Source organism: Streptacidiphilus jeojiense, from assembly GCF_000719095.1.
In the GTDB taxonomy this organism is placed as follows: Bacteria; Actinomycetota; Actinomycetes; order Streptomycetales; family Streptomycetaceae; genus Streptacidiphilus; species Streptacidiphilus jeojiensis.
Genome location: NZ_JOEH01000007.1, coordinates 1 through 110879, shown reverse-complemented (window position 1 = coordinate 110879; position 110879 = coordinate 1). Strand labels below are relative to the sequence as shown.

The following is a 110879-nucleotide window of genomic DNA, read 5'->3' as shown; positions in this document are numbered from 1 at the left end:
CGCGCCTTCATGTCGCCGGCCTCGTAGCGCAGCGGGATGTCGACGACCGTGTGGTCGCCGATCCGGCGGACGAAGGGCTCGCCCTCGCCGAAGCCCTCGAACGCGCCGACGAGGCCGGTGACGGTGGCCAGGCCGTCGCCCCGGACCTCGTCGGTGAAGGCCTCCAGGACCTGCGCGTTGAAGGACGGCCGGGCGTCGTCCATCCGCCCCTCGAGGACGGCGGTGGTGATCGCGATGGCGCGTTCGGCGGCGTCGGCCATCCGCACTGTCTTGTCCATGGGTTCTCCCGTTCGGGGATCGATGGGCTTGCCGAACCGCTGGAAGGCGGCCTGGCGGGTGACTCCGAGCAGGTCCCCGAGCTCCTGCCAGGTGTGCCCGGCGTCCCGGCTCTGCTGCACGCACAGCTTGAGCACCTGTTCCGCCAGGTCGTCGACCTCCCGCGCGCGGTGCACCAGGTCCAGGTAGGCGGGTGACGCCAGCGGACTGCCCAGCGCCCGGGCCAGGGCCGAGGCCTGTTCGGCCATCAGCTTGCCGAGGGCGACGAGGGTCTGCGAAGAATCGACCATGTGTAAAGGATGCCTTTACGCCTCACTGGCGTCAAGGATCGGTTTACAGTGCGGACCCGCCGAGCGGCCGGCTCAGGTGGGCGGGTGGCGGCGCTGCAGCAGGACCGGGAGCATCGAGACCGCCACCACCACGGCGACCAGCGGCAGCAGGTAGTTCTCGATGCCGGGCACCGCCGCCCCCAGCCAGAAGCCCAGCAGCACCATGCTCTGGGTCCAGGCCAGGCCGCCGACGACCTGCCACAGGGTGAAGGTGCGCACCGGCACCTCCAGCATCCCGGCGACCGGTCCGAGCACGGTGCGCACCATGGGGACGAAGCGGCCGATGACGATGGCCTTGCGCCGCCCGTAGCGGGACAGCAGGTCCTCGCTGCGCGCCAGCACCGACTTCAGCCGGCGGCTGCCGATGCGTTCCAGTGCGGGTCTGCCGCCGTGGCGGCCCAGGTAGTAGCCGAGCTGGGTGCCGATGATCGAACCGGCCGCCGCCCCCAGCATGACCTGCCAGAGCGTCAGATGCGGTCCGTCGCCCACCCCGGTGGCGCAGAGCACCCCGGCCGGGAACAGCAGCGTGTCGCCCGGCACGAAGAAACCGATGACCAGCAGCCCCGCCTCGGCGAAGGTCACCACCACGACGGCCAGTGCCCCGTAGGACGACAGCAGTGAGGACCCGCTCATGGGGTCAACCGCGAGCAGAGCCGCGCTCACGGCAGGGTTCCCATCACCCGACAACGTTAACAACAGATTGGATCTCGTGGTGGGCCTGCTGGAAGAGATCCACTGCCTTCGTCGTCGCTACGCCTTCCGATTGTTCACCTGCCGACGAGGCTCATGTGCTGGGGGTTGTAGCGGTCCCCGTGGATGCCGATACGGGTGGCGGCCTGGTCCAGGTCGGCCTTCTCGTCGGCGGACAGGGCGACAGCGGTGGCGGCGGCGTTCTCGTCCACACGGGAGATGCGGCGGGTGCCGGGGATGGGGACGATCCACGGCTGCTGGGCCAGCAGCCAGGCCAGGGCGATCTGGCCCGGGGTCGTGTCCTTGGTCCGGGCCAGGGCGGCGACGTGCTCGACCAGGGTCCGGTTGGCGGTGCGGTTGGCCTCGGTGAAGCGGGGGATGGTGGTGCGGATGTCGCCCGGGGTGAAGGCGGTGGTGGTGTCGACGGTGCCGGTGAGGAAGCCCTTGCCCAGCGGGCTGAAGGGCACGAATCCGATGCCCAGTTCGGCCAGGGTGGGCAGGACCTCGGGTTCGGGGTCGCGGGTCCACAGCGAGTACTCGCTCTGCACCGCGGTGACCGGGTGGACCGCGTGGGCCCGGCGGATCGTGGCCGCCCCCGCCTCCGAGAGGCCGAAGTGGCGGACCTTGCCGGCCTGGACCAGTTCGCCGACCGCGCCGGCCACGTCCTCGACGGGGACGTCGGGGTCGACGCGGTGCTGGTAGAACAGGTCGATCACGTCGGTGCGCAGCCGGCGCAGCGAGGCGTCGGCGACACGCTTGATCTGCTCGGGGCGGCTGTCGAGCATGCCGGTGGAGGCGCCGTTCTCGATGCGCCAGCCGAACTTGGTCGCCAGCACCACCTGCTCCCGGAGCGGGGCGAGGGCTTCGCCGACCAGTTCCTCGTTGGCGTGCGGTCCGTAGACCTCGGCGGTGTCGAAGAAGGTGACGCCGCGCTCGACCGCGCCGCGAAGGACGGCGATCATCTCGTTGCGGTCGCCAGGGTTGGGGCCGTAGCTCTGGGACATGCCCATGCAGCCCATGCCGATGGCCGAGACCTCAAGGCCCTGGCCGAGAGTGCGCGTGTGCACGAGTGGACTCCTGTGGTGGGTGGGGGTCAGGCGGTACGGGTGCTGCGGCGCGGGCCGGCGTACTCGGCGTCGGTCACGTGGGCGAGCCAGTCGACCTCGTCGGTCTCCCACAGCGCCAGGTGGACCATGAAGCGGTCGGGAGCGGCGCCGTGCCAGTGCTCCTCGCCCGGCGGGGTCCACACCACATCGCCGGGGTGGGCTTCCAATACCTCCCCGCCACGGGACTGGATCAGGGCGATGCCCTCGACGATGTACAGGGTCTGGCCCAGGCCGTGGGAGTGCCAGGCCGTCCGTGCACCGGGTGCGAAGCGCACCGCATTGGCCCGTGCCCGGGAGGGTTCCTCGCCGCGGTAGATCACGTCGGCCCAGGCGTCGCCGGTGAACATCGTCTCGGGCAGCTTCAGCGTCGGCTGCCTGGTCAAAAGCTTCATGCTGGTCTTCTCCTCGTACGGGTGCATGGGGGTGCGTCGGGGTGCGGTGGCTCAGGAGCCGGCGCGGTCCTCGGTGATCTTCTTCAGCTGGGTGATCGCACTCATCGCGGTGGGCCATCCGGAGTAGAACGCCAGGTGCGTGACGGCCTCCGACAGCTCCTCCGGGCTCAGCCCGTTGTCCAGGGCCAGGGCCAGGTGGTAGCCCAGCTGCTCGCCCCGGTACAGCGCGACCAGCGCACTGACGGTGACCAGGCTCCGGTCACGCGGCGAGAGCCCGGGGCGCTGCCAGACGTCGTCGAACAGCACCTCGTTGCTGACCTCGACCAGCTTGGGCGCGATCGCCGCCAGCTCCTGCGGGGCGGACATCTTCGGCATGGGGTGACTCCTCGATGGAACGGCATGGTTCGGTCAGGACTACGGTGCGGCCCCCGCTGCCACGCCGCCTGGGGACGAAGGCGCTCCGGTATCGAGGAAACCCCAGATCAAGGGGGTGGGGGAGGGCCTGGTTTTACAGGTACTGACAGGACCCCCCACATGCCTGTGGTCCGTCCTAGCCTGGAAGACGTGAGTACCGAGAGCGACATCCGCGAGTTCCTGGCCTCCCGTCGGGCCAAGGTCACCCCGCAGCAGGCCGGGCTGCCGGCCTACGGCGGCAACCGGCGCGTGCCGGGCCTTCGCCGCGAGGAGGTCGCCCTGCTCGCGGGCGTGAGCATCGACTACTACATCCGCTTGGAACGCGGCCACATCGCCGGAGCCTCGGAGCAGGTCCTGGACGCCGTCGCCGGCGCCCTCCAACTCGACGAGGCGGAGCGCGAGCACCTGCACGACCTGGCCCGCGCCGCCGCCAAGCGCCCCGCCCGGCGCACCCGCCGCACCCGCGGCCCACTGCCGGACAGCGTCCTGCGCGTGCTGCACTCCATGACCGATTCCCCGGCCTTCATCCGCAACGGGCGCCTGGACATCCTGGCCACCAACACCCTGGGCCGCGCTCTTTACGCGCCCCTGTTCACCGACGCCGCCGCGCAGACCACCAACGTGGCCCGCGCCCAGTTCCTCACCCCTGCCGGCCGCGACTTCTTCCCGCAGTGGGAGATCTCGGTCAACACCACCGTCGCCCTGCTGCGCACCGAGGCCGGACGCGCCCCCCACGACACCGAGCTGACCGGACTGATCGGCGAGCTGGTCACCCGCAGCGAGGAGTTCCGCTCAGCCTGGGCCAAGCACAATGTGCGCCTGCACCACACCGGCCGCAAGTCCTTCCACCACCCCGCGGTCGGCGACATCACCCTCGACTTCGACGCCATGGAACTCCCCGCCCAACCCGGCCTGACCCTCACCGCCTACAGCGCTGCACCCGGCACCCCCGACCACGACGCGCTCACGCTGCTCGCCACCTGGGCCGCCACCGAGACGGCCCCGACCACCAGGGTCTCCACCACCAGGGAGTCGTGAGAGGGACCGGTCAGCCCCGTCCCGCTTCGGCGGCGCGCAGCTCCGCCACCGGACCGCGGTGCGGGAACAGGGAGTTGAGCAGGGTGCGGAAGGCCTGGGCGTCGCCGGCGATCCGGTAGGCGGCGAAGGGGACGCCGACCGCCTCGGCGAGATCGGCGCAGGGGCCGAAGCTGCGCTGGTTGGTGTGCAGCACCAGGAAGCGGTAGCCCTTGTCGTCCAGCAGGACCAGCAGGCTCGACGGACCCAGCCGTGCGCCGGTGTGGAGCAGCCACACCATCTCGGCCACCGGCCGCACCCCCCGGTCGACGCTGCCCTTCAGGGCGGGCCTGCCTGCGACCGGGACCATGTGGGTGTGCCCCTGGGCATCGCTCCAGGCGAGCCGGGTGCCGTCCCAGTGCAGCACCGGCGGGGAAGCCCGCAGGCGGCGGCCGCGGGCGGAGTACGAAGTGCCTGCGAGCTGTGCGGGCACCGACTGCGGCTCGGGGGAGGGCGGGCCGCCGTGCGACTGGTAGCTGGCGCGGGTGCGTCCGAAGGCGCCCTGGTCCGCGAAGACCGTCGGCGGTATCGCCGCCCGGGTGGAGTGACGAGCCGTCACCTTGGCCGCGTCCTCGGCCAGTCGGGCGAGCTTGACGCCGCGTCGCAGTTCCTGCGGCCACAGCATCCAGACCAGCGGTTCAAGCAGTCTCGCCGCGACGGCGAGCCACACCAGCACCCAGGCGGCGGTGGACCAGCCGCGGGCGGCGGGACCGTCGCCCTTCCAGGTGCACCAGCGGTCGGCGGCGAGCGCCAGGGAGCCGGCCAGCAGCAGCACGGTGAACGCCCGCCAGGCGACCTTCCGGTGCAGCAGCCGGAACCGGAGCATCTCCGCGGTCCCCTCCTCGGGCGCCCGCCAGACCCTCAGGGTCGCGGCGAGGACGAAGAAGAACAGCGCGGCGTCGTGCCACAGCTTGGCGACATGGCTGCTGTCGGCGGTGCCGGTGTCATGGGTGACCAGGACGATCCCCGGCACCGCGACCAGCAACTGCAGTGCCCACCACCGGTAGCGGCGCAGAAACCGCAGCCGACGGCCCAGGCTCGTGGTGGCCAGAGTCCAGGCTGTGCTCATGACGCCCCCCTGCCGTCCCCGCCGAGTTCGCCCTGCTCGCGGACCTGAGAAGGCTACCCGACCGAACGGGTGGGCCGAACGGCAGTTGATAGCCTCGCAAGCCAGCCGCCGTGCGCGAAGGAGTCCCGATGGCCGTCGTCCACAACACCACGATGACCCCCACCAAGCTCGAACTGCTCACCGAGTGGCTGCCGCGGCAGCGGTGGTACCTCGGCTCGGGACGGGCACCGGAGCTGGTGAAGGCCGGCGGGTTCCGGCTGGACGATCCCGAGGGGGAGGTGGGGATCGAGTTCATGGTGGTGGTCGACACCGCCGGTTCCGACCCGGTGGCGTACCAGGTGCCGATGGCCTACCGGGGTGCGCCGCTGGACGGGCCCGAGGCGGAGGCGGCGCTCATCGGCACCTCCGAACACGGCGTGCTGGGCACCCGCTGGCTCTACGACGGTGCCCAGGACCCGGTCGTGACAGCGCAGTTGGCCGCCCTCCTGCGCGGCACGGCGGTGCCGCAGCGCCAGCACGAGAGCGCCACCCCGGACCCGACCGTCACCGTTGCTCCGTCCCCGGCTGCTGCCGGCTCCAACTGCGGGATCGTCCGCGTCCTGCGACCGTTGGACAACCCGGACGAGGTCGATGCGGACCACCTGCTCCCGGGCCGGGTGGTTGCAGGCTGGACCTGGCCGGACGGCACCACCGCCCGCGGCCTCCTCGCCACGACGGGATGACCCGTCTCCCGTCGCGGTCGTTCAGGCGGGGAGGCGGCGGTTGGCGAGGCGGGTGGTGTCGGGCCAGTGCACGTCCTTGGCCCAGCCCGCGCGTTCCAGCAGGCGGATCACTCCGGCGCTGGGGTCGATCTGTCGGCGGTCAACCCCGTGGCGGGCGCAGGTGGGTTCGGCGTGGTGCAGGTTGTGCCAGCTCTCGCCGAAGGACAGCAGCGCGAGGGGCCACAGGTTGGTGGCGCGGTCGTACCGGCGGGTGCGGAACGGACGGTCGCCGATCATGTGGCACAACGAGTTGACGCTCCAGGTCACATGCTGCAGCAGCGCCACCCGCACCAGACCCGCCCACAGCAGCGCGGTCAGCGCACCGTGCAGGGTGCCGCCGACTGCCCAGCCCAGGGCGAACGGCAGGGCCAGCGAGAGCACGCACAGCACCGGGAACAGGCCGGAGACGACCCGCATCGACCGGTCGGCGACCAGGTCCGGGGCGTAGCGGTCGGCCGGTGTGGCGTCGCCGGTGAACAGCCAGCCGACGTGGGCGTGCGCCAGCCCCTTCAGTTCGCCGAACAGGCTGGTGCCGTAGCGGAACGGTGAGTGGGGGTCGCCGGGCCGGTCGGTGAAGGCGTGGTGCCGGCGGTGGGTCGCCACCCAGCCGATCACGTCGCCCTGGAAGCTCATCGACCCGGCCACCGCGAGCACGACGCGCAGGCTGGGGGTGGGGGTGAAGCTGCCGTGCGTCAGGCAGCGGTGGAAGCCCACGGTCACCCCGAGACCGGTGAGGGTGTACAGGGCCAGGGCGAGGACCAGGTCGGTGGGGCCGATCAGGCTGCCCCACAGCACCCAGGCCGCCAGGACCACGGCTATCAGCGGGAAGGCCACGATCAGGCCGGTCAGCGCGACCTGCCACTGCGGCGGACGCTTCTGCTCGGGCGACGGGACGGTCCCGAAGGGTGCATGCCCGTCGTAGGGGACCGGTTCCCGTGCCGGCGCGGGAAGGGTGGTGACGGTGTCAGGGGGACCTGTTCGCGGTGCGGTCGGGATCAGGCTGTCGGCGGACATCTGGAACTCCTCGGCTGTTGCCAGTGGCGCAGCCGGGTCCGGGGCAGCGGGGACGTGACCGTCACAGCGGTCAGGTGGTACTTACGACACTACATCGCGGTTCCCGGCCTCGGAGGGCGTTCACGTCCGGACCGTTCACCAGCGCTCCTTCCCGTTTCGCGGGTGCCCATGCCGACCGCTCCCGGCCCGTCGTCGCGGCGGGTCAGCGGCGTCGGCCGGGCTTTCGCGGCTGGCGGATGCGGGCGGTGTCGAACTCGCCGTCGGCGATGAGCCTGGCCAGTCGGGAGAGCTGGTGGTGGTTGGAGCGGGCGTAGGAGCGGAAGGCGACGAAGGCCTCGTCCGGGCTGACCTGCCAGCGTTCGGCGAGGATGCCTTTGACCTGCTCCAGGACGATGCGACTGGTGAGTGCCTGCTGGAGCTGGCCACGCTCGACCTCGCTGTGGGCCAGCGTGCGCTGCTGCAGGATGGCGATGGTGGCCACGTCCGCCAGCGCCTGGCCCAAGGCGATGTCCGCGTCGCCGAGCGCGGTGGCATCGGTCTGGAACAGGCCCACGGAGCCGATGACCCTGCCGCGCAGCCGCAGCGGGAGCGCATTGGTGGACACGAAGCCGGAGCGCCGCGCGGCGGGGGTGAACTGCGGCCAGTTGCGGGCCGCGTCCGGGTCCGCGAGGTCGATGTTGGTCCGGGGCCGGCCGCTCCGGTAGCAGTCCACGCACGGCCCCTGGTCGTGCTGCAGGGAGAACAGTTCCAGCAGCCGGGTGTGCTCGTCCGAGGCCGCGAGTACCGTCAGCACGTCGTGCTGGTCGGCCAGCAGCACCCCGCAGGCGGCCACGTCCAGCAGTTCTACGCAGCGTCCGCACAGCCGCTGCAGGAAGTCGATCAGGTCGAAGTCCTCGGTCAGGGAATCGGCGACTTCCACGAAGACCTTGGTGAGCTGTTGTTCGCGGGTCATGGCGGTCAGTCCTTCTCTGGGACGGGCATCGGGGTGCCGTTGCCGTTGCCGTAGGTGTCGTCCAGGCGCAGTCGCCGCTCGACCACGTCCCGGGAGATGTCGGTGATGGATCGGCCGGTGCCGAACGCGTGTGCACGCAGCCGCAGCAGGGCCTGCGGCAGCGACAGATCGAGTTGGACGCTGACCATGCCGGTGGCCTGATGCGTCACAGCATGGTGCAACGCCTGCCGGGAATCCACCGGGACTGCCGTGCCCACGCCCGACACCCCGCCGCCCAGCCCCCCGCTGCCCAGCGCCCTGGCGGTCAGTGCATGCGCCAGCACCTGCGCGTCCTCGACCTGCTCGTCGGTGAGCGGACCCGGGGCCCGGCGCAGCGCCGTCAACACACCCACGGGTACCGCTCGGATCCCCATCGGGAAGCAGAACACGGCCCGGGTGGCCAGCCCCGGAGCCTCCCGGCTCAGCTCGGGCCAGCGCCGGCGCCACACCTGCGCCAGATCGGGGACGAGCACCCGCACACCCCCGCGCAGGGCTTCGGGCCCCGGGCCCTGGCCGAGGGTGAACTGGAGGTCCTCGAACCGGCGCGCCGCCTCGTCCGAGCACCACACCGGCTCGGCCGAGCCGTCCTCGGCCGTCAGGGACACCGTCAGCCCGTCCACGTCCAGGGCCCGCACGCCGAGGTCCGAGATGTCGGCGATGCTGCCGGAGCCCTCCCGGAGCTGGCTCTGGAGCAGCGTCAGCACCTGGGCCATGCGTTCACCGATCACCGGAGGTTCCGGCTCACCGGACGGGTCGGCGACGGCATGTGTGGGTCCCCGTCGGGCAGCAGGGTGCTGAGGGTGCCGGTGAGGACGAGCAGCCGCAGCATCCCGGGAGTCGGGTGCTCCAACCGTAGGGAGCCGCTGCGTTCCTTGGAGGCCCGGGCAGCGGCGAGGAGGGCCTCCACACCGCTCACATCGCAGAACGTGACACCCGCCAGGTCGATGCTGAGGGTGCTCACCCCCGAGTCCAGACACTGCGCCACGATGACGTCCAGCACCGCGGCCGAGTCCAGATCCAGCTCCCCGACCAGTCGGATCCAGGTACCGCGCTCGCCGTCGCGGCGTCGCACGCTGAACCGGGGAGGCATCTGCCCAGCAGCCCGTGCCGGGGGCACGGCCGCCGCGGTCGTGGGCGTTGCACCTGTCCGCCTGTTGCTGCGCATCCGGGACTCCTCCGCCGATCGTCAATGACGCGGCCGGGGTCGGGGGCAGCGGGAACACGGTGCCGTCGGCGGAATCGCAGCTCGGCCGAGGGCGGTGCCTAGAAGGGTGCTCCCCTCACCATAGTCCCGGGGGCGGGATCGGACCCCGCCTGCGGACACGATTTGCCGGAGCGGCAGTGCGCCTGCCGCCACCGCGGTCCGCTCAGCCCGGACCCTTGCGCCCCACGAGGTGGAAGACGCGACTCAGCTGGCGGTAGGGGTCCCGTCGGGCGGCCTCGAGCTCGACCGCGGCCGTGGCGGCCACCCGCTCCGCATCGCTGACGTCCAGCACGGCTCCGCCGAACTCCAGCCAGTCGACGAACAGCCAGACCCCGTACCAGTGGAGCGGTTCCACGCCCCGACTCAGCAGGAGTTCGCTGATCTCCTCCACCGTGTCGGCTCGGCCCGACACGCCGAGCACCCCGATCTCGGTCCTGGCGTCGAACGCCGCCAGGGCGTCCTCCCACCGCTGTTCCATCGCCGGGCGCACCGCCGCCGCCTTGGCATTGCCCGTCATGATCGAGACCAGGCCGCCGTCGGCCGCGCAGCGGCACAGCTGGTCGACCATGGGTTCCGGTCGGTCGAGGTACCCGAGCACGCCATGGCACAACACGGCGTCAAACTGCCGACCGTGCAGCGCTTCGGCGGCGTTCTCGCCGTCGCCCTGCAGCAGCGTCACTCGCCCCCGGGCCTCGTCGGGCAGTCGCTGGAGCCGCTGTCGGGCCTTGTCCAGCATCGCCGGCGACGGGTCGAGCAGGGTCACCTGATAGCCGGCCTGGGCCAGCGGGAACGACTGGTGCCCCGCCCCGCCACCGACGTCCAGCACGGTCGCCGGAGGCGGCGGCAGGTGCTCCAGCAACTGCTGGTGCATCACATAGGTGCGCACCCGCCCCTTCACCGAGGCATACGCCTCATCTACAAACAGGTCAGCCAGCCCGGCCCAGGTGTCATCGCCCACCCCACCACGATAGGCGGTGGCTGCCGGGTTCCCGATCACCCGCACCGTCGTGCCCGACGGCTGAGCGGGCGTCAGGGCGCCGGCGTCGCTGCCGGCCGCGGCTTGCGGAGGAAGAGGAGTGCGATGGCGACGCCGGTCAGGACCAGTGCGGCGTTGGCGGTGACGGCGGTGGTGATGCCGTGCAGGACGTCCGGGGCGGCGGCAGAGGCCATCGACCCGGTGGCGATCGCGCTCATGACGGGGGTGCCCAGGGTGATGCCGATCTGCTGGGTCATGGTGGCCAGGCCGGTGGCGAGTCCCTGTTCGTGGTCGGGCAGCCCCGAGGTCGCGGTGATCATGAAGCCGACGATCACCAGCATGTTGCCCACGCCGCCGGTGAATGTGGTGACCAGCAGGAGGGCGAGGGAGCCGCCGGTCGAGGTGGTCAGGCCCAGCAAGGCGAAGGTGGAGGCGGCCTGCAGAAGGCCACCGCCGATCAGTGTGGCGCGGGTGCCGACCCTGCCGATGATCCTGGGCGCGAAGGATCCGCCGACGACGGTGCCCAGGCCCAGCACGCCGAAGGACAGTCCTGCGGCGAGCGGGGAGAACCCCAGCACCTTCTGCAGGTAGAGGGTCAGCAGGAAGACCAGGGAGGTCTCGGTGAGGAAGGCCAGCAGTCCGGTCGCGTTGCCCCAGGCAACGGTGGGCCGGTGCAGGACCGCGACGGGCATCAGCGGGGCCTGCTGACGACGCTCGACCGCGTGGAAGACCACCAGCAGCGCCAGACCGGCGGCCAGCGGGCCCAGGGTCAGGGCCGAGCCCCAGCCGTCCCGACCGGCCTGGGTGAAGCCGAACACCAGGGCCAGCAGCCCGAGCGTGACGCTGACCGCTCCGGCGGCGTCCGGACGCGGACGGCTGCTGGGCCGGGACTCCTTGATCACGGACGGTGCGACCAGCAGCACGCCCAGGGCGATGGGCACGTTGATGAAGAACGCCCAGCGCCAGGACAGCAGGTCGGTGAGGACACCGCCGAGGACGGCCCCGGTGGTGAACCCGGCCGACATCAGCGCCCCGTTCAGCCCCAGGGCCCGGTCGCGCGCCGGTCCTTCGGGGAACGAGGTGGTCAGCAGGGACAGGCCGGCCGGGGTGACCGCGGCGGTGGCCAGCCCCTGGAAGACGCGTGCGGTGATCAGCATGGCCGGGCTGGTGGACAGTCCGCCCGCCAGGGACGCCAGCCCCAGGACCGCGAGGCCCGCCAGGAACATGCGCCGACGGCCGAAGAGGTCGGCGAGCCGCCCGAAGAGCAGGGTGAAGCCTGCAGCGCACAGCGCGAACGCGGTGGCGACCCACTGCAGGTCGTCCAGGGCGATGCCCAGGCTCCGGCCGACCTGCGGCAGAGCCACGTTGAGGATCGAGAAGTCCACGGCCAGCATGAACTGGGCCACCAGCAGCACGACCAGGACCAGCCGCAGCCTGGGCGTCAGTCCCGTCGACCCGGCACTCCGCACTTCCGGTCCCGGACCGGTCTTCTCCGTCAGCGACATCTTCGGTTCCTCTCCTGCGCAGGTGGTGGCGCTTGTGGAACCGATCGTGCTGGCGCCGGAGGGGGCTACCCAGCCCCCAGTTGTGACGGGCCACCGCGAGACCGTCCGTCGCCAGGGTGGTCATCACAGGACCAGGCTGGGCCGGGCGATGCGGGAACGTGCGCCCGTCCCCGCGGTGTTGTCCTGGTGTGCGGCCTACCTTTCCGACTCGGCCCGCAGAGTGGAGCTGAACGATGAGCCCAGGGTCCGCAGCCCCGCAGCCGGGGTCCCCGGGGGCCGTACGAGCCGAACTCGCAGCCTTCCTCAAGAGCCGCAGAGCCCGGCTCCGCCCCGAGGACGTCGACCTGCCCGTGTACGGGGGCAGGCGCAGGGTGGCCGGGCTGCGCCGGGAGGAGCTGGCGATGCTGGCCGGGGTGAGCGTCACCCACTACACGCGGCTCGAACAGGGTCGTGGTGACGGCGCCTCGGACTCCGTCCTGGACGCGATCGCCGGCGCCCTGCGGCTCAGCGACGACGAGCGGGCGCACCTGAAGGACCTGGCCAGGCCCGCGGGCGAAGTCCGTCGCTCGCCGCAGCGTGCGGGCGAGCGCCCGACGAGCTCGGTGCGCCATCTGCTGACCGCGATGTCCGAAGCGCCGGCGGTGGTCCTGAACCGGCGCAACGACGTCCTTGCCTGGAACCGGCTGGGCCATGCCCTGCTCGCCGGCCATCTGGACTTCGACGCCCCGGACCGGTCGGCGGACCGCCCCAACCTCACCGACATCCTGTTCCTGAGCCCTCAGGGCCGAGCGCTCTACCCCCGCTGGGACGAGGAGGCGCAACTCGCCGTCGCCTCGCTGCGGTTGGTGGCAGGACGGCATCCGCAGGACCGCCGGTTGGGTGAACTGGTGGGCCGGCTGGCGGTGCAGAGCCAGGACTTCGCCGCGCTCTGGGCGCACCACCCGGTCCGTACCTGCTCGGACGGCGTCAAGCAGCTGGACCACCCGACGGTGGGGACCATGGAGCTGTTCTTCCAGAGCATGTCGCTGACCGGAAGCGCCGACCAGCGCATGATCGCCTACAGCGCTGAGCCGGGCACTCCCTCCGAGGCGGCCCTGCGGCTGCTGGCCAGTCTCAGCAGGTCCGGCTCGACCACCGAAGCCGAAGCCGAAGCCGAGGCAGTGGACTGAAGGGAATGCACAAGGTGTCGCGTCGTCAGGTCGGAGTGAGCGCTCGGCGGCGGCGCTTGAGGAAGGTGCGCTCGGCGGTGTTCCCGGTGCGGGCGATGGCGCGGTCGTAGGCCTGCGCCGCCTCGGAGCTTCGGCCCAGTCGCCGGAGCAGGTCGGCGCGGACGGCGTGGAGCACGTGGTAGCCGTCCAGGCCGGGGGCGAGGTCGTCGACCAGGGCGAGCGCCTGCTGCGGCCCGTCCACCTCGGCGACCGCGACCGCTCGGTTCAGGGCCACGATCGGGCTCGGCGCGACCACCGTCAACTGGTCGTACAGCCGCAGGATCTGGCCCCAGTCGGTGGCGGCTGCGGACCGGGCGTCGCTGTGCACAGCGTTGATGGCCGCCTGGATCTGATAGGGACCCGGCCGGTTGCGGCGCAGGCACCGCCGGACGAGGGCCTGGCCCTCGGCGACGAGATCCTGGTCCCACAGCGTGCGGTCCTGGTCGCCGAGCGGTACCAGTTCGCCGTCCGGACCGGTGCGGGCGGCCGTGCGTGCGTGGGCGAGCAGCATGAGCGCCAACAGCCCCATGGCCTCGGGTTCGTCGGGCATCAGCTCGACCAGGAGCCGCCCCAGGCGGACCGCCTCCGCGACGAGGTCCTCGCGGAGCAGCTGCTCGCCCGAGCCCGCCGCGTAGCCCTCGTTGAAGATCAGGTAGATGACGGCGAGCACGGCGCCCAGGCGCCCGGGCAGGTCGGCCTCGAAGGGGATCCGGTAGGGGATCCCGGCATCGCGGATCTTGCCCTTGGCCCGGACCAGCCGCTGGGCCATGGTCGGCTCGGGCACCAGGAAGGCGCGTGCGATCTCCGCCGTGGTGAGGCCGCCCAGCAGACGAAGCGTCAGCGCGATCCGGGCCTCGGTGGCCAGCGAGGGATGGCAGCAGGTGAAGATCAGCCGTAGCCGGTCGTCGCGCACGGGACCCTCCTCGGCCGGTTCGTCACGGGCGTACAGCTGGGCAGCCTGCGCGTGCCGGTCCTGGCGGGAGGCTTCCCGGCGCAGGCGGTCGATCGCGCGGTTGCGTGCGGTGGTGATGATCCATCCGGCCGGGCTCGGCGGCACCCCCGTCGCCGCCCAGCGGTCCAGCGCCGTGGTGAAGGCGTCCTGGACCGCGTCCTCGGCGATGTCGATGTCGCCGAAGGCACGGACCAGGACGGCGATCGACCGGCCGTACTCGCGTCGGAAGACACCCTCGACGTCGGCGGCGGTCGGGCCCGGCAGGTCGGTCATCAGGCCGGCACGTCACCCATGAACGGCCGAACCTCGATCGGGAGCGTGGTCGCCCGGGCGGCCTTGCTGCCCCACTCCAGCGCGGCGTCCAGATCGGGCGCGGTGACGATGCACAGCCCGCCGAGGTACTCCTTGCCCTCGGCGAACGGGCCGTCGGTCATCAGCACGTCCCCGTCCTTCACCCGAACCATGGTGGCGGTGCTGGGGGCGTGCAGCCCGCCGGCGAACACCCACGCCCCGGCGGCCCGCAGTTCCTGGTGGAAGACCTCCAGATTCCGGTTGATCTCCGCGAGCACCTCGGGCGCCGGGCGCTCCTGTCCGGTCGGCTGCACGACGCTGAGCAGGTACTGCTTCATGATGTCCTCCTGGACCGTCCGGTCGGCGTCCGCCGACCTCTCACCCTCTATACGATCGGCCCCGGCCCGGATCGACAGACCCGCACCCGTCTTCCACACCTTCTCCCATCCGCCTCTTGCCGTCAGCCGCACGCCGAACCAGACTCAGCCGGATGGGTGGCGTGGACGAGACGGTGCTGACCGAGGACGGAGTCCGGCTCTGGGCGATCCGGAGCGGCGAGGGTGTTCCTGTGGTGTTCTGCCACGGCGGCCCCGGACTGTGGGACTTCCTGGGTGACCTGGCCGAGCTGCTGGCGGACCGGGCCGCCGTCCACCGCTGGGACCAGCGCGGGTGCGGGCGGTCGCAACGGTGCGGGCCGTACTCGGTCGCCCGGTCGGTGGCCGACCTGGAGGCCGTCCGGCGCCACTTCGGGCTGGACCGGATGGCGCTGCTGGGCCATTCCTACGGCAGCCACCTGGCCCTGCAGTACGCGCTGGACCATCCCGAGCGGGTGAGCAGCCTGGTCTACCTCTCCGGCACCGGAATCGACAGCCGCGACACCTGGCGGTCGACCTACCAGCAGAACCTGCGGGCCAACCTCGGGACGCACCTGGAGCGCTGGGAGGCGCTGGACGGCCGCGAGCGCACCGAGGCCGAGGGGCGGGAGTGGTGCGTACTGCAGTGCTCCGCGGACTACGCCGACCGGGAGCGGGCGCTGGAGCTGTCCGAGGCTGCGGCCACGCCCTGGTTCGGGGTGAACCTCGACTGCAACGCGACCGTCAACACCGACGTCAAGCGCACCCTGGGAAGGCCGGAACTGCGGGCCGCCTGCGAGAAGCTGGACCTGCCCGTGCTGATCGTGCACGGAGCCGAGGACATCCGACCCGACTGGGCCCTCGACTCGCTGGAGCAGGCACTTCCCCGGGTCTCGCGGACGCTGCTCGACGGTGCGGGGCACCTGCCCTGGGTGGAGCGGCCGGAGGCCTTCCGCTCCGTGGTCGGCGACTTCCTGGCCGGGCACGCGGCGGGCGCCTGAGCGGCTGATCGGGCGTCAGCCGACCACCAGCACGAGCTTCCCGCGTACCCGGCCGGCCTCACCGACGCGGTGCGCCTCGGCGACCTCGGCGAGCGGGAAGGTCTGCGCGACCGGGAGCGAGAAGCGTCCGGATTCGGTCAGCTCGCCGATCCCGGCGAGTGCGTGCAGCGCGCGGCCGGCGTCCCCGCGGCTGAACCGCACGCCGTACTTCTGCGCGCCTGCGAAGTCGGCGACCGTCAAGACCTGCTCCGGGCCGCCCGCGAGCTCGATGAGCTCGGGCAGGACGCCGCTTCCGGCGACGTCGAGCGCGAGGTCGACGCCCTCGGGTGCGAGCGCGCGAAGGCGCTCGGCCATGCCCTCGCCGTAGGCGACCGGTTCGGCGCCCAGCGAGCGCAGGTACGCGTGGTTGGCCGGACTGGCGGTGCCGATCACGCGCGCACCGCGGGCCACGGCGAGCTGGACCGCGGCGCTGCCGACGCTTCCGGAGGCGCCGTTGACGAGCAGTCGGCTGCCGTCGGCGACACCGAGCTGGTCCAGCGCGCGGGTGGCCGTCTCGACGGCGGCCGGCAGCGCGGCGGCGGGGAAGTCGAGCGACGGCGGGATCGGCGCGTAGTGGGACAGCACTGCCAGCTCGGCCTGGGCGGCGCCCTCGGTGGAGAAGCCGAACACGCGATCGCCGACGGTCACGTCCGTGACACCGGCGCCGAGCTCGTCGACGACGCCGGCCGCCTCGTAGCCCATGGTCTGCGGAAGCTCCTCGTCCATCAGGCCCTGGCGCTTCTTCCAGTCGCTCGCGTTGACGCCGGCCGCGCGCACCGCGATCCGGACCTGGCCGGGAGCCGGATGCGGATCGGGGAGATCCACGATCTCCAGGACCTCCGGGCCTCCGAACCGGCTGAAACGGGCTGCCTTCATCGTCTGCTCCGTCTGTTGCGTCTGCCAGGCCTGTTCAGCGGCGAACGCTGTTCGCTCGCCTCGCGCACACCGTACGCCACGGGTGGCGCTCTCCCGTCAGCGCGACTCGCCCCGCAGCAGCGTGGTCAGGCCGGTCACTTCGAGCAGGCGGGCCAGGTAGGCCGGGACGCGGACCAGGTGCAGCGGAACCTCGCGCTCCCGGGCGGCCAGGTGCGCTCTGAGGAGGCCGGAGATCCCGGCGGAGTCGCAGAACGTGGTGAGCGCGACGTCGACCTCGATGCGCTGCACGCCAGGGCTGGTCAGCACCTGCATGACGGCGAGGTGCAGTTCGGGGAGACCGTCCGCGTCGATCTCGCCGCGGAGCAGGATCTCGGCCTTGGAGTCGGCGGCCAGGAGCACGAGGGCCAGTCGGGGGGTAGTGGTCATGGATGTTTCGTACGGCCTCCAGGTCGCTGGCACCGGTGCTGGTGCGCCCGACGCAGCCGAGATTTTTGATGTGCACACATAAGGTAGTGGCACGATCCGGCCGGAACGTCGGCGGGTGCGACCGTACGGGCCGATCGTGTCATTGTCGTTATCAGCGGCTGTGGCCACCGTCTCAGCCGGACGGCGCGGTACCGCGCGGTCCTACCGCAGCCCTACGCAGTCCAGCGCCCAGAAGGCGTCGGCGTAGACGAGGGTGCCGGTCATCCAGGGCTGGTACGCCGTCAGCCGGGCGACCTGGAAGGCGGGGGCCGGGATCCGCAGCGACGGGGAGCGGAAGCCGATCCGGTCGGCGCGTTCGAACCCCCGGGCCGCGTAGTAGTCGGGCGAGCCTTCGAGGAAGACCAGCGGCGTCTGGCGGGCGTCGGCCGCCGCCAGCGCATGCCGGATGAGCCGGGTGCCGACGCCCCGGTTCTGGTACCGGGGGAGCACACCCAGCGGTGACAGCACCAGGACGTCCACGATGCGCTCCGGGGCGTCGAGCCGGCTGTGCGTCAGCATGGTGTGCCCGACCACCTCGGTGCCGTCCACGGCCACGAACGACATCGGCTCCAGCGGAGCGGGGGCGACGCGCAGCACGTCCACCAGGTCCGGTACCCGGCCGTCACCCGCGAAGGCTGACAGGTGCAGGGCGCGCACGGCCGCATGGTCGCTTTCGCGTTCCGGCCGGATCGGCAGTGCACCGTCGGCCCGGCCGGCGTCGGAGGTCCTGCCCGTGGTCGTCATGATGGCGAGAGTAGGGGGCCGGTCCGTCGCCCGCGATCGGATTTCCGCCCCGCTGCTCCGGCGGGGCGACGCGCGGTCACGGTTCGGCGCGGCCTCGGGCAGCTCCACCGCGACGGTGCTCAGCTCTGCGCGAGCAGGGCGGCGAGCCGGTCGCAGATGCTGGCCCAGGCGAGCCGGGCGCCGTCCTGGATCGGTTGGGTGGGGATGCGCTCGTGGAGGATGGTCATCTCGGTGGCGTCCCCGTCCGGGCGCAGGGTGACGGTGACCTGGGTGGTGTGGTTGGCGGTGGTGTCGGCGGCCCAGGTGAACACCAGCCGGTGCGGGGGATCGACCACCAGGTACTCGCCGGTGACCTCGTCGGCGCCACTGGCCAGGATCTTGACGATGCGGTAGCGCCCGCCGACCACGGGATCGCAGCTGGCCTCGGCGACGAAGCCCGGGTCGGGGCAGAGCCACTGCTGGAGCCGTTCGGCGTCGGTCCAGGCGTCGAAGACCTGCTCGGGGCTGGCCTTGAGGGTGCGGGTCACCCTGACCACCGATTCGTTCACGGCGTGGGCCCTTCGTGGAGGTGCTGTTCCAGGTGGTCGGCCAGGGCGTCGGCGCGCCGCTCCCAGAAGCCGGTGTAGTCGCTGATCCACTTCTCGGCCTCGGTCAGCGGCTGCGGGTCGGCGCTCAGGTAGTGGTCCCGGCCGCGGACCTCGCGCCGGACCAGGCCCGCGCGCTCCAGCACGACGATGTGCTTGGAGACGGCGGCCAGGGACATCGGCAGCGGTTCGGCGATCTCGGTGACCCGGGCCTCGGCGCTGCGCAGCCGTTGCAGGATCGCCCGGCGGGTGGGATCGGCCAGCGCCATGTAGGTCAGGTCCAGCGGGGTGGAGACACGTTCAACCATATTGCTGAATGTTAGCGCGGCGACTATGTTTAACCAACAGGTTGAATGTTTGATCCGTGCAGTTCCGTGCAGTTCCGTGCGGTACAGCACCTCCCTCCGCTCCCAAGGCAAGGAGACGGCACCCATGCGTCCCACCGAACCCACCCCGACGACAGGGCCGACCCGGACCGCGATCGTCACCGGCGCCGGCCGCGGCTTCGGCCGCGCCACCGCCATCGCACTGAGCCGGGCGGGCATGCAGGTCGTCGGGGTCGCCCGCGACCGCACCGACCTGGAGAAGGTCCACGCCGACCTCGGCGACTCCTTCGTCCCGTTCGTCGCCGACGCCACCGACCCGGCCGTCGCCGAACAACTGCTGACCCGGTACACCCCGCACCTCCTGGTGCTCAACGCCGGAGCCGTCCCGTACGCCCGCCCGGTCCAGGAGTACACCTGGGAGGACTTCAGCCTGCACTGGCAGGTCGACGTCCAGCACGTGTTCCACTGGACCCGGCTGGCGCTGACCGTGCCGCTGCCGCCGGGCAGCACGGTGCTCGCGGTCTCCAGCGGGGCGGCCCTGCGCGGGTCGCCGGTCAGCGGCGGCTACGCCGGGGCCAAGGCCACCGTCCGCTTCCTCGCCTCCTACGCGGCCGAGGAGTCCCAGCGGGCCGGCCTCGGGCTCCGGTTCCTGTCGGTACTGCCGCCGATGACCCCCGGCGCCCGGGTCGGTGACGCCGGAGTCGCCGGCTACGCGGCCCGGGCCGGCGTCACCGAGGCCGAGTTCGTCCAGCGGCTCGGCCCGGTGCCCACCCCGGACCAGATCGGCCGGACCATCGCGGACCTCGCCCTGGAACCCGACCTCACCCACGGCAGCTACCAGCTCACCGCATCGGGGTCGGTCGGCCTCGACTGACACGACGTCAGGGGCGCCACCGCAGCGGTGGCGCCCCTGACGTCGTCCCGCTGCCGTGCGGCAGGCAGCGATTGCGACGGTCAGCCCATCGCGGCGATCGCGGCGATCAGGGGAGCGTTGGCCCGCTCCAGGGTCTTGACGGCGTCCCCGTCCCAGCCCGCGGCCAGCACCGCTGACATCGGGTCAGGGAAGATCTCCTCCCGGCCCGCTGCGACCCCGTCCAGGATCGCCGCCGCGACCGCCGCCGGTGCGGCCTTGGGCACGTCCAGGTCGCGCGACATCTCGGTGTCGACCGGCCCGGTCAGCACCGCGTGCACCCGGACGCCCTCCGGAGCGAGCATCGCCCGCAGCGACTGCGTCATCGACAGCGCCGCAGCCTTCGAGGCGGAGTACGCCGGGATGAACGGCAGCGACGCCAGCGAGGCCAGCGAGAGCACATTGACCACCGCCCCGCCGGAACGGACCAGCGCGGGACGGAAGGCCTGGGTCAGTGCCAGCGGCCCGAACAGGTTGACGGCCAGGTGCTCCTCGACCACGCCCCGGTCCGTCAGGTCGTCGGAGCGGGCCAGGCCGGCGTTGTTGACCAGGACGTCCAGCGCGTCCACCCGCTCGGCGGCCTCCTGGATCTGTCCGGCGTCGGTGACGTCGAGCAGCAGCGGGACCACCCGGTCGTCGGGGTGGGCGAACGGCGTCCGGGACGCCGCGTAGACGCGCCGCGCGCCGCGCTGCAGCGCCTCGTCGAGCAGCGCGCGGCCGATGCCGCGGTTGGCGCCGGTGATCAGGATCGTGCGGTCGGTCAGGGTGGGCAGGGTGGTCAGGGTGGGCAGGGTCGACATGGGTCTCTCCACGGTCGAAGTCGAACGGTTGTCGATGGGGCAGACACACCCGGCCCCGGTTTCTGGTCACCCGGCGGCGACCAGTTCCGCGGACCGCCGGTGTCAGTACCGGAAGAGACCATGACGATGCACGACGACGGACGACCACGGACAGACGGGCGTCCACGGACAACGGAGGACCCCATGCCGGCCTCGACCGAACTGCTGGCGCGGGCGCGCACGGGCGACCGCGACGCGTTCGCCGAACTGGTGCGGCCGCACCGCCGTGAGCTGCACGTGCACTGCTACCGCATGCTCGGCTCGCTGCAGGACGCCGAGGACATGCTCCAGGAGACGCTGCTCGCCGCGTGGGTGGGCCTCGGCGGGTTCGAGGGGCGCTCCTCGGTACGGACCTGGCTGTACCGCATCGCCACCAACCGGTGCCTGAACGCGCTGCGCGCGACGGGCCGGCGGCGACCGGTCGCCGAACCGCTGCCCGTTCCGCCGCCGGAGCCCTCCGCTCTCGGCGAGGTGCTGTGGCTGCAGCCCTTTCCGGACCTGCTGCTGGACGACCTGCCCGACCACGACCCCGGTCCCGAGGCGCGCTACGAGTCGCGGGAGGCGATCTCGCTGGCCTTCGTGACAGCCGTTCAGCTGCTGCCGCCGAACCAGCGCGCCGCCCTGCTGCTGCGCGACGTGCTCGGCTACCGCGCCCGCGAGGCCGCCGACCTGCTCGGGGTCACCGAGGACACGGTGACCAGCGCCCTGAAGCGGGCCCGCGCCACCCTGGACCGCACCCACCGCACCGGACCGCCCGCACCGGAGCCCGGCAGCGCCGCCGAGCGCGAACTGCTGGACCGCTTCGTCGAGGCGTTCGTCGAACTCGACGTCGACGCCCTGGTCGCCATGATGACCGACGACGCCTGGGTGCGGATGCCGCCGCTGCCGTTCGAGTACCGCGGCACCGACGCGATCCGCCGCTTCTTCTCAGCGCTGGACGCGCACCGCCGCGGGATCGCGCGGATGCTTCCGGTACGGGCCAACCGGCAGCCCGGCTGGGGGGAGTACCGGCGCGACCGGACCACCGGCCGGCTGCACCTGACCGGCATCGAAACCGTCGCCCTGGCCGGCGACCGGATCCGGGAGATCACCCGTTTCGACACCGCCACCGCCCCGTACTTCGGGCTGCCCCGCAGCCTGGACGGTTGACCCGACGCCACCGCGCCGACGCCCACCGCGACCCAACTGGCCTGCGCTGATCCGGATCCGCTCGCGGTTAGTCTGTCCCCGTGTCCGCCACGCCCCTGCGCCGCGTCGCCGTCCTGGTCCTCGACGGTGCCAAGCCCCTCGACGTCGGCATCCCCGCGCAGGTCTTCTCGACCCGCGCGAGCATGCCCTACCAGGTGCGGGTCTGCGGCGCGGCGCCCGGGCTGGTGGCCGGTGGTGACGGACTGTCGTACCACGTCGCCCACGGGCTCGAAGCGCTCGCATGGGCGGAACTCGTCCTCGTGCCCGGCTACCGCTTCCCCGACCGGGACACCCCGCCACAGTCCGTCATGGACGCACTGGCGGCCGCCCACGACCGCGGAGCGCGGCTGGCCGCCATCTCGACGGGGGCCTTCGCGCTGGCCGCCGCCGGACTGCTGGACGGCAGGCGCGCCACCACGCACTGGCACTACACCCGGGCCCTGGCCGAGAAGTACCCGCGGGTCCTGGTCGACGAGAACGTGCTGTTCGTGGACGCGGGCAGCGTGCTGACCTCGGCCGGCGCCGCCTCGGGCATCGACCTGTGCCTGCACATCCTGCGCGGGGACCTCGGCGTGGCGGCCTCCAACCACACCGCCCGACGCCTGGTCGCGGCCCCCTACCGCAGCGGCGGCCAGGCGCAGTACGTGCCGCGCAGCGTGCCCGAGCCGCTGGGGGAGCGGTTCGCCGTCACCCGGGAGTGGGCGCTGCACCGCCTGGGCGAACCGCTGACCCTGGAGATACTCGCCCGGCACGCGGCGGTGTCACCGCGGACCTTCTCCCGCCGCTTCGTCGAGGACACCGGCTACACCCCGATGCAGTGGGTGATGCGGGCCCGCCTCGACGTGGCGCGGGAACTGCTGGAGCGCTCCGAGCGCGGCGTCGAGCAGATCGCCGTCGACGTCGGCCTGGGCACCGGCACCAATCTGCGGCTGCACTTCCAGCGGATCCTGGGCACCACGCCGAGCGAGTACCGGCGCACCTTCGCCCGCGGCGAGTAGCCCTCCGGCGCAGCTTCGACGCCTTGGCGAGATCCTTTCGAACCATGGCACTCACGCCCCTGCCATCGGCCGGCGGCGCAGGCGAACCTGGTGGTGACTGGAAGGGACACACCACTCATGACTCGTATCGCCGTCAACGGATTCGGCCGCATCGGACGCAACGTCCTGCGTGCCCTGCTGGAACGCGACAGCAAGCTGGAGGTCGTGGCCGTCAACGACCTCACCGAGCCCGCCACCCTGGCGCGGCTGCTCGCCTACGACACCACCGCCGGCCGGCTCGGACGCCCGGTCACGGTGGACGGGGACACCCTGGTCGTCGACGGCCACCGGATCAAGGTGCTCGCCGAGCGCGAGCCGGCGCAGCTGCCCTGGGCCGAGCTCGGCGTCGACCTCGTGCTGGAGGCCACCGGCCGCTTCACCTCGGCCGCCGCGGCCCGCGCCCACCTGGACGCGGGCGCCAGGAAGGTACTGGTCAGTGCCCCCTCGGACGGCGCGGACGTCACCCTGGCCCTCGGCGTGAACACCGACGCCTACGACCCGGCCCGGCACACGATCGTCTCCAACGCCTCCTGCACGACCAACGCGCTCGCGCCGCTGGCCGCGGTGCTCGACGAGCTCGCCGGTATCGAGCACGGCTTCATGACCACCGTGCACGCCTACACCCAGGAGCAGAACCTGCAGGACGGACCGCACCGCGACGCCCGCCGGGCCCGTGCCGCCGCCGTCAACATCGTGCCCACCACGACCGGCGCGGCCAAGGCGATCGGGCTGGTGCTGCCGCAGCTGGAGGGCAAGCTGTCCGGCGACTCGATCCGGGTGCCGGTCCCGGTCGGCTCCATCGTCGAGCTCAACACCACCGTCGCCCGCGACGTGACCCGCGAGGACGTGCTGGCGGCCTACCGCACGGCCGCCGAGGGACCGCTGGCCGGCGTCCTGGAGTACTCCGAGGACCCGCTGGTCTCCTCCGACATCACCGGCAACCCGGCCTCGTCGATCTTCGACTCCGCGCTCACCCGCGTCGACGGCCGCCACATCAAGGTGGTCGCCTGGTACGACAACGAGTGGGGCTTCTCCAACCGCGTCGTCGAGATCCTGGAGCTCCTGGCCGCCGGCTGAAGGGCTGACCGGCTGACCGGCTGAACGGATCACCGCGAACGCATCCGGCCCCGGGGCGCCCGCCGCCCCATCCGGCGACGAAACCCGAGGTCGGACGCGTTTGCCTTCAAGCGCTTGAGGTATGTGACGCTGACTGCATGCCGACCTTCACCATTCAGGATGTGTCACGGCGCAGCGGGCTGAGCGAGCCCACGCTGCGGTACTACGAGGACGTCGGGTTGATCGGTCCGATCGATCGCGACGAGAGGAGCGGGCACCGCCGCTACGGCGAAGCGGACCTGCACACGCTGGAGGCACTGGCCTGCCTGCGCGCGGTGGGCTTGAGTATCGAGGAGATGCGCACCTACCAGGCCAACCTCGCCCACCGGCAGACGGCGGCGGGCGAGCAGCGCGACCTGCTGCTGCGCCACGCGGAGCGCATCGAGGCCGAGATCGTCGCCCAGCACGCGCGACTCGGCTACCTGCGTGCGAAGGCGGAGCTGTGGGACGCCCGTGATCGCGGCGACGCCGAGGCGGAGGCCGCAGCGATGCGATGTGCCATGGACGCTGCCGGAAGTCTGGCCGTCGGAAGTCTGGGGGCGCTGTGATGAGCCCGGTTCTGGTTACCGGAGGATCCGGATACCTGGCGACGCACCTGATCGCCGCACTGCTGCGATCCGGGAAGCCGGTGCGCACCACGGTGCGCTCCACGGCCCGCGAGTCCGAGCTGCGCGCCGCGGTGCGCCGCGGCGGAGCCGACGACGCCGGTCTGGAGATCGTCGCTGCGGACCTGATGTCCGATCAGGGATGGCCTGCCGCGGTGGCGGGCTGCGAGGAGGTGCACCATGTCGCCTCGCCCATCCCGGTCGCCCAGCCGAAGGACCCCGACGAGCTGATCGTGCCCGCCCGCGAGGGCGCGCTGCGGGTGCTGCGTGCCGCCCGCGACGCGGGTGCCCGGCGCACCGTACTGACCTCGTCGTTCGCGGCGATCGGCTACACGCCCAAGCCGGGTGCCGAGTTCACCGAGGAGGACTGGACCGACCCCGACACGCCGGGGCTGGCGCCCTACCCGCGCTCCAAGGCGGTCGCCGAGCGCGCCGCGTGGGACCTGATGGGTCGTGAGGGCGGTGACACCGAACTGGTCGTCGTCAACCCGACGTTCATCCTCGGGCCCAGCCTCACCACCGACCTGCGCTCCTCGACCTACCTGGTCAAGGCGATGCTCGACGGGACGATGGAGGTCGCGCCGCGTTCCCCGCGCTTCGGTGTCGCCGACGTGCGCGACGTGGCGGATCTGCACATCCGTGCGATGGCCGCGCCGGAGGCGGCGGGGAAGCGCTATCTGGCCGTCTCGGACGGCCCGGCGATGAGCTTCCTCGAGGTGGCCGACGTCCTGCGGCGACGGCTGGGCCCGCTGGCCGCACGCGTGCCGACCGAGGAGGCCCCGGGGCAGGAGCCGCCGCGGCCGATCATCCACAACGACCGGGCCCGCAAAGAACTCGGCTGGCACCCGCGCCCGGCCGAGACCACGATCGTGGAGACCGCGGAGAGCCTGCGGGACCTGGGCCTGCTGGACACAGGTGGACCTTCGGCAGGGGAGGGCGCAGCTCACTGACGCTGGTCGGGAGGCGGCTGGTCGACGGCGGTGTCCGCTGGCGGGGGCGGGTAGGAGGGCAGTTCGCGGCTGCGGCGCAGGGGGGAGAAGAAGGGCGGAATGAAGGCCAGTGACTGGCCGACCGCTCCGGCCAGCAGGGTGGCGCGGACGCCGATGGTCGAGCCGAGCAGGCCGCCGAGCAGTGCCCCGAAGGGCATGGTGCCCCAGACCAGGAACCGCATGGTCGCGTTCATCCGACCCAGCAGCCCGGGCGGGCACAGTGCCTGACGGAAGCTGACCTGGGTGATGTTGTAGACCACGAAGCCCATCCACATCACCGTCTGCGCGAGGGCGAGCAGCCCGATGGTCCAGTCGCGCTGCACGAACGGCGTGACCAGTGCACAGGGGCCGGCGGCAGCGCTGGCGATCCAGATGGCCGGCCCCTGCCCCACCCTGGCCGCGAACCGTCCGGCGACCAGCGCGCCGATCAACCCGCCCACCGCCGCGGTCGAGGTGAGCAGGCCGATGACACCGGGCGAGAGCCGCAGCTGGCGGGCGAGCAGAACGTAGACGACTGCGGAGATCACCGAGCCGAACAGGTTGGCCGAGCTGGTGCACAGAGCGATGGCGCGGAGCATCCGGTTGCCGAGCACGAACCGCAGGCCTTCGTGGATCTCGCGCAGCAGGTTGGCGTCGGGGCGCCGTTCGGGGCGCGGTGGCCGGACCCCGATCCTGCTCACCCACGCGGCCGACCAGAGGAAACTGACCGCGTCGACCAGCACCGCGTAGGGCGCGGTGACCGCCTGGACCAGGGCGCCGCCCAGGCCCGGTCCGGCGATCTGGCTGACCGACTCGCTGGCCTGCAGCTTGGCATTGCCCTCGACCAACTGCTCACGGTCTATCAGCTGAGGCAGATAGGACTGGTAGGCCACGTCGAAGAAGACGGTGCTGACCCCGGTGGCGAGTGCGACCAGGTACAGCTGCTCCATCGTCAGTACCCCGAGGAGCCGGGCGATCGGGATCCAGGCCATCAGGGCGGCCCGGACCAGGTCGTTGACGATGAGTACGGACCGCAGGCGCATCCGCTCCACCCAGGCGCCGGCCGGCAGGCCCACGGCCACGAACGCGGCGGTCTCGCAGGCGGCCAGCACGCCGACCTGCCAGGTGGAGGCGTGCAACGCCAGGATGGCGACCAGCGGAAGGGCCAACTGGCTGACTGTCGTGCCGAACTGACTGGCCGTCTCGCCGATCCACAGTCGGCGGAAGTCCGAGTGGCGCCACAGCCCGCGGGACCGTCCGACGGGGGCGGCCGGTCGGTCGGGCGCGTTGCCGGATGTGGTTGCGGGAGCGGTCACGGGGACTACCGTGGAGGAGTGATTGGGGTTTGTCAATCACTGGCTCGGTCGACCCTTCAGTACGCTCTGACCATGACCGAACGCCGGCCGGCGACCGACGAGGAGGCGAGGGCGCTCGCCTCCTCCCTCCGCCTGCGCATCCTGCGGATCTGCCTCGGCGAGGCGCATACCAACCAGGAGATCGCTGCGATCCTGGACCGCGACCCCGCCAGCGTGCTGCACCACACCAGGACGCTGGTGCGCACCGGCTTCCTGCAGGCCGAGCAGGAGCGGCGCGGGGCGCGCGGGGCACGGGAGATCCCCTATCTGGCTACGCGGAAGTCCTGGCGGCTGGACACCGCCGCGCAGGACCGGTCGATGCTCGACGCCTTCCTGGAGGAACTGGCCCTGGCCCCCGCGGCCGAGGTGGACAGCACTCGCCTGGGCCTGCGTCTTCCGCCGGCCGAGATGGAGGACTTCCGGACCCGGCTCCGCAACCTGATCGAGGAGTTCGCCGCCCGCCCAGACGATCCGACCGCGCGGGCCTGGTCGCTCTTCGTGGTGCTGCACCCCGACCCGAACCGGCCCTGACCCTGGCCGGTCACGCCATCCTCAGCGCGGGAGCCGGCGGGCAGCGTCGGCGGAGAGTCGGTCGCGGATCTCCCGCAGGCAGTCCTCGACCGTGCGGTGCGCGGTGTCCACGGTGACGTGCTCCCGGTCCCAGGCGTCGTAGCGACGGTCGACGATCTCCTGCCAGGAGGGCAGCGGCAGTCCCGGGATGTCGACGGTGCGTCCGGCCGCGCGGCGGCGGTGCTCGGCCGGGTCCGAGCAGACGACCTCCACCTCGGCGAAGGGCACCTGGACTTCGGCGGCCAGGCCCTGCCAGCCGTCGCGGGTGACCGCGAGCGGGTTGACGCACTCGGCGACCACGGTGAGTCCCTGCCGCAGATGGTCGGCGGCGAGCGCGTGCGCGACGGTGTAGCCCACCGGGCCGAGCGGGTGCTCGGCCGTCCCCGAGCGCACGATGGCCTGTTCGATGGTGTCGATCCGAAGATGGACGGCCGTCAGGTCACGGGCGAGGAGCCGGGACAGGGTTGTCTTGCCGGTGGCCGGCAGGCCGCAGACGACGATCAGCATGCCGCCCATTGTGTACCCGGAGGGCCGGACCCCGTGCCGGTCGCAGCCACCGACCAGTGGCTGCGACCGGCTGCTGCCGACCGGCCCGCAGGCCGGTGGCCCGATGGCGTCAGTTGCGGTAGCGGAAGAGGATCCGGCCGCGGTTGAGGTCGTACGGGCTGAGCTCCACCAGGACCCGGTCGTACGGCAGGATCTTGATGTAGTTCTTCCGGATCTTCCCGCTGATGTGCGCGAGGACCTTGTGCCCGTTCTGCAGCTCCACCGTGAAGGTGGCGTTGCGCAGGCACTCGATGACGGTGCCCTCGACCTGGATGCCTTCTGCTGTCTTCGTCATCGCTCCACCTCGTTCGGTCGTGCGGTCAGGGGGGTGTGGCGGGGCGTCAGCGGCATACCAGCTCCAGGTTGCCGCCGGCGAGCCGGGAGCCGAGGCCCTCGAACAGTGCCGTAGCCGCCTTGTTGGACGCGTCGACCTCGGCCGAGGCCGCTGCGACGCCGGAGCGGTGCAGCGAACCCAGCACCTCGGCCAGCAGCGCCCGGGCGATGCCGTGGCGCTGCTGGTCGGCCCGGACCGCGATCAGCCCGATTCTCGGCTGCCGCGGTACCGGCGCCAGCCTGACCAGGCCCACGTAACGGTCGCCGCGCGCCGCCACCGCGTACCTGGACGGGTCCAGCACGGTGACCCCGCGCGGGAGCGGAACCACCTCCGCTGGCATCGTCTCCCAGCCGACGGTGGCCCCGACCTCTGTGCGGACGGCGCGGTCCAGGGCGCGCAGCGGGCCGTCCTCCGCCTCGCCGAGCGGCACGACGGTCACGCCTGACGGCGGTCGCACGGCGTGCAGCCCGGTCAGCTCCGGGTCGGTGGGGACGAGGTACTCCCGCTCGCGTCGCCGGACCGTGAAGCCGATCCGCTCCCAGCCCGACCTCTGGTCGAGGTCGGCCTCGTCGACCACGGTGTGCAGCGGCCTGGGCAGGTCGGTCAGCATCGCGTCGGCGAGGCGGTCGAAGACCGCGCCGTGCCACGCGTCGATGCTGAGGAAGACCCGACCGTCGGGCCGGGGTGAGGTGTGGCCGCGCCCCACGACCTGGTCGTCGTCCAGGGCGTGCCACTGGCGTTCCGCGACCCGGGTGACCACCACCGGGTGCTCGTTGGTTGCTGCGGTGGAATGTAGAGGGTTCATTAGGTGTCTGCCTCTCAGGAGAGCCTTGCGTTCAGGCGCTCCCGGCGACACCTACGTCAACCGCCCGACCATGAAGGACAAGGGGGAGCACCCATGGGACACAGCGTTCACGGGTCTCACCTCCAGAGGTCTGCTTCACGGTCGCGTGCACGTTACCAACCGCCGGCCGTCGTGCCCAAACCCTTTTTCCGGCTGCCGGGCGGTCAGGTCAGGTCGCCGCGCGGTAGCGGTGCTCGGGTCGGCCGGCGGAGCCGTAGCGCAGCTCCAGCCGGGCCAGGCCGTCGCGGACCAGATAGGAGAGGTAGCGCTGGGCGGTGGGCCGGGAGACCCCGGTGATCTCGGCGACCTCGGCGGCCGACAGGTCGCGCTCGCGCACCGCTTCGCGGACCAGCGCCAGGGTGGGCGCGGAGAGCCCCTTCGCCAGGGCCTGCGGCGCGGGGGTGGGACGCGCGGCGTTGAACAGGGCGTCGACCTCGGCCTGATCGGTCTGGGCGCTCGGCCCCCGGGACTGGACGCGCTGGTGCAGTTCCCGGAAGGCAGCCAGCCGCTCGCTGAACGCGGCGAAGCCGAACGGCTTGACCAGGTAGCCGACCGCGCCGAGCTTCATCGCCGAACGGACGGTGGCCAGCTCGCGTGCCCCGGTGATCACTATCGCGTCGGGTCCGGTCCCGGTCCCGGCCGCGTCCGCGGCGAGCTGGTGCAGCACGTCCAGGCCGCTGCCGTCGGGCAGGTAGACGTCCAGGAGCAGCAGGTCCGGCTGCAGTTCGCGAGCGGCCTGCACCGCGCCACGGACCGTCGACGCCTCGCCGACGACGGTGAACCCCTCGGTGCGCGCCACGTAGCGCGCGTGGATGGCGCCGACACGGAAGTCGTCGTCCACGACCAGAACGCTGATCACCAGCGATCGCCTCCTGAGGTTGCGAGTTCGAACGGGGCGGCTTGGCCGGGCCGGTCGCCGTCGGCCGGGGCGGTGTCCGACAGCGGGAGCGTCACGGTGAACACCGCACCCGCACCGCTGCTCACCGTGATGGTGCCGCCGCGGTGCCGCACCAGCCGGTGCACCAGGGCCAGCCCGAGTCCGCGCCGGGCGGTGCCCCGGTCCGGCCGGGTCGACCAGCCGTCCTGGAAGATCGACTCCATGGCGTCGTCGGGCACGCCCGGGCCCGAGTCGGCGACCTGGACGGTGACCGCGGTGCCCGTCTCCAGCAGCGACAGTCGTACCTCGGCCTGCGCCGCCCCGGTCGTGGTCCCGGACACGGCGGCGTCCACGGCGTTGTCCAACAGGTTGCCGACGATGGTGAGCAGTCCGTGCAGGTGAGCGGGCTGCTCACCCAGTCGGGACTCCTCGGTCAGGGTGATCCGCACCCCGCGTTCGGCGGCGACGGTGGACTTCGCCACGATCAGCCCGACCATCAGCGGGTTGCCGATCCGCTGCCGGACCGACTCGGTGAGCGCGGGTTCGACCCCGGCCGACTCCACCGCGTACTCGAAGGCGGCGTCGTGTTCGCCCAGGTCCAGGAGTCCGGCCAGGATGTGCATGCGGTTGGCGAACTCGTGCTGCTGGGCGCGCAGGGCGTCGGTGAGCCCGCGCACCGAGTCCAGCTCGCGCAGCAGCCCGACCATCTCGGTGCGGTCCCGGACGGTGACCACGGCACCCAGTTCGCGTCCGTGCAGGCCCACCGGCATCCGGTTGACGACCAGGCAGTACCGGTCGGTGAGCACGGTCAGGTCGTGGCCGGTGAGGGTGCCGTCGAGGGCGTCGCGCAGACGCCCCTCGGGCAGGACGTCCTCGGGCCGCAGGCCCAGCGCCGCGTCGAACGGCAGCAGCCTGCGGGCCTCGTCGTTGACCACGGTGATCCGGCCGGCCGGGTCGAAGGCGATCACGCCCTCCCTGATCCCGTGCAGCATCGCCTCACGGTCCGTCAGCAGTCCGGCGATCTCCTCCAGCTCCAGGCCGAAGGTGGACCGCTTCAGTCGCCGGGCCAGTGCGTACGAGGCGGCGCAGCCCAGGCACAGGGCGATGCCGGCGTACAGCGCGAAGGTGGGCAGCTCGTGCCAGAGCTGGCCGGCCACCTTGCTCTCCCTGATCCCGACGGAGACCTCGCCGATCACCTTGCCGTTCGGGTCCCGCAACGGTGCCTTGCCGTTGGCCGACCGGCCGGTGACGCCCTGGTCGATGCCGCCGTGCGGCTGGCCGTCGAGCACCACCAGCGGCTCGGTGATCCGCTGCCCGATGAGGTCGGGATGCGGATGGGAGTAGCGGACCCCGTTCAGGTCGACCACGACCACGTAGGAGGCGCCGGCGGCCTCGGCGATGCGTTCGGCGGCCGGCTGCACCAGCGCCCGGTCGCCCGGGGCGACCATGCCCTGGACGATCTGCGGGTCGGCGGCGGCCACCTGGGCGATGGACATCGCGCGCTGCTCGTACTCGTTGTCCAGCTGGCCGCGCTGCACCCAGGCGAACAGCACGAACCCGATCACGCTGGTCACCGCCAGGATGGCCACCTGACTGGCCAGGATCCGGGTGGAGAGCCTTCGGCCCTGGCCCGTCCGTGGTCTCCTTGGGAACATCGTCTCTCACCGCTCAGCTCTCGAAGCGGCGTCCTTGCCGCACTCGTGGGGCGATTGTCGCTGGTCAAGGGGGATTTGCCCAGTCCCGGGGCAAGGCGGGGGGCCGGCGGGGGACCCGGGCTGTCCAGGACCGGGTCCGCCGCCGGCGGTATGGCGGGTCAGCCGCCGCTGACGGTGAAGCCCTCCAGCTTGTTGGCCGCGAGGACGTACTGGTTGGTGTAGGTGCCGCTGATCTTGACCTTGCTGACGTCGACCCCGGAGATCTTCGCGGTGGCCTGGACGGTCGTCGGGCCGTTGGCGGGCATCATCCCGTCCGGCAGGAACTGGCCCTTGTCCTGGGCCAGAGCGGCGATGTAGTCGGCCTTGGTGATGAGGCCGTTGTTGGTGTACGAAGCGGGCAGGGCGTCGGCGATCTGCGCGGCGGTGTGGGTGTTGATCCAGTGCATCGTCGCGACCAGGGCGTCGACCACCTTCTGCGCGGTGTCCTGGTGCGACTGGACCCAGCTGTTCAGGGTGAGCACGCCGGCGGCCGGCCAGGTGCCGCCCAGCCACTGGGTCGCGCCCGCCGTGCTGGACAGGTCCAGTACCGAGGTCCCGGCGCCGGACTTCTCGATGGCGCTGACCGTGGGCTGGGTGGTGATGGCGCAGGCGACCCGGTTCTGCTTCAGGGCGGCCAGCAGGGTGGAGCCGTCGCCCACGCCTATCCGGTGGAACTGGCTGGTGGAGAGGTTGTAGTGGGCGGCGAGCTGCTGGATCAGGTCGTCGGTGCCGGAGCCGAGGTCGGTGACGCCGATGCTCTTGCCCTTGAAGTCCGAGGGGGTGGTGACGCCCGAGTTCTTGGAGCACATCACCCGCTCGCCGGGGGCGCCGCTGAGCTGGGCGAGGTTGACCACGTCCTTGCCCTTGGCCTGGAAGTCGAAGGTGTGGATGTACCAGGCCCCGGCCATGTCGACCTGACCGGACGCCATCGCGTCCTCGGCGCCGACACCGCCGTTGGTCTCGGTGCTGAGCTGCATGTTGACGCCGTACTTCTTGTAGAAGCCGAGCTGCTGGGCCAGCTCGTAGGGCAGGTAGATCTGCTTGTCGATGCCGCCGACCATCATGGTGACCTTCGGCAGGCTGCCGCCCCCGCCGCTGGAGGCGGAGGAGCCGCTGCTGGAGGAGCCGCAGGCGGTGAGCCCGAGGGTGGTGAGCAGACCGGCGGCTGAGGCGAGGGCCAGGGTGCGGCGGGACTTCCGGGTGAATCTGGTGCTGAGCATGGCGCGTACTCCCTTGTACGGGGTGGGGGATCTGTGCGGGGTGGGGGGACTGTGCGGGTGGGGTTGCTCGGGGTGGGACGGACCTCGGACCGGGATCCGGCCGGCTCAGATGCCGGCGACCTCGGTCGAGGACGGCGGGCGCCAGGCGAGCAGCTTCTTCTCCAGGAAGCTGATCCCGCTCTCGGCGGTGAGCGCGATGACGGCGATGATCACCATGGCCGCGAACACACCGTTGGGGTTGAAGTGGTTCTGGGCGTCGGAGATGACCAGGCCCAGGCCCTGCTGGGCACCCAGGAACTCACCGACGATCGCGCCGATCACGGCGAAGCCGAAGGCGACGTGCAGGCTCGCGGTGATCCAGGTCAGCGCCGAGGGCAGCACCACATGGCGGGTGATCTGCAGCCGGGAGGCGCCCAGGACCCGGGCGTTGTTGACGAAGACCCGGTCGACCTCGCGCACGCCCTGGAACGCGTTGAAGAAGACGACGAAGAACACCAGGACGGAGGCCAGCAGCACCTTCGCGGGGGTGCCCAGGCCGAGCCAGACGAAGAAGATCGAGCCGAGCACGATGCGCGGGACGGCATTGACGATCTTGATGTAGGGCCCGATGACATCGGCCAGGAAGCGCACCTGGCCCAGCAGGACGCCCAGCACCACGCCGCCCAGGACGCCGTAGACGAAGCCGAGCAGGGCCTCCTCCATGGTGACGCCGATCTGCGACCAGATGGAGCCGAACGAGGTGCCGTGCTGGAACCAGTCCACCAACTGCCGGACGATGCCCGACGGCTGGCCGAAGAAGAACGGGTCGATGATCTTCCACTGCGCGAAGAGCTGCCAGCCGCCGACCACCAGGACACCCAGCAGGGCCCGGCCGGCGTTGACCTGCAGCTTGCGCTTGCGGGCCTGCCGCAGCGCCCTGGCCGTCACGGTGGCCTCGTCGGCGGCGATCTCGGACTGGAGGGCGGACCGGATCTGGTCGGGGGTCTGCATCTGACGCTCCTTCGACTGGGACGTGATGGCCATCAGCGCTCTCCCGCCGGCTTCGACCGGCCCGAGGAGCCTGAGGAACCCGAGGCGCCCTCGACGCCTGCGGTGCCTGAAGTGCCGCCGGTGTCCGCGTAGGCCCGCTGCACCTCGTCCTTGAGCGACTCCCAGATCTGGTGGTGGAGTTCGAGGAAGCGGGGCTCGAAGCGGATCTCCTGCACCGCGCCGCGCGGGCGCGGCAGGTCGATGTCGTAGACGCCCTTGATCGTTCCGGGGCCCGAGGTCATCACGACCACCCGGTCGGAGAGCGCGACGGCTTCCTCCAGGTCGTGGGTGATGAACAGGACCGACGGCTTCAGTTCCTCCCACAGGCCGAGCAGCTCGTTGGACATGATCGCCTTGGTCTGCACGTCCAGCGCCCCGAAGGGCTCGTCCATCAGCAGGATCGACGGCTCGTTGATCAGCGCGGCGGCCATCGCGACGCGCTTGCGCATACCGCCGGAGAGCTGGTGCGGGTGGTGGTCCTCGAAACCGCGCAGGCCCACCCGGCCCAGCCAGTCCCTGGCACTGGCCTGTGCCTGCTTCTTGCCGACCCCCCGGAAGACCGGGCCGAGCGCCACATTGGCGAGCACCGTCTTCCAGGGCAGCAGGGCGTCCTGCTGGAACATGAAGCTGACGCCCTCGGTGATCCCGTCCACCTCGGCGCCGCCGACGCGCACCGATCCGGCGCTGGGCCGGTCCAGGCCGGCCACCATGCCCAGGGTCGTCGACTTGCCGCAGCCGGTCGGTCCGACGACCGCGCAGAACTGGCCGGGCTCGACCGTGAAGTTCACGTCGCGAAGCGCGGTGAACACCTTGCCGGTGGGGGAGGTGAAGCGCCGGGTCACCCCCGACAGTTCAATACGGGCGCTGGCGCGTCCCGCTCGCCCGCCGCCCGGGTCCGCCCCCGCGTCCAAGGTCTGGCCACTGTGAGCCGCCGTCACATCTCTCTCCGTTCGTCCTCGCCGTTGAGGACTCTGAAGCTAGAGCGACCGGCAGATGACCTCCATGTTTCGTGTTTAAGTCGCCATTGAGCTCTTTTCCAAGGGTTCTGTGCATTGTGCTCACGGGGTCCGGGCTGCTCCGAAATCGCTTGATGAATCCCGTATCCGCTGGAAGCATCGCCCCTCGTGCCTGAGACAGACGCGCCGACGCCGGTATCCAGCACCCGACTCGCGTCCGAACGGCCGCTGCGATCGCCCGCCTTCCGCTGGTACTTCACCGGCTGGTCGATCACCAATGCCGGCAGCGCCATGTCGCCCGTCGCACTGGCCTTCGGTGTCCTGGAGGCCACCGGCAGTGCCGCCTGGCTGTCCGCGGTGCTCGCCGCCGCCACGGTCCCGATGATCGCGACGATGCTGCTGGGAGGCGGCATCGCCGACCGCTACCGGCGCGACACCGTGCTGCGGCTCACCAGCCTGGGCTGCGGGATCAGCCAGGCCGGGGTGGCCGCCGTCCTGATCACCCACCAGCCTCCGGTACTGCTGCTGCCGCTGAGCGCCTGCAACGGGGTCTTCCAGGCGCTGACCACCCCGACGATGCGCGGCATCGTCCCGCAACTGGCCAGCGGCCGGGGCATCCAGCAGGCCAACTCCCTGCTGGCCTCGGCCAGGAACATCTCCAAACTGCTCGGGCCGAGCGCCGCCGGCCTGCTGACCGTCTCCGTCGGAGGCGGCTGGGCGATCGCGGCGGACGCGGGGTCGTTCCTGCTGGCGGCGGTCTGCTTCGCCCGGATGTCGCTGCCCGACCGGCCACCGCGCACCGACGGCGACCCGTCCATGCTCGGCGAGCTGCGACAGGGCTGGCACTACTTCAGCTCCCGGCCGTGGATCTGGTCGGTGACCCTGGCCTTCGCCGTCTTCAACACCGTCAACATGGGCGTCTGGAACATCCTCGGCCCGGCGATCGCGGTCCACACGATCGGGGCCGGCGGCTGGGGCCTGGTACTGAGCGCCCGCGGCGCCGGAGCACTGCTGGCCACCACGGCGATGGTGAAGCTGACGGTCCGTCGGCCGATGGGGCCGGCCCTGTCCCTGATGACGCTGGCCGGCGTTCCGATGATCCTCCTCGGCCTGCACGCGAACACCCTCTGGCTGGCCGCGGCGGCCTTCGCGGCCGGGGTGGCCGCCGAGTTCTTCACCGTCGCCTGGTCCACGGTCTGGCACATCCACATCCCGGAACGGCTCAGCTCCCGGGTCGGCGCCTACGACGAGTTCGGGTCGTTCGCCTCGATCCCGGTGGGCCAGCTGTCCGTCCCGATCCTCGCCACGGCCTTCGGCACCGCGCCGGTGGCCGTTACCGGCGGAGCCCTGACGGTGGCGGCGATGCTGCTGCCCCTGCTCCTGCCGTCACTGCGGCGCATCGACATCAGCACCCCCGACGTCTTCTGACGCGGTGACAGCCGCCGACCGGGGTAGTGGCCCAACGTCAGCCGCATCCGCCCCCCGGGGGCCACCCGCCGAAGGAATGCCATGTTCTTCTCGCTCTCCCGTCGGCTCAAGCGCAGCGCACGCAGCGTCTTCGGCTGGCAACGGCTCCGCCCCGAGCAGCTCAGGGCCATGCAGGCGGTGATGCGCGGGCGCGACACCCTGGTGGTGATGCCGACCGGCGCGGGCAAGTCGGCGGTCTACCAGGTGCCCGGTCTGCTGCTGAAAGGGCCGACGGTGGTGGTCTCCCCGTTGATCGCACTGCAGCGCGACCAGATCAAGGGACTGCTGCGCCGCAAGGACGCCGCAGCCGCGGCGGTGAACTCCAGCCAGAGCACGGGGCAGAACGAGGCGGTCTGGGACCGGATCCGGGCCGGGAACATCGACTTCCTCTTCCTCGCGCCGGAACAGCTGAGCAGGGACGAGGTGGTCGGGCAGCTCGCAGCCGCGGCCCCCGCCCTGTTCGTCGTCGACGAGGCCCAGTGCGTGTCCACCTGGGGCCATGACTTCCGCCCCGACTACCTGCGGCTGGCCTCGGTGATCGAGCGGGTGGGCCGGCCGCCGGTGCTGGCACTGACCGCCAGCGCTTCCGCACCGGTACGGGCCGACATCGTCGCGCAGCTGGGGATGCGCGAGGTCTTCGAGACGGTCACGGGCTTCGACCGGCCGAACATCCACCTGGAGGTGCTGGCCTTCCAGGACGAGACGGCCAAGCACCGTGCGGTGCTCGAACGGGTCGCCGTCGAGCCCAAACCGGAGGCTGCTGTACGTCGCGACCCGGCGGGACGCGGACCTGTACGCCCGCGAGCTGGCCGAGCTGGGCCTGGACGCCGCCGCCTACCACGCCGGGCTGGCAGCCGCCGAGCGCTCCCGTGTCCATGACCAGTTCCTGGGCGGCGACCTCGACGTCGTGGTGGCGACCTCCGCCTTCGGCATGGGCGTGGACAAGCCCGATGTGCGATTCGTCGTCCACGCCTCGATCCCCGGTTCGCTGGACGCCTACTACCAGGAGATCGGCCGGGCGGGACGCGACGGCCACCAGGCACGCGCGGTCCTGGCCTACCGCCCGCAGGACCTCGGCATGCAGCGCTTCTTCGCCTCCGGACGACCCGACGCCGACACCGTGGCCGCGGTGGCACGGGCGCTCCACTCCCACCAGGCACCGGTGTCGGCGAGCGTGCTGCGCAAGGAGACCGGCCTGACGGCCAGTCGGCTCACCGCCGTGGTCAATCTGCTCCAGCAGGTCCGGGCGGTTCGCACCACCGACCGGGGCGAACTGGAACCCCTCTCGGAACTCGGCCCGACCGAAGCTACCGAGCAGGCGCTCCGGCTCGCCGACGCCCACCAGGAACTGGAGCGATCCCGAGTGGACATGATGCGCGGCTACGCGGAGACCACCGGCTGCAGGCGCCGCTTCCTGCTCGGCTACTTCGGCCAGGCCGGCGAGGACCCGTGCGGCTCCTGTGACCGGTGCGACCAGGACCTGGCGGGCACCGGGACCGCAGGCGCCGGCCACGACCGCGGTCTGCTCGACGGAACCAGTACCGTAGCCGCAGCCGGGACCGACACCAGGACGGCCACGGACGCACGGCCTGCCGTCGTGGCCACGACGGCACGGCATCCCTTCGCCCCGGGCACCCGGGTACGGCACCAGGGCTGGGGGCACGGAGCCGTCATGAGCGAAGAGGACGGCCGCCTCACCGTCCTCTTCGAGAACGTCGGCTACCGGACGCTGTCCCTCGCCGTGGTCCAGGAGCACGACCTGCTGTCCGCCGAGCCGGCGCCGCCGCGATCACGGCGCCGGGACCACTGACGGGCGCCGTCAGCCCCGGAACAATCCGCTCGCAGCGGGGCTCGCCCGACTGGTAGGTTCGCCGTCGCAGGGCGGCTCTCGCGTGTGCTGCCTTCTCACTCACTGCAATTGACATCCTGTGCCGCCCTACTGGGCGGGGATTCCTGCGGTTGCCCGCCGGCCTTCCTGCTTCGTCGCCGACTGCCCGCCCGGAGTTCTCCGTTGGGGTCCCACATCAGCTCCACAGGCGTTTTGCGTCTCCGCCAGCCCGGCGGCGACGATCTTCTGTCCTTCCTGCTTGATGTTGATCGCGGCGTTCACGTCGCGGTCGTGCATGGTTCCGCAGTTGCCGCAGGTCCATTCGCGAATGTTCAGCGGCATCTTCGCCGACCGGTGCTCGCAGTGCGAGCACAGTTTGCTGGACGGGTACCAGCGGTCGACAACCACCAGTTCACGGCCGTACCACCTGGCTTTGTACTCAAGCATGAACCGCATCTCCGCCCACGAAGCGTCACTGATGGCACGGGCCAGGGGGCGGTTCTTGACCATGCTGCGGACAGCCAGGTCCTCGATCACAATCGTTTGGTTCTCACGAACGAGCCGAGTGGTGACCGTATGCAGGTGGTTGCGGCGACGGTCGGTGATACGGGCGTAGATCTTGGCGAGCTTCAGGCGGGCTTTGTCCCGGTTCTTCGAGCCCTTCTGCTTCTTTGTCAACTGTCGCTGTGCTTTAGTCAGACGCTCCCGGTCGCGATATTCGAACTTCGGGTTCGTGATCTTCTCGCCCGTGGACAGGGTGAGAAGGGACGCAATTCCGGCATCAGCACCGACCACGGCATCGGTCACGGGAAGTGATTCGACGGTATCTACGCATAGCATGGACACGTGCCAGCGCCCCGCCGCATCCTTGGACACGGTCACGGTGGTGGGCTCAACGCCTACAGGAAGTGGACGCGACCAGACGATCGACAGGGGCTCGCGCATCTTCGCTAGCGTCAACTGTCCGTTGCGAAGGCGGAATGCGGAGGCGGTGTACTCGGCCGAGGCGCGGGACTTCTTCTTCGACTTGAACGTCGGATACTCCGCCCGCTTGCCGAAGAAGTTGCTGAACGCGTGCTGCAAGTGCCGCAGACCCTGCTGTAGTGGTACCGAGGACACCTCGGCCAGGAACGCCAACTCCTCAGTCTTTTTCCATGCCGTGAGCATCGCCGAGGACTCGACGTAGCCGATACTACGCTGCTCGTTGTGCCAGGCCTGACTGCGCGCTTCAAGGGCCATGTTGTAGACCAGGCGTACGCATCCGAACGTGCGCGACAGCTCAACTGCCTGCTCGTACGTGGGATAAAAGCGGTACCGAAACGCCCGCTTCACCTGCTGCGCCATGCCTCACATCTTACCTATCTGAGCGCCAGCCTTTGTCTGAATAGTCAATGTTGGCGCGGATTCCAGCGATCCGTGCCTGGGCCATTGAGGGCTCGTATACTTTCCCCGCACGCCCGGGGGGCCAACATCGGTGCGGCCGGCGACTCGCCCTGCCCTGGCTGGCCCAGCTTGATGCGCGGAGACGTGGACCTTGGTTTCTGGCAGCGGAGTCTACGCCCTGAGCTTGGCGTTCCTGGAAGCCGCGAAAGTTCGTCCCCTGAGTGTCGCTGACGTTACGGCAGCGTTCCCCGCGAGCTGACTCCTGCCGGGGGCATCGGACTGCCGGTCGTCCGTGCATGATCGTTCAAGTGACGAGTACGGAGAGGACGGCGCGATCCCCTTCCGTATCACCCGCGATATGTCGCTGATAGTCTCTCAGGGTGACTCCCTCCGACAAGGCGCCGCAGGCGGACGAGCATGCCGGCCTGTGGCTCACGTCGGCCGAGTTGGACTCCTGGATGTCCGTGGTGCGGCTGATCACCCGGTTGCCCTGGGCCATCGACGCGCAGCTGCAGCGCGATGCTGAGCTGAGCATGGTCGAGTACATGACCCTGGCGATGCTCTCCGAGGCCCCGGACCGGACCCTGCGCATGAGCGCGCTGGCCGAGCACACCAGCACCTCGCTGTCGCGGCTGTCGCACATGGTCAAGCGGCTGGAGGCCCGTGGCTATGTCCGGCGCGAGCCGGACCCCGCCGACGGGCGCTTCACCAACGCCATCCTGCTGCCCGCCGGCTTCGAGAAGCTGGAGTCGGCCGCGCCCGGCCATGCCGCCCACGTTCGCCGGCTGGTGGTGGACAACCTGTCCGGCGAGCGGCTGCGCCGGCTCGGGCAGGATGCCGAGCGGATCCTGCAGCGGATCGACTCGCCGGCACGCTGACGCCTGGACGTGGGTCGGCGAGTCGCTACTGACCTGTCTGGTCGTCAGTGTCACTGCGTCGACTATGACTTGAGCTATCAAGTCAATGGTTCCTTCTCGAGTTCACTCCTGACGTTCCGCCACCGCTGCCCACCAGGGGGGTGCGCAGGCCACGGCCGCGTCGACCAGGTCCTCCTTGGTGACGTCCGGGTCTCCGAGCCAGGCCTTGATTGCTCCGGCGAAACCGTGGGCCAGGAACTGTGCGGTCACCTCGCGGTCGACAGCGGGGAGGTCGGTGTCGGCCGCGCGCGACAGGAAGGCGACGGCGTAGCGGTGGAAGTGGCGCACCAGCGCGTCGTACACGCCACGGTCCGCCGGGTCGTCGAGGGCGTGCCGGTAGACGTCCGCGAAGCGCTCGACGTGGTCGGCGACCTCCGAGACCGCGAGCCGCAGCAGGGCCGGGCCGCGGTATCCCTCGACCCGGCGCCGGTCCTCCAGCCGGTGGCCGGTCTCCAGATCGGCGTCGAGCACCTCGATCAGTGGATCCAGCGGGGTGCCGTAGCGGTTGTAGAAGGTCGCCCGGGTGACCCCGGCGCGCTCGGCCAGCTCGGCGACCGTGATCCGGGAGGCCGGTTGCTCCGAGGCGAGGCCCAGGACGGCCTGCCGAAGGGCGTGGGTGGTCCGGGTGACACGGGGATCGGTGCGACTGCTCACGGCGCTGGCCTCCAGACCGTCGGGTCCGGTTGCGGTACCCCGTGACCAGTGCTCTTATACATATGTCAAAGAGTTTCACGAAGGGAGCCGACATGTCCTCCCACGCCCCGATGCCGCCCCAGGAGGCGGCTGACCGGCTGGCGATCCGCGAACTGGTCGACGCCTACGCGCACTGCGCCGACCGGCGCGACGGCAAGGGTCAGATGTCCCTGTTCACCGAGGACACCAGGTTCCTGGTCTTCATGGACGCCACCGCGGCCGAGCCGACCCAGGAACTGCACGGGCGAGAATCCCTCGCCCCGGTCTTCGATAACCTCAACACCTACCGGGCCACCACCCACTTCAACGGACAGAGCACGGTGTCCATCGACGGCGACCGGGCGAGCGGGGAGAGCTACTGCCTGGCCCACCACATCTCGTTCGGGGCGGACGCCGAGCGCACGATCATGATCGCCTCCATCCGCTACCTGGACGAGTTCGTCAGGCAGGACGGCCGGTGGCTGTTCGCCGAGCGCCGCCTGTTGGTCGACTGGACCGAGACCCGCCCCTGCTCGCCCTGAGCGCCCTGGGTGCCGAGGCTGTGGGTACTGGCCCAAGTCGGGGGCAGGCTTGGGTGGTTCGAGTATGGCGCTCTTGCATGACGATGTGATTACACTGTGATCCGTCGTTCGCGAGCCCAGGGGGACCACCCATGGCGTGGGATTTCGAGACCGATCAGGAGTTCGCGGAGCAGCTGGCCTGGATGCGCTCCTTCATCGACCACGAGTTGATTCCGCTCGAGCCAGTCTTCGACGAACTGCCGTACGACGAATGGTCGGTGGTCAGGCGTCAGCTGCAGGAGCAGGTGAAGGCGCGGGGCCTGTGGGGGGCGTTCCTGGACCCGCGGCTGGGCGGGGCGGGCTTCGGCCAGATGAAGCTGGCGCTGATGTCGGAGGTCATCGGCCGCTGCATGATGTCGATGACCGTCTTCGGCGTGCAGGCCCCCGACAGCGGCAACATGGAGTTACTGGCCCACGGCGCCGACGAGGCGCAGAAGGAACGCTGGCTGTGGCCCAACCTGCGCGGCGAGATCTCCAGCGCCTTCGCCCTCACCGAGCCGTTCCACGCCGGCGCCGACCCTACCGTGATCGGCACCACGGCGGTGCTCGACGGCGACGAGTGGGTGCTCAACGGCCGCAAGTGGTTCATCACCAACGGCTCGGTGGCCGACATCGTGCTGGTGTTCGCCGAGACCACCCCGGAGGGCCGGCCGCACCGCCACGCCTCGGTGTTCGTCGTCCCGGCCGGCACCCCGGGGATGGAGATCGTCCGCGACATCGGCACCATGGCCGCGCCGGACGCGGTGTTCGGGCGGCCGGGCAACCATGCCGAGATCAGGTTCCGTGACTGCCGGGTGTCGGGCGAGCACCTGATCGGCGCTCCCGGGGAGGGGTTCGTCCTGGCCCAGCAGCGGTTGGGCGGTGGCCGCATCCACCACGCCATGCGCTGGCTCGGACAGGCCCAGCGTTCGCTGGACATCATGTGCGAGCGCGCGGTGTCGCGCACCTCGCACGGCAGGCTGCTGGGGGAGCACCAGATGGTCCAGGACTACGTGGCGCTCTCGCACATGGAGATCCAGGCGGCCCGGCTGCTGACGTTCCGGACGGCGTGGCGGATGGACCGCGACGGTGCCCGGGCGGTGCGCGCCGAGCTGGGCATGGTCAAGGCCCATGTGTCCAAGGTGGTCCTCGGGGTGCTGGACCGCACCATCCAGGTGTGCGGTGCTCTCGGCTACTCCAGCGACCTGCCGGTGGAGGCCTGGTACCGGTCCACCCGCTTCGGACCGATCGGCGACGGCCCGGACGAGCTGCACAAGTCGGTGCTGGCCCGCACCCTGTTGGCCGGGTACAGCCCGGTCGAGGGCTGGCCCAGCGAGCACATTCCCAGCCGGCGACCGGCGGCCGAGGCGAAGTGGGCCCAGCTCCGCGCAGCGGCGGGGCTGACATGAGGGCCGGTTCGCCGGAACCGCTGCGCCGGTTCCTGGACGCCCGCCTCGGCGACCGGCAGCCGGTGGCGGTGGAGCCGATGCGCGGCGGGGGATCGTGCGAGGTGTTCGCGGTGACCCGCGGAGCGGAGCGCTGGGTGCTGCGCCGGGCACCGCAGCACGCCAACGCGACCTCGGCGCACGACGTGCTGCGCGAGTTCCGGATCCTGGACGCGATCAAGGACGAGCCGGTGCTGATCGCCCGTCCGGTGCTGGCCTGCGCTGACCCGGAGGTCTTCGGCTCGCCGTTCTACCTGATGGAGCGGATCGCCGGGGTGCCGGTCCGCAGCAGGATCCCCGGCGCGTGGGCCGCCCGGCCGGACACCCACGGCCTGGCCCTGGAGCAACTCGTCGACGCCCTGGCGGCGATCCACGCGGTGGACTGGCGCGGCTGCGGGCTGGAGGACCTGTCGCGGTCCGGCGCCGAAGGGGAGCGCAGGACCGAGCGCTGGCTCGCCCAACTCGACGGGTACGGCGGGCGCGAGCTGCCCGAGGCCCGGCAGGTGGCGGCCTGGCTGGACGCCGACCAGCCGCCGGACCAGCCGGCCGCGCTGTGCCACGGCGACTACAAGCTGGACAACCTGCTCTTCGCCCCCCAGGCGCCGCCGAGGCTGCTCGCGGTGGTGGACTGGGAGATGGCGGCCGTCGGGGACCCGCTGGTGGACCTGGCCTGGGCGCTGATCTTCCACCCGGGACCCGAGGGGACACTGCGCCTGGGCGTCACCGGGGAGCCGGGCTTCGCTGTCGATCGGCTGCCGGACCGTGCCGCCCTGGTCAAGCGCTACACCGAGGCGTCCGGCCGCGACACTGCCGCGCTGGGCTGGTACGAGGTCTTCGCCCGCTGGAAGCTCGCCGTCGTGCTGGAGGGCAGCTACGCCAAGTTCCTGCGCGGGCACTCCGACAAGCCGGTGCACGAGTACTTCGGCCGCCAGGCCGACCTGCTGCTGCGCGACGCCGCCACCCTCATCGACCGAGGAGATCCGCTGTGACCCAGCCCCTCGCACCTCCGGCCCCGGTGCCGGCGCCGTCCCCGTCTCCAGCCCCGTCCCCGTCCCTGTCCCTGTCCCTGCGCGGCCGTACGGCGCTGGTAACCGGCGGTGGCACCGGCCTGGGGAAGGCCACCGCGGGCGCGCTCGCCGCCGCGGGAGCCCGGGTGACCGTCTGCGGCCCCGAGGCCGACGTCCTGGCCTCGGCCGCCGCCGAGCTGAGCGGACCCGGGATCGAGGACCTGCGCTGGGTGGTCGCCGACGTCACCGACGAGGAGCAGGTGGCAGCCGCTGTGGAGGCGGCCGCGCCCGGCGGTGGGCTGGACATCGCGGTCGCCAACGCGGGTGTGGCGATGCCCGGTTCGCTGCTGCATCTGACCACCGAGCAGTGGATGCTGCCGCTGAGGGTGAACGTGATCGGCACCGCCCACACCGTCAAGCACGCGGCGCGCAGCATGCGCAGCCGGGGCGGATCCATCGTCACCATCTCCTCGATCGCCAGCACCCGGCCGGCCGCGTTCCTGGGCAGCTACTCGGTGAGCAAGGCCGCGATCGACGGCCTCACCAGGTTCGCCGCGGCGGAGCTGGGACGCTTCGGCATCCGGGTGAACGGCGTCAGACCCGGGTGGATGGACACCGAGTCCAGCGCCGCAGGCATCAACGACGAGAACCTCGCCCTGATCCGCGCCAGCACCCCGCTGGCCTCGGACAACCCGCTGGGCGACCCCGACCATGTCGCCCGCGCCGTGGTCTACTTCGCCTCCGACTACTCCGCCTGGATCACCGGGCAGGTGCTGGGGGTGTGCGGCGGCTCCTCGCTGCCGCCGCCCTCCGGGGACTTCTCCCACATCGCCAGGCTGCTGTTCGCCGACGAGATGGCCCGCGACTTCGACGCGGAGTCCTCGTGATGCGGGCCTGGCAGGTGCACGGCCACGGCGAACCGGCGCAGGTGCTGCGCCTGGTGACGGTCGATCAGCCCGAGCCGGGGCCCGGGCAGCTGCGGCTGCGGGTCGCCGCCGCGGGCATCGGGCTCCCGGACGTGCTGATGTGCCGGGGCAGCTACCCGCTGACCCCCGGCCTGCCGTTCACCCCGGGGCAGGAGGTCACCGGCACCGTCACGGCGGTAGGCGCCGGCGTCGGGCTGCCGATCGGCAGCAGGGTGATGGCCGTGACGGCGTTCACCGAGGGGCACGGCGGCTTCGCCGAGGAGTGCCTGGCCCCGGCGGACTCCGCCTTCCCGGTGCCGGACGGACTCGACGACGTCGCGGCCGCCGGCTTTTGGATCCCGCACCTGACCGGCTGGCTCGCCCTGGTCGAACGCGGCCGGCTGGCCCCGGGGGAGTACCTGGCGGTCCTGGGCGCCGCCGGGGGCAGCGGCATCGCCGCCGTGCAGCTGGGGCGCGCGCTCGGCGCCAGGGTCGTCGCCGTGGTCAGCGACGAGGAGCGGGCGCGGTTCTGCCGTGGCCTGGGTGCCCACGCATCGGTGGTCTACCGAGACGGACCGCTGTCGGCCGCACTGCGCCAGGCCACCGACGGACACGGCCCCGACCTGGTCTTCGACCCGGTCGGGGGAGCGCTCGCGTCCGACGCGGCGGCTGCGCTGGCCCGCGGCGGCCGGCTGCTGTCGGTGGGCTTCGCGAGCGGGGCGTGGCCCGAGATCACCGCTGACCGCTTCGTGCTCGGCAACACCTCGCTGGTCGGCGTCTTCGCCGGCGGCTACAGCCGCGCCGAACTAGACGACGTCCACACCAGGCTCACCGCCCTGGTCGCCGACGGCAGCCTGCGCACCGCGGTCGGACCCGCCGTCGACTTCGACTCCCTGCCCCAGGCCCTGCAGCGCCTGGCCGATCGCTCCGTGATCGGCAAACTCGTCCTCGGAGGAATCTGACCATGGCCAAACCGGCCGACCTGGAACTCGACGCTGACCAGATCGTCGCCGCGGCGATCTCGATCCTGGGCGAGGGCGGTCTCGACGCGGTCAGCATGCGCAGCGTCGCGGCACGCCTGGGCGTCTCGCCGGTCCCGCTCTACAGCCGTGTCGGCAACAAGGAGGCACTGATCGAGGCGATCGCCGACCGCCTGCTCGCCGACCTGGCCCCGCCGGACAGCGCGGACCAGCCCTGGACGGCCTACGCACCGCGCTGGGCCGGCGAACTGCGCACCAGGCTGGGGCAGTTGCGCGACAGCCGGCTGGTCGTCGCCGCGCGCCGGCAGGCGTACGTCGAGGCGTCCCGCCCGCTGCTGGAGACCATGCGCCGGGACGGCATGGCCACCGACGCCGCCGTGCGGGCCTGCCGGCTGATCATGTGGGCGACCGTGGGCTTCGTGGCCCTGGAGGCCGGCGCGCAGCCGCCCCCAGGCGGGCCCAGCCGAAAGGTGCGCGCGGGCGGCGACGCCCAGGGGGTGTCCGCCGCGGACGCGGACACCCTGTTCCAGCTGCACATCCGCTACCTGGTCGAGGGCATCGCCCGCGACGCGCACACCACCGGGGAGGAGCAGTGAAACAGGCGCTGGGACCGGGACGGGTGGCCGTGGTGACCGGTGCCGGGAGCGGTATCGGCCGGGCCCTGGCCGATGCCTTCACCCGCGAGCGTATGGCCGTGGTCCTCGCCGACATCGACACCGCCCAGGTGGAGGCGGCGGCCCAGGAACTGCGGTCCGCCGGTGCGCAGGTGCTGGCCCGCACGGTCGACGTGGCCGACCCGGCCGACCTGGACCGGCTGGCCGCGGCGGCGGTCGAACGCTTCGGCCACGTCGACGTGGTGTGCAACAACGCGGGCGTCTCCACCTTCAACCTCATCCAGGACCAGCGCCTGGAGGACTGGCGCTGGGTGCTGGGCGTCAACCTGTGGGGTGTGGTGCACGGGCTGCACAGCTTCCTGCCGGTGTTGCGCGACCAGGCGACCCCCGCCCACATCGTCAACACGGCCTCGATCGCCGGGCTGCTCAGCGGGGTCCCGGTGATCGGCCCCTACGCGGCGAGCAAGGCGGCGGTGGTGTCGGTGTCCGAGAGCCTGCGGGCCGAGCTGGCACTCGCCGGCCTGCCCATCGGCGTCAGTGTGCTGTGCCCGAGCAGCGTCGACACCCGGGTGATGGAGTCCGAACGTAACCGGCCGGCCGCGCTGGGCTCCGAACGGCGCAGCGAGGCCGCCGAGTCGATGCGGCTGATGATCCGCGGCACGCTCACCGGGCCCACCGGCCTGTCTCCGGCCGCGGTGGCCGAGCGCGTGCTGGCCGCCATCCGTGAGGACCGCTTCTGGGTCATCACCCATGCCCAGGAAGGGGCGTCGCTCAAGAACCGGTTCGCGGACATACTCGCCCACGTCCCGCCCGGAGACGGCGCATGAGCATTCCCACGTTGAGTGCCGAGGGCAAGGTCGTCCTGGTCACCGGGGGCAGCAAGGGCCTGGGCCGGGCCATGGCCCTGGGCTTCGCCGAGGCGGGCGCCGATGTCGTGGTCGCCAGCCGCAAGCTCGGCCCCTGCGAGGCGGTGGCCGACGAGGTCCGCTCGCTGGGCGGCAAGGCCCTGGCGGTCGCCTGCCACGTGGGTGACTGGCAGCAGTGCGAGGACCTGGTGGCGGCCGCCGTCGGCGCGTTCGGCCGCATCGACGTGCTGGTCAACAACGCCGGCATCGCCCCGGTCCCCGCGTCGATCGAGGCGGTCACCTCGGAACTGTTCGACAAGACCCTCGCGGTCAATCTCAAGGGCCCGCTGCGGCTCACCGCGCTGGCCGCCGCGCACATGCCCAGCGGCGGTGCGGTGATCAACATCAGCTCCAAGGCGTCCCTCCACCCGACGCCGTCCACCGTGGTCTACGCCGCCGCCAAGGCCGGTCTGAACGCGGTGACCCGGGCGACGGCGCAGGAGCTGGGCCCGCGCGGAATCCGGGTCAACGCGATCGTCTGCGGCACCTTCCACACCGACAGCCTGCACCGGTCCCTGCCCACCGAGGCGCTGCAGGCCCGGATGGCCGACCGGATCAGCCTGGGCCGGATCGCCACCGCCGACGAGATCGTCGGGACGGCCCTGTTCCTGGCCGGCGACGCCTCGTCCTACCTCAACGGCGAGCTCATCGTGCTGGACGGGGGCTGAGCGGTGTTGCACAACCGATGGGCGATCAGGACCATCGAGGTCAGAGGAATGGCCAGGTGGAGTACAGCCACAGGGGCACAAGCAACAACCCATGGTTGTTCCCTTAGGGTGTCGACATGGATCTCGACACCGTCCGGACCTTCGTGGCCGCAGCCGACGCGGGGCAGTTCCAGGAGGCCGCCGCCGAGCTGGCGGTGACCCAGCAGGCCGTCTCCAAGCGCATCGCCGCGTTGGAGCGCGAACTCGGCGTGCGGCTGTTCACCCGCACCGCACGCGGCTCCGGGCTCACCATCGACGGCCAGGCCTTCCTGCCCCACGCCCGCGAGCTGCTGCGTGTCGCCGAACGCGCGGTCGCCTCCGTGCGCACCGGGCGCCGACCGCTACGCGTGGACGTGATCGCTTCACGCAGCGCGCAGTCGGGCCTGATGCGCGGCTTCCACCGTGCGTATCCCGAGATCGAACTCGACGTGGTGATGCTGTTCGACGTCGACACGGCCGTCGCCGCGATCCGGTCCGGTGCGATCGACGCGTCCTTCCGTGCTGTCGCGGCACCCGACCGGCCGCTCCCCGACGACATCGAGTCCGTGCGGGTGTTCGACGAGACGCTCCAGCTGCTCACCGGCCCCGCCCACGCGCTGGCCGGCGCCCGGTCGGTGACGATGGCTCAGCTCGTCGGGCACCGGATCTGGATGCCCGGCATCGTCCCCGGTACCGAGTGGGCCGCCTACTACGAGGACATGGTCGCCGAGTTCGGCCTCACCATCGAGGTGACCGGCCCCAACTTCGGCTCGGACGCGCTGCTGGACACCGTCGCCGACACCCCGGCCCTGGCCACCTTCATGGGCGAGCAGACCCGCCTGGTCTGGCCCGCCGACCACGGCCTTCGCCGCATCCCGGTGACCGACCCGACTCCGGTCTACCCGCACTCCCTGCTCTGGCACCGCGACAACCCGCACCCGGCGCTGTCCACCCTCCGGGCCCACCTGGCCGCCACCGTCGCCGCCCACGGCGCGGCCGGGACCTGGGTGCCGGACTGGGCGGCGCGCCGCGCCGTCGGTAGGTAGCAGTCGGTATGTAACAGGGGGAGCGCCCGGATGCGTCATAGGGGTGCAGTGACGTGATCCAACGAGAGGCGTACTCAATGCACTTCAAGGAGAAGGCGACCACCGGGCTGGCGCTGGCCGCGCTGTGCGGTCTCGGCACGGCCGTTCCCGCGTCGGCCGCCCCCGGGGCCGCGTCCTGGACCGAGACGAACCTGGGCAGCGTACAGGTGGCGAGCGCACAGGCGGCCGGCCCCGGGATCACCTGGGTCGCGGGCGCGCAGGTGACGACCGATCAGGCCACCGGCGCCACCAGGTTCGCGCGTGCTGTTCCAGCAGGACCGGGCCGAGGGGGAGACCTGGCAGCGGTTGCCGGTGTCCTTCGCGGGCTGGGACAGCCGGAGCAACGACCTCGACGTGACCCCCGACGGGTCCGCCTACCTGGTCGGCGACATGTCCGGCACGGACCCGGGGGTCCTGGTGGGCCGGTATGTCGCGGGGCGCTGGAACGTGTCGGCCGACACCGCCCTGCCCGCGGGAACCACCGACGCCAGCCTGCTGTCGGTCAGCGGCACCTCCGCCCACGAGGCCTGGGCCGTGGGCCAGGCTGACGACGCGACCGGGCAGGTTCCCCTGGTCCAGCACTGGAACGGACACGCCTGGCAGCTGGTCCGGATCCCGATCGCGGGCTACGACCAGTGGCTCCTCACCCAGGTGAAGGAGGTGTCCCCGAACGACGTCTGGGTGGTGGGGAACGACAACGCCACCGGTCAGACCCTTGCGGCCCACTGGGACGGGACGGTCTGGAAGCGTATTCCGACCCCCGCGTTCCCCGACTCTTCGGTGCTCTTCGACATCGCCGCGCGCACCCCTTCGGACATCTGGGCGGTGGGCTGGTACCGCGACACCGACAAGCAGCGTCCGCTCGGGCTGGCCCTGCACTGGGACGGCCACAGCTGGACCCAGCTGCCTCTCCCGGCCGGGACCTTCGCGCTGAACAGCGTGGCCCTGCAGCCGGCCGGCGGCATCGCGGTGGTGGGCGGCAACGACGACGCCGCAGTCGGCCTGACCTGGGACCCGGCCGGCGGCTGGAAGTCCCTGGACCTGCCCGAGAACAACCCCGACCAGCCCCTGGGCGCCTGGACGGTCCTGGCGCAGCCCGGCCGGCTGACCGTCACCGGCTGGCACTACCTCTCGTCGGACTTCGGCGACACCTTCGAGAGCGGCGTCATCCTGACCAGGTGACCGGCTTCGGCCCCGGCTTCGGCCCCGGCCCCGGACAGCACACGTCTGCCCACGACGGTGTCGTCGTGGGCAGACGTGGAGGAGCTGCTGCGGTGCGGTCGGCCGGGATCAGTAGCCGCTGCTGCCGTAGGCGATGTTCTCGAAGGCGCCGTAGGTGGCGTTCGCGTAGCGGACCGCGGCGACGATGTTGTCGACCGGGTTCATGATGTCCGTGTGACCGGACAGCGCGTAGCTGTTGAAGGTCGGCTGGATCATCTGCATCAGGCCCTTGGAGGGGGTGCCGGCGGCCGCGTTGGAGTCCCAGTCGTTGACGGCGTCGGGGTTGCCGCTGGACTCGGTCATCGCCCGGGCGCTGATGGCGTCGGCGGAGGGCACGTGGTCGCCGTCGGCGGCCAGGATGTCCCGCGCCTCGGCGATCCAGCCGTCCAGGTTGTCGGCGTAGGTCGGCGTGGCAGCGGCCTTCGCAGCCGCTGCGGCTGCTGCTGCGGCCGCCTGGGCCTTCGCCTGTGCGGCCGCCTCGGCCTGGGCCTTCGCCTTGGCCTGCGCGGCCGCTTCGGCCTGGGCCTTCGCCTTGGCAGCCGCGGCAGCCGCTGCCTTCGTCTTGGCAGCAGCCTGGGCCGCTGCCTTCGCCTTGGCGGCGGCCTCGGCCTGGGCCTTCGCCTTGGCGGCCGCGGCCTTGGAGGCGGCCGCCGAGGTCTGGAGCGCGGTGCGCTGCTCGGAGCGGTTCGCCGCGTCACTGGACGGGCGTGCGGCGGCCTGGCTGCTCGCAGCCTGTGCCGTGGTGTGGGCGGTGTCCGAGCTGCCGCCCGCGAAGGCGACGGCGGTACCGGTGGCCGTGCCGGTGACCAGCAGGGCGGCGACGGCGCCCGCGGCCAGCCGCTTGTTGGGGCGGACGGCGGCGACGCGCTGGTTGAGACGGCTGAGGGAAGGCCGGATGTGGTGACGCATGGAACTCCGATGTCGACGGGACTGCCCAGGGCCGAGGGCGCACCGGTCCGCGCGCTCGCCCAGGGGCGTCGCTCCGCAAGGGGTGGGCCGCTCGGCGGCTTCGGGACTGGCCCGACCGAGCAAGGGAGCCGTTCAGTGGCGGATGTTCCGGCGCTCAGCGCGCGGTTCGCCCGGCTCCCGGCAGGTCGTTCTGTTCGCCTGCCTCGTGCACCGTCACATGCTCTTCACGTGATGAGCAAGAAATCTCGACGGAAAGTGCGACACGCCACAACGCGGGGGTGACCTACGTCTCAACTGGCCTCAAAAACCCCACCCTGCGCCCCTGATGTCCGTTTTGAGGGATTTATACAGGTGTTAGTGGAGGGCTCCACGGCGGGGCAGAACGAAGCGCCGTGGTCCCGGTCGGGACCACGGCGCAGTCGGTAGTCGTGCTGCTGTCAGCGTTCGAAGACGCCGGTCAGTCGGGCGCGGCCCAGCACGGGCGGGGTGACGGCGGGCAGCAGGGTGCGCGGGCGGGCCCGGTCGGGTGGAGTGGTGGCGGGGCTGGCGTCCAGGGGGGTCTCCAGGGCGAACAGCTGGAAGACGTAGCGGTGCGGCCCGTGGCCCTTGATGGGGCCGGGGCCGTGGTAGCCGCGCCCCAGGGTGGACCGCAGCACCCGCACCCCCTGGCCCGGCTGCTTGCCGGCCAGATCGCCGGGCTCCAGCTGCCCGGCTGCCGGGTCGATCAGGGCGACGCAGTGCACGGCGGGCTTGCCCATGGGGACGTCGAGGTCCTCGACCACCAGCAGGAGCTGCGCGGTGCCCGTGGGCGGCGGGCTCCAGGCCAGGTGGGGGGAGCGGTCCTGGCCGCCGATGTGCTTGGCGCAGTGCTCCAGCTGCATGGTGCCGCCGTCGCCGAAGTGCCGGCTGGTGAGCGTCAGCGTCTCGGGGCCGTGCAGGTTGGGCAGGTTCCAGGCCATGTGGGTCTCGCCCGCCCTGCGGTTGTTCAGGAGTCGTCCCAGCAGGCTCATCGGGTGGCCCCGACGGTGGCGAGGACCTCGGCGGTGGTGGCGGTCTCGCCGAGCTTGGGGAAGACGCGCTCGACGCTGTGGCGGTGCGAGTCGGAGTCGGGATCGGCCATGGCATCGGTGGCCAGGACGACGTGGTAGCCGTGGTCGGCGGCGGAGCGCGCGGTCGACTCCACGCCCGAGCTGGTCGAGATCCCGGCGAGCACGATCTGGGTGACGCCCAGGTCCCGCAGCAGGGTGTCGAGCCCGGTGTCGTGGAAGGCGCTGCGCCGCCGCTTGGTGATCAGGTGGTCGGTCGGCTGCACGTCGAGCTCGTCGACCAGGTCGGCCCAGTCCGAGGGCATCTCGGCGAGGTTGCGCGGGCTTCCGGCCTCGGTGCGTCCCGGCGCGCGTCCGGTCACGTTGACCAGCACCACGGGCAGGTCGTGCCGGCGGAACCCGGCGGCCAGCTGCGCCGCCTGCCCGACGGTGGCGGTGAACGCATCACCGCTGCCGGGGGAGAGGAAGCCCTTCTGCAGGTCGATCACGACGAGCGCGGATGTGGGGTCGATCGTTGTCAGTGCCATGGTTGCCTCTGCTGCGGGTGACGGATCGTCATAGGGGTTGGACGTTCTGGGCCAGACGCTCCAACAGTGCTGCTGCCGACCGGAGTTGCTCCAGTTCGGACGGCGTGAACGCGCCGCTGGTGAGGGCCCGGGCGATCAGTTCGGTCCGGGCGTTGCGCTTGTCCTTCAGTGCGCTCCGTCCGGCATCGGTCACCGTCAGCACCGCGCGCCTGCCGTCCTCCGGGTCCGGTCGGCGTTCGACCAGGCCGCGGGCGCGGAGCGCACCGAGTGTCGCCCCCATGGCCTGGGCCGTGATCTGCACCTCCCGGGCCAGCGCCGAGGAGGTGGTGGGGCCCGAGCGGTCCAGGCAGGACAGGGCGGTCCGTTCGGGCATGGTGAGCCCGCCGCCGGTGGGCACTTGGCGCACCCGCCGCACCAGAACGCTGACGCTCGCCAGCAGCGTCGCGGCAACCGTGCCGGGGTCCAGATCGTCGTCCATGTACTAAGTCTATCTTATAAACCTGCCTTACGGTCTGCTCCGGCGCCACCGCGCGGGTTCCGGTTCGAATACTTCCGTGGACTGCCCGCTCGCGGGTTCGATTCGGACCTACTCTTGATCCGATCAAGTGATGGACGTCGAGGGAGAGTTGTCGATGAGCAGGGACGTGTTCTCGGGTGCGGCACTGGGGTCCGCTTCTTCGCCGGAACCCTGGGTGCCTCCCGTCATCGACACGGGCGTGGCCCATCCGGCGCGGATGTACGACTACTACCTGGGCGGGAAGGACAACTTCCCGGCCGACCGGGAGGCCGCGGAGCGGATCCTGGCGGTGGGTCCGCAGACCAGGGTGTTCGCCCAGGCGAACCGGGCGTTCCTGGGACGGGCGGTGCGGTTCCTCGCCGAGCAGGGCATCGACCAGTTCCTGGACATCGGCACCGGGATCCCGGCCGCGGGCAACACCCACGAGGTCGCCCAGAGCGTCAATCCGGCCGCCCGCGTCGCCTACGTCGACAACGACCCGATCGTGCTGGCCCACGCACGCGCCCTGATGGCCGGTCACGGACTGGGCGCCACCACGGTCGTCCAGGCCGACCTGCGCGACCCGGCCGCCATCCTGGCCGACCCCGCGGTGCGGGCCGCGATCGACTTCGACCGGCCGGTAGCCCTGATGCTGGTGGCCGTCCTGCACTTCGTCACCGAGGCCGAGGACCCCGACGCCGTCACCGCGCTGCTGCGCGACGCGCTCCCCTCCGGCAGCTACCTGGTGCTCTCCCACGCCACCGGCGACTTCGTCCCCCCGGCGCAGGCCACCGACGCCCGCACCATCACCGAGGTCTACAAGCAGCGGGCCACCTCACCGCTGACGCTGCGTACCGGCGACCGGATCCGCGAGTTCTTCGGCGACTTCGCGCTGCTCGACCCGGGGCTGGTACAGGTCCCGTACTGGCGTCCGGAGCAGGAGGTCCCCGCCGAGATGGCCCAGGTGGTGTTCTATGGCGGAGTGGCCCGCAAGGCCTGAACCGACGGCAGACCCGACGGGGCGTCAGGGCTGCGGCGGCGGCCGGTCCTCGGTTCGGGCGGTGAGCGCGTCGCGCAGGCCGGCGCGGGCGGTGACGCCGAGTTTGGGGAAGACGTTGTAGAGGTGCCCGCTGACCGTGCGGGCGGACAGGTGCAGCCGTTCGCCGATCGCCTTGTTGGTCAGCCCCGAGGCCGCGAGCGTGGCGATCTGCAGCTCCTGCGGAGTGAGCTGGACGTCCGCCGAGTCGGCCTGGCGCCGGGACACGCCGGTCGCGGCCAGTTCGCTCCTGGCGCGCTCGGCCCACGGTGCGGCCCGCAGCCGATCGAAGACCGTCAGCGCGGCGTTGATGCGTACCCGCGACTCGACGGTGGCCCGCTCCCTGCGCAGGAGCTCGCCAAAGGCCAGCAGGACCCGCCCGCGTTCGAACGGCCACAGGTGCTCGGGCGCCGCTGCGAGCGCCCGCTCGAAGTGGGCGCTCGCCACGTCCCCTTCCGAGACCAGGCCCTGCGCCGCGGCCACGAGCATCGTCCAGCGCGAGGAGATCCTGGTGATACCCATCCGCAGCATCGCCTCGACGAATCCCTGTGCCTGGTCCGTCCGGCCCGTGCGGACTGCGGCCTCGACGAGGTCGTAGGCGACGAACAGCTGCAGCTGCCGGGCGGTGCCGGGTTCCAGTCCGTGTGGGCTGATCCTGGTGGCCTCGGTGTAGGCCGTCTCGAAGTCGCCGCGGCCGATCGCCGCGAGGGTCCGTACCCGGTACACGTGCTGCGGCACGATGAAGGCCTGGCGTGGGATCGCCCAGGCCAGCATCGCCTCCAGGGGTTCCTCCGCCTCGTCCTGCTGCCCGAGCGCGGCTGCCGCGAGGGCTTTGCTGTAGTGCAGGAACCAGACGAAGTTGACGTATCCGTAGGACTGGGCGCGTTCCAGCCCCTCCTCGGCGAAGCGCTGGGTGTCGTCCCATCGCCCGGCCAGGTAGCTCTCGGCGCACAGCAGCATCAGCGCGTTGGTGACGGAGGCGACGGCCCCGGTGCGGGCGGCGTCCTGCCACACCCGCAGTAGTGGTTCGCGCAGGTCGGACAGGCGGTCGACATCGTTGGCGACGTACCCCACCCGGATGATCTGGCCGGGGTCGAGCTCGGTGGCCAGCGTCGCGATCTCCTGGTCCAGGGCGTTCAGTGCCTCGGGGGAGACGAGGGCCGGATTGGAGACGACCTCGGAGCGCACGAGCAGGCCCTCCGGCAGCAGGTCGCGGTATCTGTCAACCAGTTCGAGGTAGGGGTCCCACATCTCTTTGCGCCCGTTGAGCGAGGCGATCACCGAGAGCACCCAGATCGCGGCGTTGATCTCCTCCGCGGTCGGATCGGCCTCGGGGGCCCGCAGGGCGGTGGTGAGCACCCGGAAGGCCGAGACCACGTCCGCGTCGGAGTACAGCATGAGCGAGGCCGCGGCCGAGGCGGTGGCCAGCGAGCCGAGGTCGGTGTCCAGGCGGCGCGCGTCATTGAGCAGTTGCGAGGCCGTGTGGAGGTCCCCCATCACCTCGGCCGCGAAGTACGCGGCCCCGGCCAGGCGCTGTGAGCGGTGATCGGGATCCGGACTCAGATGGGCCGACCGGGTCATCGCCGCCACCGCCGCGGAGGGGTCCCCGCGGTTGAGTGCCCGGATCGACTCGTGCTGCAGCAGGGTGGCCACCTCCTCGTCCGGGCCGAGGGACGCATCGGCGAGGTGCCAGGTGCGGCGTCCGGGATCGGAGCGATGGCAGCCGGCGAGTGCCTGGTGGGCCCTGCGTTGCTGCTCCGGCCGGGCCAGTTCGACGACGGCGGAGCGCACCAGCGGATGACGGAAGACCACCGTGTGACGGTTGTCGACGACGACGATGCGCTCACGTTCGGCGATGTCGAGGTGGGCGGCGGCATCGGGTCCCACCACGCTCTCCTCGGACAGCGCCTGGCCCGAGCCGTCCAGGGCGAGCAGCAGGAGCAGGTCCCGGGTCTCCTGCGCCAGTGCCGTGATCCGGGCGGTGAACATCCGGGTGAGCCGCTCGGTCAGCGGCAGCACCGTCGGCAGCGCGTCCGCGGTGGGGTAGCGGGCCGAGGTCAGGGTCGCCGGCAGTTCGACCAGAGCGAGCGGGTTCCCCTGGGCCTCGGAGACGATGCGCCGGCGCACGTGCTCGGCCAGGTCCGGGTAGTTCGCCAGCAGCAGGGCTTCGGACTGCGCGGGGTCCAGGGCATGGATGGTGAGGCTGTTTATGTCGCCGCGGTTGCGCAGCGGCTCCCCGGTGGTGCGGACTGTTGTGAGCACGCGCACCCGGGTTCCGGCGACCCGGCGGGCCACGAAGGACAGCACGTCCGCGCTGGCGTCGTCCAGCCACTGGGCGTCGTCGACGATGGCGACCAGCGGCTGTTCCTGTGCGGCGAGCAGGAGCAGGGACAGGGTCGCGGTCGAGACGAGGATGCGCGAGGGGGTCGCGCCGTCGCCGAAGCCCAGGGCCACTCGCAGGGCGCTCGCCTGGCCCGGGTCGAGTTCCGCGAACAGGGGTGCCAGCGGCAGCAGCAGCTGGTTGAGGCCGGCGAACGCCATCCTGGCCTCGAACTGGGCGCCGGCGGCCCGCAGCGTCCTCATCCCCCTGGCGCGGGCGAGATCGGCGGCGGCGTCGAGCAGGGCGGACTTTCCCACGCCGGGGTCACCGAACAAGGTCAGCGAGCCGTTGAGTCGAGCGGTGTCGTCGATCACTGCCGTGATCAGGTCCAGTTCGTCGGACCGGCCGGTCAGATCGGCGCCGGCCTCCCGGGCCTTGCGGCCCGGGCGCTCTGTGTTCATGGGAGGTGCTTCTCTCCAGCGGCATAGAGGGTGCGGTCACCTCAAGGAGTGTGGAATTGAACTGCGGTCCCAGGCTTCGTGAGGTTCTCGACTCTATTCGACGCCGCAGTGCACTGCCCGGTAACCGCTGCGGCCCCGGGGCCGCAGCGACTCCATGATAAGAACACCAGTTCGATTATCGGGCAGGTCAGCTGGCGAGGAAGTCCACCAGGGCGGCGTTGACCTGGTCCGCATGGGTCCACAGCAGTCCGTGCGGGGCGTCGTCGATCTCGATGTACTGCGCGTCAGGCACCGCCTTGGTGAACTGCCGCCCGGTGGCGTCGATCGGCAGGATCCGGTCGGCGGTTCCCTGCAGGATCAGCGCCGGCACGTCGATCCTGGCGATGTCGGCGCGCATGTCGGTGTGCCAGCTGGGCACCACGGCCGAGGACGCGTACGGGGACATGCGCGTGGCGGTGACCCAACTGCCGCGCACCGCCTCCGGGCTGATGAGTGTGCCCAGGTTCTCGTCGAGGTTGTAGAAGTCGTTGAAGAAGTTGGTGAACCAGGCGTACCGGTCCTTCTGCGCGGCCGCGATGATCCCGTCGAACACGCCGGCCGGAAGGCCGGTGGGGTTGTCGGGGGTCTGCAGCAGGAACGGTTCGATCGGCGCCAGGAATGCGACCTTGCGCAGGTTCGCGGTGCCGTGGGCGCCGATGTAGCGGCCGATCTCGCCGGTGCCCATCGAGAAGCCGACCAGGGCGACGTCCTTGAGCCGCAGTACGTCGAGCAGCACGTTCAGGTCGTCGGCGAAGGTGTCGAAGTCGTAGCCGGAGGTGGGCTGGCTGGACTGGCCGAAGCCCCTGCGGTCGTAGGTGATCACGCGATGCCCGGCCTCAAGGAGGGCGGGGATCTGCAGCTCCCAGGACCTGCCGTCCAGCGGATAGCCGTGGATCAGCACGACGGGCGAGCCCTGGCCGTGGTCCTCGTAGTACAGGTCGACGTCGGTGGTGTTTTCCCTGGCGACGGTGATGTAGGGCATGGCTGTGCCTCCTGAGTGGCGGGGATCGGATGTGGTGACGCTGTGGTGCGGGGAGCGGCGGCGCCGATTCGGTGTCGGCACCGCCGGCGAGGACCGGGAAGCGGTGGAGTCACTTCTCCAGGTAGGGAGCGGCCTTGGCGAGCTCGGGGCGGGTGACGGGGTGGCCGTCGATGGTCTGGTAGGTGGCGGCGGAGCGGCCGAGGGTGTCCAGGAGGGTGGCGGGGCCGGCGAAGGGCTTGCCGCCGATGTGCCAGCCGTCGGTATGCAGTTCCTCGATGAGGACCCAGACGATCTCGCGGAAGGCCTCGGAACCCTCGAACTTGACCATGACCTCGGTCAGGGCCGCGGCCATGTCGTGCTTCTCCTGGGTGCTGAACACTCCGTCGACCAGCTTGACGTTGACGAACGGCATGGGGTGCTCCTTGGATCGGGATGCGATGTCCCGCCGAGCGGCGGGGACAACTGAATCCTCATCCCGGGGGCCCGCACGCCGCACCAGTCATCCGACCTGACCTTTGCGGTCCCTCTGCGGCACCGGCGTCGAAGCCGGGTCGGATGACTCATGCCCGGTCCGGGGGCGGCGGCGACCATGGACAGGGACGGCGCAGCCGCCGAACCCCTCACCGATGAAACGAGGAACACCATGTCCGAAGAGTCCAACAGGCAGTTGGTCGCGGACGCGTTCGAAGCCTGGGCCGCCGGCACCGGGGGAGTGTTCGACCTCCTGGCCGAGGACGCCGACTGGACCATCGTCGGCAACAGCGTCGCCTCCGGTACCTACCCCACGCGCGAGGTGTTCCTCGACACCGTCATCCGTCCGTTCAACGCCCGGATGAGCACCCCGCTGGTGCCGTCCGTGCGCGCGCTGTACGCCGACGGGGACACTGTGGTCGCGCTGTTCGACGCGAGCGCCACGGTGCGGGACGGCTCGCGCTACGACAATACCTACGCGTGGTTCCTGACCATGCGTGAGCACCGGATCGTCAGTGCCGTCGCGTTCTTCGACAGCGTTGAGTTCAACGATCTCTGGGCCCGGGTCCAGCCCGCCCGACCCGCCTGATCCGCCTCGCCCGTCCGTCCGTCCCTGACCGCTCCGTCCGAAGATTGGCAGTGCACACCATGTTCGTCGTCATCCTTGACTACACCGCGCCGCTCGAAGAGATCGACCGCCATCTGGAGGCACACAACGCCTGGCTGGAGCAGAACTACGCGGCCGGGCACTTCGTCGCCTCGGGCCGCCAGGACCCCAGGACTGGCGGCCTCATCCTGGCCCGGGCCGCCGACCGCGAGGAACTGGGCCGGATCCTGGCCCTGGACCCGTTCGGCATCGGCAAGGTGGCCACCCACACGGTCATCGACTGGCGACCCTCGCGTGCCAGCGCAGAGGCCCAGTGGCTGCTGCAGCCCTGATCCGACCCGACCGGGATCTCGCCGACACGCGCCCGGACCGTACCGCCCCGACCCCACCCGATAGGGACGATGTGGTGGTCAGCCGTTGCTTCAGGACGGCGGCCACCACCCCCGGACCCACCGAAAGACAGTGACCATGCGCGCAGCCGTGCTCAAACAGTTCGCCACCCCGCTGGAACTTGCCGACATCCCTCGACCGGCGCCCGGCCCGGGCGAGGTCCTGGTCAGGATCGCCGCCAGCGGTGTGAACCCCCTGGACACCAAGATCCGTGCCGGTCTGGCCGCGCACGCACGTGCCGTCCTGCCCGCGGTGCTGGGCCTGGACCTGGCCGGCACCGTCGTCGAGGTCGGGCCGCAGGTGGCCGGCTTCGCCGTCGGCGACGAGGTGTACGGGCTCAGCGGCGGTGTCGGGGGCCTGCAGGGATCACTGGCCGAGTATGCCGCCGCCGACGCCCGGCTGCTCGCCCACAAGCCCGCCTCGCTGACCATGCGTCAGGCCGCGGCGCTGCCGCTGTCGGTGGTCACCGCATGGGAGGGCCTGGTGGACCGGGCCCGGGTCGGTGCCGGCCAGAAGGTTCTGGTGCACGGCGGTGCCGGCGGCATCGGCCACGTCGCGGTCCAGATCGCCCGCGCCCGCGGCGCCGAGGTCTTCGCCACCGCCTCGGCCGCCGACGCCGAGACCGTCCGGCAGCTCGGCGCCACCGCGATCGACTACGCCGGCACCGAGGTGCAGGAGTACGTCGCCGCCCACACCGGCGGCGAAGGCTTCGACATCGTCTTCGACACCGTCGGGGGCACCGTCCTGGACAACTCCTTCGCCGCGGTGCGCACCTACACCGGCCATGTGCTGAGCGCCCTGGGCTGGGGCAGCCACAGCCTGGCCCCGCTCTCCTTCCGCGGCGCCACCTACTCCGGGGTCTTCACGCTGCTGCCCATGCTCACCGGAAACGGCCGCGACCACCACGGCGAGATCCTGCGCGAGGCGGCCGCCCTGGCCGACGCGGGCCTGCTCAAGCCGCTGCTCGACCCCCGCCGCTACGACCTGGACACGGTCGCCCAGGCCCACGCGGCCGTCGAGGACGGCTCGGCCCACGCCAAGATCGTCGTCGACATCGGCTCAGCGGCTGGTAGTTGATCACTGCTCAGCCAGTGCATAGGGTCGTGGCTATGGCACTTCGACCCGTTCAGGTGAACATCAAGGCTCTTGATGATGCGGCGGTCGGCCGGTTCTGGGCCGAGGCCCTCGGCTGGGGCGTCTCCAGCGAGGGACCCGGCGTGACGAACGTCGAACCGCTCGGCGGGTTCGTCTGGCCGGATCCGGTCGCGCTCTGCGTCGACGTCGTCACCGTCCCGGAACCCAAGACCTCGACCAAGAACCGGGTGCACCTGGACCTCGCCACCAGCTCCGCGGCGCACCACGCCGAGCTGGTCGCGCGCCTCAGGGATCTCGGCGCGACGCCCGCCCAGGTGGGCCAGGGCGTGGTGCCGTGGACGGTGCTCGCGGACCCGGAGGGCAACGAGTTCTGCGTACTGGAGCCGCGGGACGTCTACCGGGACACCGGACCGATCGCCGCGGTGGTGGTCGACTGCGTGGATCCGCGGGCGATGGCCCGGTTCTGGGGCCAGGCGACGGACTGGACCCCGCACGGGGTGACGGACGACGAGGCGGTGTTCCGCTGCGCCAAGGGTGTCGGCCCCTATCTGGAGTTCCTGCGCGTCCCCGGCGGGAAGGCCGTGCCGGACCGGGTCCACCTCGACCTGCTTCCCTATCCCGGTGACGACCAGGAGGCGGAGGTGGCCCGGCTGCGGGCCCTGGGCGCCGTCGACATCGACCTCGGCCAGGGCGACGTGCGGTGGAAGTGCCTGGCCGACCCGGACGGCCACGAGTTCTGCGTCCTGGCCCCGTCCTGAACCCGGCTCCGATTAAGTCCGCGCTCCGGCAGGCCGCCGCCTGCCGGAGCCGGAGCGGCCCGTCGGACCAGGTCAGTCCTCGATGGTGATGCTCTGGCCCGCACCGCTGCTGGAGGTCACACCCATGACGGTGCCGGCCAGCACGTCGGTGCACAGGACGATGGGGCTACCGGTGTACTTGACGTACCCGGCGGTGCACGCGCCCCAGTTGCCGTTGCCGTAGTAGAGCCAGCCCTCGTAGCTGACGCCCGACTTGCCCTTCCACACGTTCAGGTCGTGGCAGGTGGTGCTGGACGTGCTCGGCTTGGTGAAGGTCGAGCCACCGGAGAACTCCGGGAGACCGTGCGCGTTGGTGCCCGTCGTGCCCGTGGTGCCGGTCGGGAACTGACAGCCGACCGCAGCCGACGTCGCAGCCTGGGCCGGGACCGCGGCAACCGCCGTCGCGCCCCCGATCAGTGCGAGAGCCGCCACGCCGGTCACGAGTCGCTGGGGCTTCCTCATGTGCATCTCCTCCTGGGACAAGGGGTGTTCCGGGTGCCGGGCCCGATCCTGATTCGGCCCGGAGCACGCCGATCCTGTTCGGGACGGCGCCCAGGAGCAAGAGCCGCCCACCGGATGACGGATTCCCGGGACGACACCGCCACGACCTGCGGGGACGCGCAACCCGATGCCGACACGGCGGGACGCCGCTGGAACCGGTGAGGTGCCTGCGGCACCCGGTGTCTGAGATCGGCTCGGGTGGCTGAGGACGGTGTTCAGCGGAGGAGGGCCTGGATCAGGTCGGTGCCCAGGCGTGCGTTGGCGGGCAGGTCGAGTTCGTAGCTGACGTAGCGGCCGGTCCGGGTGGAGGTGATGACGCCCGCCTTCTTCAGGATGGCGAGGTGGCGCGAGACCTCGGGCGGGGTGAGCAGCCAGACGTCGGCGAGCTGGGCGGTGGTCTGCGGTCCGCGGGCGATGCTGCGCAGCAGGCGCAGCCGGACCGGGTGGTCCAGGGCGTGCAGCCGGTCCTGGACGGTCGCCACGGACAGCGAGGGTTCGCTGGGAGTGGTGAGCATCGGGTAGTTGATCACCGGTTGCCGGCCGGGCGCGTGGACCACGAGCAGGTGCGGGTGGGAGAAGGCGCTGGGCATGAACGTCAGCCCGGTCCCGGCGGAGCTGGTGGTGCGGTCCTGCAGTTTGTCGACGACGATGTGTCCGCCGGACGCCGACAGTGTGACCGCGGGGGAGATCGCGGCGAGGGTGCGCTGCAGTCCGTGCCTGGCCAGTAGGTCGCGCTTGTGACGGGCGTCGACGCCCAGCCGCCCGGCCACCGTGCGCCACGCGGTGTTGAAGAACCCGGTCGCGCAGTCCTCGAGCAGGCGCCGCAGCCAGCTCCTGGCGGTCGGCGGATCGGTGAGGACGTAGTCGACGAAGTCGAGCTGCCTGCTCCCGCGGGCGGCCGCCCGCTCGCGGGCGATGCGGCGGGCGGTGTCGTCGGTGAGCGGTGATCCGAGGTCCTCGCGCAGCGGCACGACACCGCAGCTGCTGGTCATCAGAGCGGTGTGCACCCAGGTCTCGTCGTCCAGCTCGTCGAGGACGTCGAGTTCCTCGACCAGGGTCTGCTTGGGCCGGGCGGGCAGCAGCATGTCCGATCGCGAGGTGCGCCAAAGGTAGTCGGCGGTGATGACGCGGTCCATCAGGTCCGGGTCGATCTGGGTGGCGGACGCGGTGATCCAGCCCGCCTGTTGGGCGTGGTGGGCTGGCTCCACGAGCAGGTGCAGGGCCGACCCCAGCTCGGCCAAGGGGGAGGGCGCGAACAGGTACCCGTCCGCGGCCAGGTCGGACACATCGATGCTGACGCTCATGACGCCATCCTCGTACCTGCCCGGGACCACGACCGCGTGGATTGACGACCATCGTCAATCCACGCGGGGGAAACTCGGTCCCGCACCGATCGTGGCTGCATGCCCACCACTGCCGGTACAGCCACCGCTCCACCGCCACCGCCGCCGACCAGACTCACCACTCCCCAGCTGCTGCGCGGCCTGGGCGGGGGCCGTTACGCCTGCGCGGCGCTGGTCTCCTCCCTGGGCGGCGGGTTGATCCGACCGTTCCTGCTCCTGTACGCGGTCACGATCAGCGGCATCAGTGCGGGCCGAGCAGGCCTGGCACTGTCGGTGGGCTTCCTGGTCGGCATCGCCCTGGTGCCGCTCGCCGGCCGCTGGGTCGACCGCGGAGCCCGCCGGGCGCTGATGGCCACCACCTTGACCTTTCGTGCGTCGGGGCTGCTCGCGCTGCTGCTGGTCCCCGGGGCGGACGGATTCCTGTGGTGCTGCCTGCTCCAGGGGATCGGCAACCAGGCCGCGCCGATCGGGCAGGCCGCGATCATCGGGGACCTGTCGGTCGGCTACGAGCGCGACGCGGTGCTGGCCGCACTGCGCTCGCTCGGCAACGCCGGCACGGGTGCGGGCGCCCTGCTGGCCACCGTCGCGGTGAGCTCCGGCGGGGTCGGCATGCGCTGGCTGGCCGTCGGCACCGCGGCCGGATACCTGATCTCGGCGGCCCTGGTCTCGACCGTCCGGATCGCCGGCACGGCCGGTAGCGCCGGCACCGCCGCAGCGCCCCGTTCACTATCCCTGACGACCCGTGTCGGGGACCTGGACCGTCCGGTACTCCGTCGGCTGACGCTGATGAACCTGGCCAACCTGCCCTTCGCGTTCTGCTTCGACATCCTCGAAGTCGCCCTGCCGGTGGTGCTGGTCACCCGGATGCACGCGGCGCCCGCGTGGTCCTCCGGCGTCTTCGTCGGCAACACCGCCATGGTCATCCTCGCCCAGCTCCCGGTGGTGCTGTGGTCGTCGCGGCGGCCGCGACGCCATGTCTTCGCCCTGGCCGGATGGGTACTGGCGGCCTCCTACCTGGGATTCCTCCTCGCCGGCAGCGGGCACGGCAACGCGGGTGCGGGGGCCGTCGCGCTGGTCTGCGTCCCCTACACCCTGGGTGAGATCCTCTACACCGGCGTCGGCACGGCGCTGGTCATCGACGCCGCCCCGCCCCATCTGCGCGGACGCGTCATCGCGCGCTGGCAGCTGTCGCTGGGCCTCGGCCGGGCGCTGGCCCCGCTGACCATCACCGCCGCGCTCAGCGTGTCGGCGGCCGCACTGTGGCTGCCGCTGGCCGCAGCGACGGTGCTGGGCGCCGGCCTGATCGTCCTCCACGCCCCCACCGACACGGGCCGACCGACGCACCCCGGCCCTGACCCCACCCGGCGCGAGCGCCGCAACCGCGCGGCCCTCGAACGCGCCGAGCTCGCCCACGCACTGCACCGGGACGGCTACCGCCGCCCGGACCGGGTCGCGCATCCGGCCCTGCACGGTCCCTGGTGCGGCTCCCGGCCACGGAGATAGCCCCGAGGGCCGCCGCTCGGCTCCACTCACATCCGGACCACGACCTTGCCCTTGGCGTGGCCCTGTTCGAGGTGGGCGAAGGCATCGGCGATCCGCTCGAATGGGAAGACCCGGTCGGTCACCGTCCGCAGCTCCCCTTGGTCGACCGGGCCGGCCAGCAGGTCGAGGTCGGCCCCGCTGGGATGCATGAAGAGGAACCGGTAGCCGACTCCGCTCCGCCCGGCCCGGTGGCGGATCCTGGCGCCGGCTGCCCACAGTGCGGCCGCCACCAGTGGGCCCGCGTCGAAGTCCGCGCGGGCGTTGGCGGGTTGGGGGAGTCCGGCGACGGAGACGGTGCGGGCTCCGCGCTTGAGGATGGCGAAGCTGTCCGACAGGTCCCGCCCGCCGGTCAGGTCGAGCGCGCCGTCGTAGTCGCTCAGCACGTCCCTGAACCTCTGCTGCCGGTAGTCGATGACCGTCGTGGCGCCGAGGGAGCGCACCAGTTCCTGGCCGCGCGGTGACGCGGTGGTGGCCACCTGCGCCCCCATCCGGACGGCCAGTTGGATGGCGAGGGTGCCCACGCCCCCGGCTCCGCCGGAGATGAACACCCGGTCGCCCTCGGTGACGGCCAGCTCGTCGCGCAACGCCTGCAGCGCGGTCAACCCGGCCAGCGGCAGGCCGGCCGCGTCGGCGAAGTCCAGCGACTGCGGCATCGTCCCCACCAGGGTCTCGTGGACGACGGCATAGGGGGCGAAGGCGCCGAGCTTCTTCTTGTCCACCCGGGCGAACACCCGGTCGCCGACCGCGAACCGGGTGACGCCGGCGCCGACCGCCTCGACCACCCCGGACAGCTCGCTTCCCGCGACCTGGGGCAGGTCGAGGCGGTGCACCAACCGCATCGCTCCCTGGCGCACCTTGTAGTCGATCGGGTTCAGTCCCGCGGCGCGTACCCGGATGAGCACCTCGCCCCGGCCCGCCGTCGGTTCGGGGACGTCGCGCATCTCCATCGCGCTCGCGTCCCCGTACCGGGTCATCACAAACGCCCGCATGTCAGCTGCCCTCCTTCGCAAGGTCCGTCGCAGGTTCCGTGACCGGCGCGGCGACGGTGACGGGGTCAGGGCCGGTCGCGCCGCGGCGGTACAGCAGGAGGCTGAGGAGCAGTCCGAGCGCGAAGAAGCCGGCGGACCACCAGTAGGTCGTGGCGTAGCCGTGCAGGGCGGCCTGAGCGAGCGTCAGGGGGTCGCGGGGGTTGCGGCCGACGAGGTAGTGGACGGCCGTGGTGGTGGCCAGGGTGTTGAGCAGCGCGGTGCCGATGGATCCGCCGACCTGCTGCATGGTGTTGACGGCGGCGGACGCGACTCCGGCGTCCTGCGCCGCGACCCCGTACGTCGCCAGGCTCATCGCGGGCGGGGTGGCCAGCCCGATGCCCACCCCGGAGACGAGCAGCGCCGGCATGATGTGCCCGGCATAGCTGCTGTGCAGTCCCAGGGAGGTCATCCAGACCAGGCCGGCTGCGGCGAGGCCCATGCCCAGCGGCACTACCGGCTTCGGGCCTAGGCGCGGAACCAGCACGGTCGTGGACAGCACTGACATGATCACCATGACGCCGACCATGGGCAGGAACGCCAGGCCGGTCCTGACCGGCGTGTAGCCGAGGGTCTGCTGCAGGTAGTAGGTCAGGAACAGGAACACGCCGAACATGCCCGCGCCCAGGACGAGTACGGCCAGGTAGGACGCTCCGCGGTTGCGGTCCAGCAGCACGCGCAGCGGCAGCAGCGGGTTGGTGGCCCTGGCCTGCCACCAGGCGAACGCGGCCAGGAGCACGGTGCCGGCGACCAGGAATCCCCAGGTGTCGGCGGAGCCCCAGGAGTGCGACTCGGCGTTGGCCAGGCCGTAGACGATGCCGAACAGGCCGGCGGAGACCAGCGCGGTGCCGGGCACGTCCAGGGTGGCGTCCCGGTTCCGGCCGGAGCGCTTGAGCAGCAGCGCACCGCCGACGAAGGCGAGCAGGGCGAAGGCCAGGTTGACGTACATGGTCCAGCGCCAGCTCAGGTGCTCGGTCAGCAGTCCGCCGAGCAGCAGCCCGATGGCGCCGCCCGCGCCGGCGACGGCGCCGAACACGCCGAAGGCGGTGGCCCGGTCCTTTCCGTCGGTGAAGGTCGTGGTCAGGACGGATCGGGCGGCCGGGGCGAGCAGTGCGCCGAAGACGCCCTGCAGGGCGCGGGCGACGACCAGGCTCTCGAAGCTGCCTGCGGCGCCGCCGAGGGCGGAGGCCCCGGCGAAGCCGACCAGCCCGACCAGGAAGGTGACCTTGGTGCCGAACATGTCGGAGATGCGGCCGCCGAGCAGCAGCAGGCTGCCGAACGCGAGGGCGTAGGCGGTGACCACCCACTGCCTGTCTCCGTTGGAGAAGCCCAGGTCGCTCTGGGCCGACGGCAGTGCGATGTTCACGATGGTGGTGTCCAGGACCACCATCAGCTGGGCCGTCGCCACGACGGCGAGGACCCACCAGCGGAGCGATGACCGGTCGCGGACTCCTGGTCGGGTGGCGGCTTCTACTGCGGTCTGCATGGACAAGGGCCTGTTCCAGGGTGCTCGCGAGATGAGGGGTGCATGTGGCGACCCCGGATGTAAACGCTGTACACATTAGGCGCGCGAAGTGTGCAGTGTCAACATTGGCGGGCGGTGGTGCCCCTGGCGGTGCCTACACTGGCAGCACCTGGAGGAAGGGTGGATCAGGTGGCAACGGCCCGCGACGCGTACCACCACGGCGATCTGCGCGCCGCCCTGCTGAACGCCGCGCTCGAACTGCTGGAGGAGGGCGACGAGGCGGCGCTGTCGCTGCGAGCCGTCGCCCGCAGGGCCGGGGTCTCGCCCAACGCCCCCTACCGGCACTACCCCGACAAGGACGACCTCCTGGCCGCGCTCGCCACGCACGGCTTCCAGGACCTGCGCCGCACCCTGCTGGCGGCGGAGGCCACCGCCGCCCCCGGGGAGGAACTGGTCACGCTGGCGCAGGCCTACGTCCGCTACGCACTGGACCACCAGGCGCTCTTCGGGCTGATGTTCGCCCGCCCCTGCGACGTCCGGCACCCCGAGACCCGCGCGGCCGCCGATGAGACCTACGCCGTGCTGTCCGCGCGCGTGGCCGCGGTGAACACGCGCCCGGCCGACGAGCAGGCGGCGTTCATGGCCGGCTCATGGGCCCTGGTCCACGGGCTGGCCTCGCTGGTCCTCTACGGCAAGCTCGCCCGGGACAGCAAGCCCGAGGAGCTGTCCGCCCTGGTGAGAAGCGTCGTCGACACGATGTGCGGCCCGGCCTGATCCTCGGTACCGCTCAAGAGCTGCGGCTCAGGGCTGGTCGCCGACGAGAGCGACCGCTCGCGCCTCGGGAACTCCCAGCATCAGCAGGCTCGTGATCGTCGCAGCTCGGGCACCTGGGGTCCTGTTCGACAGGTCGCTGTCCGCGATGGCGAACACGACGCCGTAGGCGACCTGGCTCAGAACGCCCGCCGGCAGGTGCTGCGCGAACACACCGCCGTCCTGGCCCCGTTCCACCAGGTCGGCAAGGAGCTCGTCGAGCGGCCCGAGCAGGCCGTGGATCGCCTCGCCGTACTCGCCACGGCGCAGCGCCAACAGCACCCGGTAGCGGTGCGCCACCGGCCAGACCCGGGCGATGAACCGGACCCATGTCGCGTCCGCTGCCGCGTCGGAGGCGTTGACCTCGGTGAGCACGCCCGTCATCTCGGTGACGGCCCGTTCCGTGAGGGTCCGGATCAGGTCGAGGCGGGAGGGGAAATGGCCGTAGACCGTACGACGGACGACGCCGGCGGCGGAGGCGATGTCGCCCATGCCGGCGTCGGGGTTCTCTCCCAGCACATCGAGGGCGACGTCGAGGATGCGATCGCGCGTCTCGTTCATCGAGCGCAGACGGGAGGACTCGGTAGGCACAGCGCCATTGTTGCACAGCACTGTGCAGTGGAGTAGATTGCACAGCAGTGTGCAATGAAAAGCCGCGCTGTGCCTGGCAGCACAGGAGGAGAGAAGAAGGCCATGACCGCACCCACGCCGCCGCCGACACTGCCGGCCTCGACCCTCGTCCGTCCGTTCACCGTCTCGATCCCGGATGCGGAGATCGACGATCTGAAGCAGCGACTGGCGAGGACGCGCTGGCCGGATCCGGAAACGGTGGACGACTGGTCGCAAGGGGTTCGCCTGGAGAACGCGAGATCCCTGGTCGACCGCTGGGAGCACGGCTACGACTGGCGGCGCTTCGAGTCCGAGCTCAACCGCTTCCCCCAGTTCCTGACCGAGATCGACGGGCTGGACATCCACTTCATCCACGTCAGGTCCAGGAATCCCGACGCGATGCCGCTGATCCTCACGCACGGATGGCCCGGCTCGATCGTCGAGTTCCTGAAGCTGATCGGCCCGCTGACCGATCCGGTGGCGTTCGGAGGGGACGCCGCCGATGCGTTCGACGTCGTCGTTCCCTCGCTCCCTGGGTTCGGGTTCTCCCAGAAGCCCACGCGGACCGGGTGGGACGTAGCGCGCATCGCAAGTGCCTGGACGGAGCTGATGAAGCGTCTCGGCTACACGAGGTGGGCCGCGCAGGGCGGTGACTGGGGTGCCGTCGTCACCACCGCCCTCGGGGCGATGCGACCTGAGGGGCTGCTCGGAATCCACCTGAACACCCAGTACGCCTTTCCCGCGCAGATCCCCGACACCGACACCCTGTCGCCCGAACAGCGCTACGCCGTGGAGACCCTCGCCCGCTACACCGGCGAACTCGGCGGGTCGAACCACCTCCAGGGCACCAAGCCGGAGACCGTCGGATTCGCCCTGGCGGACTCTCCCGCCGGCCAGGCAGCCTGGATCTACGAGAAGTTCCAGTCCAAGACCGACAACCACGGGCTCGCCGAGGACGCCGTCGGCACGGACGACATGCTCGACGCGATATCCCTCTACTGGTTCACCAACAGCGCGGCGTCGTCCGGCCGCATCTACTGGGAGAACAGATCGGCCACCCTCGCCGGCCCCAAGGTGTCGCTTCCGGTCGCCGTGACCGTCTTCCCGAAGGACATCCCACGCCTGCCGCGCATCTGGATCGAGGACACCTACAGCAATCTGATCCACTGCGGCGAGGCCGACAAGGGCGGCCACTTCGCGGCCCTGGAGCAGCCCGAGATCCTGGTCGACGAAATCCGCACCGGCCTGCGTGCCCTCCGTGGCGGCGGAGGCGTCCCTTCGGCGTGACCCGTATCCGGTGCGAGGCGAGCAATCGGACGTGGGAACACCGTAGGTTGGGGAGCATGGACTGGAGTGACCTGGTGACGGACATTGCCGCGGACGCGCTCGGCGACAGCGCGTCCAAGCGGCTGCCGAAGGCGGCACAGGCGGCGAGGGCGGCGCAGGCCGATGCGCTGCCCGGCGAGCAGCCGGTCGCGTTGACCGCCTGCCGTGGCAAGGACGACTGGGCCAAGGGCGCACTGCTGGTGACCACGCACCGGTTGCTCTACCTCAAGGAAGGGCGGCCCGGAGTGCCGGTGCCGCTGACCGGGATCACCCATGTCGAGCTCAAGTCGACCCGGCTGAGCGGCATGGTGCTCAAAGTGGTCGCCCTGAGCGGGGCGCACCGCTGGGAAGGCCTGGAGGAGGCGGAGGAGTTCACCGAGAAGCTGCGCAGCGCGATCAGGGCGGCCGTGTCAGCCTCCGCTCCCACCGAACCGGCGCCACCCGCAGGGGAGGGCGGCGAACTGCTCGACCAGCTGGAGCGGCTTGCCGCCCTGCACGACTCGGGCGCGCTCGACGACGCCGAGTTCGCGGCCGCGAAGAAGCGCCTGCTCCAGCTCTGACGTTCCAGCCGTGCAGCGACCACGGCCACGTACCGATTGACGTATGTCCATATTGGCATACGATGGAGCCATGGCGAGAGCTGCGACCACGACGGACGCGTTCAACGCCGTCGCCGAACCCCGGCGGCGGGACATCCTCGACGCCCTGGCGCGGGGCGAACGGTCCGTCAACGACCTGGTCGAGCAGCTCGGCGTGGCGCAGCCGGTGGTCTCCAAGCACCTGCGGGTCCTGCGCGAGGTCGGGCTGGTCCAGGTCCGGGACGAGGGCCGGCAGCGGATATACCGGCTCGAGCCGGCGCCGCTGCGCCAGGTCTTCGAATGGGTCAAGGACTACGAGCGGCTCTGGACCGAACGCTTCGAGCGCCTGGACGCGGTGCTCGAGGACCTGAAGGCAGAGCAGGCGCAGGCCGACCGCCAGGGATCGCGGCCGGCGACATCGAAAACGACGGACGAGGAGCGGACATCATGACTGCGGCGAACCAGCGGCGGGCCACCGTCACCACCCCCACCGACACCCAGATCCTGATCACGCGCGAATTCGACGCGCCCCGGCACCTGGTGTACCAGGCCTTCACCACCCCGGAGCTGCTGCGCCGCTGGTGGCACGCGAACCGCTCGGAGGTGACCGACGTCGAGATGGACGTACGCGTCGGCGGCAACTGGCGCTGGGCGGCGAAGGCGTTCAACGGCTACGAGTTCGCCTTCTACGGCGAGTACCTGGAGGTCGTCCCGGACGAGCGCCTGGTCACCACGGAGACCTTCTCCGGCGTCCCCGACGCCAAGGCCGTGAACACCACGACGTTCACCGAGAAGGACGGCCGGACCTACCTGGAGATGCTGGTCGAGCACCAGAGCCGGGCGAACCGGGACGCGCACCTGAACTCCGGCATGGAGGACGGCATGCAGGACGCGCTGACGCTGCTGGAGGAACTGGTGCGCGAGCAGATCTGAGCCCGGGCCGCCCGACCCGGACGGCTCCTCGGGGTTCAGCCCGCGGAGGGCGGCCCGTCGAGGTCGGGCACCGCGCTGGCGTGGGCGGCCAGGACGCGCCAGGCGTCATCGGCGTACACCCAGGTGCGGGTGTACTGGAGGCGCGCGGCGAACGGCTGTCCGCCCGCGGTGCCCTGCAACCCGGCCAGGACGAGGGTGATCCCGGTCGAGCCGACCACGGTCACCTGCAGGTCCTGCTGGTCGAAGACCGCCACGGCCAGGGCGCCCGACCTGTGCGCCTCCAGGTCGTCCGCCTTGGTGAGGACGCGGCCGTCGGGCCCGGTGTAGCGGACGCGGTCGTCCAGGAGCTGGTCCAGCGCCTCGCTGTCCCCGGATCGAACGGCGGCCTGCAGCTTCTGCTCGGCCTCGTGCAGGGCGGCTACGAGAGCTGCCTGGTCCGTCCCCATCCCGGTCCTCCTCGTCGTGTTCCCCCGCGATGCTTTCCTCCCTTGCGGGATCCGTCAAGGACTCGCCGACGCGTGCGCCCCTCCGGCGCCCGACCGGGTGACGGGCCGACACGTCCCGTTGCCGTGCCCGATCTAGAGTGGCCGCATGGACTATCGAACCCTTGGCAACAGTGGACTCCTGGTCTCCGTGGTGGGGCTGGGCTGCAACAACTTCGGCGGAAGGCTCGACGCGGCACAGACAGTCGCGGTCGTGGACGCGGCGATCGACGCCGGGGTGACGCTCTTCGACACCGCCGACATGTACGGCGCCAAGGGCGGTTCCGAGACGCTGCTCGGCCAGGCGTTGAAGGGGCGACGTGACGAGGTCGTGCTGGCCACCAAGTTCGGCCACCAGGGGATCGACATGGGGTACGGGCCCGCGGCCGGGGCCAAGGGCGGGCGCTCCTACATCCGGCGTGCGGTCGAGGAGTCGTTGCGACGCCTGCAGACCGACCACATCGACCTCTACCAGTTGCACACCCCCGACCCGCGCACGCCGATCGCCGAGACGCTGGCCGCGCTCAGCGAACTGGTGCGCGAAGGCAAGGTGCGCTACATCGGACACTCCAACCTGGCGGGCTGGCAGATCGCCGAGGCCGCGCACGTGGCCCGGGAGACCGGGGCCGTGCCGTTCGTCTCGGCCCAGAACGAGTGGTCGCTGCTGGAGCGCCGGGTGGAGCAGGAGGTGGTGCCCGCGGCCGTGCACTACGGCCTGGGTGTGCTGCCGTACTTCCCGCTCGCCAACGGACTGCTGACCGGCAAGGTACGCCGCGCCACCGGCGTGCCCGCGGGCTCGCGCCTGCAGTCGCGACCCGAGCGGGTGACCGAGGCCGGCCTCGACGCGGTCGAGCGCCTCGCCGCCTGGGGCGAGGCGCACGGCCGGAGCGTCCTGGAGATCGGCGTGGGGGCCCTGGCCGCACGGCCTGGCTGCGGCTCGGTCATCGCCGGGGCGAGCACTGCCGAGCAGGTGCGCGCCAACGCCGCCGCGGGGGAGTGGGTGCCGACCCCCGAGGAACTGGCCGAGATCGACGCGCTGCTTTCACCCCCGACCGCGGTCTGACGCCGCGTCCGGGCCGTGGCCGTCAGCCGGCTGCCAGGATCTCCACGCCGTGCGCTGCGAGTTGCTCGACGAGTGCGTCATGGGGGTCGGCGTCGGTGATCAGTCCGCTGACCTTCTCCCAGGGCAGCACGCGGAAGCGCGAAGCCGTGCCGATCTTCTCCGAGGAGGCGAGGACGTAGGTTTCCGCGGCCCGCGCGGCCAGGGCGCGCTTCATCGCGGCCTCCTCGGCGTCCGCGGTGGTCAGTCCCGCTTCGGGGTGCACGCCGGTGACGCCGAGCAGGCACAGGTCGGCGGAGACGTTCTGTGCGGCCTCGACCGCGGCGGCGCCGCAGGCGACCGCCGAGTGCTTGAAGATGCGGCCCCCGAGCAGGAAGAGCTCCGCCTGCGGATGGTCGAGCAGGGCCGCTGCGATGGTCGGGCTGTGGGTGATCACGGTGCAGACCAGGTCCTGGGGGAGCGCCTGGGCGACGGCGAGGGCGGTGGTGCCGCCGTCGAGGATCAGCGCGTTGCCCGGCCGCACCAGGGCGGCGGCCACAGCGGCGACCCTCCGCTTCCCGTCCGGGGCCACGCTCTGCCGGGCGGCGTAGTCCGCCACCGCCGGCGAGACCGGAAGTGCTCCGCCGTAGACCCGCTGGCACAGCCCCTCGGCGGCGAGGTCGCGCAGGTCGCGCCGCACGCTGTCCTCGGAGATCCCCAGGTCCGACGCGACGTCCTTGGCGACGACCTTGCCCTCGCGGGCGAGCAGGCCGAGTAGATGGTCGCGCCGTTCAGCAGCCAGCATCCGCACTCTCTCCTGTTCTTGCACGTTTCTGCATGTATCGTAGCGCCTGTGAACGACCAACCCATGCTCATCCCCGCAGGAGGCCAGGTGACGGCCCGCCCCGGCGTAGACGTTCCCGACCACCGCGGCCGTACCCACCTCGACCGGGCCGGGCGCGGCCTGGACCGCAACCCCGACGTCCGGGTGCGCGACGTCGAGCTCACCTCCCAGGGCTGGCACGTCCTCCGGCGTACCACCTTCGACTACCGCCGTCGCGACGGACGCTGGGAGACCCAGCAGCGCGAGACCTACGACCGCGGCGACGGCGCCGTCGTCCTGCCCTACGACACCGAACGCGGCCGCGTCCTGCTGACCCGTCAGTTCCGCTACCCGGCCTACGTCAACGACCACCCCGACGGCATGCTCGTCGAAGCCGCCGTGGGTCTGCTCGACGCGGACGACCCGCCCGCCGCCGTCCGGCGCGAGTGCGCCGAGGAACTCGGCGTCACCTGGGCCCGCTCACCCACGTCCTCGACGCCTACATGAGCCCCGGCTCGGTCACCGAACGCCTCCACTTCTTCGCCGCCCCCTACACCCCGGCCGACCGCACCGGGGCCGGCGGCGGACTGGAGGAGGACGGCGAGGACATCGAGGTCCTCGAACTGCCCTTCGCCGATGCCCTCGCGATGACCCGGGACGGCCGCATCGCCGACGGGAAGACGATCATGCTCCTGCAGTGGGCAGCCCTGGACGGGCCCTTCGCCCCCGCGCCGGGCGGCCGCTGACGGGGCGAGAGGCCGACGGCGACCGTGGCGGTGCCGAACGTCGAGGCGCCTCCCCGGGGTACCGCAGGGGCGGCGTCCCGGGGAGGCGCTCTCGACGCTCAGTTCGTTCTACTGTGGTGACCAGGTGTCAGCTGGACAGGGTCCACTGCTGGTTGGCGGAGTCGGCGCAGGTCCAGATCTGCAGACGGGTGCCGTCGGCGGAGCTGGGGCCGGTCGCGTCCAGGCACTTGCCCGAGCCCGTGTTCACCAGCTCGCCGTTGGACTGGTGCGTCCACTGCTGGGCGGCGGTGCCGTTGCAGTCGTAGAGCTGGACCTGGGTGCCGTTCGCCGTGCCGGCCGCGGTCACGTCCATGCACTTGCCCAGTGCCTGGAGCGTTCCGCTGGAGGAGGTCCACTGCTGGGCGCTGGTGCCGTTGCAGGTGTAGAGCTGGACCGCGGTGCCGTTGGCGCTGCTGGCCCCGGCCACGTCGACGCACTTGCCGCCGTAGCCGGTGATCTGGCCGCCGGTGGTCGGCGGGGGCGTGGTGGTGCCGCCGGTGATCGCGTTGAAGATCCGGGAGTAGGCGTAGCCGGTGCCCTTGTCGTAGCTGTTGACCTCCCAGAAGGACAGCTCCTGGACGCCGTTGCTGGCGGCGAAGCTCTCCAGCGCGCTGGCGTTGGCCTGGGTGAAGTTCTCGTTGTCGTCGTTCTGCCCGGCGATCGGGGTCAGCCCGAGGCGCCCGTAGGCGGCCGAGGTGGAGATCCCGTACAGACTGGCGAGCTGCGCCGCGGTGCCCCGGGCGGCGGACTCGGCGTCGTTGAAGGCGTTCTGGCCGTCGCCGAAGTCCATGGTCATGATGTTGACCGTGCTGACGTTGACGCCCGCGCTCTTGGCGCCCTGCAGGACTCCGAGTTCCTCACTGGGCAGGCCGGTGGGGTCCACGGCGAGGGTGTAGTCGACCTGCACCGACGGGTTCTGGGCCTGGAGCGCGGCCAGCGCCTGGTTGCGGCGGGTGTTGGCCGCGGAGTCGTCCAGGGTCCCGCCCTCGATGTCGAAGTCGAGCTTGGTGATGCCGTAGGTGTTGACGATGTTGGCGTAGGCGGCGGTGAGCGAGGTGACCGAGGTGCAGGTCTCGGCGAGCTCGCCGCCCTCGGCGCCGCCGGAGGAGATGATGACGTTGCCGCCGGCCGACTTCAGCGTGTTCACCTGTGAGGTGAAGGCGCCCAGCGAGCTGCCGCCGGCCTCCCACTGCGGGGTGCAGCCGGACTGGGGGATCAGGAAGGCCAGCGTGTAGTACTTCAGCCCGGTGGCGTTCATGTCGGCCGTCATGTCGCCGACGGTGCTGCTGGACAGCTCCAGGTACGGGGCGGCGTAGTGGGCCGGGAAGGTGCCGGCTGCCTGGGACTGGGCGGCGCCGGTCAGGGCCGTCGCCATCGCGGCCACCGGCACGGTGACGGCGGCGATCATCTTGCACTTACGTGACCATGTCACGAGGTTCCTCCTGGTGCGGTCGAACGTGGGGGCTTGCAGGAAGGTCGATGCGCCGCCGCCGCTGCGGAACGCATCGGCGTTCCGGTGGGGGGAGGATCAGGGCGGCGGCGCATCGAGGTCACAGGGGCGTGGTCACCGTCCCGTGGTCACGGTCCTGTGGTCAGGTAGGCCACGGTGGGGCTTCCGGAGACCTGGGCACCGGAGTTGTTGATGATGTGGTGGATGGTGCCGGTGCCGCCGAGCGAGACCGTGACCATGTCGTGGAAGGTGGTGCCGCTGGTCGGCACCTCGATGGCCCGGTCCGCCGCGACCGCCGAGTTGGTGCTGAAGTAGCAGTACACGCCCACGCCCCAGGCCTGGTGCGAGGTCACCGAGTTGGCGACCTTGTAGGAGGGGTAGCCGTTCTCCCCGCCGCCCGGTGTCCAGCTGGCGTTGTTGGGGACGTCGTAGGGCATCTCGGACTGGTAGAAGTAGGTCCGGCCGCCGTTGCCGTTCCACAGCGTCTGGTACTGCTGGTAGTGCTCGACCGCCAGGCCGTACATGGTGACGTTGGCACCGTTGACGACCAGGCCGTTGGCGGCCGTGTTGGTGCTCCAGCCCACCCCGCTGCCGTGGTCGGCGCGCCAGATCCACAGGTCGCTGCCGACGGTGTTGGCGCTGTTGACCACCAGGGACTGGGTGGCCTTGCCGGCCACGTCGCCGCCGACGCGGAAGAACACGTCCGACAGCGTGGTCGGGTCGCTCGCGTGGCTGGCCGTCGAGCCCGCCGGGCCGATCTGCACCAGCGAGGAGCTGTTGGTGGTACCGGCGCTGACGATCAGTCCGGAGATGTTGATGCCGTCGACGTCGGCCGTGGTGATCGCGGTGACGCCGTTGTCCGGCACCAGGGTGGCCAGGCCGAGGCCGAGCACCACGGTGTCCGGGCGGGTGATGTTGAGCGGCGCGCTCAGGTGGTAGACGCCCGGGGTGACCAGCAGGTTGAGCCCGGAGGCGAGTGCCGCGTTGATGGTGGCCGCGGTGTCACCGGACTTGACCACGTAGAACTGGGAGATCGGCAGCGAGGTGCCCGCGGTGCTGCCGCCGGTCCAGTCCGGGCCGGTGGCGTTGGTGCGCAGCCCGGGGACCATGACGTTGTACAGGCCGGTGGAGTCCACGTACAGGTACGGCTTCTCCTTGGCCGTCGGCGTCTGGGACACGCTGGTGTACGTCGGGAACGACTGCCCGGGGGCGCCGTTGTCGCCGACGAAGACCATGTTCCAGTTGGAGCCGGCCCAGCTGCCCATGCTGGTGTCCTGGGTCAGGAACTGCTGCTGGGTACCGGAGTTGATCTGGCCGGAGACCCGCGAGTCGCCGATGAAGCCGCCGGAGGACCAGTTGCTGCTGGAGTTGCCCGAGGTGTAGTCGTCCAGGGTCATGTTGCCGTGCACGTCCACCCGCCGGAACGGGTCGGCCTGGGAGACGGCCCACTCCAGCGTCCCCGAGCTCGGGGTGTCGGAGAGGTTCTCCACGTCGCGCCAGAAGTTCTGGGTGGCGTTGCCGCCCGACCAGGCGGCGTCCACGTGCACCCCGCCGCCGGTCAGCGAGACGTCGTCGGGGGAGGCGCCGAGCCCGGCGACCTGGGTGTAGAAGCCCACCGGTACGTCCACGTTGTAGCTGCCGGGCTCGAACAGCAGGGCGTAGCGGTTGGTGCCGAACTGGTTGGACTGCTGCGAGCTGTAGACCGAGTTGACGGTCGACTGGATCGAGGACGCCGACATCGACGGGTCGAAGATCTTGACGTTCGGCCCCAGGTCCGGGTTGTTCGGGTTGGTCGGCGGGGTGGTGCCCCCGCCCCCGCCGACCGTGTTCAGCGCGAAGGACTGGGCGGCGGTGCCGTTGCAGGTGTACTGCTGCAGTTGGACGCCGTCGGCGGTCGAGGCACTGGGCACGTCCAGGCACAGACCGCTGTAGTGGTTGACGAAGTGGTAGCGCCCGCTGCTCTCCAGCACCGGCTGCCACTCCTGGCTGCTGTAGCCGCCGTTGGCCCAGAGGTGGATCACCGCTCCGTTGGCGGTGGACGGGCCGTTGACGTCGACGGCCGGCTGGGCGCCGTTGAAGTTGACGATCTCGTAGTAGCCGGAGTCGGCGCCCGCGCGGAACCCCCATTCCTGGGCGGTGGTGCCGTTGCAGGTGTACTGCTGCACGGCGGTGCCGTTGGCGGTGGCGGCTGCCGCGGCGTCCACGCACTTGGCGCTGTTGTTGGCCACCAGGTTGTACCAGGACGAGGTCGAGACGGCGGCCTGGGCGCTGCCGGCGCCGAAGGCGGACAGGCCCGCGGCCAGCATGACCACGACCGTGCCGGGCACTGCGGCCCGGCGCGCAGCCTTCCTGGCCTTGAGGAGATGTTTCATGGCTACCCTTCGCAATGGGTGGATTGCGTTTCTGAAACATGGACCCGGAAAACGTTGCAGAAGCCGTTCTGGTATAGATCATTTACTGAGGCTGACCTGCGATGATGTGTCGTAGAGCGCTCTCTGCAACATGTGTTCCATGTACGAAACCAGTTTGGTCCAGACCTGTCAAGGAGCTGTGTCATCACCGCACGTCAGCGCTGGCCTAAGCTGTCGCCGTGGAACACGAGCAGGAGATCACCGGGCCCTCACCCGGCCGTGCCACGGTCCGCGGCCTGGCCGCGCACCTGGGCCTGTCGGCCGCCACCGTCTCCCGCGCGCTGAACGACCGCGCCCACGTCGCGGTCGAGACCCGCCGCCGGGTCCAGGAGGCGGTCCGTCAACTGGAGGGCCAGGACGCGCAGCCGCGTCCGCGCACCCGGCGCGGTCTGGTACTGCTGCGCTGCCCCTACGAGCTCACCGACTTCTTCGGACCGATCGTCTCCGCCGCCGCCGAGACGCTCCGGCTGCACGGCCGCGAGGTGCTGCTGGACGCCGGCGGTGCCGGTTACCACGACACCGTCCTGCGGCGCCTGCCGAGCCGGCGCGACATCGCCGGGGCGCTCCTGGTCCTGCCGCCGGAGTCCGCCGCCGACCTGGAGGCGCTGCGCGCCTCGGGCACCCCCTTCGTGGTGATCGATCCACGGGTACGGGTGCCGCGCAACGTGCTGTCCGTCTCGGCGGCGAACGTGACCGGCGCGCGCGCCGCCACCGCGCACCTCACCGGCCTGGGCCACCGCCGGATCGCGGTGATCACGGCGGCGCCGACCCTGACCGCCGGCGAGGACCGGATGGCGGGCCACGCCGCCGCCCTGGCCGAGGTCGGAGCGCTGACGGACCCGGCGCTGGTCCGGGCCGGGGAACCGGTCGCGGAGACCGGCCACCGCCTGGGCGGCGAACTGCTCGACCTGTCCCCGCGCCCCACCGCCGTGGTGTGCTTCAACGACAAGGTCGCCGTCGGCGTCCTTCAGGCCGCCGCCGCACGCGGCCTGCGCGTACCCGAGGACCTGTCGGTGGTGGGCTTCGACGACATCGATGTCAGCCGGGCCACCACCCCGACCCTGACCACCGTGCGCCAGCCCTTGCAGGAGCTCGGCCGGCTGGCCGTCACGGCCCTGATCCGGGTACTCGAGGGCCACCAGGCCGAGGCCCTGCACATCGAACTGGCGACCCAACTGATCGTCAGGAACAGCACCGGCCCTGCCCCGCACTGACTCACCGCCGCCGCTGGACACACCCCGCGCCGAGCTGAACCCTTGTCGGGAGGGTCACTGCAGCTCAGCTGATCCGACGACCGTCACAACCCTCCAGTCGATCACGCGGGGACCACGATGGACACACCGTTCGACTCCACTGCCGACACCCTGCGCCACAGCCTGCGCGTCGCCGAACTCATGGGCGAGCCGATCAAGGAGCTGATCGACCGGTCCACGCAACACGACCTGAGCAAGACCCGCGAACCCGAGCTCTCCACCTACGACCAATGCGTTCCCAGGCTGCACGAAGCCACCTACGGCACCGCGGAATACGCGGCAGTGGTGGCAGCCATGGGCGAGGGGCTGCGCCACCACTACGCGCACAACCGCCACCACCCGGAGCACTTCCCCGACGGGATCAACGGCATGACGCTGGTCGACCTCGTCGAGATGCTCGCGGACTGGAAGGCAGCCGCCGAACGCGGCGGGGACGGCGATCTGGCCCGCGCCCTGCAGATCAACCGCGAAAGGTTCGGCATCACCGCACAACTGATGGACATCCTCACCAACACCGCCCACCGCTACCGTTGGCTCAACGCCGACGAGGGCCGGTAGCGCCCAGGCTCATCCTCCGGTGAAATAGGACGGATGACGGACGCTCATGCTCTGCGCGATCGCGGTCAGCACGGCCGCGCTCACCGGTGGTGAGGTGGCCTGGATGTCCGCCACCGTGTCGCCCACCCGGACGTAGTAGGAGACGTACTGGGAGTTCCCCGATCGCCACACCCCCGGCGCGACGGCGATGCAGGCGGGGGCCGGGACCGGGTAGGTGGAGTTGACCGCGGCGCAGTGCGACGGCGGGGTGAACCGCGGTTGCACCGGCGCGACGGTGACCTGGATCTCGTGCTGCAGTTCCGCCATGGTGGAGGCGGTCTGGCCGTCGGGGGCGAGGCGGTAGAAGAAGACCGGGCCGGTGATGGTCTCGGTCCCGGCACCTTCGATGTGGTAGCCGCCGGGTACCCGCGGTCCCAGCAGTGGGACCGGGCTCGCCGACAGGACGCTGTTCTCCTGGCTGCTGGCGATCTGCGAGACGGCGTACGCGTTCACCGGCACCACCAGCGCCAGCGCGACCACCGCCGCCACCCGCGGCAGCCACGGGCGCAGCGAGGCGGTGAACCACGCAGCGAGGGCAAAGGCAGCGGTCGGTAGCACGAACCGGGCCCAGCTGACGTCGCCCGGGAGCCAGGGGATGCTGTTCACCGCCGTCAGATACCGCAGCAGGTACCAGCTCAGGCCGGTGCCGAGAAGCGCGGTGAGCCACGCCGGGCGCACTCCGAGCACCCGCAGCACCGCCCACGCGCCGAGAAACAGCACGAACGGGGTGGCATCGTCCCACAGCACCACCACCCCGAGGCAGCCCCAGCCGGGGGCGTTCCGGCAGGCGGAGGAGGAGACCAGCAGCCACTCGGTGAAGAACAGCGCCACCATGAGACCGAGCCCCGCACCGGCCGCGCGCAGCGTGCGCCCGCTCGGCCGCCAGCGTCCTGACGTCGGTTCCACCGTCCCCGCGCTACTCACTCCGCACCCCCCGTGATCGTGATCCGCAACGGGAGTACTCTGCCTCAACTCGCCCCACTGAGCCTGAGTACGCCTACTCAGATGTCGAGTCGTCACCGAGTCGACGGCTTGGCCAGCGTAGGCGTCGGGGTGAACGCGGGCTTCCTGTACTCCGACCCTGGGACCGGATACATCGGTGACCTTGAGAGCGACGAGAAAGCGCCACCGTCTGCGCCGTCGGTGTGATCCTGGCGGTCATCGATGCGCTGCGGACCGCTGCTGCTGAAGCAGGCCTGGTTGTCAGTGTCGCGGTGGTGGCTGCTGCCCGTCGTCCCCAACGTGGCCGGCGCCCGGCCGTTACCGGCCCGAGCGCCGGCCCTGGCGCCTCGTCAGGTCGCCGGGCCGCTGGCCAGGACCAGGGAGGCGCTGTGCTGGGTGCCGGAGGTGTCGGTCCACACCACGGTGACCTTGTCTCCCGGGCGGTGGCTGGCCATGACCGTGCTCAGCGCCGCCGAACTGGACACCGTCTGTCCGCCGACGGAGGTGATCACATCGCCCTGCGCCAGCGCGGTCTGCGCGGCGGGCGAGCCGTTGATCACTCCGGTGACCACAGCGCCGTTCACGCCGGTGCCGCTGCCGGCGCCGCCACTCAGGCCGCCGCTGTTGCCCTGGCTGCCGCCGGCGCTGTTCCCGCTGCCCACCTCGACGCCGAGGAACGCGGTGGCTCCGATGTGGACGGCCGAGCTCGCCTTCCCTGCTTCGATCTGCTGGGCCAGCGGCACCAACGTGTCGATCGGCAGGGCGAAGCCCTGGGTGGCGGTCTGCTGGAATCGGGAGGAGGAGGCGGAGCCGGCCGTGTCCATCCCGATGACCTGGCCGGAGGAGTTCACCAGTGGGCCGCCGGAGTCGCCCGGCTGGATGTCCGCGTCCACCTGGAGCAGCCCGTGCAGCTGTTCGGAGGAGCCGGTGGCGTCGTCGCCGGCGGTGATCGACTGGTTCAGCGCGGTCACGCTGCCGGACGCCGCGGTGGGCGTGCCGGTCCCGCCGGCGTTGCCGATGGCGGTGACCTGGTCTCCCACGGCGGTTTTGGCGGAGGAGCCGATCTGCACCGTGGTCAGTCCGGAGGCGTTCTGCAACTGCAGCACGGCCATGTCCTCGGCGGCGTCGTAGCCGACCACGGAGGCGGTGTAGGTGCGGTTGTTGCCCACGTCGGTGACGGAGATCTGAGTCGCCCCGCTGATCACATGGTTGTTGGTGAGGATCTCGCCGTTGGAGGTGAGCACCATGCCGGTGCCCGCTGCCTGGAGGTCCTGGTAACCGAGAGTGACGTTGATGATCGCCAGTGCCGGCTCGACCTTGGCCGCCACCGCCGAGTCTCCGCCGGCCGCTCCGGCCCCCTGGGTGGCCGGAGCGGTGGGGAAGGCGGGGGAGGGGGTCGCACCTGTCCCGGGCTGCAGCGAGGCGCCGGGCTGCGGGGTCGCGTTTGCGCCGAACGTCGAGGACGAGGCCGAGGCCGGCGCTGCGGCGGAAGGACGCCAGAACGCATGGTCGATCCCGATGCCCACCCCCACCGCGGCCAGCAGCATCACCGATGTGCCCAGCCGCCGGCCCCGCCTGTGCGATCGCCTCGGCGGCGGGCCGAGAGGAGGGACCGGCCCGTAGGCCGGCGGCGGGTAGTCGCTCATGGTCCGTTCGGCCGTCGGCGTCCCCGGCGGATAGGGAGGTCCCCAGCCGCCGCCTGCCGTGCCCGCCGCACCGTACTGTCCCTGGCTGTCACTCACGAGAGCCTCCAGCAAGCCGCCGACCCGGACCTGTCCAGGTCTCCGCATCCCTCTGGACCCCCATCCTGTGCGCCGGTCCTGAGGACCGTGTCAAGAAAAGATGAGGATCCGGTAGCGACTACGGCGGCGGACCGTGCGGGGTCCTCAGCGGTGGCCCAGCACGTTGACCACTCGGCCGTTCGGGTCGCGGACGAAGAAGCGCCGGACGCCCCACTCCTCGTCCTGCAGTGGGTGCACGATCTCCGCACCGCTGGCCCGCACCACCGCGTAGGCCGCGTCGACGTCGTCCACCTCGATGCTCAGATCGGGGGCGACCGGCGCGGTCAGGTCCTCGGCCATCACGCTGATCTGGGCCGCCGGAGCGGAGGGAGAGGCGAGCGTCATGATCCAGCCGTGGTTCATGACCTCCTCGAACCCCAGCATGCCGTAGAACTCCCGGCTCTGCTCGGCGGCCTCGGACTGGATGTTGGGTACGACGCGGTGAACGGCCATGAACGGCTCCAGGTGGCAAGGGGCGGTTTCGGACGGTCCAGCAGGGGGCGGAGCAGGCTCAGGCTGGTGCCCGGTCCTCACGCCTTGTCCCGCATTCATGAAAGCCCGAGGCTAGTTCGGGGCTGACTCAGTCCGTGCTACGCACTGGCCAGCGAGTGGCGGATGATGGCGTGAGCGACGATTCGGGGGCCTTCGGTAATCAGGAGTTCAGCTCCGACGTGAAGGTGTGGTCTGGCCAGCTCAGGGGCGAGGAAGCCGATGTTGGCGAGGGCCAAGCCGTGTGGCTGAGGGTCGATGTGTTCCACCAGGATGCTGAGAAGCGGCGCGTCAGAACCTGGGAACGTGGCAGTCGCCGCGTAGACCGGGGCGGTCGGTGGGCCCGAACTCCTGCCGCCCTGCGATTCCGGCAGCCAGCGGATCTCCGCTACGGCCATTGGCCCCTTGAGCTCAGTCACTGGCCCAGACTATCCGGGCCTCCGTCATCGGGGTGCTGACGGAACCGCACTCAACGCCCTCGGTGCCTGCCGGTGGTCAGTGTGTCGCACGTCGGCGTTGGCGTCAGCCACGCGGAGGCGGGCAGAGTGTTGCCATGTCCGAACGACGCGAACGACGCCGCTTGCACGCGCGGGCCCGCGCTCTTGGGTTCCCCGTTGAACAGGCCCCCCGCCACCAGAGCCCGCGCGCCATCACCGGAGCCCATCTGGTGCCTGTCGTCCACGCTGGTGCACGCTTCGAGGACGGCGTCCTGGTCGAGCGGTCCGAGGTGCTGGCATGAGCGACATGATCACGGCGCTTGAGGCGCTGACCGATTGCGATCCGGACCATCGGGATGTCGCCGCCGATACTCTCGGGGACCTTCTGCGCGGCACCGCACTCGACACGGATACCGCCCGTCTGGTCGTCGGACGTCTGGTCGGCCTGGCCGTCAGCGAACCGGTGAGAAAGGTCCGCGAGTCCGCCCTGAATTCGATCAGTGAGGCCTTCAACCACCACCGCCTGCCCTTGGACCTCATCGAACCGCTGGCGACCGCCACGCCGACATTGGAGCGCGAGCTCCTCGAATACGTCCTCTACATGCTCGGCGCCACCTACGACCCGCGGGCCCTGCTGCTGATCGAGCCGTTCCTTCACCACCCCGACCCACAGGTGCGCGAAAACGCCCGGCTTGCCGCAGCCGAGATTCCAGCGCGGAGGCGAACGCGGTCAGCTCCCGGGTGATGTCCGGACGAGCGGGGATGTGGACGACTTCGGGGACGTCTGAATCAGGAGCCTGCGTGAACCGGCCACGGCTACGACTGCCTGGCTGAGCGGGCGGCCTTGGATACTCGAACTGTCTAATATGGATACTGCCACTCGCCAACTTCACAACGGGGGAACACGATGCCAACTCTGCCCTGGACGACTCCGAACCCGGCCACCCCCGACACTCGCGCGTTCGTCATGGCGTCGCGCTTCGAGGTGCGGTCCGCCAAAGACGTGCCGCGCTTCTTCCTGAAGTCGCTCGCTGCATGGCGTCAGGTGCGTTCCGCACCGGGCGCGTTGGGTGCGTCCCTGATCGCCCAACCACTGAAGCGGACTTTCTTCACGCTCTCCGCCTGGGAGGGACGTGACGCCCTCTACGCGTTCGCGGGGACAGAGCCGCACCGCAGCATCATGAGCGTCCTGCGCCCCACCATGCGGAGCTCGAACTTCACCTTCTGGGAGCTCCCGGTGGAAGAGCTGCCGATCAGTTGGGAGACCGCCAAACAACACCTCGCCGAGCAGGCACGCCTGGATGCTGCCACTGCCACGGGCACCACCGACCGGTGACTTCCCGTCAGCACGGTGCCCGCCGGGAACACAGCTCGTCGGGAGCGGGCTCACGCTGAACGCCGATGCCGACGCTGCCGCAACCGAGGGTGTGCGAACTGCGTTGTACTCGGGGAGAGCGGCGGCCGTGGGGCGCTGTGTTCGTGTAGGACAGGAGCGCTGGTGAGGGGCTTTCTTCAGACGGTGGCTGCGATGGCGGCCTGTGCGGCGGTGGTGGCGTCCGGCGGCGTCGCGGGTGCGTCGGGTTCTGGGCGGACCGCGTCAACTGTCGCGTTGCCCGGGTCGGTCCGCGCGGCGGTGGGCTCTGCCGTCTGGGTGGGGGCCGTGCCCGCGTCGCAGCGACTGACGGTCCAGGTGTGGCTCAGGCCGGACGCGGCGCGCGCCGCCGCGTCCGCGGACGCGGTGGCCACGCCGGGCAGCCCCGAGTTCCACCGCTACCTGAGCCCGGATGCCTACACCGCCAGGTTCGGTCCGACGGCCGCGCAGGTCGGGGCGGTGATGGGGTGGCTCATCGGCAGGGGGCTGACGGGGGTTCAGGTCGACGGCGGCCGTGACTTCGTGTCGGCGACGGGGCCGGTCTCGGCGTTCGAGTCCGCTTTCCAGGTGCGGATCGGCCAGTACCAGCCCCGGGACGCCGAACGCGGGTCGGCGGGCCGGTCGCCGGTGTTCACCTCCAACGACCGCCAGGTGTCGGTGCCTGCGTCGCTGGCCCCCGATGTGCTGGGGGTGACCGGGCTGAGCAGCGCGTCCGTCGCATCGGGGAGCACGGTTGCGTCGGTTGCGCAGAGCCCAGCGGCGGGCAAGCCGGCGGGCAAGTCAGCGGGCAAGCCGGCGACGTGCGGCCAGTACTGGGCGCAGCACGTGCATGCCCTGCATCCCGCCTACCGGGGGTTGACCCGGGCCTCGCTGCCGGTGTGCGGGTACTCCGCGGCCCAACTGCGGGCCGCCTACGGGGCGACGTGGAGGGACACCGGCAGGGGCCAGCGTGTGGCGCTGACCGAGGACGAGTCGCCGACCGCGATGTTCCAGACGCTCACCGCGTACGCCCGCAGCAACCGGCTGCCGCTGCCGAAGCGCTCCCAGTTCCGGCAGGTCCAGGCAGGGAGCGCCTGTACCGCGCCCTCGCCGGCAAGGGACCGTGCGGCACAGTCGCCTGCCGTTGACGTCGAGGCGGAGATGGACTCCGAGGCTGTCTACGCCATGGCACCTGGCGCGGACCAGGTGATGGTGGTGGGTACCGGCTGCGACGAGGACCAGGCGCTGCTGGACGCGGCTTCGGCCGTGCTGGCCGGGGACGGACACCGCCCCCTGGCCTCGATCGTGTCGAACTCGTGGCAGATCCCGCTGGGAGACGTGGCTCCGCAGATCGTGCACGCCATCGACGTTCGGGCGGCAGCCGAGGGGGTCGGCATGTACGTCGCCTCCGGTGACACCCCGGGCCTGACCGTCACCGACTCCGACCCGTACGCAGTGGCGGTCGGCGGCACCACCCTGGGGGTGGGGGCCGCGCGCAACCGGGTGTTCGAGACCGGCTGGTCCGATGACTACGGCTCCCTGGACGGCGGCAGGTGGACCGACCTCGGTGTCAGCGGGGGCGGTGGGGGCGTCAGCGACGTCTACCGGCAGCCGACGTACCAGAAGGGCGTCGTCCCGGCGTCGATGGCACGGGTGCGGGTGGCCAAGCAGACGGTGCTCGGCCGGGCAGTGCCGGACATCGCCGCCGACGCCGACCCCGACACCGGCATGCTGACCGGCTACACCGATTCGGACAGCCACGGGAAGCCCGGGCGCTACCGCACCGTGGCAAGCGCCGGCACCAGCCTGGCCACCCCACTGGTCGCAGGCCTGGTCGCCGATGCCCAGCAGGGACAGACGCTGCCGTACGGCTTCATCAACCCGCTGCTCTACCGTCTGGCCGGCACCCGGGCGTTCCACGACACCCTGCCGATCAGCACGTCCGCGCCGCAGCAGAACCGGGCCGTCTACATCGCGCCCGACGACACCTTCACCAGCGCGGGCGTCGACGTCTTCGACGTTCAGCAACGCCCCGACACCGAGCAGGTGACCGCCAAGGGATACGACACCATGACCGGCGTCGGCACCCCGAACGGAACCGCCTTCATCGCAGCCCTCCGCCGCAGCGGCTGACCGCCCGGCCGGTGGCACCCCAGACGGCTGCGGCCGTGCGTCCTCCGGAGGCGGTCAGGTGGTGAGGCGGGCGAAGGCGACGATGCTGCCGAGGTAGCGGTGGGTGGCGGGGTCGTAGCCGTAGCCGCAGGTGATGAGGGCGAGTTGTGGGGGGCTGGAGAGGGAGTAGACCTGGCTGGTGGGGAAGGCGCTGTCGGTGTAGGCGGCGATCCGCGTGACGGTGAAGACGGCGGTGCTGCCGTCCTGGCGGTCGATGCGGATGTGGTCGCCGGGGCGGAGTTGGCCCAGGCGGTAGAGGACGGCGCGGCCGGTGGGGGTGTCGACGTGGCCGAGGAGGACGGCGGTGCCGGGGGTGCCCGGGGCGGGTGAGTAGCGGTACCAGCCGATGTGGTCGGCCTGGCGGTAGGTGGGTACGGCGATCTGGCCGTCGGCGGCCAGGCCGAGGACGGTGGTGGGGGCGTCGACGCCGATGGCGGGGATGCGGACACGTTCGGGGGCTGAAGCGGGCAGCGGTCCGCGTCCGTCGACGGTGCGGGCCAGGGCTGCGGAGGGGGGTGGCTGAGGGGCCGTCTGGAGGCTGCCGTGGGCGGCCATCCAGATGAGCAGCGCGCCCACCGCGCCGACGAGGAGCGCGTTGCCGCGCTTGCGGCGCTGCGGGTCGTCAGTGGGCACGGTCATGTCCGTTGGCGCGGGGGCGTGCCCGCCACCAGGCGGCGGCGCCGCCCAGGAGCAGCAGGGCGCCGAGGAGGCCGAGTGCCGGGTTGGTGCTGTGGGTGACGGTGCCGCCGGCGCCGGTTCCGATGTGGCCGCTGGAGGGTGGGGCGCCCATCACCGTGAGAGTGCCGGTCACGGTGCCGCCGCCGGCGCAGGCAGCTGCGACGGGGTAGGTGCCGGGCAGGGCAGTCGATGTGACCGTGGTGGTGCCGGTCAGCAGGTTGCCGCCGCCGGAGGCGGGGGAGAGCGGCGCGTCGGCGCTGAAGGCGGTGGAGGAGCCGATGCCGCCGGTGCCCTTGCAACCGGAGACGGTGAGGGTGAGAGCGGACCCGGCGCGGGCCGGGTTCGGTTTGACGCTCACGCCGGCTGGGCGGGTGGCGGACGGGCTCGGCCTGGTGGAGGCGCTCCCGCTTGCGGACGGGTGCGCACTTTCCGAGGCGCTCGGGTTCGCGGAGGAGGCAGCGGTGGTGTGGCTGGAACTCGCGCTCGCGGCGGCGGATGAGCTGCTGGAGGAGACCGCAGCGGTGAGGTCCTGCGGGGCACCGCAGGCCGGCAGCACGGCGAGCGTGGCCGCCAGCAGCGCGGCCCCGAGTGCCGCACGGCGGCGTGCACTGACATGCGGGTGCAGGTGCACATCCATGCGGAGGGCCTCCCACGGCGCTACGGCTGTTGATGGTCCCTCAGAGGGTTCCAGCCGCGCGCACGCGGCGGCAAGACATCGGACAGCCTCCTCCGAAGCGTGCAGCGCGAACGGCGCTCGCGACCACGCCGACCAACTCGCCGCCGGCCAGAACGCCGGGTTCTCCGGGGACATGTGTCGGTGGTCGCGCGTAGGGTCTGCGCATGGTTGATCAGAAGGTCACTTCGCTTTCGATACATGACTTCGCGACGTGGGCGCCCGTGCTGCGGCTCCTGGTGGACAGCAGTCCGGACCGGCACGGTGCTGCGTCGGTGCGCGTGTCGGGGAGGATCGGCCGGCACGGCTGGAGTCTGGCTCTGCGGCGGCCGCGACGGGTTCCTGGCCGTGCGGCCCAGGTGGAGGACGTGCAGGATGAGTTCGACGCGGTGCAGCGGGTGCAGGGAGCGCTCGCTGACGCCGGCATCGACGACATCTCCTTCCGGGCGGAAGTCTCCGGAACGGGCAGGACGGTGTTCCATCTGCTCGGGCCGAGCCCGGCGGTGGAGTCGGGCATCGGCAGCGCCCATCCGGGGGCGCTGGTCCTGGTCGAGGGCTCGGTCCCCGAGCCCTGGCGCCGCCTTCCCGAGCCGGTGCCCGCAGCGGTGCCGGCCCCGTCAGTGGATCTGGCGCTGCTGGAGCGGACGCTGCGTGAGCGGCTGCCCGACGCCGTCGGGGCAACGCAGGAGGAGATCGCTGCCACGGAGGCACGACTGGGTGTCCCGCTGCCCGAGGAACTGAAGGTGCTCTACCGGGTGACTCGGGCACGGTGGGAGGACTGGGGCGACTACGAGAGGGCCGGCGGCGTGTACCACGCAGTCGGTTGCGAGTTGTTCCCCTTGGATGACCTGTACGTCGCAGATGCGACGTCCCGTCACTTCCTCTGGCAGTTCGGGGCGAAGGGCGCGGTCGTCACCGGGCCCGGCGCCGCGGTCCAGGGCCTGGTCGGCTCGCCCGGCTGGATCGCGTTCGGCGACAACGGCGGCGGGGACCGGTTGGCGGTGGACCTGACTCCCGGCCCGCGCGGTCACCTCGGGCAGATCATCCTGCTGTCCCATGAGGAGAGCACCGGCGCCGACCTGCTCGCCGACTCCCTCACCGACCTCGTCCTGGAACGCCCCAGCCGCTACAGGGAGGAGGCCGACTCCGGCCTGCCGCCGGTCGTTGCCCACGTCAACGTCCGCAGCGTGCCCAGTGTCCAGGCCGCAGCGCACCCGGGCCTGGAGGTCCTGTCGATCGGCGTGTGGGAGGACGAGCCGGTCAGCCTCGCCCCCGTTACCGGGCTGCCGCGGCTGCGCACCCTTGCCGCCTACCCCGGAACGCTCGCCGATCCGCTGGAGATCGCGAACCTGACCGGCCTGGAGTACCTGGAGCTCGGGCCGCAGGAGTGGCGCGTCCTGTTGGATGCGGGCGCCGTTCCGCGCAGCCTGTCAGCAGTCGCCATCATGGTGCGCGGCCAGCAGGACCCGCTGGCCGTCGTCGCCGTCGCCAACGACGTTCTGGCCCTGTGGGACCGACCGCAGATCATCCAAACCGTCATCGAAGGCGACCTCGCCCCCTCCCATAGCTGACGAGGCTTCGCCGGGCGTACCGCCGGGACCCTGTCGCCGGGGGATGAGCACGATTGAGGACAGGCTCTCCCGGCGGCGCGGCGCCGGCGCAGGGCCTCCTCGTGTTCGGCGGCCGTATCCCGCAGATGACTCAGATCGCCGGCTGCGTGCGGCCCGTCCCACACCACCGACGCGATGGTGGCGAGGTGATCAAGGGAGGATGCGCATTCGACACTACCGTGGGTCGGCCAGGCCGAAGTGCGCCAGGGCGCCCTGGTAGGGCTTGCTCGGCGGAGGGGCATACTCGCCGGACCGGCTCGTTCCGAGCCCGAGTCGTAGGAGTCCTTCGACCGCTGCGACGGCTGCAGCCACGCCGTCCACCACGGGGACGCCCAGTTCCGCGGTCAGAGCAGTGCACAGGTCCGCCATCCCGGCGCAGCCCAGGACGATCACCTCGGCACCGTCGGTCTCCAGCGCTGCGCGGCACTCGGCGACGATCCGGCCGCGCGCGCCGGGGTCCGTCTCCAGTTCCAGCACCGGCACGTCGCAGGCCCGGACATTGCGGCAGTAGGGGCGGACGCCGTAGCGGTCCACGAGTTCCTGGGCCCGGCCTGTCGTCCGCGCCAGGGTTGTCACCACGGTGAACGACCGGCCGAGGTAGGTCGCCGCCCGCATCGCCGCCTCGGCGATGCCGACCACCGGGCCAGGGGCGACTTCCCTGGCCGCGTCGAGCCCCGGGTCGCCGAAGCAGGCGATCACGTACCCGTCCGCCGACGCGCCGCCGGTGATCTCGGTGAGCAGCCCGGGGACGCTCAGCGCCTCGTCGTAGTGGGACTCGATCGAGACGGGTCCCATCGCCGGGCTGACCGCGATCACGCCGGTGCCCGGGCCGACCGCGCGCCGGGCACTGGCCTCGATCGACCGGGTCATCGACTCGGTGGTGTTCGGATTGACGACCTTGATCATCACTCCGCCGACGCCGCCGCTCCTGTCGGTGCGACCGGCAGTTGGGCAAGGACCTCGCGCCGGCCGGAGCCGGCCACGTTCGCCCGGCGAGCGATCAGGTAGTACGCCACGAACCCGCAGCCGCAGCCGACGAACCAGCCGTACTGCGGAAGCCAGCCCAGCACGCCGCCCAGCTTGGGCACGATGACCGAGGCGAGCGAGATCGCGCCGGACAGGACCACCGCCTTGACCGCCGCCGGGTTGTAGCCGCCCTGGTAGTAGTACGCGCCGCCCTCGTCCAGGGTGAACAGGTCGTCGACGATGATCTTCTGGCGGCGGATCAGGTAGAAGTCGGCGATCAGGATGCCGAAGAGCGGACCGATCAGAGCGCCCAGCAGGCCCAGCGTCCAGAAGATCGCGTTGGCGTTGTCGTACCAGTTCCACGGGGTCAGCAGCAGTGAGCCGACCGCCGCGATCATGCCGCCCATGCGCCAGCTGATCTTCTGCGGACTGACGTGCGAGAAGTCGAAGGCCGGAGAGATGAAGTTGGCGACGATGTTGATGCCCACCGTGGCCGTGACGAAGGTGACGCCGCCGAGGATGATCGCGAAGGTGTTGTCGATCTTCTGGACGGTCACGATCGGATCGGTGATGAGCTGCCCGTACACCGGTACCGTCGCTGCGGCGGTGAGCACCGTCAGCAGCGAGAACATCACGAAGTTGATCGGAAGGCCGAGCAGGTTGCCCCGCTTCACCTGCGAGAACTTCCCCACGTAGCGGGAGAAGTCACCGAAGTTGAGCATCGGCCCGGAGAAGTAGGCGACCACCGCGGCCGTCGCGCCGCACATCGTCCACAGCAGCGACCAGCCGGACAGGTGCTTGTCGGACAGGTCCAGGTTGATGTGGAAGTGGGCCTTGGACAGCATGTAGAGGCACAGGACCAGCATCACCACGTACACCGCCGGGCCGGCCAGGTCGATGAACCTGCGGATGGTGTCCATGCCGCGCCAGAACAGCGCGGCCTGCAGCACCCACAGGATCGCGTAGCTCAGGTAGCCGAGGTAGGACAGCCCGAGCAGGCCGTGCCGGTGCACGTCCGCGAAGGGGGCCAGGCCGGGCCACAGCTTGAGGAACACGATGTTCAGTGACTCGGCGGCCAGGAAGGTCTGCACCCCGTACCAGGCCACCGCGATCAGGCCGCGGATGATCGCCGGGATGTTGGCGCCCAGCACTCCGAACGACGCCCGGCTGGTGACCGGGTACGGCACACCGGCCTGCTGGCTCGGCTTGGCGACGAGGTTGCAGAAGAACTGCACGATGACGATGCCGACGATCAGGCAGATGAAGACCTGCCAGCTGGTCAGGCCCAGGGCGAAGAGGCTGCCCGCGGTGATGTAGCCGCCGACGCTGTGAACGTCGGACATCCAGAAGGCGAAGATGTTGTACGCACCCCAGGGCTGCTCCCTGAGCGGCGCCAGATCCTGGTTGGTCAGCCGTGGGTCGTATCCGCGTTCCCCCGACCCGGCCGGCGGTGCCGCCGGTCCCACTTCCTCTACCGTCATCTCCAGGCTCCTCACGGTTGGACCATTCGCTCGTTGGCTCGATGGAACGACCGTAGGAACGTGAGATTGCGCCCGGATGTCCGCGCGGATATATCCGTCAGGGCCGTAGGCCGTTGACCGGCAGCGCCGCGACGACGTCCTGCAGCCGCCGGTAGTGCACCGCGGACACCGCGAGCAGGGCGTCGGCGTCGCGGGCGTGGAAGGCGTCGACCATCAGCTGGTGGTCGGTGTGCAGCGCGAGCGTCATCTCGCGTGAGACATGGGACATCGGCTGCAGTGGCTCGGTGATGTTCCACGCCGACTCGAACATGCCCAGCAGTCGTCGCATCCGGCAGGGACCGGCCAGTGCGAGATGGAAGCGGCGGCTCTCCCGGTGGTGCCCGCGCGCGTCGTGGTCCTCGATCGCCTGTGACAGCGCCTCATGCGCCTTCGCCACCTCGGCGTCGTCGTCCTCCGTGGCTGCCCGCGCCGCCGCGCTCAGTGCCGCGGCCTCCAGCGCCTCCCGGACGACGTACAGCTCGGCCAGCTCCGCCCGGGTCACCTGTGCGACTGCGTAGCCGGCCCGCGGCGCGTGGTCGACCAGCCCCTCGCCGATCAGTGTCTTCAACGCCTCACGGACAGGGATCCGGCTGACGGTGAACCGGTGGGCGATGGCGTCGATGTTCATCGGCGCACCGGGCGGCGCGTGTCCGGCCAGGATGACAGCGCGTAGTTCGTCCAGAATCACCTCGTGCACGGTGCCGGGACGGTCGGCTGCCAGTCGTCGCACCCAGCCGGCGGCCGGCCTTTGAGTCCTCATCGCACGCAAGATAACGCGCCTTTGTTTCCGCTCCGGGTCTTCTTTGTCACGCTGTCACGTGGTCACCGGTCCAGCGCCGACCATGCTCTTCACAGGACCGTCGCGGGCCTCATGACAGCCAGAGGTCCCGGTTGCCCGCGATCAGTATGCGGCCGTCGGAGAGCAGGGCCACCGCGCCTGGGGGGTCCTGGCTGCAGCCGAGGCCGCCGCGCTTCCAACGGGAGAGCGTCGGATCACCGAACCAGACGGCACCGCACCACACGGTGGGTGCTTCCGGCTTGGACTTGGGCCGCACCGACGAGCCGACCAGGACGGGGTGGCCCGAGGAGTCGACGGTCGCGGCGGTGATCTCGCCGGCGCCCATCGCGGACGTGTCCAGTCGGTCCCAGTGAGTGCCGTCCTGGCTGGTCAGGACCAGCGGGAGGGAGTCGTAGACGGCGCCGGCCCGGGCATAGCCGCCAACCGCGACCCATTGGCCCGACGCGTACAGGACCCTGCGCACCTGGGTTCCCGGCGGCATCCCGACGATCTGGCCGGAGGTCCAGTGGCTGCCGCTGTCCGTGCTGTGCCAGAACGGAATCGTGCCGGTGGAGTGGAAGTCGAAGGCGTTGGTCGCCGCCGCGCCGACCGCGACGACCTCAGCGCCGTTGACGCCGAAGTCGCCCACGGGCGTCGACGGCTGCAGGCCGTCGACCGCCGGCAGCGGTACCCGGCTCACGGTCCGGCCCGCGTCGTCGGAGGCGAACACGTACGGAGTCTCCGTCTTGTCGATGGTCTGACCACCGCCGATCAGCAGCCGCGACCCCACCCGTACCGCGGTGTTCACCGAGGCGTCGTCGGCGGTCTCCTGTTCGGGGTGGGCGTTGAACGTCAGCGGCAGCGTGGCCAGCCGTGTCTGCTGGCCGTTCGCCGCTCGACGGGTCACGGCGGCGCCGACCGCGAGCAGCGAACCGTCGTCCCAGGGCACCACCACGTCACCCGTCAGGCCGCCGCCGGCCCAGCCGCTGCGCATGGAGCCGGGTACGTCGGTAGCGTCGTCAGAGGTCGGCTTCGGGGTGATCGAGAGCCTCGTGCAGCCGGCGCTGCCGGTCCAGTTGACGTTCACATAGTGGTAGCCGTTGGCGAACGTTCCCAGGCCCAGGGCGCAGTCGCCCAGCGGCACCAGCTGGCGCAGCCCCTCGCCGGGAGCCACGTATCCGGTGTCGTGCGGGCCGGTCATCGTCGGGTAGTCGACCGCACCGGCGTACTGCTTGAATCCGAGTGCCGTCGCACTGGTGTCCCCCGTGCCGCCGCCCGTGCCGGTACTGCCACAGCCGCCCAGTGCCAGCGCCAGTGCAGCAATCGTCGCCAGGCTCGTCATGGTGGTGAGCCCGCCCCCGCGTGTCCTCATCCCGCCACGCTACCGGCCTGCCGGCTTGTGCATCACGCCGCCAGAGCAGTCGGATCGGGTGCAGGCTGTACCGCAGGGCGCCGTCGGGCACTAGCGTGGAGGGCGAAGCCTGTACAGAAAGGTGCGACATGAGCGCTCAGAGTGTGGAGTACACCCACGACCCCCGTGTCGCACCACTGCCGCGCACCATCCAGGCCATCGGCGACGCGCTCAGCGGGGCTCCGCGGATGGCCTTCTTCGCCGAAGCGCTGTCCGCCGCCCAGGGCCGGCCCCTCGACGCCGTCATCGACCGCTGGTGGGCCGAGGCGATGCTCTCGCTGCTCCCGGGCCGGGAGCAGCGCCTGGCCGAGGTGATGGCCGGTGAGAACCTCAGCGTGCTGCCGGATGACCTTGGTGACGGAGCGTGAGTCAACCGTCGCCTCCCTGGACGGTGCGGACCGGTCCGCAGGCCACACAGATCCTGGCGGACATGGGCAAGCTTGATCCCGACCTTCACGTCGGGCTGCTGCGCTATCTGCGTGCTCTGGCTCTGGAGGTGGGAGCGGCTGTGGCCGCTGGGCGCCCCCCGGCCGGGGTTCGCCTCAGCGACGGCCGTTACAGCGTCGACGTCCGCCGCGAGCCCGTGATCGTCTACTACACGGTCCACCCGGATGAGCGGGAGGTCCGGGTGCCGGACCTGATCTGGCTGCGGACCTGAGGCAAGGCGGATGCCGTGACCGGCCCGCGACCGTGACCTGCCCGCGGTCGTGCTGGTGGGCGGCGTGTCGGCGGATGGTGCTGGCGCGAGCCGGGTCCGCGAAGGCACAGTGTCGTCATGTCCGAACGACGTGATCGGCGGCGCCTGCAGGCCCGTGCCCGTGCTCTGGGCGTCTCCATCGAGCAGGCCGGGCGCCTTCGGTCCCGGCGACAACCGCCACCGCCACCGCGGCCACGGATGGCGGAGCCTGCCTGGCCGCCGACGTTGGCGCCGCACCGTGGCGAGGACTCCTCCGGCCCGCAGCCGGTTTGGTCACCGCCCACGTGCTGCCGGGCCACCCGCACCCGAGAGGTCCTGGCCGGCGGCACCGTCGTCATGCTGACCGTCCACGAAAGCGGGTGCACCGTCTGGGCGGCGCGCTGAACACTGCTGACGGCACGTCGTGGTGACCTCCGGACGCTGGGATCGTTGTGGATTCCGTACTGCTTGATCTTGGCCCGGCCAGGCGCGAGAAGTCCCGGCCCGACCCGGATCCGCGATGACAACGGCCGGGCGGGAGCGCGAATCGAACGGATACCATGAACAAGCTTCCGCAGATCACGATGGCCTTCTGGATCATGAAGGTATGTGCGACCACCCTCGGTGAGACCGGTGGGGACCTGGTGTCCACCACGATGAAGGTCGGCTACGCGGCCAGCTCCGTGATCCTCATCGCGGTCTTCCTGGGCACCGCGGCAGTCCAGCTGAGAGCCCGGACCTTCCACCCGGCCCTGTACTGGACCGTGATCCTCACGACGAGCACCGCCGGAACCACGATCTCCGACTTCATGAACCGCACCGCCGCACTGGGTTACGCCACCGGAGCACTCATCCTCCTGCTCGCCCTGGCAGCGCTGTTCACCTTCTGGTGGCTCAGCGGCCTCACTTTTGAGGTGGCCCGCATCGAGCCCGGCCGCGGGGAGTTGGTCTACTGGGCCGCGGTGTTGCTGTCCAACACCCTGGGCACCTCGGCCGGGGACTTCCTGGCAGACACCTCCGGACTGGGCTTCGCCGGGGGGACCGCGTTGATCGCGGGTCTGCTGGCGCTCATCGTCCTCGCCGACCGCCTCACCCGAGCTCCGAAGGCCGTGCTGTTCTGGGCGGCCTTCGTGCTCAGCCGCCCGTTGGGCGCCAACGCGGGAGACTTCTTCAGCAAGCCGGTGGCTTTGGGAGGACTGGGCTACGGGCCGCTCGGGGCCTCACTGATCCTGGCTGCGACCCTCGCTGCGCTCCTGCTGCGTACCACGATGCAACAGCGACAGCAGTCGCCTGAACCGGTGGGGTAGCCGAAGCCGGCCCAAGCGTCATTCGCCCGCGTTGCCCAGGCCGGACGTGTCCCCATGCACGGTCTGTCGGCCCAGGAACCACTGCTCGTCGTCAGTGCGATGACGTAGTGTCAGTACGGCTGGGGCGTGGCGCTGGGGCGGATGCCGGTCGGCTCCGCATATGGGGTACCACCCCGTTCCGGGCGCGAAGGGTGAATAGCCTGTTTGACCCCAAGTCGCCGTTACGTTCGTCCGCCGTTCACCTTCCCTGCCCCCGGGAGACGCCCAGGTGGTTGGTGATCATGTCAGCCTTCGGTCGATTCCCCAGGCCGAGGAGGCAGACCGTGGCAGCAGTGGTGCAACCGTCCCGTCGAACAGTTCTGCGTACGACAGCCGCGGCCGGCGCGGCTACCGCGCTGCCGCTGTCCACGCTTTTCTGGAGCCAGGCTGCGGTCGCCGCCACCTCGGGTCCGGAGCAGATCCACCTGCAGTACGGGCGCCGCCCGGAACAGGAGATGACCGTCTCCTGGGCCACCGCCGGCTCCGTCAAGCGTCCCCGGGTCCGTATCGGCAACGCCCGCGGCGACTTCGGCTACACCGTCCAGGCCGAGACCCGCACCTACGTCGACGGCCTCAACCAGGTTGAGACCTACACCCACCACGCCCGGCTGCTCGGCCTTCGCCCCGACACCAGCTACGTCTACGAGGTCTCGCACGACGGTGCCACCCCGGTCCGCGGCACCTTCCGCACCGCCCCTGGCAAGGCCAGGGCCGCGTTCCGGTTCACCAGCTTCGGCGACCTGGGCGCGGGCGACCCCACCTGGAGCAAGTCCTCCATCAACGGCGTCACCGCCGTCCACCAGGTCGAGCAGTTCGCCCCGCTGTTCCACCTGCTCAACGGCGACCTCGCCTACGCCAACAACAACCAGTACCTGCAGCCGCAGTGCTGGGACGCGTTCATGAACAACATGGCCTACTCCGCCGCGAACCGGCCCTGGATGACCGCGCTGGGCAACCACGAGGCCGAGGCGGGCAACGGCGCGCTGGGCTACGCCTCCTACCTGGCCCGTTTCGAGCTGCCCGACAACGGCACCCGCGACTACGCGGGCAACTGGTACAGCTTCCAGGTCGGCTCGGTCCTGGTGATCTCGGTGGACGGCAACGACATCGTGGTCGAGGACGACGCCAGCATCGACCCGGTCACCGGCCAGTCGGTCTACAACCACGGCTACAGCCAGGGTGCCCAGGTCCGCTGGCTGGAGCAGACCCTGTCCCGGGCCCGGCACGGGAAGGACGTGGACTGGATCGTGGTGACGATGCACCAGTTCGCCATGTCCTCCTCCGCGTCCAGCCACGGCGGCGACATCGGCATCCGCGAGCAGCTCCTGCCGCTGTTCGACCGCTACAGCGTGGACCTGGTCCTGGCCGGACACGACCACGACTACGAGCGCACCCACCCGGTCCGCGGCACCGACCCGGGCACCCTGCTGCGGCCCGCCGTGGTCGACGACGACCTGCGCGAGATCGACACCTCCAAGGGCACCGTCCACATGATCCTGGGCGGCGGCGGCACCGCCTCGCACGACGACGTCTTCCTGGGCAGCACCGACTCCTCGGGCATCCCCGAGGCCACCGTGCGCACCCAGCGGCTGACCTTCAAGGCGGACCCGGACGCCACCGAGAAGGCCACCTGGTCGGCGGTGCGCGACCCGAACACCGCCTACCCGTACGGCCTCGCGGTCTTCGACGTCGATCCCGGCACCCGGCCCGGCGGCCGCACCACCATCACCGTCAGCTACTTCCACACCCCGACCGCGACCGCGGCGGTCCCCTTCCCCGCCCCGGTGCTGTTCGACCGCTTCACCCTGCACCGCAACCGCAGCGACAGCTGGAGCGATGACCGGCACGGGCTCGTGGCAGCCGGCGCCAACAGCTGATCACAGTCAGCGGATCCAGCTCGGAGACACTGCGGAGCTGGATCCGCTGACCACCGGATCCACTAAGGCAGGGTGTGGCCGGCTGCGCGGAAGAGGCGGTACCACTCCTCACGGGTGAGCGGAAGCTCGGAGCCGGCCGCGCACTCGGTGACCCGGTGCGGGTTGGTGGTGCCGAGCACGACCTGCATGTTGGCCGGGTGACGGGTGATCCACGCGACGGCGACCCCGGTGGGCGTCACCTCGTACTTCGCGGCGATCTCATCGAGAGCGGTGTTCAGCTCCGGGTAGTTCTCCCGGTCGCCGATGAAGACGCCGTCGAAGAAGCCCTTCTGGAACGGCGACCACGCCTGCACGGTGATGCCGTTCAGGCGCGCATGGTCGAGCAGGCCGTTGTCCCGGTCGACGGACTGGTCCAGGCCGGCCATGTTCGCGGCGAGACCAGAAGCGATCATCGGGCAGTGCGTGATGCTCAGCTGCGCCTGGTTGACCACCAGCGGCCGGCGTACGGCGGTCTTGAGGAGTTCGATCTGTCCGGGGGTGTGATTGGAGACCCCGAAGGAGCGGACCTTCCCGGCCTCGTACAGCTCGTCGAAGGCCTGGGCCACCTCCTCCGGCTCGACCAGGGTGTCGGGGCGGTGCAGCAGCAGCATGTCGAGGTAGTCGGTGCCCAGCGCCGCCAGGGACTCGTCGACGGTGCGCAGGATGTGTTCTTTGGAGAAGTCGAAGAATCCGGGGCGGATGCCGACCTTGCTCTGGATGACCACCGACTCGCGCTCGGCGCCGCTCAGTTTGACGGCCTGTCCGAACCGTTCCTCGCAGGCGTGCCGGGTGGGGCCGTAGATGTCGGCGTGGTCGAAGGCATTGATGCCGGCGTCGCGGGCGCTGCCGTACAGGGTCCTGATGTCCTCGTCCTGGAGGTTGGCGATGCGCATGAGTCCGAGGACGACGTTCGAGGCGTGGGCTTGGGTATGGGGAATGGGGAGCATCTTCACGTGATCATCCTCGCCCAGCGAACGGGGCGGGCGCCAGTGTGGACGGCACGTTCCCGAACAGATGTCCTCGGCAGGCACAGGCGCCAGCACCTGGAGCGGCCCCCGGCTGTACGTTGCGGCCAGACTCGGTGTGGGACTGCCCGGTGGGCCCCGGCCGGCGGCCGCCGGTCAGTCGATGCCTTCGACGATGCGGAAGTCGCGCTCGAAGCCGTCGGGGAGGGCCACCATCGCCTTCTGGTACACCTCGCTCTCGTACGCCGCGACGGCCGCTTCAAAACTGTCGAACTCGATCAGAACGACGCGCTGCGTGATTCCGGCCTCGTGGGCGACGACGCGAGCGCCACGGGACAGTACGCGTCCGCCCCCGGCCTGGACAGCCGGACGGGCCAGCTTGTCGTAGGCAGTCAGCGCCTCAGGGCCGGAAACGGCGGGGTAGACACTGACCCAGTAGCCCTTGGCCATGGAAACCTCCTGTGTTCGGGATAAGCGCAGGTTAGGGCCTGATGTGCGGTCGAGGGAAAGACCGGTACGGGCTAGAGTCAGAATGGATCGTTATCAATCGGCGGGGAGGGCACGTGGCGCCGGACACGGTGAGCCTGCGGTACTTCCTGGTGCTGGCACAGGAGTTGAATTTCACCCGCGCGGCCGCACGGATCGGTATCGCACAGCCCGCGCTCAGCGCCCGGATGCGCCGATTGGAGGCGGAACTCGGTACGCCCCTGCTGGTCCGCACCACCCGCAGCGTCGTACTGAGCACGGCCGGTGCGGCTTTGGCGGAGGCCGTGCCGCCCGCGCTGGCGGCGCTGGACCGGGCATGGGACACCGCCCGCAGCGCGGCGGCCGGTGAACTGGGCACACTGCGCATCGGATACAGCCTCAGCACCGGGGCCGAGACGGCACCGGCCCTGGTCGACAGACTGATCCGCAACAACAGCGGACTGCAGGTCGGCGCGGTCCCGATGGCGACACCGGAGATCACCCCCGCGGTCGCCGACGGCCGCATCGACGCCGGGATCACCCGCGGTGAACAACCGGGCCGTGGCGTGCGCCGGCTCCTGCTGCGGCGGCAGCGCGTCGGGGTCCAGCTGGCGCAGCACCATCCGCTGGCCCGACACCCAGAAATCGAGATCGCCGACGCGGCCGCGTATCCGCTGCGACTGCCGGACCGCGCGGCCAACCCCGTGATCCACGATCAGCTGGCCGCACTGTTCCACAACACCCGACCACACCCCCGATTCCACACCTCGGCAGTCGCTTTCGACATGTCCCAGCGCGACCTGCGCGACGGGGTCACCCTCGCCCCGGCCGGCGAAGCCGCGATCACGACCCAACCGGCCGGACTCACCTGGCGACCGCTGGCGGGCGCGCCCACCCTGACGATCCACCTGGTCCTCCCACGCGAGCAGTCGCCCCTGCACCACCGCATCCGTACCGTCGCCACAACCCTGGCACGCGAGCTGCACTGGCTGCCGGACTGAGACGCAAGAGGCCAAGCGGGACGGACGCCCGCAGCCGGGCTGGGCACCGCTTGTTCCGGCTTGGGCGCGGCGGCGGGGAGCAGGGCGTCAGGCACGATTGGCAGCGTGGCCGCGCTGTCAGTCGGAGGACTTTTTCCTGCCAGCGGTATGGCGCATTCCGCGCTGTCCTGGTTCCTGTGTGTTGGCTTAGGGTCGCGGCCTGGGGGCAGTTCACCACGTTCAGGGGGGACACAATGGGTCGATTCAAGCGCCTCACAGTCACCATGGCGACGGGCCTTGCCCTGGCCGCCGCAGGGCTGGTCGGCACCGCCGGTACCGCCCACGCGGACGGCGACTGCGGGGCCACCTGGAACAACGTCGGATCGCCTGCCAACTTGTACTTCTACGACAGAACCATCAGCCAGTATGTCTACGCCGGTCAGGTCGAGCAGGAGTACCAGAATTGCGGCGGTGGTGTCGTCAACGCCCGTGCGCACTTCCAGTGGTCCGGCTGGTTCCAGTACGAGTATTCGAACAGCGCGGTCATTGTCCGGCTGTACGCCACCAACTCCAGCGATCAGGGCGCGGAGGAGGGGCTGACGAACCGCAAGGACGTGTACTCCGACGCCGTGGAGATCCACCATGCCAATCCGGATGCGTGGCAGGCCCAGGCGTCGCTCTACGGCTGCAATCCCGGCTACGCGGCCGGCACGTACTGGTACTACGGAACCGGCTCCGACTGGGGCACCCCGAGCACCGGTTACTGCTGAACCCGCAAGACATGCTCACGGTAGTCGTTGCCGATCCTGGTGACGGCCTGCCCGGCCGCGAATGTTCCAGCGGGTGCGGCCGGCCCGTGGCGTAGTCGGCCGGCCGCACCCCGCTGGGTTCACAGGACCTTGGTGAGGCGGTCGGTGAGGAGGCGGGTGAAGCGGGCCGGGTCGGGCAGGTCGCCGCCTTCGGCGAGCAGGGCCGCGCCGTAGACGAGTTCGGCGGTCTCGGCGAGCGCCGGATCGTCGGCGTTCTTGTGATGCGCCTGCTGCAGGGCGGTGACCAGCGGGTGGGTGGGGTTGAGTTCGAGGATCCGCTTGACGGCGGGCAGCTCCTGGCCCATGGCCCGGTACATCTTCTCCAAGGTGGGGGTCAGGTCGTGGGCGTCGCCGACGAGGCAGGCGGCTGAGGTGGTGAGCCGGGTGGACAGGCGGACCTGCTTGACGTAGTCGGCCAGGCTGGTCTGCAGCCATGCGAGGAGGCCGGCGAAGTCCTGCTCCCGCTGGGCCTTGTCGGCCTTGGTCTGCTCGTCCTCCGTGTCGGTGTCGTCATCGAGGTCGAGCTGGCCCTTGGCGATGGACTGGAAGCGGTGTCCGTCGAAGGCGGGGATCTGGTCGGTCCAGACCTCGTCGACGGGATCGGTGAGGATCAGTACCTCGTAGCCCTTGGCGGTGAAGGCCTCCATGTGCGGGGAGTTCTCCACCAGGGCACGGGTCTCGCCGGTCAGGTAGTAGATGGTGTTCTGGCCGTCCTTCATCCGCGACACGTACTCGCGCAGCGTGGTCGTCTTCTCCGGGTCGTTGGTGGAGTGGGCGGAGACCAGCTGGAGGAGGGCGTCGGTGTTGTCCCGCTCCTCGATGAGTCCTTCCTTGAGGACCCGGCCGAACTGCTCCCACAGGGAGGTGTAGGCGTCGGTGTTCGTGGCCTGCATGTCCTTGATCGCAGCGAGGACCTTCTTGACCAGGCGCCGGCGCACGGCGGTGATCTGACGGTCCTGCTGGAGGATCTCGCGCGAGACGTTCAGCGACAGGTCGTGGGCGTCGACGACGCCCTTGACGAAGCGCAGGTAGTTCGGCATCAGCGCGTCGCAGTCGTCCATGATGAACACCCGCTTCACGTACAACTGCACGCCGCGCTTGGCGTCGCGGGAGAACAGGTCGAACGGGGCGTGGGCAGGCAGGAACAGCAGTGCCTCGTACTCGAAGGTGCCCTCGGCGCGCATGTGGATCGTGTCTGCGGGGGGCTGCCAGTCGTGGCTGATCTGCTGGTAGAACTCGTGGTACTCGGCCTCGGAGACCTCCGAGCGCGGGCGGGCCCAGAGCGCCTTCATCGAGTTCAGCGTCTCCAGCGCGTCACCGCCGCCTGCGCCGCTCTCAGCGTCGGCGTCCGTCTCGGCGGTGGCGGGGGCCTGGGCGGCCATGCGGATGGGCCAGCGGATGAAGTCGGAGTACTGCTTGACGATCTGCCGGATCTTCCAGCCGGCCAGGTAGTCGGCGAGCCCGTCCTCGCTGTCCTCGGCCTTGAGGTGGAGGGTGACGGCGGTGCCGATGGGCAGGTCGGCGGCGTCGCCGATGGTGTAGGTGCCCTCGCCGTCGGATTCCCACACGGTGCCCTGGTCGGTGCCGGCACGGCGCGTGTGCAGGGTGACCTTGTCGGCGACCATGAAGGCGGAGTAGAAGCCGACGCCGAACTGCCCGATCAGGCTCTGGGCCGCGTCCGCGTCCTTGGCTTCCTTGATCTTGGCGAGCAGGCCGGCGGTGCCGGACTTGGCGATGGTGCCGATCAGGTCGACGACGTCGTCGCGGGTCATGCCGATGCCGTTGTCCCGCACCGTCAGGGTGCGGGCGTCCTGGTCGACTTCCAGGGTGATGTGCAGATCGGAGGTGTCCAGGGCGAGATCGGAGTGGGTGAGGGATTCCAGGCGGAGCTTGTCGAGGGCGTCGGACGCGTTGGAGATCAGCTCGCGCAGGAAGATGTCCTTGTTCGAGTAGATCGAGTGGATCACCAGCTGCAGCAGCTGGCGGGTCTCCGCCTGGAACTCCAGGGTCTCGGTCGTGTCGGCCACGGAGCGTCTCTCCTTCGTGCAAGGTGTCGAGTGGGTCGGGTCGGGTCTGGTCTGGTGCTGGTCAGTGTCAGCCGGGCGGCGGTTCGGGCCGGTCCGGTGCGGGCGGTGCCGTAGCAGGATAGAAAAATTCGCCGGCCGATGCGGAATCCCGGCGTGGCACTCGCCACCGCGACCGCAGAGAGCCCGGCGGTCCGCGCTGGTCGCGGGGTCCGCCGGGCTCACAGGTTGTGCGGGTCGGGATCAGCCGGTGATGCTGTTCGAGCCGTCCTCGAGGTGACCGACGTAGCGGCGGGACCAGGAGTGGTCCCCGCTCACCGTCACCGTGATGTCGTACCAGCCGCCGCTCCTGGACAGCGGGTCGACGGAGTGGGTCGCGTGACCGTGACCGGAGACGTGGTACGTGGCCGCGCGCTCCTGGATGTAGTGGTTGGAGACCACGGTGAAGGTCACGGACTTGCTGCCGGTGTTGCTCAGCGTCAGTTCGAGCTTGGGACGGGAGCCGCGGCCGTTGGCGCCGTACTCGGCCCGGACCTCGGCGGTCCGGCCCGAGGCGTCGACGTCTCCGGTGAACTGTCGCAGGAAGCGGTTGGAACCGACGATGGTGATGTCGTAGGCGGTGTCGCCCGCGACCGCACCGACCGGAGCCTGGCCGGGGACGGTCCTGGCGGAGGAGTGCGAGGCGTCGACCGTGTACTGGCCCGGGAACTTCGCCGGGTACTCGGTCAGCGCGGGCGTGGCGGCGAGGTTGTTGTAGACCGAGAAGTGGCTCGCCCTGCGCACGTGCGGGCCGTTGTTGCTGAAGGCCAGGTCCGCCGTCACCGACCCGCTGTCGTCGGTGCTGAAGCCGACCAGGTTCGCGTTCGGCTGGTCCGACAGCGGCCGTGCACGTTTGGTCCCCGGCTCCTGACGGGGCATCGCGTTGGTGGTGACCGGCGGGTGGTAACTGGCGGCCTCGCCGATGGGAGCGAGCGTCGGCAGCTTCGGCAGGCCGAAGACCGGCGAGGTGAAGTCGAAGGCGTTGGTCAGGTCTCCGCAGACCCGGCGGCGCCAGTCGCTGATGTTCGGGCAGATCGCCGGCTTGTTCTGGGCGCTGCTCCACTTCTCCAGGAACTGGATCACCGAGGTGTGGTCGGAGACCTCGGAGGTGACCCAGCCGCCGCGGGTCCACGGCGAGACCAGCAGCAGCGGAACGCGGAAGCCGAGGCCGACCGGCACCGGCTCCGTGAAGCCGTACTTGGACAGGTCGGTACCCGCGACGAACTCGTCGCGCTCGCCCGCAGGAGGAACGGGAGGGGGTACGTGGTCGAACTGGCCGTCGTTCTCGTCGAAGTTGATGATCACCAGTGTCGAGTTGAAGACGTCCGGGTCGGCGTTGAGCGCCTTGAGCACCTCGTGGACGTAGTAGGCGCCGTCGGTCGGGGCGCCGTCGGGGTGCTCGGAGTAGCGCTGGTTGGTGACCAGCCAGGAGACCTGCGGCAGTGTGCCGGCCAGCACGTCCTGCTTGACCGCCGACGCCAGGTTGTCGGCATTGCCGACGTCGGGGTCGTTGGGCTCCGCCACGATCGCGACACCGTGGTCGTAGAACACGTTGCCGGGCTGGGGAGTTCCGCCCTGCTCGGGGTCGAACTGCGCGAAGTGCTTGAAGTACTCCAGGCCGTTGTCGCCGTAGTTGTCGCTGCCCTGGTAGACCTTCCAGCTGATCCCGGCCTTCTGCAGGGTCTCCGCGTACGACTCCCACAGCAGGTCGCGGCCCAGTTCGTCGCCGCCGCTGTAGGCGGTGAAGCTGCTGTACTTGTTGGCGGCGTCGATGGTGCCGCCCCAGTGGTAGGTGCGGTTGGGGCCGGTCGCGCTCAGCACCGAGCAGTGGTAGGCGTCGCCGATGGTGTACTCGTCGGCCAGGGCGTAGTGGAACGGCAGGTCGGACCGGTCCAAGTAGCCGAGCGTGGTCGGTCCGCCCTTGCTGGCGTACCAGGCGTTCATCAGGCCGCCGTACCACGCCGTGTGTTGGCTTTCCCAACTATGGTCGGTGCCACCGTAGTTCTGCGCGCCGATCTCGGAACTGGGCGGCTGGTGCCCGGCCGGGTAGGCCGAGACCGGGGCGTCGCTCAGGTGCCACGGATACTGGGTGCCGGTGATCGGCTGGCCGGGCGTCGTCACGGGCTGCTGGAAGACGGAGAGGCCGCCGGGCTGGGTGATCGTGGAACGGTCGCCGAAGCCGCGCACGCCCTGCAGCGAACCGTAGTAGTGGTCGAAGCTGCGGTTCTCCTGCATCAGGATCACCACGTGCTTGATGTCGCGAATGTCGCCGTGCAACTTCGGCCGGGGGGCCGACTGGGCCTCGGCTGCCGGGGCGGACACGCCGATCGCCGCAGCGCTGGTGATCGCGGTAGCCGCACCGAGGAAGCCTCTGCGAGACAGTCTTGGCATGGTTCAACACCTCCGGAAGGGTTGGGGGCGCTGCGAACCTACTGACCACGCGCGGCATGCCAGTGAATCGGGCATGAACGACAACGGAAATGATCATTTGTCGACTTGTTGCTGTAATGGGGCATTAGGGGCGCACCGCAGGCAAGGCACATGCCCCGGCGAGTGGCTCCCTGGCCCGGTCGAACTCCAGCGTCGCGCTCCCGGCACCGGCGCCCGGCTCCAGCGACGGTGCGGTGCCGGTCAAACCGTGGAGCGATCAACGAGGACAAGGCGACGGTTCGGCCCGGCTCCCGCCACGCGCCGGCGTCACCGCCACGGCGGTCACGAAGCGCGGATTCGCGCGCAGTGAGCGTGGCGAGGCACTGGCAGGAGGCGGTCGCGAGGCTCTGGTTCCAAGGTCGCTGTCGGGATGGGTCGATGGGCCGATGTGCTTCCTGTCCATCGGCGTGATCCTGAGGACTGTTGGATCGAGCCGAGGAGGGACCGTGCAGGTGGAGCGGGTGGATTGGGTTGAGGTCCCGGCGGGGTTGCTGTGTCGGGGTACGCCGATTGACGAGGTCGAGCGGGTGGCGGTTCGTTATGCCGACACCGGGGTGCCGGTGGCGTGGTTCCGGAAGGAGGCCCCGCGTGCGGAGATCCTTCTCCCGGCGTTTCGGATCGCCCGCACCCAGGTCACGGTCGGCCAGTGGGCGGTCTTCGCTGCGGCCACCGGCAGGCCTGTTCCGCAGGCGCCGGGGGACCACCCGGTGGTCGGAGTCGGTTGGGATGCGGCGACGGACTACTGCCGGTGGCTGGGGAAGCAGTTCGACGGCCTGGAGGTGAGGCTGCCCACGGAGGACGAGTGGGAGCGCGCCGCTCGCGGCGAGGACGGCCGGGAGTTCCCGTGGGGCACGCAGTACCGTACTGGCCTGGCCAATCTGGCGGACCTAGGCATCGGCACCACGGTGCCGGTCGGCTCGTTCCCCGAGGGCGCCAGCCCGTTCGGTGTGCTGGACATGGCCGGCAACGCGGACGAGTGGACCTCCACCCTCTACGCCCCCTACCCCGGCGCCCCCGCCGACGTGCCGGACGTCGAGGACTGGGCCTTCGATCCGCACGTCACCCGGGGCGGCTCGTTCCGCCACGACCGGGACCTGGCCCGGTGCGCCCGTCGCCACGGCGCCTACGAGCGGGATCTGGCGGCCATCGGCGTGGGTTTCCGTCTGGCGGCACCGGCGCAGTAGGACGGGAGTCAGTCACCCGAGTACCCCCTCATGTGCGGCGTGCCCTTGCGCCTGTGCACTTTCGTCTGCACCGGCCTCCGCACGTTTCCGTCGCATCGAGCGCTGCCGGCCAACCCGCCGCCCACTTGGGAGCACACTGCGGCGCTAGCGGCCGCGCAGGCCCACGCGCCCGGTCCACAGCACGGGGGACATCTGCGGGCACAGCGGGACGCAGCCTGGTCGGCCACCGTTCTCACCCGTTGCCCCGGGGCCGGCTGGTGCTGTTTCGCCGGACTTGGGCGTAGGGCTGCCTTCCGGTGCCGCGGAACTCGCGGCGCCGGACGTGGCGGGCTTCGATCAGGAGGGCGTTCTCCGAAGCGGTGGCACCGGTGCGGGTGACGTACTCTGCCCGGTCCAACGCCCGCCGTAGTCCGCTTTCGCCGCACTTGGCGCCGGAACCGGAGTGGACAACGAAGACGGCATGAGGGGTCCGTGTGGTCTCCGCATCGGCTGGGCGCTGGCGCTCTATCGGTCACGACGGATCAGCACTGGGGGAACCCGCCGGGGGAGTTGTGCGCATGCCAGACGGCGTAGTTGTCCACGTAGGCGCCGTATACGTAGTCGTCCCAGTTCACCCAGTCGGTTGCGGGGTCCCACTCCTCGACGACGTGGTACCAGACGTCGCCCTGGTTGTTGATGTTCTGTCCCACTGACCAGCAATCCACCATGATCTGGTCGCCAGGGTGGAGGTCTGGGTGCGTGTCCTTGTCAGCAGTCCAGGGTGCCCAGTAGAGCCCCACGTTGTGGCTGGTATTCAAGCCGACCTGGTAGCAGCAGCTCGTCGAGGCGTGAGCGGGAGCATTGGCCAGGAGCATGCCACTGGCAGCCATCACAGCGACCAGAACGGCTCGGCTCGCACGCTGGACCGATCTCGACTTCATACTTCTTCCTCACGTGACTGTGACGCAGGAGCAACTGTCCTGGTGAGCGTTGAGCATAGGAGCGACTTCGGTCACGGGTAGAGCCGTTTTTCAGTCATGTGATCTAGTGCTCCGGGTGCGGCCGATCAGGTCCGGTGCGGGCCGGGCCTGTCCGGGGGTGATGTCGCCAGGTTCGGTGCCTGTTTGTTCGACGGTCTTTAGAATGACTGAATGTGACGGGATTTCAGATGGGTTTGTCGCGGCGTGCCCGTACGGAGAAGCTGCGGAGGTTGGCCTGGCAGTCGGGTGTCGTGGGTGGCGTGGCTCTCTGGGGCTACTTTGCGTTCAGTCCGTTGGGTCTGGCCGGTCTGCGGGGCTGGGGTGTGGTCGCGGTATGTGCGGCTGCGGCGGTCGTCAATGCCGTTGTCTCCCTCAACCGGTGCCTGGCGGTGGTGTGGGTCGAGGACGAGGGAATGGAGATGCGTTCCTTGTTCACCCATCAGTACATCCGCTGGGACGGCGTGAGTGACATCGCGGTCGAACGGCGGGGTGTGGACCTGTCATGTGTGCTGCGGGTCTACCGCATCAGGGGATACCCGGTGACCGTGCCCGGCTGGATCGCGGCGGAGGTGGATGGCCTTGCTGAGGCGGATCTCCGCGACAGGGCAGCGGTCCTGCGCCAGCAGTGGCACCGGGTCGTGCGGCCGGTCGAGAAGGGTGCGCCGTAGCTGACCGCGACCTTTCGTGGCCGTCGGTGGCCGCAGGTCCGCCACTACCGGGCGTGTGCTTGTCCCTCACGGTGTCCCCATGCGACGGAGCGCGCTGTGGTCCAGGTCAGCGGCGTTCTTTCAGCTCTGGTGATTTCCGCGGCGGGGTAGTCACCGAGACAGTCACCTGCAGCCCAGCACCAGGAGCTTGGGCCGGTGGAAGCCGGGGTCCGCCCTGGTGCGTCCGGAGCGGATCGCGCGCCCGTGCCGCTCTCACGAGCCCCTTCCCTGGCCCGTCGCCGTGCCTCACGTTGGAAGTGTGGGTCGACCCAGCGGAGCCGGCGAGAGGCACCGTCCGGTAGCAGCCGCGTCGCCCGGGTGTGCCGGACTCTTGTGGTTGGCTGACAATGACAACCTAGTTGGCCAGTCGGGGCATTATGGGGACATGAAGCGTGGGGGGCGTAGAGAACGCCAGCGTCAGCGGCGAGAAGCCGACGTGGAGACCTTCGGGGACGTCTTGCGCAGGGTCCGCGGCAGACCACTGACGCTCCTGACGCTCCTGGTCGTCGTGGTACCGCTGGTCGGCATCGGCGTCGCGTTCGTCCCGCAGCCGTTTCAGAGTGCGCCAGGGGCTGTGATCGGCATCCCCGCCGCGATGTGGATCCTAAGGCGGGACCAGCTCAGGCGGGCGGCTACGTCGGCGAAGGACGATGCGGCCGAAGGCTCCTGAGTCGAGTGCAGGTCACGCCGACAGGCCTGTCGCGGTTGGTGTGACTGGTCGAGACAGGTGTCACTGAATTCGCCGACCGATCTCTAGTGCTGTGACCGCTATGGTTCGCCGGGTTGAGAGGGAGGACCGGGGTGTTCGTCGAGATCGTCTTTGTTGAGCTGTCGATCGATCGTGACGAGGTCGAGGAGGCTCTGGAGGCGGAGTTCGCGCTCGACGGCGAGGTCACGGGCGCGGGCAGCGGCATGGGCCGCTGCCATCTTGACCTTGAGATCGCAGAGGGCTCGGACGCGAGTGCGGCACTGGAGCGGCTACGGGCGGTGCTGTCCGAGTTGGGGGTCGCGGACTGCGCG

The 110879-nt window shown here is 70.9% G+C and carries 113 protein-coding genes and 2 pseudogenes (1 of these 115 running past the window's edge); 53 read left to right on the top strand and 62 right to left on the bottom strand.

Annotated elements, in window-relative coordinates:
• The 5 genes from IF29_RS0110595 to IF29_RS0110575 form a co-directional block, all read right to left on the bottom strand.
• On the bottom strand, positions 1-566 hold the 5' portion of the coding sequence (locus IF29_RS0110595) for a DUF3887 domain-containing protein (RefSeq protein WP_051725152.1). It extends 64 nt beyond the left edge of the window; the window shows 566 of its 630 coding nt (coding positions 1-566); the start codon lies at positions 564-566; its stop codon lies off the left edge, out of view.
• 72 nt (positions 567-638) lie between these two features.
• Positions 639-1238, bottom strand: a complete 600-nt coding sequence (locus IF29_RS0110590; RefSeq protein ID WP_232242095.1) for a DedA family protein — start codon at positions 1236-1238, stop codon at positions 639-641.
• A gap of 134 nt (positions 1239-1372) precedes the next feature.
• Positions 1373-2362 carry an aldo/keto reductase gene (locus IF29_RS0110585; protein WP_030252694.1) on the bottom strand — a complete coding sequence of 330 codons (990 nt, stop codon included), beginning with the start codon at positions 2360-2362 and terminating at the stop codon, positions 1373-1375.
• Positions 2363-2388: 26 nt separating this feature from the next.
• The gene (locus tag IF29_RS0110580; RefSeq protein ID WP_030252692.1) at positions 2389-2793 is read right to left on the bottom strand and encodes a (R)-mandelonitrile lyase; all 405 of its coding nucleotides are present in this window, start codon (positions 2791-2793) and stop codon (positions 2389-2391) included.
• Between the two features lie 51 nt (positions 2794-2844).
• Positions 2845-3168, bottom strand: coding sequence for a carboxymuconolactone decarboxylase family protein (locus IF29_RS0110575; protein WP_030252691.1), 324 nt, complete (start codon positions 3166-3168; stop codon positions 2845-2847).
• Positions 3169-3357: 189 nt separating this feature from the next.
• Between IF29_RS0110575 and IF29_RS0110570 the strand changes: the two genes are divergently transcribed.
• Positions 3358-4245, top strand: a complete 888-nt coding sequence (locus IF29_RS0110570; RefSeq protein WP_030252689.1) for a helix-turn-helix transcriptional regulator — start codon at positions 3358-3360, stop codon at positions 4243-4245.
• Between the two features lie 10 nt (positions 4246-4255).
• On the opposite strand, the gene IF29_RS0110565 is transcribed toward IF29_RS0110570, so the two are convergent.
• On the bottom strand, positions 4256-5350 hold the full coding sequence (locus IF29_RS0110565) for a hypothetical protein (RefSeq protein ID WP_030252687.1): 1095 nt from the start codon (positions 5348-5350) through the stop codon (positions 4256-4258).
• Positions 5351-5478: 128 nt separating this feature from the next.
• Here IF29_RS0110565 and IF29_RS0110560 point away from each other — a divergent pair, with 128 nt between their 5' ends.
• Positions 5479-6072: a maltokinase N-terminal cap-like domain-containing protein gene (locus IF29_RS0110560; protein WP_030252685.1), complete on the top strand. Its 594-nt coding sequence runs from the start codon at positions 5479-5481 to the stop codon at positions 6070-6072.
• Positions 6073-6093: 21 nt separating this feature from the next.
• Here IF29_RS0110560 and IF29_RS0110555 read toward each other — a convergent pair whose 3' ends face one another.
• The 6 genes from IF29_RS0110555 to IF29_RS0110530 all read right to left on the bottom strand — a co-directional run bounded on the left by IF29_RS0110555 (position 6094) and on the right by IF29_RS0110530 (position 11801).
• Positions 6094-7125, bottom strand: a complete 1032-nt coding sequence (locus tag IF29_RS0110555) for an acyl-CoA desaturase (RefSeq protein WP_084713893.1) — start codon at positions 7123-7125, stop codon at positions 6094-6096.
• 202 nt (positions 7126-7327) lie between these two features.
• Positions 7328-8077: a GAF and ANTAR domain-containing protein gene (locus tag IF29_RS0110550; RefSeq protein WP_037594830.1), complete on the bottom strand. Its 750-nt coding sequence runs from the start codon at positions 8075-8077 to the stop codon at positions 7328-7330.
• A gap of 5 nt (positions 8078-8082) precedes the next feature.
• Entirely contained in the window at positions 8083-8844 is a 762-nt protein-coding gene (locus tag IF29_RS46800) for a GAF and ANTAR domain-containing protein (protein ID WP_030252682.1), read from the bottom strand.
• Entirely contained in the window at positions 8841-9206 is a 366-nt protein-coding gene (locus IF29_RS0110540) for an STAS domain-containing protein (RefSeq protein ID WP_063757469.1), read from the bottom strand. The genes IF29_RS46800 and IF29_RS0110540 overlap by 4 nt, the downstream gene beginning before the upstream one ends.
• Positions 9207-9483: 277 nt before the next feature.
• Positions 9484-10278 carry a class I SAM-dependent methyltransferase gene (locus tag IF29_RS0110535; RefSeq protein ID WP_030252678.1) on the bottom strand — a complete coding sequence of 265 codons (795 nt, stop codon included), beginning with the start codon at positions 10276-10278 and terminating at the stop codon, positions 9484-9486.
• Between the two features lie 71 nt (positions 10279-10349).
• On the bottom strand, positions 10350-11801 hold the full coding sequence (locus IF29_RS0110530; RefSeq protein WP_030252676.1) for an MFS transporter: 1452 nt from the start codon (positions 11799-11801) through the stop codon (positions 10350-10352).
• 233 nt (positions 11802-12034) lie between these two features.
• Between IF29_RS0110530 and IF29_RS0110525 the strand changes: the two genes are divergently transcribed.
• On the top strand, positions 12035-12970 hold the full coding sequence (locus IF29_RS0110525; RefSeq protein WP_051725149.1) for a helix-turn-helix transcriptional regulator: 936 nt from the start codon (positions 12035-12037) through the stop codon (positions 12968-12970).
• A 25-nt stretch (positions 12971-12995) separates the two neighbouring features.
• Here IF29_RS0110525 and IF29_RS0110520 read toward each other — a convergent pair whose 3' ends face one another.
• A complete protein-coding gene (locus IF29_RS0110520) occupies positions 12996-14234 on the bottom strand; it encodes an RNA polymerase sigma factor (protein ID WP_030252672.1) in 1239 nt (412 codons plus the stop codon).
• Positions 14234-14590: a YciI family protein gene (locus IF29_RS0110515; protein WP_030252670.1), complete on the bottom strand. Its 357-nt coding sequence runs from the start codon at positions 14588-14590 to the stop codon at positions 14234-14236. Before IF29_RS0110515 ends, IF29_RS0110520 begins: the two co-directional genes overlap by 1 nt.
• Positions 14591-14742: 152 nt before the next feature.
• Here IF29_RS0110515 and IF29_RS0110510 point away from each other — a divergent pair, with 152 nt between their 5' ends.
• Positions 14743-15606, top strand: a complete 864-nt coding sequence (locus IF29_RS0110510) for an alpha/beta fold hydrolase (RefSeq protein ID WP_030252668.1) — start codon at positions 14743-14745, stop codon at positions 15604-15606.
• A gap of 15 nt (positions 15607-15621) precedes the next feature.
• On the opposite strand, the gene IF29_RS0110505 is transcribed toward IF29_RS0110510, so the two are convergent.
• From IF29_RS0110505 to IF29_RS0110485, 5 genes are all read right to left on the bottom strand, one after another.
• Positions 15622-16521: an NADP-dependent oxidoreductase gene (locus IF29_RS0110505; protein WP_030252666.1), complete on the bottom strand. Its 900-nt coding sequence runs from the start codon at positions 16519-16521 to the stop codon at positions 15622-15624.
• A 96-nt stretch (positions 16522-16617) separates the two neighbouring features.
• Positions 16618-16947, bottom strand: a complete 330-nt coding sequence (locus tag IF29_RS0110500) for an STAS domain-containing protein (protein WP_051725148.1) — start codon at positions 16945-16947, stop codon at positions 16618-16620.
• Between the two features lie 201 nt (positions 16948-17148).
• Positions 17149-17730, bottom strand: a complete 582-nt coding sequence (locus tag IF29_RS0110495) for a GNAT family N-acetyltransferase (protein WP_084713887.1) — start codon at positions 17728-17730, stop codon at positions 17149-17151.
• Positions 17731-17849: 119 nt separating this feature from the next.
• Complete coding sequence (locus tag IF29_RS0110490) at positions 17850-18278, bottom strand: SRPBCC family protein (RefSeq protein WP_051725147.1); 429 nt, start codon at positions 18276-18278, stop codon at positions 17850-17852.
• Positions 18275-18622 (bottom strand): ArsR/SmtB family transcription factor, encoded by a 348-nt coding sequence (locus IF29_RS0110485; protein ID WP_030252659.1) that lies wholly within the window; start codon positions 18620-18622, stop codon positions 18275-18277. Before IF29_RS0110485 ends, IF29_RS0110490 begins: the two co-directional genes overlap by 4 nt.
• Before the next feature lie 124 nt (positions 18623-18746).
• On the opposite strand from IF29_RS0110485, the gene IF29_RS0110480 reads away from it, so the two are divergent.
• Positions 18747-19514 carry an SDR family oxidoreductase gene (locus tag IF29_RS0110480; protein ID WP_030252658.1) on the top strand — a complete coding sequence of 256 codons (768 nt, stop codon included), beginning with the start codon at positions 18747-18749 and terminating at the stop codon, positions 19512-19514.
• Between the two features lie 80 nt (positions 19515-19594).
• On the opposite strand, the gene IF29_RS0110475 is transcribed toward IF29_RS0110480, so the two are convergent.
• Positions 19595-20350, bottom strand: a complete 756-nt coding sequence (locus IF29_RS0110475) for an SDR family NAD(P)-dependent oxidoreductase (protein WP_030252656.1) — start codon at positions 20348-20350, stop codon at positions 19595-19597.
• A 183-nt stretch (positions 20351-20533) separates the two neighbouring features.
• Between IF29_RS0110475 and IF29_RS0110470 the strand changes: the two genes are divergently transcribed.
• The 5 genes from IF29_RS0110470 to IF29_RS0110450 all read left to right on the top strand — a co-directional run bounded on the left by IF29_RS0110470 (position 20534) and on the right by IF29_RS0110450 (position 25285).
• The gene (locus tag IF29_RS0110470) at positions 20534-21538 is read left to right on the top strand and encodes an RNA polymerase subunit sigma-70 (protein ID WP_030252654.1); all 1005 of its coding nucleotides are present in this window, start codon (positions 20534-20536) and stop codon (positions 21536-21538) included.
• A gap of 80 nt (positions 21539-21618) precedes the next feature.
• The gene (locus tag IF29_RS0110465; protein WP_030252653.1) at positions 21619-22575 is read left to right on the top strand and encodes a GlxA family transcriptional regulator; all 957 of its coding nucleotides are present in this window, start codon (positions 21619-21621) and stop codon (positions 22573-22575) included.
• A gap of 117 nt (positions 22576-22692) precedes the next feature.
• Positions 22693-23691, top strand: a complete 999-nt coding sequence (gene gap / locus IF29_RS0110460; RefSeq protein ID WP_030252651.1) for a type I glyceraldehyde-3-phosphate dehydrogenase — start codon at positions 22693-22695, stop codon at positions 23689-23691.
• A gap of 137 nt (positions 23692-23828) precedes the next feature.
• Entirely contained in the window at positions 23829-24278 is a 450-nt protein-coding gene (locus tag IF29_RS0110455; RefSeq protein ID WP_030252650.1) for a MerR family transcriptional regulator, read from the top strand.
• Positions 24278-25285, top strand: coding sequence for an NAD-dependent epimerase/dehydratase family protein (locus IF29_RS0110450; protein ID WP_030252648.1), 1008 nt, complete (start codon positions 24278-24280; stop codon positions 25283-25285). Before IF29_RS0110455 ends, IF29_RS0110450 begins: the two co-directional genes overlap by 1 nt.
• Here the strand turns inward: IF29_RS0110450 and IF29_RS0110445 are convergent.
• Positions 25279-26619, bottom strand: a complete 1341-nt coding sequence (locus IF29_RS0110445) for an MFS transporter (RefSeq protein ID WP_198037379.1) — start codon at positions 26617-26619, stop codon at positions 25279-25281. The two genes, IF29_RS0110450 and IF29_RS0110445, sit on opposite strands and share 7 nt — an antisense overlap.
• A 72-nt stretch (positions 26620-26691) precedes the next feature.
• On the opposite strand from IF29_RS0110445, the gene IF29_RS0110440 reads away from it, so the two are divergent.
• Entirely contained in the window at positions 26692-27189 is a 498-nt protein-coding gene (locus IF29_RS0110440) for an ArsR/SmtB family transcription factor (RefSeq protein ID WP_030252644.1), read from the top strand.
• Between the two features lie 21 nt (positions 27190-27210).
• On the opposite strand, the gene IF29_RS0110435 is transcribed toward IF29_RS0110440, so the two are convergent.
• The 8 genes from IF29_RS0110435 to IF29_RS0110400 form a co-directional block, all read right to left on the bottom strand.
• On the bottom strand, positions 27211-27735 hold the full coding sequence (locus IF29_RS0110435) for a P-loop nucleotide/nucleoside kinase family protein (protein ID WP_030252643.1): 525 nt from the start codon (positions 27733-27735) through the stop codon (positions 27211-27213).
• Positions 27736-27844: 109 nt separating this feature from the next.
• The gene (gene infA, locus IF29_RS0110430; protein ID WP_030252641.1) at positions 27845-28069 is read right to left on the bottom strand and encodes a translation initiation factor IF-1; all 225 of its coding nucleotides are present in this window, start codon (positions 28067-28069) and stop codon (positions 27845-27847) included.
• A 46-nt stretch (positions 28070-28115) separates the two neighbouring features.
• The gene (locus IF29_RS0110425) at positions 28116-28913 is read right to left on the bottom strand and encodes a GNAT family N-acetyltransferase (RefSeq protein ID WP_030252640.1); all 798 of its coding nucleotides are present in this window, start codon (positions 28911-28913) and stop codon (positions 28116-28118) included.
• A 208-nt stretch (positions 28914-29121) separates the two neighbouring features.
• Positions 29122-29811 carry a response regulator gene (locus IF29_RS0110420; protein WP_030252638.1) on the bottom strand — a complete coding sequence of 230 codons (690 nt, stop codon included), beginning with the start codon at positions 29809-29811 and terminating at the stop codon, positions 29122-29124.
• The gene (locus IF29_RS0110415) at positions 29808-31484 is read right to left on the bottom strand and encodes an ATP-binding protein (protein WP_084713881.1); all 1677 of its coding nucleotides are present in this window, start codon (positions 31482-31484) and stop codon (positions 29808-29810) included. Before IF29_RS0110415 ends, IF29_RS0110420 begins: the two co-directional genes overlap by 4 nt.
• A 158-nt stretch (positions 31485-31642) precedes the next feature.
• Positions 31643-32743 (bottom strand): ABC transporter substrate-binding protein, encoded by a 1101-nt coding sequence (locus IF29_RS0110410; protein ID WP_030252635.1) that lies wholly within the window; start codon positions 32741-32743, stop codon positions 31643-31645.
• A gap of 105 nt (positions 32744-32848) precedes the next feature.
• Positions 32849-33766 (bottom strand): ABC transporter permease, encoded by a 918-nt coding sequence (locus IF29_RS0110405; RefSeq protein ID WP_232242094.1) that lies wholly within the window; start codon positions 33764-33766, stop codon positions 32849-32851.
• Entirely contained in the window at positions 33766-34683 is a 918-nt protein-coding gene (locus IF29_RS0110400) for an ABC transporter ATP-binding protein (protein WP_380522498.1), read from the bottom strand. The genes IF29_RS0110405 and IF29_RS0110400 overlap by 1 nt, the downstream gene beginning before the upstream one ends.
• 213 nt (positions 34684-34896) lie before the next feature.
• Here IF29_RS0110400 and IF29_RS0110395 point away from each other — a divergent pair, with 213 nt between their 5' ends.
• Positions 34897-36156 (top strand): MFS transporter, encoded by a 1260-nt coding sequence (locus IF29_RS0110395; protein WP_037594828.1) that lies wholly within the window; start codon positions 34897-34899, stop codon positions 36154-36156.
• 81 nt (positions 36157-36237) lie between these two features.
• Positions 36238-38005 (top strand): annotated as a pseudogene (locus IF29_RS41730) (RecQ family ATP-dependent DNA helicase).
• Positions 38006-38131: 126 nt separating this feature from the next.
• On the opposite strand, the gene IF29_RS0110385 reads toward IF29_RS41730, so the two are convergent.
• Positions 38132-39367 (bottom strand): RNA-guided endonuclease InsQ/TnpB family protein, encoded by a 1236-nt coding sequence (locus tag IF29_RS0110385; protein WP_030252628.1) that lies wholly within the window; start codon positions 39365-39367, stop codon positions 38132-38134.
• A gap of 419 nt (positions 39368-39786) precedes the next feature.
• Here IF29_RS0110385 and IF29_RS0110380 point away from each other — a divergent pair, with 419 nt between their 5' ends.
• The gene (locus IF29_RS0110380) at positions 39787-40284 is read left to right on the top strand and encodes a MarR family winged helix-turn-helix transcriptional regulator (protein ID WP_030252626.1); all 498 of its coding nucleotides are present in this window, start codon (positions 39787-39789) and stop codon (positions 40282-40284) included.
• A 102-nt stretch (positions 40285-40386) separates the two neighbouring features.
• On the opposite strand, the gene IF29_RS0110375 is transcribed toward IF29_RS0110380, so the two are convergent.
• On the bottom strand, positions 40387-40977 hold the full coding sequence (locus IF29_RS0110375) for a TetR/AcrR family transcriptional regulator (RefSeq protein ID WP_232242093.1): 591 nt from the start codon (positions 40975-40977) through the stop codon (positions 40387-40389).
• A 92-nt stretch (positions 40978-41069) separates the two neighbouring features.
• Between IF29_RS0110375 and IF29_RS0110370 the strand changes: the two genes are divergently transcribed.
• From IF29_RS0110370 to IF29_RS0110325, 10 genes are all read left to right on the top strand, one after another.
• Positions 41070-41537 carry a nuclear transport factor 2 family protein gene (locus IF29_RS0110370; RefSeq protein WP_030252622.1) on the top strand — a complete coding sequence of 156 codons (468 nt, stop codon included), beginning with the start codon at positions 41070-41072 and terminating at the stop codon, positions 41535-41537.
• A gap of 131 nt (positions 41538-41668) precedes the next feature.
• On the top strand, positions 41669-42964 hold the full coding sequence (locus tag IF29_RS0110365) for an acyl-CoA dehydrogenase family protein (RefSeq protein WP_030252621.1): 1296 nt from the start codon (positions 41669-41671) through the stop codon (positions 42962-42964).
• Positions 42961-43989 (top strand): phosphotransferase family protein, encoded by a 1029-nt coding sequence (locus IF29_RS0110360; RefSeq protein WP_051725146.1) that lies wholly within the window; start codon positions 42961-42963, stop codon positions 43987-43989. Before IF29_RS0110365 ends, IF29_RS0110360 begins: the two co-directional genes overlap by 4 nt.
• Positions 43986-44894 carry an SDR family NAD(P)-dependent oxidoreductase gene (locus tag IF29_RS0110355; protein WP_051725145.1) on the top strand — a complete coding sequence of 303 codons (909 nt, stop codon included), beginning with the start codon at positions 43986-43988 and terminating at the stop codon, positions 44892-44894. Before IF29_RS0110360 ends, IF29_RS0110355 begins: the two co-directional genes overlap by 4 nt.
• The gene (locus tag IF29_RS0110350; RefSeq protein WP_030252616.1) at positions 44894-45874 is read left to right on the top strand and encodes an NADPH:quinone oxidoreductase family protein; all 981 of its coding nucleotides are present in this window, start codon (positions 44894-44896) and stop codon (positions 45872-45874) included. The genes IF29_RS0110355 and IF29_RS0110350 overlap by 1 nt, the downstream gene beginning before the upstream one ends.
• Before the next feature lie 2 nt (positions 45875-45876).
• Positions 45877-46488, top strand: a complete 612-nt coding sequence (locus IF29_RS43380) for a TetR/AcrR family transcriptional regulator (RefSeq protein ID WP_051725144.1) — start codon at positions 45877-45879, stop codon at positions 46486-46488.
• On the top strand, positions 46485-47333 hold the full coding sequence (locus IF29_RS0110340; protein WP_030252613.1) for an SDR family NAD(P)-dependent oxidoreductase: 849 nt from the start codon (positions 46485-46487) through the stop codon (positions 47331-47333). Before IF29_RS43380 ends, IF29_RS0110340 begins: the two co-directional genes overlap by 4 nt.
• Positions 47330-48079, top strand: coding sequence for an SDR family NAD(P)-dependent oxidoreductase (locus IF29_RS0110335; RefSeq protein ID WP_030252611.1), 750 nt, complete (start codon positions 47330-47332; stop codon positions 48077-48079). The genes IF29_RS0110340 and IF29_RS0110335 overlap by 4 nt, the downstream gene beginning before the upstream one ends.
• 116 nt (positions 48080-48195) lie before the next feature.
• The gene (locus IF29_RS0110330) at positions 48196-49143 is read left to right on the top strand and encodes a LysR family transcriptional regulator (RefSeq protein WP_030252610.1); all 948 of its coding nucleotides are present in this window, start codon (positions 48196-48198) and stop codon (positions 49141-49143) included.
• A 300-nt stretch (positions 49144-49443) separates the two neighbouring features.
• Positions 49444-50364 carry a hypothetical protein gene (locus IF29_RS0110325; protein WP_030252608.1) on the top strand — a complete coding sequence of 307 codons (921 nt, stop codon included), beginning with the start codon at positions 49444-49446 and terminating at the stop codon, positions 50362-50364.
• Between the two features lie 108 nt (positions 50365-50472).
• On the opposite strand, the gene IF29_RS0110320 is transcribed toward IF29_RS0110325, so the two are convergent.
• The 4 genes from IF29_RS0110320 to IF29_RS0110305 form a co-directional block, all read right to left on the bottom strand.
• Positions 50473-51312, bottom strand: coding sequence for a lytic transglycosylase domain-containing protein (locus IF29_RS0110320; protein WP_030252606.1), 840 nt, complete (start codon positions 51310-51312; stop codon positions 50473-50475).
• A 437-nt stretch (positions 51313-51749) separates the two neighbouring features.
• Complete coding sequence (locus IF29_RS0110315; RefSeq protein ID WP_030252604.1) at positions 51750-52322, bottom strand: YbhB/YbcL family Raf kinase inhibitor-like protein; 573 nt, start codon at positions 52320-52322, stop codon at positions 51750-51752.
• A complete protein-coding gene (locus tag IF29_RS0110310) occupies positions 52319-52885 on the bottom strand; it encodes a cysteine hydrolase family protein (protein WP_030252602.1) in 567 nt (188 codons plus the stop codon). The genes IF29_RS0110315 and IF29_RS0110310 overlap by 4 nt, the downstream gene beginning before the upstream one ends.
• 28 nt (positions 52886-52913) lie before the next feature.
• Entirely contained in the window at positions 52914-53363 is a 450-nt protein-coding gene (locus IF29_RS0110305; protein WP_030252600.1) for a MarR family winged helix-turn-helix transcriptional regulator, read from the bottom strand.
• Between the two features lie 154 nt (positions 53364-53517).
• On the opposite strand from IF29_RS0110305, the gene IF29_RS0110300 reads away from it, so the two are divergent.
• The gene (locus IF29_RS0110300) at positions 53518-54381 is read left to right on the top strand and encodes an SAM-dependent methyltransferase (protein ID WP_084713872.1); all 864 of its coding nucleotides are present in this window, start codon (positions 53518-53520) and stop codon (positions 54379-54381) included.
• 24 nt (positions 54382-54405) lie between these two features.
• Here the strand turns inward: IF29_RS0110300 and IF29_RS0110295 are convergent, their stop codons facing one another.
• The 3 genes from IF29_RS0110295 to IF29_RS0110285 all read right to left on the bottom strand — a co-directional run bounded on the left by IF29_RS0110295 (position 54406) and on the right by IF29_RS0110285 (position 58631).
• Complete coding sequence (locus tag IF29_RS0110295; RefSeq protein ID WP_051725143.1) at positions 54406-57198, bottom strand: AAA family ATPase; 2793 nt, start codon at positions 57196-57198, stop codon at positions 54406-54408.
• Positions 57199-57385: 187 nt separating this feature from the next.
• Positions 57386-58219: an alpha/beta fold hydrolase gene (locus IF29_RS0110290; protein WP_030252594.1), complete on the bottom strand. Its 834-nt coding sequence runs from the start codon at positions 58217-58219 to the stop codon at positions 57386-57388.
• Between the two features lie 109 nt (positions 58220-58328).
• Positions 58329-58631, bottom strand: a complete 303-nt coding sequence (locus IF29_RS0110285) for a tautomerase family protein (RefSeq protein ID WP_030252593.1) — start codon at positions 58629-58631, stop codon at positions 58329-58331.
• Between the two features lie 231 nt (positions 58632-58862).
• On the opposite strand from IF29_RS0110285, the gene IF29_RS0110280 reads away from it, so the two are divergent.
• From IF29_RS0110280 to IF29_RS0110265, 4 genes are all read left to right on the top strand, one after another.
• Complete coding sequence (locus tag IF29_RS0110280) at positions 58863-59279, top strand: nuclear transport factor 2 family protein (protein ID WP_037594824.1); 417 nt, start codon at positions 58863-58865, stop codon at positions 59277-59279.
• Between the two features lie 59 nt (positions 59280-59338).
• Positions 59339-59629 carry a YciI family protein gene (locus IF29_RS0110275; protein ID WP_030252590.1) on the top strand — a complete coding sequence of 97 codons (291 nt, stop codon included), beginning with the start codon at positions 59339-59341 and terminating at the stop codon, positions 59627-59629.
• Positions 59630-59765: 136 nt separating this feature from the next.
• Positions 59766-60764, top strand: a complete 999-nt coding sequence (locus IF29_RS0110270) for a zinc-dependent alcohol dehydrogenase family protein (RefSeq protein ID WP_030252588.1) — start codon at positions 59766-59768, stop codon at positions 60762-60764.
• Between the two features lie 32 nt (positions 60765-60796).
• The gene (locus tag IF29_RS0110265) at positions 60797-61540 is read left to right on the top strand and encodes a VOC family protein (RefSeq protein WP_030252586.1); all 744 of its coding nucleotides are present in this window, start codon (positions 60797-60799) and stop codon (positions 61538-61540) included.
• Between the two features lie 72 nt (positions 61541-61612).
• Here the strand turns inward: IF29_RS0110265 and IF29_RS0110260 are convergent, their stop codons facing one another.
• Entirely contained in the window at positions 61613-62041 is a 429-nt protein-coding gene (locus tag IF29_RS0110260) for a hypothetical protein (protein WP_030252584.1), read from the bottom strand.
• A gap of 254 nt (positions 62042-62295) precedes the next feature.
• On the bottom strand, positions 62296-63384 hold the full coding sequence (locus tag IF29_RS0110255) for a DUF5937 family protein (RefSeq protein ID WP_030252578.1): 1089 nt from the start codon (positions 63382-63384) through the stop codon (positions 62296-62298).
• A gap of 99 nt (positions 63385-63483) precedes the next feature.
• Between IF29_RS0110255 and IF29_RS0110250 the strand changes: the two genes are divergently transcribed.
• Positions 63484-64926, top strand: coding sequence for an MFS transporter (locus IF29_RS0110250; RefSeq protein WP_051725142.1), 1443 nt, complete (start codon positions 63484-63486; stop codon positions 64924-64926).
• A 26-nt stretch (positions 64927-64952) separates the two neighbouring features.
• On the opposite strand, the gene IF29_RS0110245 is transcribed toward IF29_RS0110250, so the two are convergent.
• Together IF29_RS0110245 and IF29_RS0110240 are read right to left on the bottom strand one after the other, a co-directional pair.
• On the bottom strand, positions 64953-65954 hold the full coding sequence (locus IF29_RS0110245; RefSeq protein WP_030252575.1) for an NADP-dependent oxidoreductase: 1002 nt from the start codon (positions 65952-65954) through the stop codon (positions 64953-64955).
• 1 nt (position 65955) lies between these two features.
• Positions 65956-67476 carry an MFS transporter gene (locus IF29_RS0110240; RefSeq protein WP_051725141.1) on the bottom strand — a complete coding sequence of 507 codons (1521 nt, stop codon included), beginning with the start codon at positions 67474-67476 and terminating at the stop codon, positions 65956-65958.
• A gap of 168 nt (positions 67477-67644) precedes the next feature.
• Between IF29_RS0110240 and IF29_RS0110235 the strand changes: the two genes are divergently transcribed.
• Entirely contained in the window at positions 67645-68229 is a 585-nt protein-coding gene (locus tag IF29_RS0110235; RefSeq protein WP_030252571.1) for a TetR/AcrR family transcriptional regulator, read from the top strand.
• 27 nt (positions 68230-68256) lie between these two features.
• Here the strand turns inward: IF29_RS0110235 and IF29_RS0110230 are convergent, their stop codons facing one another.
• Positions 68257-68856, bottom strand: a complete 600-nt coding sequence (locus IF29_RS0110230; protein ID WP_157623680.1) for a TetR/AcrR family transcriptional regulator — start codon at positions 68854-68856, stop codon at positions 68257-68259.
• 102 nt (positions 68857-68958) lie between these two features.
• On the opposite strand from IF29_RS0110230, the gene IF29_RS0110225 reads away from it, so the two are divergent.
• From IF29_RS0110225 to IF29_RS0110210, 4 genes are all read left to right on the top strand, one after another.
• Positions 68959-70161 carry an epoxide hydrolase family protein gene (locus IF29_RS0110225; RefSeq protein ID WP_030252568.1) on the top strand — a complete coding sequence of 401 codons (1203 nt, stop codon included), beginning with the start codon at positions 68959-68961 and terminating at the stop codon, positions 70159-70161.
• A gap of 56 nt (positions 70162-70217) precedes the next feature.
• A complete protein-coding gene (locus IF29_RS43375; RefSeq protein ID WP_051725140.1) occupies positions 70218-70760 on the top strand; it encodes an SHOCT domain-containing protein in 543 nt (180 codons plus the stop codon).
• A 70-nt stretch (positions 70761-70830) separates the two neighbouring features.
• Positions 70831-71229, top strand: coding sequence for an ArsR/SmtB family transcription factor (locus IF29_RS0110215; RefSeq protein ID WP_051725139.1), 399 nt, complete (start codon positions 70831-70833; stop codon positions 71227-71229).
• On the top strand, positions 71226-71711 hold the full coding sequence (locus IF29_RS0110210) for an SRPBCC family protein (protein WP_030252563.1): 486 nt from the start codon (positions 71226-71228) through the stop codon (positions 71709-71711). The genes IF29_RS0110215 and IF29_RS0110210 overlap by 4 nt, the downstream gene beginning before the upstream one ends.
• 35 nt (positions 71712-71746) lie before the next feature.
• Here IF29_RS0110210 and IF29_RS0110205 read toward each other — a convergent pair whose 3' ends face one another.
• A complete protein-coding gene (locus IF29_RS0110205; RefSeq protein WP_030252561.1) occupies positions 71747-72157 on the bottom strand; it encodes a nuclear transport factor 2 family protein in 411 nt (136 codons plus the stop codon).
• A gap of 145 nt (positions 72158-72302) precedes the next feature.
• On the opposite strand from IF29_RS0110205, the gene IF29_RS0110200 reads away from it, so the two are divergent.
• Positions 72303-73256, top strand: coding sequence for an aldo/keto reductase (locus IF29_RS0110200; RefSeq protein WP_030252559.1), 954 nt, complete (start codon positions 72303-72305; stop codon positions 73254-73256).
• Positions 73257-73278: 22 nt separating this feature from the next.
• On the opposite strand, the gene IF29_RS0110195 is transcribed toward IF29_RS0110200, so the two are convergent.
• Positions 73279-74037 (bottom strand): DeoR/GlpR family DNA-binding transcription regulator, encoded by a 759-nt coding sequence (locus IF29_RS0110195; protein WP_030252557.1) that lies wholly within the window; start codon positions 74035-74037, stop codon positions 73279-73281.
• A gap of 87 nt (positions 74038-74124) precedes the next feature.
• On the opposite strand from IF29_RS0110195, the pseudogene IF29_RS41725 reads away from it, so the two are divergent.
• Positions 74125-74801: pseudogene (locus tag IF29_RS41725) on the top strand (NUDIX domain-containing protein).
• Between the two features lie 127 nt (positions 74802-74928).
• Here IF29_RS41725 and IF29_RS0110185 read toward each other — a convergent pair.
• Entirely contained in the window at positions 74929-76272 is a 1344-nt protein-coding gene (locus IF29_RS0110185; RefSeq protein WP_232242092.1) for a chitinase, read from the bottom strand.
• Between the two features lie 146 nt (positions 76273-76418).
• Complete coding sequence (locus tag IF29_RS0110180) at positions 76419-78662, bottom strand: RICIN domain-containing protein (protein ID WP_030252554.1); 2244 nt, start codon at positions 78660-78662, stop codon at positions 76419-76421.
• 218 nt (positions 78663-78880) lie between these two features.
• Here IF29_RS0110180 and IF29_RS0110175 point away from each other — a divergent pair, with 218 nt between their 5' ends.
• Together IF29_RS0110175 and IF29_RS0110170 are read left to right on the top strand one after the other, a co-directional pair.
• Positions 78881-79915: a LacI family DNA-binding transcriptional regulator gene (locus IF29_RS0110175; protein ID WP_232242091.1), complete on the top strand. Its 1035-nt coding sequence runs from the start codon at positions 78881-78883 to the stop codon at positions 79913-79915.
• Between the two features lie 117 nt (positions 79916-80032).
• A complete protein-coding gene (locus tag IF29_RS0110170; protein ID WP_198037376.1) occupies positions 80033-80512 on the top strand; it encodes a DUF5662 family protein in 480 nt (159 codons plus the stop codon).
• Between the two features lie 9 nt (positions 80513-80521).
• Here IF29_RS0110170 and IF29_RS0110165 read toward each other — a convergent pair whose 3' ends face one another.
• From IF29_RS0110165 to IF29_RS0110150, 4 genes are all read right to left on the bottom strand, one after another.
• Positions 80522-81457 carry a hypothetical protein gene (locus IF29_RS0110165; protein ID WP_157623679.1) on the bottom strand — a complete coding sequence of 312 codons (936 nt, stop codon included), beginning with the start codon at positions 81455-81457 and terminating at the stop codon, positions 80522-80524.
• A 386-nt stretch (positions 81458-81843) separates the two neighbouring features.
• Positions 81844-83235 carry a S1C family serine protease gene (locus IF29_RS41720; RefSeq protein WP_198037374.1) on the bottom strand — a complete coding sequence of 464 codons (1392 nt, stop codon included), beginning with the start codon at positions 83233-83235 and terminating at the stop codon, positions 81844-81846.
• A 144-nt stretch (positions 83236-83379) separates the two neighbouring features.
• Complete coding sequence (locus tag IF29_RS0110155) at positions 83380-83727, bottom strand: VOC family protein (protein WP_030252545.1); 348 nt, start codon at positions 83725-83727, stop codon at positions 83380-83382.
• A 137-nt stretch (positions 83728-83864) separates the two neighbouring features.
• Positions 83865-84182: a hypothetical protein gene (locus IF29_RS0110150; RefSeq protein ID WP_198037373.1), complete on the bottom strand. Its 318-nt coding sequence runs from the start codon at positions 84180-84182 to the stop codon at positions 83865-83867.
• A gap of 316 nt (positions 84183-84498) precedes the next feature.
• On the opposite strand from IF29_RS0110150, the gene IF29_RS0110145 reads away from it, so the two are divergent.
• The 3 genes from IF29_RS0110145 (at position 84499) to IF29_RS0110135 (ending at position 87684) form a co-directional block, all read left to right on the top strand.
• A complete protein-coding gene (locus IF29_RS0110145; protein ID WP_030252541.1) occupies positions 84499-84945 on the top strand; it encodes a hypothetical protein in 447 nt (148 codons plus the stop codon).
• Between the two features lie 162 nt (positions 84946-85107).
• Positions 85108-85536 (top strand): hypothetical protein, encoded by a 429-nt coding sequence (locus tag IF29_RS0110140; protein ID WP_030252540.1) that lies wholly within the window; start codon positions 85108-85110, stop codon positions 85534-85536.
• A 324-nt stretch (positions 85537-85860) separates the two neighbouring features.
• Entirely contained in the window at positions 85861-87684 is a 1824-nt protein-coding gene (locus tag IF29_RS0110135) for a S53 family peptidase (protein WP_232242090.1), read from the top strand.
• Positions 87685-87738: 54 nt separating this feature from the next.
• Here the strand turns inward: IF29_RS0110135 and IF29_RS0110130 are convergent, their stop codons facing one another.
• Together IF29_RS0110130 and IF29_RS43370 are read right to left on the bottom strand one after the other, a co-directional pair.
• Positions 87739-88356: a class F sortase gene (locus tag IF29_RS0110130; RefSeq protein WP_198037371.1), complete on the bottom strand. Its 618-nt coding sequence runs from the start codon at positions 88354-88356 to the stop codon at positions 87739-87741.
• Positions 88346-89038: a hypothetical protein gene (locus tag IF29_RS43370; RefSeq protein WP_030252535.1), complete on the bottom strand. Its 693-nt coding sequence runs from the start codon at positions 89036-89038 to the stop codon at positions 88346-88348. The genes IF29_RS0110130 and IF29_RS43370 overlap by 11 nt, the downstream gene beginning before the upstream one ends.
• A 203-nt stretch (positions 89039-89241) precedes the next feature.
• Here IF29_RS43370 and IF29_RS0110120 point away from each other — a divergent pair, with 203 nt between their 5' ends.
• Entirely contained in the window at positions 89242-90645 is a 1404-nt protein-coding gene (locus IF29_RS0110120; RefSeq protein ID WP_030252533.1) for an SMI1/KNR4 family protein, read from the top strand.
• Positions 90646-90858: 213 nt separating this feature from the next.
• On the opposite strand, the gene IF29_RS0110115 is transcribed toward IF29_RS0110120, so the two are convergent.
• The 4 genes from IF29_RS0110115 to IF29_RS0110100 all read right to left on the bottom strand — a co-directional run bounded on the left by IF29_RS0110115 (position 90859) and on the right by IF29_RS0110100 (position 95320).
• A complete protein-coding gene (locus IF29_RS0110115; protein WP_198037369.1) occupies positions 90859-91590 on the bottom strand; it encodes an aspartate/glutamate racemase family protein in 732 nt (243 codons plus the stop codon).
• Positions 91590-93131 (bottom strand): NCS1 family nucleobase:cation symporter-1, encoded by a 1542-nt coding sequence (locus IF29_RS0110110; RefSeq protein ID WP_051725137.1) that lies wholly within the window; start codon positions 93129-93131, stop codon positions 91590-91592. Before IF29_RS0110110 ends, IF29_RS0110115 begins: the two co-directional genes overlap by 1 nt.
• Positions 93132-93228: 97 nt before the next feature.
• The gene (locus IF29_RS0110105) at positions 93229-93930 is read right to left on the bottom strand and encodes a GntR family transcriptional regulator (protein WP_030252528.1); all 702 of its coding nucleotides are present in this window, start codon (positions 93928-93930) and stop codon (positions 93229-93231) included.
• Positions 93931-94039: 109 nt separating this feature from the next.
• Complete coding sequence (locus tag IF29_RS0110100) at positions 94040-95320, bottom strand: hypothetical protein (protein ID WP_157623678.1); 1281 nt, start codon at positions 95318-95320, stop codon at positions 94040-94042.
• Positions 95321-95448: 128 nt separating this feature from the next.
• Between IF29_RS0110100 and IF29_RS0110095 the strand changes: the two genes are divergently transcribed.
• From IF29_RS0110095 to IF29_RS0110080, 4 genes are all read left to right on the top strand, one after another.
• Positions 95449-95727 (top strand): hypothetical protein, encoded by a 279-nt coding sequence (locus tag IF29_RS0110095; RefSeq protein WP_030252524.1) that lies wholly within the window; start codon positions 95449-95451, stop codon positions 95725-95727.
• A gap of 62 nt (positions 95728-95789) precedes the next feature.
• Positions 95790-96017: a hypothetical protein gene (locus tag IF29_RS0110090; protein WP_063757472.1), complete on the top strand. Its 228-nt coding sequence runs from the start codon at positions 95790-95792 to the stop codon at positions 96015-96017.
• Positions 96018-96595: 578 nt separating this feature from the next.
• Complete coding sequence (locus IF29_RS0110085) at positions 96596-97342, top strand: COG4705 family protein (RefSeq protein WP_030252521.1); 747 nt, start codon at positions 96596-96598, stop codon at positions 97340-97342.
• Between the two features lie 323 nt (positions 97343-97665).
• Positions 97666-99258: a purple acid phosphatase family protein gene (locus IF29_RS0110080; protein WP_198037367.1), complete on the top strand. Its 1593-nt coding sequence runs from the start codon at positions 97666-97668 to the stop codon at positions 99256-99258.
• A 62-nt stretch (positions 99259-99320) separates the two neighbouring features.
• Here the strand turns inward: IF29_RS0110080 and IF29_RS0110075 are convergent, their stop codons facing one another.
• Together IF29_RS0110075 and IF29_RS0110070 are read right to left on the bottom strand one after the other, a co-directional pair.
• Positions 99321-100244 carry an aldo/keto reductase gene (locus tag IF29_RS0110075; RefSeq protein WP_198037386.1) on the bottom strand — a complete coding sequence of 308 codons (924 nt, stop codon included), beginning with the start codon at positions 100242-100244 and terminating at the stop codon, positions 99321-99323.
• A 174-nt stretch (positions 100245-100418) separates the two neighbouring features.
• Complete coding sequence (locus IF29_RS0110070; RefSeq protein WP_030252515.1) at positions 100419-100712, bottom strand: DUF1330 domain-containing protein; 294 nt, start codon at positions 100710-100712, stop codon at positions 100419-100421.
• A 113-nt stretch (positions 100713-100825) separates the two neighbouring features.
• Here IF29_RS0110070 and IF29_RS0110065 point away from each other — a divergent pair, with 113 nt between their 5' ends.
• A complete protein-coding gene (locus IF29_RS0110065) occupies positions 100826-101728 on the top strand; it encodes a LysR family transcriptional regulator (protein ID WP_030252513.1) in 903 nt (300 codons plus the stop codon).
• Positions 101729-101991: 263 nt separating this feature from the next.
• On the top strand, positions 101992-102477 hold the full coding sequence (locus IF29_RS0110060) for a hypothetical protein (RefSeq protein WP_030252512.1): 486 nt from the start codon (positions 101992-101994) through the stop codon (positions 102475-102477).
• A 119-nt stretch (positions 102478-102596) separates the two neighbouring features.
• On the opposite strand, the gene htpG is transcribed toward IF29_RS0110060, so the two are convergent.
• Both htpG and IF29_RS0110050 read right to left on the bottom strand, forming a co-directional pair.
• Positions 102597-104543 (bottom strand): molecular chaperone HtpG, encoded by a 1947-nt coding sequence (gene htpG, locus IF29_RS0110055; RefSeq protein ID WP_030252510.1) that lies wholly within the window; start codon positions 104541-104543, stop codon positions 102597-102599.
• Positions 104544-104783: 240 nt separating this feature from the next.
• A complete protein-coding gene (locus IF29_RS0110050) occupies positions 104784-106970 on the bottom strand; it encodes a phosphocholine-specific phospholipase C (RefSeq protein ID WP_030252508.1) in 2187 nt (728 codons plus the stop codon).
• Positions 106971-107395: 425 nt separating this feature from the next.
• On the opposite strand from IF29_RS0110050, the gene IF29_RS0110045 reads away from it, so the two are divergent.
• Positions 107396-108193, top strand: a complete 798-nt coding sequence (locus IF29_RS0110045; RefSeq protein WP_084713857.1) for a formylglycine-generating enzyme family protein — start codon at positions 107396-107398, stop codon at positions 108191-108193.
• Positions 108194-108714: 521 nt separating this feature from the next.
• Here IF29_RS0110045 and IF29_RS45900 read toward each other — a convergent pair.
• On the bottom strand, positions 108715-108882 hold the full coding sequence (locus tag IF29_RS45900; protein WP_157623677.1) for a hypothetical protein: 168 nt from the start codon (positions 108880-108882) through the stop codon (positions 108715-108717).
• A gap of 443 nt (positions 108883-109325) precedes the next feature.
• Here IF29_RS45900 and IF29_RS0110030 point away from each other — a divergent pair, with 443 nt between their 5' ends.
• The 3 genes from IF29_RS0110030 to IF29_RS0110020 all read left to right on the top strand — a co-directional run.
• Positions 109326-109820, top strand: a complete 495-nt coding sequence (locus IF29_RS0110030; protein ID WP_157623676.1) for a hypothetical protein — start codon at positions 109326-109328, stop codon at positions 109818-109820.
• Positions 109821-110295: 475 nt separating this feature from the next.
• Positions 110296-110529 (top strand): hypothetical protein, encoded by a 234-nt coding sequence (locus tag IF29_RS46795; RefSeq protein WP_030252503.1) that lies wholly within the window; start codon positions 110296-110298, stop codon positions 110527-110529.
• 131 nt (positions 110530-110660) lie between these two features.
• The coding region (locus IF29_RS0110020; protein WP_030252502.1) for a hypothetical protein at positions 110661-110879 on the top strand (219 nt) is incomplete at its 3' end.

Excerpts from the sequence above, each read along its gene's own strand:
- IF29_RS0110295 (WP_051725143.1), bottom strand. The coding sequence starts at position 57,198 with ATGAACACAGAGCGCCCGGGCCGCAAGGCCCGGGAGGCCGGCGCCGAT.
- IF29_RS0110240 (WP_051725141.1), bottom strand. The coding sequence starts at position 67,476 with ATGCAGACCGCAGTAGAAGCCGCCACCCGACCAGGAGTCCGCGACCGG.
- IF29_RS0110225 (WP_030252568.1), top strand. The coding sequence starts at position 68,959 with ATGACCGCACCCACGCCGCCGCCGACACTGCCGGCCTCGACCCTCGTC.
- IF29_RS0110315 (WP_030252604.1), bottom strand. The coding sequence starts at position 52,322 with ATGAGCCTGCTGGGACGACTCCTGAACAACCGCAGGGCGGGCGAGACC.
- IF29_RS0110330 (WP_030252610.1), top strand. The coding sequence starts at position 48,196 with ATGGATCTCGACACCGTCCGGACCTTCGTGGCCGCAGCCGACGCGGGG.
- IF29_RS0110480 (WP_030252658.1), top strand. The coding sequence starts at position 18,747 with ATGCGTCCCACCGAACCCACCCCGACGACAGGGCCGACCCGGACCGCG.
- IF29_RS0110280 (WP_037594824.1), top strand. The coding sequence starts at position 58,863 with ATGTCCGAAGAGTCCAACAGGCAGTTGGTCGCGGACGCGTTCGAAGCC.
- IF29_RS0110140 (WP_030252540.1), top strand. The coding sequence starts at position 85,108 with ATGCCAACTCTGCCCTGGACGACTCCGAACCCGGCCACCCCCGACACT.
- IF29_RS0110320 (WP_030252606.1), bottom strand. The coding sequence starts at position 51,312 with ATGCGTCACCACATCCGGCCTTCCCTCAGCCGTCTCAACCAGCGCGTC.
- IF29_RS0110290 (WP_030252594.1), bottom strand. The coding sequence starts at position 58,219 with ATGCCCTACATCACCGTCGCCAGGGAAAACACCACCGACGTCGACCTG.
- IF29_RS0110470 (WP_030252654.1), top strand. The coding sequence starts at position 20,534 with ATGCCGGCCTCGACCGAACTGCTGGCGCGGGCGCGCACGGGCGACCGC.
- IF29_RS43370 (WP_030252535.1), bottom strand. The coding sequence starts at position 89,038 with ATGGATGTGCACCTGCACCCGCATGTCAGTGCACGCCGCCGTGCGGCA.
- IF29_RS0110450 (WP_030252648.1), top strand. The coding sequence starts at position 24,278 with ATGAGCCCGGTTCTGGTTACCGGAGGATCCGGATACCTGGCGACGCAC.
- IF29_RS0110250 (WP_051725142.1), top strand. The coding sequence starts at position 63,484 with ATGCCCACCACTGCCGGTACAGCCACCGCTCCACCGCCACCGCCGCCG.
- IF29_RS0110265 (WP_030252586.1), top strand. The coding sequence starts at position 60,797 with ATGGCACTTCGACCCGTTCAGGTGAACATCAAGGCTCTTGATGATGCG.
- IF29_RS0110485 (WP_030252659.1), bottom strand. The coding sequence starts at position 18,622 with ATGGTTGAACGTGTCTCCACCCCGCTGGACCTGACCTACATGGCGCTG.
- IF29_RS0110555 (WP_084713893.1), bottom strand. The coding sequence starts at position 7,125 with ATGTCCGCCGACAGCCTGATCCCGACCGCACCGCGAACAGGTCCCCCT.
- IF29_RS0110095 (WP_030252524.1), top strand. The coding sequence starts at position 95,449 with ATGAGCGCTCAGAGTGTGGAGTACACCCACGACCCCCGTGTCGCACCA.
- IF29_RS0110310 (WP_030252602.1), bottom strand. The coding sequence starts at position 52,885 with ATGGCACTGACAACGATCGACCCCACATCCGCGCTCGTCGTGATCGAC.
- IF29_RS0110540 (WP_063757469.1), bottom strand. The coding sequence starts at position 9,206 with ATGCCTCCCCGGTTCAGCGTGCGACGCCGCGACGGCGAGCGCGGTACC.
- IF29_RS0110110 (WP_051725137.1), bottom strand. The coding sequence starts at position 93,131 with ATGACGGTAGAGGAAGTGGGACCGGCGGCACCGCCGGCCGGGTCGGGG.
- IF29_RS0110215 (WP_051725139.1), top strand. The coding sequence starts at position 70,831 with ATGGCGAGAGCTGCGACCACGACGGACGCGTTCAACGCCGTCGCCGAA.
- IF29_RS0110505 (WP_030252666.1), bottom strand. The coding sequence starts at position 16,521 with ATGAAGGCAGCCCGTTTCAGCCGGTTCGGAGGCCCGGAGGTCCTGGAG.
- IF29_RS0110200 (WP_030252559.1), top strand. The coding sequence starts at position 72,303 with ATGGACTATCGAACCCTTGGCAACAGTGGACTCCTGGTCTCCGTGGTG.
- IF29_RS0110070 (WP_030252515.1), bottom strand. The coding sequence starts at position 100,712 with ATGGCCAAGGGCTACTGGGTCAGTGTCTACCCCGCCGTTTCCGGCCCT.
- IF29_RS0110365 (WP_030252621.1), top strand. The coding sequence starts at position 41,669 with ATGGCGTGGGATTTCGAGACCGATCAGGAGTTCGCGGAGCAGCTGGCC.
- IF29_RS0110500 (WP_051725148.1), bottom strand. The coding sequence starts at position 16,947 with ATGACCACTACCCCCCGACTGGCCCTCGTGCTCCTGGCCGCCGACTCC.
- IF29_RS0110300 (WP_084713872.1), top strand. The coding sequence starts at position 53,518 with ATGAGCAGGGACGTGTTCTCGGGTGCGGCACTGGGGTCCGCTTCTTCG.
- IF29_RS0110100 (WP_157623678.1), bottom strand. The coding sequence starts at position 95,320 with ATGAGGACACGCGGGGGCGGGCTCACCACCATGACGAGCCTGGCGACG.
- IF29_RS0110335 (WP_030252611.1), top strand. The coding sequence starts at position 47,330 with ATGAGCATTCCCACGTTGAGTGCCGAGGGCAAGGTCGTCCTGGTCACC.
- IF29_RS0110120 (WP_030252533.1), top strand. The coding sequence starts at position 89,242 with ATGGTTGATCAGAAGGTCACTTCGCTTTCGATACATGACTTCGCGACG.
- IF29_RS0110550 (WP_037594830.1), bottom strand. The coding sequence starts at position 8,077 with ATGACCCGCGAACAACAGCTCACCAAGGTCTTCGTGGAAGTCGCCGAT.
- IF29_RS0110270 (WP_030252588.1), top strand. The coding sequence starts at position 59,766 with ATGCGCGCAGCCGTGCTCAAACAGTTCGCCACCCCGCTGGAACTTGCC.
- IF29_RS0110105 (WP_030252528.1), bottom strand. The coding sequence starts at position 93,930 with ATGAGGACTCAAAGGCCGGCCGCCGGCTGGGTGCGACGACTGGCAGCC.
- IF29_RS0110385 (WP_030252628.1), bottom strand. The coding sequence starts at position 39,367 with ATGGCGCAGCAGGTGAAGCGGGCGTTTCGGTACCGCTTTTATCCCACG.
- IF29_RS0110435 (WP_030252643.1), bottom strand. The coding sequence starts at position 27,735 with ATGCTGATCGTCGTCTGCGGCCTGCCGGCCACCGGCAAGACAACCCTG.
- IF29_RS0110520 (WP_030252672.1), bottom strand. The coding sequence starts at position 14,234 with ATGACCGACCTGCCGGGCCCGACCGCCGCCGACGTCGAGGGTGTCTTC.
- IF29_RS0110525 (WP_051725149.1), top strand. The coding sequence starts at position 12,035 with ATGAGCCCAGGGTCCGCAGCCCCGCAGCCGGGGTCCCCGGGGGCCGTA.
- IF29_RS0110260 (WP_030252584.1), bottom strand. The coding sequence starts at position 62,041 with ATGAGGAAGCCCCAGCGACTCGTGACCGGCGTGGCGGCTCTCGCACTG.
- IF29_RS0110410 (WP_030252635.1), bottom strand. The coding sequence starts at position 32,743 with ATGCTCAGCACCAGATTCACCCGGAAGTCCCGCCGCACCCTGGCCCTC.
- IF29_RS0110305 (WP_030252600.1), bottom strand. The coding sequence starts at position 53,363 with ATGGACGACGATCTGGACCCCGGCACGGTTGCCGCGACGCTGCTGGCG.
- IF29_RS0110565 (WP_030252687.1), bottom strand. The coding sequence starts at position 5,350 with ATGAGCACAGCCTGGACTCTGGCCACCACGAGCCTGGGCCGTCGGCTG.
- gap (WP_030252651.1), top strand. The coding sequence starts at position 22,693 with ATGACTCGTATCGCCGTCAACGGATTCGGCCGCATCGGACGCAACGTC.
- IF29_RS0110405 (WP_232242094.1), bottom strand. The coding sequence starts at position 33,766 with ATGGCCATCACGTCCCAGTCGAAGGAGCGTCAGATGCAGACCCCCGAC.
- IF29_RS0110475 (WP_030252656.1), bottom strand. The coding sequence starts at position 20,350 with ATGTCGACCCTGCCCACCCTGACCACCCTGCCCACCCTGACCGACCGC.
- IF29_RS0110170 (WP_198037376.1), top strand. The coding sequence starts at position 80,033 with ATGGACACACCGTTCGACTCCACTGCCGACACCCTGCGCCACAGCCTG.
- IF29_RS0110510 (WP_030252668.1), top strand. The coding sequence starts at position 14,743 with ATGGGTGGCGTGGACGAGACGGTGCTGACCGAGGACGGAGTCCGGCTC.
- IF29_RS0110275 (WP_030252590.1), top strand. The coding sequence starts at position 59,339 with ATGTTCGTCGTCATCCTTGACTACACCGCGCCGCTCGAAGAGATCGAC.
- IF29_RS0110050 (WP_030252508.1), bottom strand. The coding sequence starts at position 106,970 with ATGCCAAGACTGTCTCGCAGAGGCTTCCTCGGTGCGGCTACCGCGATC.
- IF29_RS0110255 (WP_030252578.1), bottom strand. The coding sequence starts at position 63,384 with ATGAGCGTCAGCATCGATGTGTCCGACCTGGCCGCGGACGGGTACCTG.
- IF29_RS0110145 (WP_030252541.1), top strand. The coding sequence starts at position 84,499 with ATGAGCGACATGATCACGGCGCTTGAGGCGCTGACCGATTGCGATCCG.
- IF29_RS0110180 (WP_030252554.1), bottom strand. The coding sequence starts at position 78,662 with ATGAAACATCTCCTCAAGGCCAGGAAGGCTGCGCGCCGGGCCGCAGTG.
- IF29_RS0110560 (WP_030252685.1), top strand. The coding sequence starts at position 5,479 with ATGGCCGTCGTCCACAACACCACGATGACCCCCACCAAGCTCGAACTG.
- IF29_RS0110045 (WP_084713857.1), top strand. The coding sequence starts at position 107,396 with ATGTGCTTCCTGTCCATCGGCGTGATCCTGAGGACTGTTGGATCGAGC.
- infA (WP_030252641.1), bottom strand. The coding sequence starts at position 28,069 with ATGACGAAGACAGCAGAAGGCATCCAGGTCGAGGGCACCGTCATCGAG.
- IF29_RS0110360 (WP_051725146.1), top strand. The coding sequence starts at position 42,961 with ATGAGGGCCGGTTCGCCGGAACCGCTGCGCCGGTTCCTGGACGCCCGC.
- IF29_RS0110425 (WP_030252640.1), bottom strand. The coding sequence starts at position 28,913 with ATGAACCCTCTACATTCCACCGCAGCAACCAACGAGCACCCGGTGGTG.
- IF29_RS0110245 (WP_030252575.1), bottom strand. The coding sequence starts at position 65,954 with ATGCGGGCGTTTGTGATGACCCGGTACGGGGACGCGAGCGCGATGGAG.
- IF29_RS0110530 (WP_030252676.1), bottom strand. The coding sequence starts at position 11,801 with ATGTCGCTGACGGAGAAGACCGGTCCGGGACCGGAAGTGCGGAGTGCC.
- IF29_RS0110350 (WP_030252616.1), top strand. The coding sequence starts at position 44,894 with ATGCGGGCCTGGCAGGTGCACGGCCACGGCGAACCGGCGCAGGTGCTG.
- IF29_RS0110115 (WP_198037369.1), bottom strand. The coding sequence starts at position 91,590 with ATGATCAAGGTCGTCAATCCGAACACCACCGAGTCGATGACCCGGTCG.
- IF29_RS0110580 (WP_030252692.1), bottom strand. The coding sequence starts at position 2,793 with ATGAAGCTTTTGACCAGGCAGCCGACGCTGAAGCTGCCCGAGACGATG.
- IF29_RS0110440 (WP_030252644.1), top strand. The coding sequence starts at position 26,692 with ATGACCGAACGCCGGCCGGCGACCGACGAGGAGGCGAGGGCGCTCGCC.
- IF29_RS43380 (WP_051725144.1), top strand. The coding sequence starts at position 45,877 with ATGGCCAAACCGGCCGACCTGGAACTCGACGCTGACCAGATCGTCGCC.
- IF29_RS0110090 (WP_063757472.1), top strand. The coding sequence starts at position 95,790 with ATGGGCAAGCTTGATCCCGACCTTCACGTCGGGCTGCTGCGCTATCTG.
- IF29_RS0110590 (WP_232242095.1), bottom strand. The coding sequence starts at position 1,238 with ATGAGCGGGTCCTCACTGCTGTCGTCCTACGGGGCACTGGCCGTCGTG.
- IF29_RS0110155 (WP_030252545.1), bottom strand. The coding sequence starts at position 83,727 with ATGGCCGTTCACCGCGTCGTACCCAACATCCAGTCCGAGGCCGCCGAG.
- IF29_RS0110060 (WP_030252512.1), top strand. The coding sequence starts at position 101,992 with ATGGCGACGGGCCTTGCCCTGGCCGCCGCAGGGCTGGTCGGCACCGCC.
- IF29_RS0110210 (WP_030252563.1), top strand. The coding sequence starts at position 71,226 with ATGACTGCGGCGAACCAGCGGCGGGCCACCGTCACCACCCCCACCGAC.
- IF29_RS0110495 (WP_084713887.1), bottom strand. The coding sequence starts at position 17,730 with ATGACGACCACGGGCAGGACCTCCGACGCCGGCCGGGCCGACGGTGCA.
- IF29_RS0110370 (WP_030252622.1), top strand. The coding sequence starts at position 41,070 with ATGTCCTCCCACGCCCCGATGCCGCCCCAGGAGGCGGCTGACCGGCTG.
- IF29_RS0110205 (WP_030252561.1), bottom strand. The coding sequence starts at position 72,157 with ATGGGGACGGACCAGGCAGCTCTCGTAGCCGCCCTGCACGAGGCCGAG.
- IF29_RS0110195 (WP_030252557.1), bottom strand. The coding sequence starts at position 74,037 with ATGCTGGCTGCTGAACGGCGCGACCATCTACTCGGCCTGCTCGCCCGC.
- IF29_RS0110415 (WP_084713881.1), bottom strand. The coding sequence starts at position 31,484 with ATGTTCCCAAGGAGACCACGGACGGGCCAGGGCCGAAGGCTCTCCACC.
- IF29_RS43375 (WP_051725140.1), top strand. The coding sequence starts at position 70,218 with ATGGACTGGAGTGACCTGGTGACGGACATTGCCGCGGACGCGCTCGGC.
- IF29_RS0110085 (WP_030252521.1), top strand. The coding sequence starts at position 96,596 with ATGAACAAGCTTCCGCAGATCACGATGGCCTTCTGGATCATGAAGGTA.
- IF29_RS0110575 (WP_030252691.1), bottom strand. The coding sequence starts at position 3,168 with ATGCCGAAGATGTCCGCCCCGCAGGAGCTGGCGGCGATCGCGCCCAAG.
- IF29_RS0110075 (WP_198037386.1), bottom strand. The coding sequence starts at position 100,244 with ATGCTCCCCATTCCCCATACCCAAGCCCACGCCTCGAACGTCGTCCTC.
- IF29_RS0110515 (WP_030252670.1), bottom strand. The coding sequence starts at position 14,590 with ATGAAGCAGTACCTGCTCAGCGTCGTGCAGCCGACCGGACAGGAGCGC.
- IF29_RS0110285 (WP_030252593.1), bottom strand. The coding sequence starts at position 58,631 with ATGCCGTTCGTCAACGTCAAGCTGGTCGACGGAGTGTTCAGCACCCAG.
- IF29_RS0110455 (WP_030252650.1), top strand. The coding sequence starts at position 23,829 with ATGCCGACCTTCACCATTCAGGATGTGTCACGGCGCAGCGGGCTGAGC.